Annotated in this window: 103 protein-coding genes and 2 tRNA genes (1 of these 105 only partly in view); 35 read left to right on the forward strand and 70 right to left on the reverse strand. The window is 74.0% G+C overall.

All coding sequences use genetic code 11. The features are described from left to right. Nucleotides 1-281: the 3' end of a hypothetical protein gene (locus DMP17_RS39650; RefSeq protein ID WP_337832237.1), read on the forward strand. Its footprint begins 391 nt before the window's first position; 281 of the gene's 672 nt are visible here — the last part of the coding sequence; the start codon falls outside the window, past its left edge; the stop codon is at nt 279-281. Here the strand turns inward: DMP17_RS39650 and mobF are convergent. The 12 genes from mobF to DMP17_RS39710 form a co-directional block, all read right to left on the reverse strand. After that, a complete protein-coding gene (mobF, locus tag DMP17_RS39655) occupies nt 266-4,645 on the reverse strand; it encodes a MobF family relaxase (RefSeq protein ID WP_337832238.1) in 4,380 nt (1,459 codons plus the stop codon). The genes DMP17_RS39650 and mobF overlap by 16 nt on opposite strands. Nucleotides 4,646-4,847: 202 nt before the next feature. Then, nucleotides 4,848-5,750, reverse strand: a complete 903-nt coding sequence (locus DMP17_RS39660; RefSeq protein WP_337832239.1) for a hypothetical protein — start codon at nt 5,748-5,750, stop codon at nt 4,848-4,850. Beyond that, nucleotides 5,747-6,406, reverse strand: coding sequence for a hypothetical protein (locus tag DMP17_RS39665; RefSeq protein WP_337832240.1), 660 nt, complete (start codon nt 6,404-6,406; stop codon nt 5,747-5,749). Before DMP17_RS39665 ends, DMP17_RS39660 begins: the two co-directional genes overlap by 4 nt. After that, on the reverse strand, nt 6,403-7,080 hold the full coding sequence (locus DMP17_RS39670; protein WP_337832241.1) for a hypothetical protein: 678 nt from the start codon (nt 7,078-7,080) through the stop codon (nt 6,403-6,405). The genes DMP17_RS39665 and DMP17_RS39670 overlap by 4 nt, the downstream gene beginning before the upstream one ends. A 23-nt stretch (nt 7,081-7,103) precedes the next feature. Beyond that, nucleotides 7,104-7,988: a hypothetical protein gene (locus DMP17_RS39675; protein WP_337832242.1), complete on the reverse strand. Its 885-nt coding sequence runs from the start codon at nt 7,986-7,988 to the stop codon at nt 7,104-7,106. Beyond that, on the reverse strand, nt 7,985-9,961 hold the full coding sequence (locus DMP17_RS39680; RefSeq protein WP_337832243.1) for a type IV secretory system conjugative DNA transfer family protein: 1,977 nt from the start codon (nt 9,959-9,961) through the stop codon (nt 7,985-7,987). The genes DMP17_RS39675 and DMP17_RS39680 overlap by 4 nt, the downstream gene beginning before the upstream one ends. Further along, nucleotides 9,937-10,470: a hypothetical protein gene (locus tag DMP17_RS39685; RefSeq protein ID WP_337832244.1), complete on the reverse strand. Its 534-nt coding sequence runs from the start codon at nt 10,468-10,470 to the stop codon at nt 9,937-9,939. Before DMP17_RS39685 ends, DMP17_RS39680 begins: the two co-directional genes overlap by 25 nt. Further along, a complete protein-coding gene (locus DMP17_RS46575; RefSeq protein WP_443217952.1) occupies nt 10,470-10,922 on the reverse strand; it encodes a WhiB family transcriptional regulator in 453 nt (150 codons plus the stop codon). Before DMP17_RS46575 ends, DMP17_RS39685 begins: the two co-directional genes overlap by 1 nt. A 101-nt stretch (nt 10,923-11,023) precedes the next feature. Then, on the reverse strand, nt 11,024-11,377 hold the full coding sequence (locus DMP17_RS39695; protein ID WP_337832245.1) for a hypothetical protein: 354 nt from the start codon (nt 11,375-11,377) through the stop codon (nt 11,024-11,026). Next, entirely contained in the window at nt 11,374-11,568 is a 195-nt protein-coding gene (locus DMP17_RS39700) for a hypothetical protein (protein ID WP_337832246.1), read from the reverse strand. Before DMP17_RS39700 ends, DMP17_RS39695 begins: the two co-directional genes overlap by 4 nt. Next, a complete protein-coding gene (locus tag DMP17_RS39705; RefSeq protein WP_337832247.1) occupies nt 11,565-11,810 on the reverse strand; it encodes a hypothetical protein in 246 nt (81 codons plus the stop codon). Before DMP17_RS39705 ends, DMP17_RS39700 begins: the two co-directional genes overlap by 4 nt. After that, nucleotides 11,810-12,067: a helix-turn-helix domain-containing protein gene (locus tag DMP17_RS39710; protein ID WP_075333733.1), complete on the reverse strand. Its 258-nt coding sequence runs from the start codon at nt 12,065-12,067 to the stop codon at nt 11,810-11,812. The genes DMP17_RS39705 and DMP17_RS39710 overlap by 1 nt, the downstream gene beginning before the upstream one ends. Nucleotides 12,068-12,242: 175 nt before the next feature. Here DMP17_RS39710 and DMP17_RS39715 point away from each other — a divergent pair, with 175 nt between their 5' ends. Together DMP17_RS39715 and DMP17_RS39720 are read left to right on the forward strand one after the other, a co-directional pair. Next, nucleotides 12,243-12,599 carry a helix-turn-helix domain-containing protein gene (locus DMP17_RS39715; RefSeq protein ID WP_251783754.1) on the forward strand — a complete coding sequence of 119 codons (357 nt, stop codon included), beginning with the start codon at nt 12,243-12,245 and terminating at the stop codon, nt 12,597-12,599. A 204-nt stretch (nt 12,600-12,803) separates the two neighbouring features. Continuing rightward, on the forward strand, nt 12,804-14,174 hold the full coding sequence (locus tag DMP17_RS39720) for a hypothetical protein (RefSeq protein WP_337832248.1): 1,371 nt from the start codon (nt 12,804-12,806) through the stop codon (nt 14,172-14,174). Here DMP17_RS39720 and cutA read toward each other — a convergent pair. The 4 genes from cutA to DMP17_RS39740 all read right to left on the reverse strand — a co-directional run bounded on the left by cutA (nt 14,130) and on the right by DMP17_RS39740 (nt 18,593). After that, nucleotides 14,130-14,387 carry a divalent-cation tolerance protein CutA gene (cutA, locus tag DMP17_RS39725; RefSeq protein WP_337832249.1) on the reverse strand — a complete coding sequence of 86 codons (258 nt, stop codon included), beginning with the start codon at nt 14,385-14,387 and terminating at the stop codon, nt 14,130-14,132. The two genes, DMP17_RS39720 and cutA, sit on opposite strands and share 45 nt — an antisense overlap. Nucleotides 14,388-14,468: 81 nt before the next feature. Next, on the reverse strand, nt 14,469-16,619 hold the full coding sequence (locus tag DMP17_RS39730; protein WP_337832250.1) for an NB-ARC domain-containing protein: 2,151 nt from the start codon (nt 16,617-16,619) through the stop codon (nt 14,469-14,471). Between the two features lie 540 nt (nt 16,620-17,159). Beyond that, the gene (locus DMP17_RS39735; RefSeq protein WP_337832251.1) at nt 17,160-18,428 is read right to left on the reverse strand and encodes a tyrosine-type recombinase/integrase; all 1,269 of its coding nucleotides are present in this window, start codon (nt 18,426-18,428) and stop codon (nt 17,160-17,162) included. Nucleotides 18,429-18,519: 91 nt separating this feature from the next. Further along, nucleotides 18,520-18,593 (reverse strand) — tRNA-Gly (locus tag DMP17_RS39740). A gap of 119 nt (nt 18,594-18,712) precedes the next feature. Here DMP17_RS39740 and DMP17_RS39745 point away from each other — a divergent pair. Together DMP17_RS39745 and DMP17_RS39750 are read left to right on the forward strand one after the other, a co-directional pair. Next, the gene (locus DMP17_RS39745; RefSeq protein ID WP_337832252.1) at nt 18,713-19,282 is read left to right on the forward strand and encodes a sigma-70 family RNA polymerase sigma factor; all 570 of its coding nucleotides are present in this window, start codon (nt 18,713-18,715) and stop codon (nt 19,280-19,282) included. Then, complete coding sequence (locus tag DMP17_RS39750; protein WP_226366628.1) at nt 19,279-19,947, forward strand: anti-sigma factor family protein; 669 nt, start codon at nt 19,279-19,281, stop codon at nt 19,945-19,947. Before DMP17_RS39745 ends, DMP17_RS39750 begins: the two co-directional genes overlap by 4 nt. On the opposite strand, the gene DMP17_RS39755 is transcribed toward DMP17_RS39750, so the two are convergent. The 6 genes from DMP17_RS39755 to DMP17_RS39780 all read right to left on the reverse strand — a co-directional run bounded on the left by DMP17_RS39755 (nt 19,940) and on the right by DMP17_RS39780 (nt 30,441). Continuing rightward, entirely contained in the window at nt 19,940-21,106 is a 1,167-nt protein-coding gene (locus DMP17_RS39755) for an FtsW/RodA/SpoVE family cell cycle protein (protein WP_226350314.1), read from the reverse strand. The two genes, DMP17_RS39750 and DMP17_RS39755, sit on opposite strands and share 8 nt — an antisense overlap. Nucleotides 21,107-21,173: 67 nt before the next feature. Then, entirely contained in the window at nt 21,174-21,782 is a 609-nt protein-coding gene (locus DMP17_RS39760; RefSeq protein ID WP_337832253.1) for a sortase domain-containing protein, read from the reverse strand. Continuing rightward, nucleotides 21,769-22,470, reverse strand: coding sequence for a CHRD domain-containing protein (locus DMP17_RS39765; protein ID WP_226366631.1), 702 nt, complete (start codon nt 22,468-22,470; stop codon nt 21,769-21,771). Before DMP17_RS39765 ends, DMP17_RS39760 begins: the two co-directional genes overlap by 14 nt. Nucleotides 22,471-22,543: 73 nt before the next feature. Further along, the gene (locus DMP17_RS39770; RefSeq protein ID WP_308016777.1) at nt 22,544-23,422 is read right to left on the reverse strand and encodes a ChuX/HutX family heme-like substrate-binding protein; all 879 of its coding nucleotides are present in this window, start codon (nt 23,420-23,422) and stop codon (nt 22,544-22,546) included. 15 nt (nt 23,423-23,437) lie between these two features. Then, nucleotides 23,438-25,168 carry a diflavin oxidoreductase gene (locus tag DMP17_RS39775; RefSeq protein ID WP_337832254.1) on the reverse strand — a complete coding sequence of 577 codons (1,731 nt, stop codon included), beginning with the start codon at nt 25,166-25,168 and terminating at the stop codon, nt 23,438-23,440. Then, nucleotides 25,165-30,441, reverse strand: coding sequence for a glutamate synthase-related protein (locus DMP17_RS39780; protein WP_337832255.1), 5,277 nt, complete (start codon nt 30,439-30,441; stop codon nt 25,165-25,167). Before DMP17_RS39780 ends, DMP17_RS39775 begins: the two co-directional genes overlap by 4 nt. 144 nt (nt 30,442-30,585) lie before the next feature. Here DMP17_RS39780 and DMP17_RS39785 point away from each other — a divergent pair. Both DMP17_RS39785 and DMP17_RS39790 read left to right on the forward strand, forming a co-directional pair. Beyond that, nucleotides 30,586-30,662: transfer RNA gene (locus DMP17_RS39785), tRNA-Pro, on the forward strand. Between the two features lie 247 nt (nt 30,663-30,909). After that, the gene (locus tag DMP17_RS39790; RefSeq protein WP_337832256.1) at nt 30,910-31,137 is read left to right on the forward strand and encodes a hypothetical protein; all 228 of its coding nucleotides are present in this window, start codon (nt 30,910-30,912) and stop codon (nt 31,135-31,137) included. Between the two features lie 41 nt (nt 31,138-31,178). On the opposite strand, the gene DMP17_RS39795 is transcribed toward DMP17_RS39790, so the two are convergent. Both DMP17_RS39795 and DMP17_RS39800 read right to left on the reverse strand, forming a co-directional pair. Continuing rightward, on the reverse strand, nt 31,179-31,568 hold the full coding sequence (locus tag DMP17_RS39795; protein ID WP_337832257.1) for a DUF4870 domain-containing protein: 390 nt from the start codon (nt 31,566-31,568) through the stop codon (nt 31,179-31,181). A gap of 134 nt (nt 31,569-31,702) precedes the next feature. Next, nucleotides 31,703-32,374, reverse strand: coding sequence for a hypothetical protein (locus DMP17_RS39800; RefSeq protein ID WP_337832258.1), 672 nt, complete (start codon nt 32,372-32,374; stop codon nt 31,703-31,705). Nucleotides 32,375-32,516: 142 nt separating this feature from the next. Between DMP17_RS39800 and DMP17_RS39805 the strand changes: the two genes are divergently transcribed. Next, complete coding sequence (locus DMP17_RS39805; RefSeq protein ID WP_226350296.1) at nt 32,517-33,581, forward strand: substrate-binding domain-containing protein; 1,065 nt, start codon at nt 32,517-32,519, stop codon at nt 33,579-33,581. Here DMP17_RS39805 and DMP17_RS39810 read toward each other — a convergent pair. Continuing rightward, the gene (locus DMP17_RS39810) at nt 33,530-33,985 is read right to left on the reverse strand and encodes a hypothetical protein (RefSeq protein ID WP_337832259.1); all 456 of its coding nucleotides are present in this window, start codon (nt 33,983-33,985) and stop codon (nt 33,530-33,532) included. The two genes, DMP17_RS39805 and DMP17_RS39810, sit on opposite strands and share 52 nt — an antisense overlap. Before the next feature lie 74 nt (nt 33,986-34,059). Further along, a complete protein-coding gene (gene nhaA / locus DMP17_RS39815) occupies nt 34,060-35,400 on the reverse strand; it encodes a Na+/H+ antiporter NhaA (RefSeq protein ID WP_226350294.1) in 1,341 nt (446 codons plus the stop codon). Nucleotides 35,401-35,486: 86 nt separating this feature from the next. Here nhaA and DMP17_RS39820 point away from each other — a divergent pair, with 86 nt between their 5' ends. After that, nucleotides 35,487-35,972, forward strand: coding sequence for a DsbA family protein (locus DMP17_RS39820; protein ID WP_337832795.1), 486 nt, complete (start codon nt 35,487-35,489; stop codon nt 35,970-35,972). A 4-nt stretch (nt 35,973-35,976) separates the two neighbouring features. On the opposite strand, the gene DMP17_RS39825 is transcribed toward DMP17_RS39820, so the two are convergent. Continuing rightward, the gene (locus DMP17_RS39825; protein WP_178376364.1) at nt 35,977-36,834 is read right to left on the reverse strand and encodes a universal stress protein; all 858 of its coding nucleotides are present in this window, start codon (nt 36,832-36,834) and stop codon (nt 35,977-35,979) included. A gap of 188 nt (nt 36,835-37,022) precedes the next feature. On the opposite strand from DMP17_RS39825, the gene DMP17_RS39830 reads away from it, so the two are divergent. After that, a complete protein-coding gene (locus DMP17_RS39830; RefSeq protein WP_337832260.1) occupies nt 37,023-38,471 on the forward strand; it encodes a flavin-containing monooxygenase in 1,449 nt (482 codons plus the stop codon). Between the two features lie 90 nt (nt 38,472-38,561). On the opposite strand, the gene DMP17_RS39835 is transcribed toward DMP17_RS39830, so the two are convergent. Further along, on the reverse strand, nt 38,562-38,849 hold the full coding sequence (locus DMP17_RS39835; protein WP_062396993.1) for a hypothetical protein: 288 nt from the start codon (nt 38,847-38,849) through the stop codon (nt 38,562-38,564). A 433-nt stretch (nt 38,850-39,282) separates the two neighbouring features. Here DMP17_RS39835 and DMP17_RS39840 point away from each other — a divergent pair, with 433 nt between their 5' ends. Continuing rightward, nucleotides 39,283-39,987 (forward strand): MerR family transcriptional regulator, encoded by a 705-nt coding sequence (locus DMP17_RS39840; protein WP_337832261.1) that lies wholly within the window; start codon nt 39,283-39,285, stop codon nt 39,985-39,987. A 15-nt stretch (nt 39,988-40,002) separates the two neighbouring features. Here the strand turns inward: DMP17_RS39840 and DMP17_RS39845 are convergent, their stop codons facing one another. Genes DMP17_RS39845 through DMP17_RS39860 form a run of 4 tightly spaced genes read right to left on the reverse strand, consistent with a single transcriptional unit; the run spans nt 40,003 to nt 47,706 of the window. Continuing rightward, the gene (locus DMP17_RS39845) at nt 40,003-43,155 is read right to left on the reverse strand and encodes a DEAD/DEAH box helicase (protein ID WP_337832262.1); all 3,153 of its coding nucleotides are present in this window, start codon (nt 43,153-43,155) and stop codon (nt 40,003-40,005) included. Then, on the reverse strand, nt 43,136-44,431 hold the full coding sequence (locus DMP17_RS39850; RefSeq protein ID WP_337832263.1) for an ATP-binding protein: 1,296 nt from the start codon (nt 44,429-44,431) through the stop codon (nt 43,136-43,138). Before DMP17_RS39850 ends, DMP17_RS39845 begins: the two co-directional genes overlap by 20 nt. Then, nucleotides 44,428-46,743, reverse strand: a complete 2,316-nt coding sequence (locus DMP17_RS39855; protein ID WP_337832264.1) for a TerB N-terminal domain-containing protein — start codon at nt 46,741-46,743, stop codon at nt 44,428-44,430. The genes DMP17_RS39850 and DMP17_RS39855 overlap by 4 nt, the downstream gene beginning before the upstream one ends. A gap of 57 nt (nt 46,744-46,800) precedes the next feature. Beyond that, on the reverse strand, nt 46,801-47,706 hold the full coding sequence (locus tag DMP17_RS39860) for a LysR family transcriptional regulator (protein ID WP_337832265.1): 906 nt from the start codon (nt 47,704-47,706) through the stop codon (nt 46,801-46,803). A 144-nt stretch (nt 47,707-47,850) separates the two neighbouring features. On the opposite strand from DMP17_RS39860, the gene DMP17_RS39865 reads away from it, so the two are divergent. Genes DMP17_RS39865 through DMP17_RS39875 form a run of 3 tightly spaced genes read left to right on the forward strand, consistent with a single transcriptional unit; the run spans nt 47,851 to nt 51,328 of the window. After that, nucleotides 47,851-49,173, forward strand: coding sequence for an MFS transporter (locus DMP17_RS39865; RefSeq protein WP_226350290.1), 1,323 nt, complete (start codon nt 47,851-47,853; stop codon nt 49,171-49,173). Further along, entirely contained in the window at nt 49,170-50,669 is a 1,500-nt protein-coding gene (locus DMP17_RS39870; protein ID WP_337832266.1) for an AMP-binding protein, read from the forward strand. The genes DMP17_RS39865 and DMP17_RS39870 overlap by 4 nt, the downstream gene beginning before the upstream one ends. Nucleotides 50,670-50,674: 5 nt before the next feature. Continuing rightward, entirely contained in the window at nt 50,675-51,328 is a 654-nt protein-coding gene (locus DMP17_RS39875; RefSeq protein ID WP_226350288.1) for an RraA family protein, read from the forward strand. 9 nt (nt 51,329-51,337) lie between these two features. On the opposite strand, the gene DMP17_RS39880 is transcribed toward DMP17_RS39875, so the two are convergent. From DMP17_RS39880 to DMP17_RS39895, 4 genes are all read right to left on the reverse strand, one after another. Then, complete coding sequence (locus tag DMP17_RS39880) at nt 51,338-51,490, reverse strand: hypothetical protein (RefSeq protein ID WP_168172127.1); 153 nt, start codon at nt 51,488-51,490, stop codon at nt 51,338-51,340. A gap of 57 nt (nt 51,491-51,547) precedes the next feature. After that, entirely contained in the window at nt 51,548-52,288 is a 741-nt protein-coding gene (locus DMP17_RS39885) for an HAD-IIA family hydrolase (RefSeq protein WP_226350639.1), read from the reverse strand. Between the two features lie 62 nt (nt 52,289-52,350). Continuing rightward, nucleotides 52,351-53,166, reverse strand: a complete 816-nt coding sequence (locus tag DMP17_RS39890; RefSeq protein ID WP_226350287.1) for an Fpg/Nei family DNA glycosylase — start codon at nt 53,164-53,166, stop codon at nt 52,351-52,353. 12 nt (nt 53,167-53,178) lie between these two features. Next, nucleotides 53,179-53,649, reverse strand: coding sequence for a ribose-5-phosphate isomerase (locus DMP17_RS39895; RefSeq protein WP_226350286.1), 471 nt, complete (start codon nt 53,647-53,649; stop codon nt 53,179-53,181). Between the two features lie 18 nt (nt 53,650-53,667). On the opposite strand from DMP17_RS39895, the gene DMP17_RS39900 reads away from it, so the two are divergent. Further along, nucleotides 53,668-54,342 (forward strand): DUF429 domain-containing protein, encoded by a 675-nt coding sequence (locus DMP17_RS39900; RefSeq protein WP_337832267.1) that lies wholly within the window; start codon nt 53,668-53,670, stop codon nt 54,340-54,342. 16 nt (nt 54,343-54,358) lie between these two features. Then, entirely contained in the window at nt 54,359-55,252 is an 894-nt protein-coding gene (locus DMP17_RS39905; protein ID WP_337832268.1) for an MBL fold metallo-hydrolase, read from the forward strand. Between the two features lie 401 nt (nt 55,253-55,653). Here DMP17_RS39905 and DMP17_RS39910 read toward each other — a convergent pair whose 3' ends face one another. Further along, nucleotides 55,654-57,195 carry an MFS transporter gene (locus DMP17_RS39910; RefSeq protein WP_337832269.1) on the reverse strand — a complete coding sequence of 514 codons (1,542 nt, stop codon included), beginning with the start codon at nt 57,193-57,195 and terminating at the stop codon, nt 55,654-55,656. A gap of 171 nt (nt 57,196-57,366) precedes the next feature. Here DMP17_RS39910 and DMP17_RS39915 point away from each other — a divergent pair, with 171 nt between their 5' ends. Next, on the forward strand, nt 57,367-59,952 hold the full coding sequence (locus DMP17_RS39915) for a carboxylate--amine ligase/circularly permuted type 2 ATP-grasp protein (protein ID WP_337832270.1): 2,586 nt from the start codon (nt 57,367-57,369) through the stop codon (nt 59,950-59,952). Between the two features lie 7 nt (nt 59,953-59,959). Here the strand turns inward: DMP17_RS39915 and DMP17_RS39920 are convergent, their stop codons facing one another. Both DMP17_RS39920 and xylA read right to left on the reverse strand, forming a co-directional pair. Beyond that, the gene (locus DMP17_RS39920) at nt 59,960-61,129 is read right to left on the reverse strand and encodes an ROK family protein (RefSeq protein WP_337832271.1); all 1,170 of its coding nucleotides are present in this window, start codon (nt 61,127-61,129) and stop codon (nt 59,960-59,962) included. A 4-nt stretch (nt 61,130-61,133) separates the two neighbouring features. Continuing rightward, nucleotides 61,134-62,303, reverse strand: a complete 1,170-nt coding sequence (gene xylA / locus DMP17_RS39925) for a xylose isomerase (protein ID WP_337832272.1) — start codon at nt 62,301-62,303, stop codon at nt 61,134-61,136. A 256-nt stretch (nt 62,304-62,559) separates the two neighbouring features. Between xylA and DMP17_RS39930 the strand changes: the two genes are divergently transcribed. Both DMP17_RS39930 and DMP17_RS39935 read left to right on the forward strand, forming a co-directional pair. Then, on the forward strand, nt 62,560-64,419 hold the full coding sequence (locus DMP17_RS39930) for a S9 family peptidase (RefSeq protein ID WP_337832273.1): 1,860 nt from the start codon (nt 62,560-62,562) through the stop codon (nt 64,417-64,419). Beyond that, complete coding sequence (locus tag DMP17_RS39935) at nt 64,412-65,341, forward strand: alpha/beta hydrolase (protein WP_337832274.1); 930 nt, start codon at nt 64,412-64,414, stop codon at nt 65,339-65,341. The genes DMP17_RS39930 and DMP17_RS39935 overlap by 8 nt, the downstream gene beginning before the upstream one ends. A gap of 13 nt (nt 65,342-65,354) precedes the next feature. On the opposite strand, the gene DMP17_RS39940 is transcribed toward DMP17_RS39935, so the two are convergent. The 3 genes from DMP17_RS39940 to DMP17_RS39950 all read right to left on the reverse strand — a co-directional run bounded on the left by DMP17_RS39940 (nt 65,355) and on the right by DMP17_RS39950 (nt 69,389). Beyond that, a complete protein-coding gene (locus DMP17_RS39940) occupies nt 65,355-66,911 on the reverse strand; it encodes a serine/threonine-protein kinase (RefSeq protein ID WP_226350277.1) in 1,557 nt (518 codons plus the stop codon). Nucleotides 66,912-67,050: 139 nt separating this feature from the next. Further along, nucleotides 67,051-68,604, reverse strand: a complete 1,554-nt coding sequence (locus DMP17_RS39945) for a transglycosylase family protein (protein ID WP_337832275.1) — start codon at nt 68,602-68,604, stop codon at nt 67,051-67,053. A 158-nt stretch (nt 68,605-68,762) separates the two neighbouring features. Further along, complete coding sequence (locus tag DMP17_RS39950) at nt 68,763-69,389, reverse strand: mycothiol-dependent nitroreductase Rv2466c family protein (protein ID WP_226350275.1); 627 nt, start codon at nt 69,387-69,389, stop codon at nt 68,763-68,765. 103 nt (nt 69,390-69,492) lie between these two features. Here DMP17_RS39950 and pepN point away from each other — a divergent pair, with 103 nt between their 5' ends. Further along, nucleotides 69,493-72,099, forward strand: coding sequence for an aminopeptidase N (gene pepN, locus DMP17_RS39955; protein WP_337832796.1), 2,607 nt, complete (start codon nt 69,493-69,495; stop codon nt 72,097-72,099). 64 nt (nt 72,100-72,163) lie between these two features. On the opposite strand, the gene DMP17_RS39960 is transcribed toward pepN, so the two are convergent. The 7 genes from DMP17_RS39960 to DMP17_RS39990 all read right to left on the reverse strand — a co-directional run bounded on the left by DMP17_RS39960 (nt 72,164) and on the right by DMP17_RS39990 (nt 77,875). After that, complete coding sequence (locus DMP17_RS39960; protein ID WP_226350274.1) at nt 72,164-72,538, reverse strand: hypothetical protein; 375 nt, start codon at nt 72,536-72,538, stop codon at nt 72,164-72,166. A 118-nt stretch (nt 72,539-72,656) separates the two neighbouring features. After that, a complete protein-coding gene (locus DMP17_RS39965) occupies nt 72,657-74,216 on the reverse strand; it encodes a sensor histidine kinase (RefSeq protein ID WP_226350273.1) in 1,560 nt (519 codons plus the stop codon). 100 nt (nt 74,217-74,316) lie between these two features. After that, nucleotides 74,317-74,988: a response regulator transcription factor gene (locus tag DMP17_RS39970; protein ID WP_337832276.1), complete on the reverse strand. Its 672-nt coding sequence runs from the start codon at nt 74,986-74,988 to the stop codon at nt 74,317-74,319. Between the two features lie 152 nt (nt 74,989-75,140). Beyond that, nucleotides 75,141-75,620, reverse strand: a complete 480-nt coding sequence (locus DMP17_RS39975) for a DUF5130 family protein (RefSeq protein ID WP_073575554.1) — start codon at nt 75,618-75,620, stop codon at nt 75,141-75,143. After that, complete coding sequence (gene ctaJ, locus DMP17_RS39980; protein ID WP_226350272.1) at nt 75,607-75,861, reverse strand: aa3-type cytochrome oxidase subunit CtaJ; 255 nt, start codon at nt 75,859-75,861, stop codon at nt 75,607-75,609. The genes DMP17_RS39975 and ctaJ overlap by 14 nt, the downstream gene beginning before the upstream one ends. An 11-nt stretch (nt 75,862-75,872) precedes the next feature. Then, nucleotides 75,873-77,303, reverse strand: coding sequence for a DUF2252 domain-containing protein (locus DMP17_RS39985; RefSeq protein WP_226350271.1), 1,431 nt, complete (start codon nt 77,301-77,303; stop codon nt 75,873-75,875). After that, complete coding sequence (locus DMP17_RS39990) at nt 77,300-77,875, reverse strand: TetR/AcrR family transcriptional regulator (RefSeq protein WP_337832277.1); 576 nt, start codon at nt 77,873-77,875, stop codon at nt 77,300-77,302. Before DMP17_RS39990 ends, DMP17_RS39985 begins: the two co-directional genes overlap by 4 nt. 96 nt (nt 77,876-77,971) lie before the next feature. Between DMP17_RS39990 and DMP17_RS39995 the strand changes: the two genes are divergently transcribed. After that, nucleotides 77,972-78,901 (forward strand): NmrA family NAD(P)-binding protein, encoded by a 930-nt coding sequence (locus tag DMP17_RS39995; RefSeq protein ID WP_337832278.1) that lies wholly within the window; start codon nt 77,972-77,974, stop codon nt 78,899-78,901. Here DMP17_RS39995 and DMP17_RS40000 read toward each other — a convergent pair. Then, complete coding sequence (locus DMP17_RS40000) at nt 78,871-80,220, reverse strand: UDP-glucose dehydrogenase family protein (RefSeq protein WP_226350268.1); 1,350 nt, start codon at nt 80,218-80,220, stop codon at nt 78,871-78,873. The two genes, DMP17_RS39995 and DMP17_RS40000, sit on opposite strands and share 31 nt — an antisense overlap. A gap of 101 nt (nt 80,221-80,321) precedes the next feature. Between DMP17_RS40000 and DMP17_RS40005 the strand changes: the two genes are divergently transcribed. Next, nucleotides 80,322-80,990 (forward strand): GPP34 family phosphoprotein, encoded by a 669-nt coding sequence (locus DMP17_RS40005; RefSeq protein ID WP_073575552.1) that lies wholly within the window; start codon nt 80,322-80,324, stop codon nt 80,988-80,990. Between the two features lie 4 nt (nt 80,991-80,994). Here the strand turns inward: DMP17_RS40005 and DMP17_RS40010 are convergent, their stop codons facing one another. Next, nucleotides 80,995-81,594, reverse strand: a complete 600-nt coding sequence (locus DMP17_RS40010; protein WP_226350267.1) for a dTDP-4-dehydrorhamnose 3,5-epimerase family protein — start codon at nt 81,592-81,594, stop codon at nt 80,995-80,997. Continuing rightward, nucleotides 81,591-82,553, reverse strand: a complete 963-nt coding sequence (gene rfbB / locus DMP17_RS40015) for a dTDP-glucose 4,6-dehydratase (protein ID WP_337832279.1) — start codon at nt 82,551-82,553, stop codon at nt 81,591-81,593. Before rfbB ends, DMP17_RS40010 begins: the two co-directional genes overlap by 4 nt. A 71-nt stretch (nt 82,554-82,624) precedes the next feature. On the opposite strand from rfbB, the gene rfbD reads away from it, so the two are divergent. Beyond that, nucleotides 82,625-83,476 carry a dTDP-4-dehydrorhamnose reductase gene (rfbD, locus tag DMP17_RS40020; protein ID WP_337832280.1) on the forward strand — a complete coding sequence of 284 codons (852 nt, stop codon included), beginning with the start codon at nt 82,625-82,627 and terminating at the stop codon, nt 83,474-83,476. Continuing rightward, nucleotides 83,473-84,360 carry a glucose-1-phosphate thymidylyltransferase RfbA gene (gene rfbA / locus DMP17_RS40025; protein ID WP_226350264.1) on the forward strand — a complete coding sequence of 296 codons (888 nt, stop codon included), beginning with the start codon at nt 83,473-83,475 and terminating at the stop codon, nt 84,358-84,360. Before rfbD ends, rfbA begins: the two co-directional genes overlap by 4 nt. Here the strand turns inward: rfbA and DMP17_RS40030 are convergent. Further along, the gene (locus tag DMP17_RS40030) at nt 84,345-84,893 is read right to left on the reverse strand and encodes a glycoside hydrolase family 16 protein (protein ID WP_337832281.1); all 549 of its coding nucleotides are present in this window, start codon (nt 84,891-84,893) and stop codon (nt 84,345-84,347) included. The two genes, rfbA and DMP17_RS40030, sit on opposite strands and share 16 nt — an antisense overlap. After that, nucleotides 84,872-85,171: a hypothetical protein gene (locus tag DMP17_RS40035; protein ID WP_337832282.1), complete on the reverse strand. Its 300-nt coding sequence runs from the start codon at nt 85,169-85,171 to the stop codon at nt 84,872-84,874. Before DMP17_RS40035 ends, DMP17_RS40030 begins: the two co-directional genes overlap by 22 nt. A 196-nt stretch (nt 85,172-85,367) precedes the next feature. On the opposite strand from DMP17_RS40035, the gene DMP17_RS40040 reads away from it, so the two are divergent. Both DMP17_RS40040 and DMP17_RS40045 read left to right on the forward strand, forming a co-directional pair. Beyond that, nucleotides 85,368-86,048 (forward strand): GOLPH3/VPS74 family protein, encoded by a 681-nt coding sequence (locus DMP17_RS40040; RefSeq protein WP_226350261.1) that lies wholly within the window; start codon nt 85,368-85,370, stop codon nt 86,046-86,048. A 356-nt stretch (nt 86,049-86,404) separates the two neighbouring features. Continuing rightward, nucleotides 86,405-87,907 carry an exopolysaccharide biosynthesis polyprenyl glycosylphosphotransferase gene (locus DMP17_RS40045; RefSeq protein ID WP_337832283.1) on the forward strand — a complete coding sequence of 501 codons (1,503 nt, stop codon included), beginning with the start codon at nt 86,405-86,407 and terminating at the stop codon, nt 87,905-87,907. 18 nt (nt 87,908-87,925) lie between these two features. On the opposite strand, the gene DMP17_RS40050 is transcribed toward DMP17_RS40045, so the two are convergent. The 6 genes from DMP17_RS40050 to DMP17_RS40075 all read right to left on the reverse strand — a co-directional run bounded on the left by DMP17_RS40050 (nt 87,926) and on the right by DMP17_RS40075 (nt 96,007). Beyond that, entirely contained in the window at nt 87,926-88,939 is a 1,014-nt protein-coding gene (locus DMP17_RS40050; RefSeq protein ID WP_226366680.1) for a glycoside hydrolase family 6 protein, read from the reverse strand. 14 nt (nt 88,940-88,953) lie between these two features. Beyond that, complete coding sequence (locus DMP17_RS40055) at nt 88,954-90,903, reverse strand: kelch motif-containing protein (RefSeq protein WP_337832284.1); 1,950 nt, start codon at nt 90,901-90,903, stop codon at nt 88,954-88,956. Further along, on the reverse strand, nt 90,900-92,705 hold the full coding sequence (locus DMP17_RS40060; RefSeq protein ID WP_337832285.1) for a glycosyltransferase family 2 protein: 1,806 nt from the start codon (nt 92,703-92,705) through the stop codon (nt 90,900-90,902). The genes DMP17_RS40055 and DMP17_RS40060 overlap by 4 nt, the downstream gene beginning before the upstream one ends. A gap of 382 nt (nt 92,706-93,087) precedes the next feature. Further along, the gene (locus DMP17_RS40065; RefSeq protein ID WP_337832286.1) at nt 93,088-93,987 is read right to left on the reverse strand and encodes a type II CAAX endopeptidase family protein; all 900 of its coding nucleotides are present in this window, start codon (nt 93,985-93,987) and stop codon (nt 93,088-93,090) included. An 89-nt stretch (nt 93,988-94,076) separates the two neighbouring features. Further along, on the reverse strand, nt 94,077-94,754 hold the full coding sequence (locus DMP17_RS40070) for a response regulator (protein WP_226366684.1): 678 nt from the start codon (nt 94,752-94,754) through the stop codon (nt 94,077-94,079). Continuing rightward, nucleotides 94,751-96,007: a sensor histidine kinase gene (locus tag DMP17_RS40075; protein WP_337832287.1), complete on the reverse strand. Its 1,257-nt coding sequence runs from the start codon at nt 96,005-96,007 to the stop codon at nt 94,751-94,753. Before DMP17_RS40075 ends, DMP17_RS40070 begins: the two co-directional genes overlap by 4 nt. 204 nt (nt 96,008-96,211) lie before the next feature. Here DMP17_RS40075 and DMP17_RS40080 point away from each other — a divergent pair, with 204 nt between their 5' ends. Continuing rightward, nucleotides 96,212-96,415 (forward strand): hypothetical protein, encoded by a 204-nt coding sequence (locus DMP17_RS40080; RefSeq protein ID WP_226366686.1) that lies wholly within the window; start codon nt 96,212-96,214, stop codon nt 96,413-96,415. Nucleotides 96,416-96,428: 13 nt separating this feature from the next. On the opposite strand, the gene DMP17_RS40085 is transcribed toward DMP17_RS40080, so the two are convergent. Genes DMP17_RS40085 through DMP17_RS40095 form a run of 3 tightly spaced genes read right to left on the reverse strand, consistent with a single transcriptional unit; the run spans nt 96,429 to nt 101,579 of the window. Then, the gene (locus DMP17_RS40085) at nt 96,429-97,760 is read right to left on the reverse strand and encodes an MFS transporter (RefSeq protein WP_226350252.1); all 1,332 of its coding nucleotides are present in this window, start codon (nt 97,758-97,760) and stop codon (nt 96,429-96,431) included. Between the two features lie 25 nt (nt 97,761-97,785). Beyond that, complete coding sequence (locus DMP17_RS40090) at nt 97,786-99,495, reverse strand: hydantoinase B/oxoprolinase family protein (protein WP_337832288.1); 1,710 nt, start codon at nt 99,493-99,495, stop codon at nt 97,786-97,788. Further along, complete coding sequence (locus DMP17_RS40095; RefSeq protein WP_337832289.1) at nt 99,492-101,579, reverse strand: hydantoinase/oxoprolinase family protein; 2,088 nt, start codon at nt 101,577-101,579, stop codon at nt 99,492-99,494. Before DMP17_RS40095 ends, DMP17_RS40090 begins: the two co-directional genes overlap by 4 nt. A gap of 180 nt (nt 101,580-101,759) precedes the next feature. Between DMP17_RS40095 and DMP17_RS40100 the strand changes: the two genes are divergently transcribed. Continuing rightward, entirely contained in the window at nt 101,760-102,482 is a 723-nt protein-coding gene (locus DMP17_RS40100; protein ID WP_226366689.1) for a GntR family transcriptional regulator, read from the forward strand. Here DMP17_RS40100 and DMP17_RS40105 read toward each other — a convergent pair whose 3' ends face one another. Then, nucleotides 102,483-103,559, reverse strand: coding sequence for a pyridoxal phosphate-dependent aminotransferase (locus tag DMP17_RS40105; RefSeq protein WP_337832290.1), 1,077 nt, complete (start codon nt 103,557-103,559; stop codon nt 102,483-102,485). It abuts the gene before it with no gap. 180 nt (nt 103,560-103,739) lie between these two features. Next, nucleotides 103,740-104,219: a hypothetical protein gene (locus DMP17_RS40110; RefSeq protein ID WP_226350247.1), complete on the reverse strand. Its 480-nt coding sequence runs from the start codon at nt 104,217-104,219 to the stop codon at nt 103,740-103,742. Between the two features lie 286 nt (nt 104,220-104,505). Between DMP17_RS40110 and DMP17_RS40115 the strand changes: the two genes are divergently transcribed. Continuing rightward, nucleotides 104,506-106,011, forward strand: coding sequence for a sugar transferase (locus DMP17_RS40115; RefSeq protein WP_226366691.1), 1,506 nt, complete (start codon nt 104,506-104,508; stop codon nt 106,009-106,011). A 25-nt stretch (nt 106,012-106,036) separates the two neighbouring features. Here DMP17_RS40115 and DMP17_RS40120 read toward each other — a convergent pair whose 3' ends face one another. The 4 genes from DMP17_RS40120 to DMP17_RS40135 form a co-directional block, all read right to left on the reverse strand. Beyond that, a complete protein-coding gene (locus tag DMP17_RS40120; RefSeq protein WP_226350245.1) occupies nt 106,037-107,320 on the reverse strand; it encodes an NAD(P)H-dependent oxidoreductase in 1,284 nt (427 codons plus the stop codon). Beyond that, nucleotides 107,320-107,883, reverse strand: coding sequence for a dTDP-4-dehydrorhamnose 3,5-epimerase (gene rfbC, locus DMP17_RS40125; protein ID WP_226366692.1), 564 nt, complete (start codon nt 107,881-107,883; stop codon nt 107,320-107,322). Before rfbC ends, DMP17_RS40120 begins: the two co-directional genes overlap by 1 nt. A gap of 112 nt (nt 107,884-107,995) precedes the next feature. Continuing rightward, nucleotides 107,996-108,769 carry a hypothetical protein gene (locus DMP17_RS40130; RefSeq protein WP_337832291.1) on the reverse strand — a complete coding sequence of 258 codons (774 nt, stop codon included), beginning with the start codon at nt 108,767-108,769 and terminating at the stop codon, nt 107,996-107,998. 65 nt (nt 108,770-108,834) lie between these two features. Further along, nucleotides 108,835-109,422 (reverse strand): DUF4232 domain-containing protein, encoded by a 588-nt coding sequence (locus DMP17_RS40135; protein ID WP_226350243.1) that lies wholly within the window; start codon nt 109,420-109,422, stop codon nt 108,835-108,837. 124 nt (nt 109,423-109,546) lie between these two features. Here DMP17_RS40135 and DMP17_RS40140 point away from each other — a divergent pair, with 124 nt between their 5' ends. From DMP17_RS40140 to DMP17_RS40165, 6 genes are all read left to right on the forward strand, one after another. Beyond that, on the forward strand, nt 109,547-109,720 hold the full coding sequence (locus tag DMP17_RS40140; RefSeq protein ID WP_226350242.1) for a hypothetical protein: 174 nt from the start codon (nt 109,547-109,549) through the stop codon (nt 109,718-109,720). Between the two features lie 282 nt (nt 109,721-110,002). Further along, nucleotides 110,003-110,164 carry a hypothetical protein gene (locus tag DMP17_RS40145; RefSeq protein ID WP_226350241.1) on the forward strand — a complete coding sequence of 54 codons (162 nt, stop codon included), beginning with the start codon at nt 110,003-110,005 and terminating at the stop codon, nt 110,162-110,164. 84 nt (nt 110,165-110,248) lie between these two features. Next, the gene (locus tag DMP17_RS40150; RefSeq protein ID WP_226350240.1) at nt 110,249-110,554 is read left to right on the forward strand and encodes a hypothetical protein; all 306 of its coding nucleotides are present in this window, start codon (nt 110,249-110,251) and stop codon (nt 110,552-110,554) included. After that, nucleotides 110,544-111,842, forward strand: coding sequence for a cupin domain-containing protein (locus DMP17_RS40155; protein WP_337832292.1), 1,299 nt, complete (start codon nt 110,544-110,546; stop codon nt 111,840-111,842). Before DMP17_RS40150 ends, DMP17_RS40155 begins: the two co-directional genes overlap by 11 nt. Next, nucleotides 111,839-112,729, forward strand: coding sequence for a sucrase ferredoxin (locus tag DMP17_RS40160; RefSeq protein WP_337832293.1), 891 nt, complete (start codon nt 111,839-111,841; stop codon nt 112,727-112,729). The genes DMP17_RS40155 and DMP17_RS40160 overlap by 4 nt, the downstream gene beginning before the upstream one ends. Nucleotides 112,730-112,980: 251 nt before the next feature. Then, nucleotides 112,981-113,778 carry a glucose-1-phosphate cytidylyltransferase gene (locus DMP17_RS40165; RefSeq protein ID WP_226350237.1) on the forward strand — a complete coding sequence of 266 codons (798 nt, stop codon included), beginning with the start codon at nt 112,981-112,983 and terminating at the stop codon, nt 113,776-113,778. 49 nt (nt 113,779-113,827) lie between these two features. On the opposite strand, the gene DMP17_RS40170 is transcribed toward DMP17_RS40165, so the two are convergent. Beyond that, the gene (locus tag DMP17_RS40170; protein WP_337832294.1) at nt 113,828-114,895 is read right to left on the reverse strand and encodes an LCP family protein; all 1,068 of its coding nucleotides are present in this window, start codon (nt 114,893-114,895) and stop codon (nt 113,828-113,830) included. Nucleotides 114,896-114,995 lie beyond the last annotated feature (100 nt).

The raw sequence follows: 114,995 nt of genomic DNA on the forward strand, positions 1-114,995 counted from the left end.
CGCCGGACGGTCTGCCGACCGCAGTGCCGGAGTGGGGCCCGGTCCGGCGGATTCCGGGCCGCCGAATGCCCGAGCCGGTCGTCGACCTGGTCGCGCTGTGGCGTAAGGAGCGCACCTGGACCGACGTTCGTGAGCTGGCCGACCTCTACCTGACGATGGTCGAGGACGGCTACGAGCCAGGCTGGCTGGGTCGCCCGGAGCCCGACCACGAGCTGCCGCTGTGGCGGCGGGTCGTGGCCGAGCTGCCGGGCACGGTGTTCGAGATTCAGGACTCCGCGTAGTCGTCCCAGCCGTCGCCGTTCTCATCGGCGAACGGGTCCTCGTGGGCGTGGTCGACGTCGCGATCTGCGGCAGTATCCCGGCTCGCCTCGTAGACCTCCTGGGCGTGGATCTCGTCCAGCGCACGACGCGCGCGACTGACCGCGTCCTCCGACTCCGCGGACGTCGGCACCCGGACGTCGTCCTCGTACCGCTCCCTCGGCTCGGCCGTAGCGAGGTCGCGGACGTCGGCCACCGCGGTCTCCAAGACCGGCCCAGTGCGGCGGTCAGCCAGGTCGAGGTCGTGGTGGTGGGTGTCGTCGAGGTCGTGCTCGGTGATCGGGCGGTACTCGTCCTCGCCGCGCATCGCCTCGTCGTGCGCGGCCAGCCAATCATCGGCCGAGACCCGGTCGTCGGGGTCGTCCCGGTCGGCGGTGCGGTGGGAGAGGGCGATGAGCGCCCGGTCGTGCTTCTCGCGGTCGACGGCGGTCCGTAGGAGCCAGCGGCCGCGGGCGGCGTCGACCTGTTCCAGCTCACCGACGCGCTGGTCCAGCTCGGCGGCCAGCGAGGCGGCATCGGCCGCGTCGCGGTGCAGCTCGGCGGCTCTGGCGGGGTCGTCGGCGGCTTCGCTCTCGGTGCGGCGCAGGACGGCGGTGTGCCGATGGTGTTCGGCGGCCTGACGGGTCCCGGCCAGTTCGTTGGCGACGTATCGCGGTGCCCACGCCTGCTGCCGCTCGTAGGCACGCACCCGCATCCGTAGCGCGCCGTCGGACAGCTCGAACTCCTCCCGATCCGCCCGCGGCCGACCCAGCGCCTCCCAACCGGCGCAGTAGGCCGCGTGTAGCTCAACCATCCCGGGCTTCGGTGCGGCGCCGAGCACGTCGAGGGCTTCGGCGGGGCCGGCCTCGGTCGCGTCGGTGTCCTCGCGGCCGGTCAGCGCACGGCAGGCAGCGACGGCGCCGGCCTTGCGCTCCCACTCCGTGCGGGCCTCGGCGGCGTCCCGGTCGGGCACATCACCGAGCAGCTCGGTCGCCCAGCTCGGCGGCCCGGCCGCGGCCGCGGCGCCGAGCTCGGCGGTGCGCTGGTCCAGGTGCTCGGCGAGCCGGTCGAGGTAGCGGCCCATCTGCGGGTCGTCGAGCTGCGGGACACGGTCGGCCCACGAGCCGACCTGCGGCTCGAACCGCTGCCGGTCCCGCATCCGGGCGTGGATCACGTTGGTCAGGTTCCGCGCCCCTGTCAGCGGCTGACCGACGATCGTGTCACGCAGGACGACGTAGGGGTCGGTGCCGGAGACCTCGGCCCGGCGCAGCGGCCGGGTCAACGACGTCGAGGCGTCCTCAGCCGCGAGCTGGCCGCGCTGCTCGACGGTCAGGACCCCGGTGTCGGTGAGCCGGTCCAGCCACGCGCTGGTGCGGCGGACCGACGCCTGGTGCGCGGCGTCGGCGAACAGCTCGGCCGCGACGGGGATCGACTCGGCCCACTGGGCGGAGTCCGCGGCGATGGTCAGCGCTGAGCGGTCGGGCTCGGCCAGCTCCAGTGCGGTCGTCAGGACGGCCTTTGGAGAACGGTGCAGCTGGTGGCGGTCGCTGCCGTCCGCGGCGTCAGGCAGCTCGGTCACGGTCGCGACGTAGGCGGTGTTGGCGTCGGTGCCGCGGGTCAGGCCGACCAGGGCGGCGGCGTGGTCGGTGCGGTCGGTGACGACCGAATGGCTGGTCTGCACGGTGGCGCCCTGCCCGCAGTAGCGGGTCCCCGCGTAGCCCAGGGCGAGGTCGTCGGCGACGAATCGGGGCGAGAGCACCATCCGCTCCCCCGCCTCGTCGCCGTCGCGGCTGAGGTCGGTAGTGACGTCCAGGCCGCCGTCATCGCGGACCCCGAGGACGCGGAAGCGTTCCCGGGTGTGCGGGGCGCGGATGTTGCCCTCGAACCCGGCAAGGTCGTGGCCGATCGCACGGGCCTCCACGACGTCACCGACCCCGGCGTAAGCGCCGGTGCGGCCCAGCCGCACCCCGGACTCGGTGACCAGGCCGAGGTCGACCAGCTGCGCGCGCAACTCGGAGGAGAGCCGGTCGGCCTGGTCGTTGGTGTCGACCAGCAGCAGCGACGCCTTCCCGGCCAGGGTGTCGGCCAGCCACGCCCGCGCCGCCGACGCCTCGGCCGCCTCCCGCGGGCCGCAGTCGACCAGACGGCCATGGCGGTGGTACTCGTCGAGCACCGTGGTGTCGCCCTCACGTAGCCGTAGCGATGCCTCGCGTTCCCAGGCGTGGGTGAAGCGGCGGGCCTCGTTGAGCTCGTAGCGGGCCCCGCCCGCCCGGGCGATGAGGTCCATGCCGCCGCCGGCGCCGATCGCGGCGAGCTGGCGCGGGTCCCCGACCAGCAGCAGCTTCGCCCCCGCCGCGTCCACATGCTGGTGGATGGCGGCCAGGGCGGGGGTGTCGGTCATCGCCGACTCGTCCACCACCACGATGTCCCCAGCGTGCAGCCGGAACCCCAGATCCGCGTCATCGCGCGGACGGCCGGCGGTGAGCCGGTCCTGGGTCGCGAGCCAGGCGGCGATGTTGCGCGCGGTCAGGCCCTGCTCGGCAAGCACCGTCGTCGCGGCCTGGGCGGTGGCGAGCCCGAACACACGCCGCTGCGGACCGCCACCGGTCAGGTCGGGGTCGGTCCAGGCGCGGGCCATCATCCCTACGGTGAACGACTTCCCCGTCCCCGGCGGGCCGACCAGGGTCTCGACCCGCGCCCCGGACCCGAGAACGCCGCGGACGACGGCCTCCTGCGCCGCGCCGAGCCGGACACCCTGGCGGCCCAGCGTCGCGAGGTAGCGGTCGATCGACGTCTCGCTCATGCGGGAGCCGTCGTGCCGACCGGCGGCCCCCGCGAGGATCCGCTCGGTGTGCACGTGCTCGGTGGTGGCGTAGAGCGCGCCGCCGGGGGCCTCGAACGCGGAGTCGCCGTTGGCGAGGGTGTACTCGTCGGGCAGGACATCGGTGGCCGGGCGCGCGGTCTGCAACCTCGCGAGGTCGGCGGTCATGGCCTCGTCGGCGAGGGTGTCGAGCAGCTTCGCGATCTGCGCGCCGTCGCTGACGCCCAGGTGGTCGGGCAGGGCGGCGTTCAGCGCTCGGATCAGGTCGGCGCGGGTCCACGCCGAGCGGGACTTCTGCACCTCGGCGAGGGCGACGGAGACGACCTCTGATGGCGACCACTGCGCGACGGTGATCTGGTCGGGCCGGGCGTCGAGAGCGGCGTCGGCGATGCCGCCGAGCCCGCCGTCGATCTCGCGGCGCATCGTCGCCTCGACCCGGTCGAGAGCCTGTTCGCGGGTCTCGCCGTCGTGGGACTTTCCCGAGCGGGTAACGAGCGTGGCCTGCTGGGCGAGCCGTTCGAGCTGGTAGCCGTTCGGTGCGCGGCCGTAGCGGGCCTCGAACGCCTCGACCAGCTCGGCGGTCTTCGCCGTCACCTTGTGCCGCCGCGTCGAGACCAGCCCCATCGCCTCGGCCGACACCCCGAGAACCTCGCGCGCCTTCCCGTCCGGCCGTGTCGCGAGCAACATCCCGAGCGCGGCGGTGATCCGCTCCTCGGTCGTGCGCTCGGCCACCGCCGCGGCGGCCGGGCGCCAGCGATGCAGGCTCCGCCCGTCGAGGGTCCGCCACACGCCGTCGTGGCCTTCGACGCGGTTGAGGATCGTGTTGTGGATGTGCAGCTGCGGGTCCCGGTCGCGGGAGTCGTGCTGGAAGAACGAGGCAACGGTGAAGGCGTGGGCGTCGGCATAGCGGCCGGCGGCGCCGCCGTGGTGCCCGACCCGCGTGTAGCCGGCCTTGTCCTGGAGGTAGGTGAGCGCGGCGTTGTTGCCCGCCCAGATCGCGTCCTCTACCGCGGTCCGGAACTCGGCCCAGGCGTCGGCCTCGTCGTGGCGTCCGGCTGTCCGGGCGGACACCTCGCGGGCCTCGAACGCGGTGTGCAGGAGCGTGACCGACTTCTGGACGGAGAACGTGGCGTCGTAGAACGCGACATTGTGCCGGGCCTTCTGTCCGGCCTCTGTCCGGAGCTGGTCGCGGCGTTCGGCGGACGCGTCCGGCTCGTTGTCCAACGCCTGCTGGTACAGCTCGTCCTCGGTGGCGTACCGGCGGCCGGTGTGTCCCAGCGTCGCCGCCCCGTCCCACATCTCCCGGTCGCGGAATCCGGGGTCGCGGGGGTCGAGGAACCGCTCGTAGAGCGCGCGCATGTCCTGGGCGTCGACCAGCCCGGCCAGGCCGAGCTTCTCGGCCCCGGCGCCCCACCAGCGGCCCGGCGGCTCGCCCTCGGCGACCGCGCCGGTGTAGTAGTTCTCCCGCCCGGTGGCGACCTCCTTGAGCAGGTACTCGGGCGAGTAGCCGTTGACGATCTTCAGCATCCCGACCACCCCGAAACGATCTTGAAAGAGGGGGCGGGGAGGGCGTCGGTGGTTGCCGGGAGGCCGGAGGCCGACCCGGCCCCGCGGATCGTGATGCAAGGGTGTGGTGGTCTTGATCTTGGGGTCTTGTTGCTCTGTTCGGGGTACTCGCTCATGGTGCTGATGGCGTGCTCGGTCGCGGTGGTCTTTCGGCTGTCGGCGGTCACTGGTGGGTCCTGGTGTCGGGCTCGTCGAGGACGAGGTGCAGGGCGGTCGCGGCCTGCTGCGGGGTGTCGCGGAGCGACTTGAGGGCGTCGGCAGCGGTGCCGCGCCCGACGTCGGCGAGCGCCTGGAGTTCGCGCACCGTCGGCAGCGCGCCGTGGCGTTCCCGGTGGCGCTCGGCCACCGTGCGGGCGTGATCGCGGGCGGGTGACTCGGCGGCCGGGCCGCTCGGGGGCGGCGGGACCGGCTGGGACGGGGTCCCGGGGCCGGACGGCGTCCCGAAGGCCGGTCCAGGCCTGGACGGGCGGGGCCGTTCGGGTCCGATGACCGGACCGTCGAGCACCGCGCGGGGCGGGTGTCCGATGGCCGGGCGGGACAGGGTGTCCGGCCCTGTCCGGCCGTCCGGCCGGACAGTCGTCGCGGTCCGGACGGGACGCCCCGGCCCGGACGGCGGGGCGTCGGGGCGGCTCTCCGCGAGCAGGTACAGCAGGTGCGCGGCGACGGCCGCGGCGATCGCGGGCCACGCCCCGACCCCGAACCGCAGCGCCGCGTTCACAGCCAGCTCCCCGCCCGCGGTGACCGAGTCGGAAGCGAGATAGACCGCCTGCGCGAGCCCCGACAGCCCGGCCGAGACGATCACCACCGACCAGGCGTAGCGGGCCGCGGACCCGCGCAGCCTGGCCGTGGCGGTGTAGGCGACCAGCGCGAGCCCGTCGGTGATCAACGGGTAGATCCAGGCGATCCCGGCCGGGACCCGGGCGGCGACGGCGACCTCGAATAGGCCGTGCGCGGTGGCGACGGCGGCGCCGAGGGCGACGGCCAGGCCGGGCAGCCACACGGCCGCCCGGCCCCACCGCGCGCCCCGCGCCGGCCCGACGGCCCGCGGTTCGGGCGTGTGTGTCATCCGAGGACACCCCCGAACCCGGTCGGCGGCTGCGCGGCCACCGGCTCCGGCGGCATCCGGTTGCGGTGCTGCGCCCACCACTCGGTGATCGCCTCGACCGCGCCCAGGCCCGGCACAAGCACCGGCCCGCCGGTCGGTGCGCTCCAGCCCGGCCGGGTCTGATGTGCCTCCGGCGAGCACGACCCGGCGGCCTTGCGGAGCCGGTTGACCACCCCGGGCCGCTGCCGGTCGTGCCAGTCCGACGCGGCGGCCACCGAGGCGTCGGCACCCTGGTAAGCGGCGAGCCAGGCGTGCATGAGCCACAGCAGCTCCTCGACGACGTCGGGGTGCCACAGCCAGCAGTCCGGCAGCGCAGTCGCGCCGTCGGGGTAGCGCAGGAAGATCTCGCGCAGCCACACGGCCAGCTCGTCGAGCAGTCCGCGCGCGGTGTCCTGCTCCGCCGGTGCGGCCAGCCACGACGGCGCCGGGGCGGGCCGCCGTCGGGCGGCGACCGCGGCGAGGGTCTGCGAGACGTGCGCGACGACGTCGCTCAGCTCGTCGACCCGCCTGGCCAGAGGGACCAGCTCCTCGACCTGGCGGCGCAGGACCTCGACCTCGGCGGCGAGCCGCACCGCCGCGCTGCCGGTGTCCGGGGCCGGGTGCTCGGGCTTGCTCATCGGGTCCACTCCGTTCCGTCGTCGTTGGGCTCCGCCGCGCGGGCCGGTGGGTGCTCGGCGTCGGTAATGCGGTCGGCGACGGCCTCGGCCTGCGTCGCGCGCACGAGGTCGCCGCACCGGCGCAGCTCGGCGTCGGTGAGGGGGCGGACGCCGCCGTCGGCCGTGTCGTCCGGGGTGAACCACATGCCGCCCACGAACGACCCCGGGCCCTCGTCGAGCACGCGATCGCGGTCGCTGCGCTCGGCGTCGTCCCGCGCGGTGACCTCGACGACCTCGGTCCGGTCGCCCCAGCGGTAGCGGTCGACCTCGTCGTCGACGAGACCGAACTCGTCGGCCGGAGCGGCCCGGTACGGGGCGTTGATCATCGTCTCGACCTGGCGGAACTCAGCCCGCTGGTCCTCCTCCGCCAGGGCAGCGGCGTCGAGGTTGGCCTGGTGCGCGGCGTCGTGCCCATCGTCGACCCAACCGTCCGCCTGGGCGGCGGTCTCCATCTCCGCGCGCAGTGCGCGCATGGCCCGGTCGTGGTCGCGCTGCGCGCGCATCTGCGCGCCGATCCCGTCGAGCAGCCGGTCCCGATCGCGTTCGTAGCGGGCGATCTCGTCCTCGGACGCCGCGCCGGTGTCCAGCAGGTCCCGCAGGCGGGTCTCCAGCGCGACGACGTCGGCCTCAGTCACCTGCGGTCGCCGGTACGCGGGACTCATCGCTCCCACTCCGCTCCGTCGGTGTCCTGGACGGCGGCGCGGCTCGGCCGGCCGTGCGGCTCGTCGTCGAGCTGCACCACGGCGAGGTGGGCCCGGATGTCGCGAACCAGGTCGTCGAGCCGGTCGGCCTCCTCCTCGGTCAGCCGCGGCATGGCGTCCTCGTCGAGCTGGTCGGCGAGTGCCTGGGCCTGCACCTCGCGCAGGATCGCGGAGGCCCGACGCATCTCCGCGTCGGTGACGCGTGGTCGGTGCCGGTCGTCGGTCGGGGCGTGGACCCTGGTCTCCTCCTGCTCGTCGGGCCGCGTGTCATCGCGGGTGCTGTCGGTGGGCCGGTCCGGGGCGCCGTGTCCGCAGTCCGCGGCGGTCCGCTCCGCCTCGGCCGCGACATCCGCAGCCAGGGCCCGGGCGTCGTGCGCGACGATCGCCTCGCGGTGCGACCGCTCCCGCCCCTCCCAGGCGACGGTCACCAACCGGGGTTGCGGATCGCAGGCGCTGGTCTTGGTCAGCTCGTCGAGGCCGACCTGGTGGGCGCGGTACCCCCACATCTCCACATCCGAGTGCAGCCCGGCCAGTCGGGCCCGCTCAGTGACCGCCGACGTCCCCCGCGCCTGGCGCAGCGCTGCGACCACGGCCGCGTCAGCGCGAGTGCGGGCCTGGGCGACCGCCTCCCCGCCCGCGAAGTCCACCCAGCCGAACCGGGCTCGGGCGTCGTCGAGATCGAACTCGTCGAGCCGCCACCCCCACGACGGCCGGCCGTGCACGCCGGTGGCATCACGCAGGTAAGAGACGACGACTCGTTCGGCATCGGCCGTCCCGCCGGGCAGCTCGGCGGCCAGCCGCTTCACCGCCAGCGCGGGGGTCCACATCTCGTAGCCGCTCATCGGGTCCACCGCCCTTCACCCGCAGCGCCGTCGGCCGGACCCGACGGACCCACCGCTCCACCGGGACCGGCTCCAGGGGACGGCTCGTGCAGCGCGGCCGCCTCGACGGCCTGGTCGTGCTCTCCGCCGCGGCGGATCGCGCGCAGCTCGGCGAACATTGCGTTGGACGACCGCACCCGCTCCGCCGCCTCACCGAACCGGCCGGGCCAGCGGCCGGCCAGCCTGACCAGAGCCCGTTCAAGCTGACCGTCGCCCCAGACTCGGACGGCTTCGTTCCGCTGGTGACGGCGGGACTCGGCCTCGATCCGCGCCATCAGCCGCGCCCGACGCCGCACGTCACGCCGCTTCCATGCCATCTGCGCACGGCCGATCACCGGCGCGATCCCGCGCCGGATAACCACCACCCGCCCCGCCGGCAGGTTCGCGATCTGCGCGGGCGCCAAGACGGGCACCTTGCGTACCGACCGGGAGGCGACGCGACCGTGGTCGTCGGTTGTGGTGACCCGCTCGTCGCGCTCCCCCGCCAGGGTCGACCAGAACTCCAGATCGGCCTTATCCCGCGTGCCGCCGAAGATCATCACCGCGGCGGTGTTGTTCAGGATCGTCGCGGCCTTGTGCTCACCCCACCGTGCCAAGAGCTGGGAGCGGGACTGGAACGCGCACAGGATCGTCACCCCGCGCCCGCCCATGTCCGCCGTCCAGGACTCCAGCGGGACCGGGGAGATCAGGGCGGCCTCGTCCAGGAACAGTCCGAGCGGCGGGTCCAGCCGACCCTTCGGCTGCCCGGCCGCGAGACGGCGGGCTTCGCGGGCGATGTGCCCGGTCAGCGCGCAGACCAGGGGTGCGGTCTGGGCTTCCTCGGCGCCGAGCAGGAACACCGTGGCGTGCTCGTCCAGGAGTCGGGCGACGTCGAACCCCTTGCCCGGCTCCGCGGCTGCTGCGGCGGCGGGGTGGGTGAGCCATCCTAGGGCGGGCATCACGCTGGAGGTGATCGAGGAGCGGGTGCGCTCGTTGGTGGTCAGGAACTGCATGACGTCCTGCTCGAACGCCGTCACCCCCGAGCGGCGCAGCAGGGCCGGGACCTCACGGCCGGCGGTGTCGGGGTCGGCGACCCATCCGAGGACGTCGGCCATCCGCTTCCCGCCGAGGGCGGCGGCGTGCAGGAGAGCGGCGAGGACGCGGCGGGCCTGGCCGTCCCAGAACTCCCGATCACCACCCGACCCGGACGCGACCGCGGCGAGCATGTCCGTCGCCCGCTCCGTGGCCGTGACGGGGTCGGTGCAGCCGGTCAGCGGTTCGAACGTGATCGTCGACGTGCGGTCTCCGAAGCCGGCAGGGTTGAACACGAACACCTCGCCCCGGGACTGGCGGCGCAGCGGCGCGCACAGGTCCAGCAGATCCGTGCGGGTCGAGGTCACCAGCGCGGCGCCCGGGGCGTCCAGAACGCGCCCGGCGAGCCAGCCAGTCTTGCCGGTGCGGGGACCGCCGACGACGATCACCACGTCCTCGACCAGCGCCCACACCCGCAACGCGCCGGTGCGGCACAGCTCGACCGCGGCCTCGCTGGTCGCGAGCCGGGCACGCTGCCACCGCGACAGGGCGGACAGGGACGGGCGCACGGTGCCGGTCCGACGCCGGACGGCGAGGGTCCCGGCGTGCCGGACGATGTCCAGCGACGAGGCCACGCCGACCTTGCGGCGGGACCGCGCCGCCCATCGCGACACGGTCGCCGAGGAGCGCGACCAGCGGTGCCACACGATCACCCCGGCCAGCCCGGTCATGGCGAGCAGGGCAGGCCAGGACAGGGCCGTGACGATCGTCGCCGCCGGGAGCAGCGTGACCAGGGCGAGGCCGGCGGCCAGGGCTCGTGCCCCGCGGGCCCAGGCGAGCAGGGCGCCCGCGGCGAACATCGCGAGCACGAGCGCGGTGGAGCTGAACAGGATCTCCATCAGTGCTCCCACCCCTCGTTCCACGCCTGCACCTCGGAGGCGTGGCGGGTGCAGCCCTTGGCGTGGCCGTCCTCGCTGTTGGCCGGGTTGCCCTCGAATGGGCCGTACTCGGTCACCAGGCCGTCGCAGGTCGAGCAGCGCCAGTACGCGGACGGCGTCCGGAACGAGCGCACCCCGTCCGGCTCCGGGTCCGGGACCCGACCGCAGACCAGCCAGTCGAACGCCTGCTCCCCCACCGGCCGGTACTCCCCCGACGGCAGGTCCAGCGCGGCGCCGATCTCGTCCCACGACCGGCCCGCGGCACGTGCGGCGCGGGCGTACTCGTAGAGCTGCCCCTCGGCGACGGTGCGCATCAGCAGCGCCGCGCGGATCCCGGCGAACGGGTCGTCGAGCTTCCGATCGGTGAACACCGTGAACCCGGGGATCGGGACCTCGGTCTCGGTCGAATCGAACGCCTCGACCGCTATCCGCCGGAGCAGCTCGCGGATCCGGCCGGACGCTGTGGTCCTCGGGGAGAGGTCGAACGCGGCCATCACCGACCACCGCCCGCGACGACGGCACCGGCCGCGGCCCAGCGGTCGACGGTCCGACGGCTCACGCCGAGGGCACGGGCGATGTCGTCCCGGTCTACGCCCGCGGCGAGGGCGGCACGGCCGGCGGAGATGACCGGCGCCCGGTCGGTGCGCAGCACCGACGCGGGAGCGACGGCGGGGCGCAGCTCGGCGCGACGGGCCCGGCGGGTCGTCGCCCGACGGGCACGGCGGCGCTCGTCCTCTGTCAGCCCACCGGCGACACCGTGCGGGAGGTCGTCGATCGCCCAGTCCCGGCACTCGGACTGCACCGGGCAGCGGCGGCAGACCCGCTTCGCGCGGGCAACCTGCCGGTCGTGCGAGGCGCCGGTCTCCGCTGTCGGGAAGAACGTGTCGGGGTCCACCGACCGGCACGCCGCGCGGGCGCGCCACCGGTCGTCGTCTCGCTCTACCATCGTTGCCTCTCCTGCCTTCTGCTGCTGTGCGGTGAGAGCGGCCCGGCGGCTGTGTCCCGCCAAGAACCCGTCGCCGGGCCGTCCCAGGTGGTGTGCTCGTGTCATGGCCGCGCTCCACTCGGCCGAACCCGGCGGGGAGCCGAGAACAGGCCGGCTGCGGAGTCCTCGGCGGCGCGGCGCTCGTCGTCGCTCGGCGTCTCGGTCCGGACCCGGATGCCCGGCACCTCTCCGGCCAGCTGCGCCAGCCAGGACGGCAGCGGCCGGTTCTCCAGCAGCGCCAGCGCGACCACGTGCGACGGGCACCCCGGCCGGGTCGGGCTCACCGCCCACCGGCACGTCGGGCACCGGCCCGCGCTCTGCGCGCCGTGGTCGACGAGGACCTGCAACCGGACCGTCCGACCGGTGACCTCAGCGAGCCTCGGGTCGAGATCGGCCAGCCGCACCTCCCCGGTCACCGGAGCACCTCGACCGGCTCGGGCACCCGGCCCCGGTCGTCCGGGCACAGCACCGACCCGTCGCGGTGCGAGAACGCCGGCGGACGTCCGGCCCGGTCGGGCCACCCCGTCGGCGGCTCCCCCGCCACCGGGCGCCCGCAGCCCGGGCATGCCAGCGCGGACAGCTCGACCCGCTCGGCCGCAGCCGTCACCCCGCACCGCCCTCGGTCGCGGCGCGCTCGGCCGGGGTCCGGTTCAGCGCGGGCGTCGCCGCCTGGTCAAACGCCGACATGAACGTCGCGACCGCTCCCGGTACGCCCTGCCCGACCGGCGTCGCCACGAACACCACCGCCGCGAACACCGTGAACAACGCCGCCCCTGCGGCCGACCGTGCCTTCGCGCAGATGAACGCGCCCGCGACCAGGACCAGCAGCACCACACCGACGCCGCCCATCAGACGGCGCTCCCACGCTGCACCGGTGCCCACCCGGACGTGTCGACGACCGTCTGCTCGGCCACCGCCAGGTCGGCGATCGCCTCGATCGCCTTCGCCGGGATGATCAGCCGCCCCCGGACCTTCACGGCCGGGAACTCCCCCGCCGCGATCGCCCGGTAGACCGTCATCGTCGACATTCCGAACATCGCCGCGACCTGCGCGACGCTGTAGAACCGCGGCGCCGCCGCCACGGCCACCGGCTCCTGCTTGCTCATTGACTGCCCCTTCCTCTCGATCCGCTGTGCGCTAACAGTAGCACTAATATTAGCTGCTAATACTAGTCTCATCGTGTGACTGGGCAGGTCGTCGCACCTGGATGGACCTGCAGCCGCTAGCCTCAGCACCGAAATCAGCAGGTCCGTACCTACTGAGGCACTGAGGAAGGTCTGCGTGGCCAAGGACTGGGACGCCGTCGCCGAGGCGATCAAGACGCGTCTGGCCGAGCTCGACATGACCCAGGCCGAACTCGCGACCCGCGCGGGCGTCGCCCTGATGACCGTCCGCGAGCTGCAGCACAACCTCACGCCCCGCCGACGCAGCCCGCGCACCCTCGCCGCCGTCTCCGAAGCTCTCGGCTGGTCCGGCGACCACATCGCTCGGATCCTCGACGGCGACCAGGTCGACGACCCCGACGCCGACGACCCCGTCCTCGCCGAGCTGGACGCACTCAGGGCGGACGTGAGCGCTCTCGTTCGACGGATCGACGCCATCGAGCGTCGGCTAGGTCCCGACGCCGGCGGCGCCTGAGCCGCTCGATCCGCTCGGCCATCTCACGGGTCAGCTCGCGCAGTTCCGCGAACTCGGCCCGGGGCTCCCGTGGCTGTGGTGCACTGCTGTTCATGCCGTCGACAATGGTGATTCGCGGCGGAACAAAGCAGGTCAGAACCCTGGTAGCGCAGGGCATTCGCCCGGCAGACTGAGTTCGGCGAGCGATCGGGGGTGGCCACCGGCGTGGATCAGGACAGCAGCGACGAGCCCTGGGGCCACCAGCTCCGCCGCTGGCGCGACGAGGTACAGCGCTGGTCCCAGCAGGACCTCGTCGACCAGGTCGTGCGCCTGGCCTACACGACGAACGAGGAGCGCGGCACCAAGCTCGACGTCCGCCTCGTCGGCCGCTGGGAGACCGGAGCCGTGCAACGGCCCCAGGCCGTCTACCGACGCCTGCTCGACCAGCTCGGCGCCCCGGCCCCGTCCACCCGGCGTGCGCCCGCCGTCACACGGCCGGTAGCGAATATGCCGGGTGGATGCCCTGCTCCTGCCGAACCGGTCTCCGTAGCGTCGACGCCGTCCGATCGGGACTCAGACGCCTGGGACGGTGACAGTTCAGTGCTGCGACGCGACTTCCTGCGAGCCAGCGGCTCGCTCGCGCTCTCCGGCCTCCTCGGGAGCGTGCTCGGCGACACCGGCTCGAACGCCGCGACGATCGACGTCGCCACCGACCTGTCGAGTCGGCTCACCAGCCTGCGACGCCTCGACGACACCCTCGGCGGCGCCGACACCTACCGCCTCTACAACGCCGAGGCCGAACTCTCCGCGCGCATCCTCCAGGGCGGTACCGCCCGCGACGTCGTGCAGCGCGCCCTCCTGGCCGTGCACGCCGAGCAGTCGCAGCAGGCCGGGTGGGCTGCGTTCGACGCCGGATGGCACGACCTGGCCCGCGAGCACTTCCGCCGCAGCCACGCCGCAGCACTCGAATCCGGCGACCCCGGCCTGGCCGGGAACGCCCTCGCCTTCCATGCCTACCAGCTCATCGCCCTCGGCAAGCCCGCCCGGACCATCTCGGAGAAGTCGGTCCAGGCCGCCGGCCAGGACGGCGTCGACCCCGGCGTCCGAGCCCTGCTCTACTCCCGCGCCGCCTGGACCTTCGCCCTCGACGGCGACGCCGACACCACCGCCCGCTGCCTCGGCCTCGCCGAGGAAGCCCACGCCGTCGCCGGAGCCCGCACCCCCGACTACGCCGCCTGGATCGACGCCGACGAGCTGGCCATCATGACCGGACGCTGCTGGTCCGAACTCCGCCGACCGCTGCGCGCCGTCCCCGTCCTGGAGAGCGCGCTCGGCCGCTACAGCGACGCCCACGCCCGGGACAAGGCGCTCTACTCCTCGTGGCTGGCACAGAGCTACGCCGACGCCGGAGAGGTCGAGCAGGCCGCCGAAACAATCACCGCCAGCCTGCGCGTCATGGGGAACGTCGCCTCGGTCCGGCCGCGGCAGCGCCTCGCGGAGGTCACTGCACGGCTCGGGCAGCACCACGGCGACGTCCCCGCCGTGCGGGAGCTACTTCGCGGTGACGCGCTCCACCCACTCGACGTACGCCGCTGACGCCCGCGCGATCGGCACGGCCGTCACCTCGGGGTTCTGCCACTCGTGGTGCTCGATGAGGTGCGCCTCCAGCTCGTCGTAGCGGGCGGCGGTGGTCTTGAACGAGACCACCCACTCCTCGCCCTCGCCAAACTCACCGGCGTGCCAGAAGACTGTCTGGATGGGCCCACTGATCTGACACCCTGCGACGAGTCCGCGCTTCGTTGCAGACACGGCCAACTCCACCGCGTGACCCTGCGAGGGAGCAGCAGTTTGCACCTGGAGCAGATTTCCCGTAGTCACGCTCGCTCCTTCTCAGCTATTCTCGTTCCCAATCCAGCGTACATCGACTGCTCGCCGCCTTCCTCGAGCATCTGCAAAGATCGGCGTGTAAGCAGCGATGGCGCCAGGCTGAAGTATTGGCCATTCAGATTCATCCGCAAGGCCGGTGATATGAAAAAAGTAGTCGTCGCGGGGCTGTCGTGCCTGCCCACTCGTCTGCACCCGAGGGCGGATGAAACCGTACGCCTTCTCTTCGATGACATTCTGAACCACCCCAAAATGTCGAGAGTCGAGCGAGACGCCCAATGAGTCTAGCGCCTTATCGATAGCAGCAATCTGACCAGAAGCCTTCTGTTTCCTGAAGTTGTCAGCAACACTTAGCTGATCACGCACTGCAACGGCGTAATCCCGGAGCAGCAGAAGGCGATCACCCGACTCTCCGAATACAATCTCAGCCCAGACCTTCGAGATCAACTCGAGTGCGAGTTCGAGATTCTCCAAAGCGTCGTAGACATGACCGCGAGCAACTTTTTCTTCCAACTCAAAGCAGTGGGCGCGAAGGCCAACACATAGAGCCGGCACCGCTATGTGCTCCGTGGCGTTTAGTTGTAGAACACGAGCCGCAGCCACGCTCGCATCATCATGCAAGCCTGCGACTAGAAGGGTCCACGAGAGAGGACTCAGGAGCGTCGGATTGTCCGGATCGAGCTGGGCAGACTTGCGCAGATGCCGCACGGCCGCATTCAAATCGAGCCGATGCTCCGAAAGGAAGCTTCCGAACTGGAAGTGCAGATTTGGCGACTCAGGGTCTAACTCAATGGCGCGCTCATACGCCGAACGCGCCATTGTCATGTTTCGCATGCTGGTTTGAACAACCGCTTCAACGCGCCACGTCTCGGCATACGTTGGAGAGAGAGCGCGCGCCTCCTCGCACGATCGGATTGCCTCCTCAGGAGAATCTCGCTCAAGGAGCGATAGAGCGTCACGAAGCAAACGCGCGGTGCTAAAATCACCCGAGTCACGAACATTGATAGTTGCAGGATCATACGGCGAGGCTGAATTCTCAGCCTGCAGCTCCCATCCCAGATCCTGCATCTCTTGGTGGCGCGCAAGAATCCGGAGACGCTGAGCGCTCTCTACAGGATGCTGCTTATCTAGGTAGCTTCGGGCGAAATCTGATAGCTGGTATGTCGTCTCCAGGCTCTGGCCCCGAGAGTGCGTCTCCATGTGAACGAAGTTGGTCGTCATCAAGCGCAAGATCGCCGCCTGGGCACCGCTCGCGTCGAGCTCGTCCAGAAAAGCAATCTCCGCCTGCCGCTTTTCTCCGGGTAGGACTTGCATACACTTCAAGACCTTGCGTGCATCTTCAGTCAAGTACTCGTACACGTTCGACATGCAAAAATCGAGCAGCAACGAATTGTCCGCAAGTAGATCCTCTGGGCGGATACCCGCCTGAACCCCAGATACAAACCATTTCAAGAAGAGGGGGTGGCCCTCCATTTGATCTGCAAGCATGCGTACAGAATCAGGCTCCATCGACTCTATGGAGGTCACGTTCCGAATCCGTGATAGCGCACGCAAAAAGTGATGCGACTCATCTGATGTTAACGGTTCGAGCTGGACCGGATTCTCGACACCCAGTCCGATCCTGCTCGTAAGCATCACTTTACTACCCATTGGCAGGTCAAGAAGAAACTCTCGAAGACGAGCATCGAGAACCGTCTCCATATTATCCAGGATCAGTAGAACTCGGAAATTCTCTAGATATGCCAAGACCTCGCCGATTGCATCAGATTCTGCGACCTGACCACCAAGCTCCGAGGCAGCACTCACAAAAAGACCAAGCGAGTCCTCAATTGCATCGTTCACCCGACGAATCTCACTTGCAGTTAAGGTTGTCGCCTTGGCGGTCACCCAGACGATGGAATCGAATTGCTGATTTGCATCATCGAGGATCTCGTACGCAACCTTCAATGCTACCGATGTCTTGCCGATTCCACCGTCGCCCAGAATGCTCACTACAGGATAAGCACCCTTAATAAGTCTCTTAACCCTAGCGACCTGGCTGCGCCGCCCGAAGAAGCCCGTCTCATCGAAGTCGGGAACTGGAAGGTTGTGCATCGGACCACGCACAGGCTCGACAGGAAGGTTAATTGTCAGCCCCAGCACGAACGACGAGTCCACTCGCAAACGACCTAGCGTTTCTGTAGACTCAGCCCAGTATCCCCCTGGGCTACTTGATAGCCTGCTCGTAAGGTCGTGAACCAGGGACAGATCGTTGATCTCCATCGGCCGTGTATGTGCTACCCGATTACGTACTGCGGTCAGCTTTGGAAGCTCCCCCTTCACGTTATCGAGTTGTTCGGAGAGCTCTGCTGGCAGACTAGCGCGATTCGAGAGCAAAACTTCGTAGCCGTCGGCGAAGTCTAGGTACGGAAGTAGCGCAGTAAGCGATACGGGACCCTTAGAACCTGAATCACGAGAACGGCGCCCCTGAGCTCGCTCGCTTTGCTCTTGCCCCAGCACAGCAACATACTCGTCAGATACCAGATATGCGGAAATAAGGGATCGCATGTCAGCCTCGAGCGATGAGAGAACCGCGAAGCATGTGAGTCGAGTTGCACTGAAGCTCATTCAGGTGTTCACCTCTTATGTCCCGATGGTCGGATCAGAGTACCCACCGTCGACCCGCGAGCCAACGCCCGTCATCATGACTGTCGTTCACTACTGACTTTCGGGACGCTTCGGCATTCGCGTCGCAAGATTCGAAGCAGCTCGCTGGTCTGCTTCGGCGACCCAAGCCGTGTAAGTCCTTAAGGTAGTTGTTCCTCCACTACCATGTCCAAGCCGTCCGGCAACAGTCCTTGGATCGACACCGGCGACGATCAGCTCAGTCGCCGAGTAGTGACGCAGTTTGTGAAACGTCGTGTCGATACCCAACTTCTTGACCATCCGGTCGTACCGCTGCGTCACGCTGTCCGGCGTCGCGAACGTCGACCCGTCCACCAACCCGCCGAAAACGTACGCCTCCTCCGGCAGCTCGATCCCCGGAGCCTCGGCACGCGCAACGCACCGCTCCTTCAGCTCCCGGAGCACCGCGACCGTCTCGGTGTCGAGCGCGATCCGCCGCTGCTGATGGGTCTTGAGATCCCCCTCGACCCACCCGGCGTCGCTCTTGCGGATCCCCCGCTGCAACCAGAGCGTCTCCCGGCCCGGCTCGAAGCTGATCCACGACCACCGCACCGCGCACAGCTCCCCACGCCGCGCGCCGGACGTCATTGCGAGCCACAGCAGCGCGGCCCAGTCCGGGTCCTCCCACGCCTTGTTCAGAATCCGCGCCGCCTGCTCGGCGCTCGGCGGCCGCGGGTTCGGCTTGGGCATCGGCGGTGGCTCGGCCTGAGCGAGCGGGTTCACCGCGACCCACCGCCACCGCACCGCCCGCTTGTACGCCCCCGACAGCACGAAGTGGATGTGCCGGACCACCGTGTTCGACAGGGGCTTGCATCGGTGCGGCCCGCACCGGTCGTCGCACTCATGGCGCTTCGTCGTCCGGTGGTCGATCAGCCCCGACCCGGTGCAGTGGATCCGGCAGCGGCGCAGCTCGGCGTAGAACGAGTCCAGGATCTCCGCGTCCAGCTCGCCGACCTTGAGCCGGCCGACGAGCGGCTCGATGTGGTTTTTCACGTACCCGCGGTAGAGCTGGAGCGTGTTCGGCGCCCCGGAGAACTGCTCCAGGTGCTTCTCCAGCAGGTGCGCGACCGTGGCGCTGGTGCGTGGGTTCCGGCGCTCCTCGATGTCGCGCAGCATCCGGTCCCGGACCGCGTACGCCTGCTTCTCGGCGTCCGGTCCGGCCGGGACGATCTCGACGAGGTTGTGCCGGCGTTTGGTGATCGGGTCCTGGCCGGCGTAGACGCGCACGCGCAGCGCGCCGCTCGGGAGGACGTCGATGCTGCCCTTCTGGCGCCCCGCGGGCCTGGGCTGAAGACGAGCCATGACACGAACGCTAGGGGCGCTCGTGTCATGCTCCGTGTCACGAGTCTGTCTGTCGATCTTGCGCCAGACTGCGTTCGTGCTGGTCAGAGCGTGGAGCGGGCGACGGGAATCGAACCCGCGTAGCCAGTTTGGAAGACTGGGGCTCTACCATTGAGCTACGCCCGCATGCCCCGATCTCGTCGATCAGGACCCCCGCAGCGTATCCCACTCCGACCCCGTGAACATCCCCGCCCCCGGGTGCGTACACACCGGGGACAGGGACGTTCAGGAGGTTGCGGACACCGATGAAGGCGCCCCACCGCAGGTTGCGCTCCGTCGACGCGCGCGCCGCCGAACCCGGGCTCGACTCCGAGCCGGGGCTCCGCGCCGCGTACACCGCGCACGGAGCCGAGCTCTACCGCTATGCCCTGCGTCAGCTGGGCGACGAGGGTGCGGCCCAGGAGTCCGTGCAGGAGGTCTTCCTGCGCGCCTGGCGTCGTGCCGACTCCTACGACCCGTCGGTCGCCAGTCTGCGGGTGTGGCTGTTCGCCATCGCCCGCAACGTGGTCATCGACGAGATCCGTAGGGTCGCGGCGCGGCCCTGGCGCCGCAGGCTCACCGACGAGCCCGAGACCGGGAACGACTCCATCGGCCCTGCCGACGACGCCCTGGTCGACGGTTGGCTGGTCGAGGAGGCGTTGCGGCGGCTCCGTCCGGAGCACCGGCAGGCGATCGTCGAGGCGTACCTGCGGGGCCGTCCGCACGCCGAGATCGCGGCGGAGGCGGGGGTGCCCGTGGGGACGATCCGCAGCCGGGTCTTCTACGGGCTGAAGGCGTTGCGACTGGCGATGGACGAGATGGGGGTGGAACCGTGACTCCGGACGAGCACCGGGCGATGCGGGAGTCGTTGGGTGACCACGCGATGGGCCGGCTGGAGGGCGACGAGCTGGCGACCCTCAAGGCCCATCTGCAGGGCTGCCCGGCGTGCCGCGAGGAGCTGGCCGAGGTCGCGAGTGTGCTGCCCGCGCTGGGCCGGGTCGATCCCGACCGGCTCGACCACACTCCCGCTCCCCCGCCGGACCTGGGCGACCGGATCATGGCGGCGGCGCGGGCCGAGCGTCCGGCATCGGCCGCGGCCCGGGCACGGAACCGGTGGGCTCCGGTCGCGGCGGCGGCCGCGGCCGCGCTGCTCGTCGGCGGCGTCGCCGGCTACCTGGTCGGCGACCACGACGGGATCCCCCGCGAGCCGGTCGCGGTCCAGGCGATGGACCCCGCGGTGCAGGCCACGGCGGTCGCGATCCCGCACACCTGGGGCGTCGAGATCGTGCTCGACGGCGACGGGTTCCGCTCCGGTGCGACCTACCGCGTCGTCGTCGAGGCCGAGGACGGGCGTGAGGTGAGCGCGGGCGAGTTCATCGGGACCGGCGCCTCACCGATGGTCTGCAACCTCAACTCCTCGGTGCTGCGGGCCGACGCGGAGGAGTTCCGGGTCCTCGACGGCGCCGGGTCCACGGTGCTGCGCGGCAGCCTGGCTACCTGACGCGGCGGGCGGCGTTGGCGACCAGCCCGAGCAGGAACAGGGTGCTGACCAGCGCCGTCCCGCCGGCCGACACCAGCGGCAGCTGCTGGCCGGTCACCGGGAGCAGGCCGACGACGTAGCCGACGTTCATCACGGCCTGCACGACCACCCAGGTCGCGGTCGCCGCCGTCACCAGCCGCAGGAACGTGTCCCGGGTGCGGGCGGCGACGCGCAGCCCGACCCAGGCGATCAGCAGGTACAGCGCCAGCACGGCGAGCCCACCGACCAGCCCGAGCTCCTCACCGATGACGGCGAAGATGAAGTCGTTCGCGGCGTTGGGCAGGTAGTCCCACTTCGCGCGGCCCTGGCCGAGTCCGGTGCCGAACAGGCCGCCGTCGGCGAGGGACAGCAGTGCCTGGCGGGACTGGTAGCCGGCGCCGAGCTCGTCGCCGGCGCCGAGGAAGGTGCTGATCCGGTCGCGGCGGTAGTCGGCGGTGAACCCCAGGACGGCGACGCCGAGCAGCGCCCCGCCGGACAGGCCCCCGAGCAGCACCAGCGGCGCCCCGGCGAAGAACAGCAGCGACAGCACGATGACGCCGAGCGCGACGGTCGTGCTGAGCGCGGGCTGCAGCATGAGCAGCGCCCCGGCCAGCAGCGCGACCGGGACCAGTGGGAGGACGGCGTAGCGGCCGTGGCGCACGGCGCGACCGCGCAGCGCGAGCACGTGCGCGCCCCACAGCAGCAGCACGACCTTGGCCGCCTCGCCCGGCTGCACGGTGAACCCGGCGACCGAGATCCACCGGCGGGCACCGCCGCGGACCTCCCCGATTCCCGGGACCAGCACGAGCACCAGCGCGGCGAGACAGGCGAACAGCAGCCACGGCGTCCACCGGCGTAGCCGGACCGGTGACACCCACATCCCGAGCGCGAACGCGCCGACCCCGAGCAGCAGGAAGATGAGGTGGCGGACGAAGACGGTGAGCACCATCCCGTCGGCGACGGTCTTCCCGCCCGCCGACGCCGACAGCACCATCACGACTCCGACCGCCAGCAGCGCGCCGGTCGCACCGAGCAGCAGGTGCAGCGGCGGGACGCGGCGCAGCCGGGCGAGCCGCGACGCCCGGGGGCGTCCGGCTGCGGCGCCCGTCGGGCGCGGGTCGCGCTGTCGCGGCACCGTCACCCGATCAGCGTGGTCCCGGACCGGGCGTCCGGGGCGGAACCGGACGTCTCGGCGCGTCGGGCAACGGTCACAGCGCCCGGGCGTGCACGACCATGTTGTCGAGGTAGCTGAGCGCCCCCCGGTCGAAGTCGCCCGCACAGGTGACCAGGCGCAGCTGGTCCGGTGACGCACCGCCGAACACGGCGAAGGTCGGGAACGCGTCCTTGGGCATCTGCTCGGTCCGCTCGACGGCGTACCGGTCGACGGAGCCGTCGTCGCGGCCGACCTCGATCACGTCGCCCGGGGCGAGGTCGCGCAGGTCGATGAACACCGCGGGCCCGTCGCGCGAGTCGACGTGCCCGAGCAGGACGGTCGGGGCGGGCGCGGTGCCGCGGTCGAACCAGCCGACGCGGTCGTAGTCCTGCGGGACCTCGGCGGTGCCGTCGTCGGCGATGCCCAGCCGCAGCAGCTCCGGCTCGTCCACCCCGATCGCCGGGATGCGCAGCGAGACGGGCACACCGGCCGCGGCCGGGACCGCGGCAAGCGGCGCGCCGGCGGACGGTGCCGCAGGCGCCGGATCGGGAGCAGCGGGGGCGGGCGGTGCCCCACACCCCACGAGCAGGAACACCAGCGCGACGACGCCCGGGAGCAGCAGGGCTCCCGGGCGTCGGTCACGCGTGCGGTCAGCTCTGCGCACGGCCCCGGCGGGCCATCAGCACGCCCGCTCCGGCCGCGGCGGCCAGGCCGGCGGCGCCGACCGCATAGAGCGCGGTCGAGTCGGAGGAGGAGCCACCGGCGCCGGTCTCGACGCCGCCCATCGGGACGGCGGCGAGCTGGCCGCGCACCGTGCCGGCCGCGAAGTCGGCGGTGTGGGTGTCACCGGTGAAGCCGGTCGGGTTCGCCTCGATCTGCTTCAGCGAGAAGCCGGTCGCGGTGTCCTGGCCGTTGTCGCCCTCGAGCCCGGTGGTGAACGGGCCCTGCATGCAGCCCGACGAGGTGCGGACGTCGCCGTCACCCTCGGGGTTCGGGAACGCCAGGCGCGGCGGGCCGGGCTTGCCGACGGCGGCCTCGTGGATGTGCGTCGCGGTCTTGGCCGGGCTCTGGTACTCGCCGGTCACGCCGCGCAGGGTGATGTCGTAGCAGATGATCTCGTCGTCGGAGTTGATCCGGAAGTTGAACTCACCGGTCGCGCCGGGCTCGCCGGGGACGGCCTGCCCGTCGTTGTTGATGACGGCGTCCGGCGTCGCGCTCACGGTGTACATGCTGGTGAACGTCGACGGCTCGGGGACCTCGGTCTCCTGGGCGAACGCGATGCCCGCGGTCGCGGCGAAGCCGAGTGCGGTGGCGGCGGTGACGGCGGCGAGACGGGGCAGGGTGCGGCGCATCCCGGTGTCCTTTCTGACGGGTTCATCCTTGATTGCCCGTCTCTACGGCCACCGCGCCCACCGCGTTCACCACTCACCCGATCGGGTGCAGCAGCACGTCCCGGACCATGCGTTCCCAGGCCGTCACGACCTCGGTCGACGGCAGCCCGAACTGCCCGACCAGGGCCAGGCAGCGGCCGTCCGCGCCGGTCAGGAGCACCGTCGTCATCGGACCGTGTGGGCCGTGCGTACGGACCGGGCGCACCGCGTCGACCTCGCCGGGGGCGAACGCGAACTGCACCGCACCCGAGACCACGCCGACGACGTCGCCGGTCTCGACGTGGTCGACCGACCCCGTCCCGACCTGCAGGCAGCCACCGTGGGGCACGGCCAGCCCGGCCGGGACGCCGTGCTCGCAGAGCAGACACAGCAGGTCGACGACCCGGGCGACGTCGCACGGCGGGGTGGCCGGGACGAGCCCGTCGGGGACCCGGCCGCCGCCGTCGGTGAGCGCGTCGAGGAGGCCGAGGTGGTCGAGCTCGTCGGGGGCGGTGAGCGGCGGCCCGGCGGGCGGGTCGTCGGCGCGCGGGGCCAGCCGCAGCACCTCGGTGACCAGCGGAGCGTCGGGTGACAGCAGGTGCGCGCGGTGCACGGCCGCGCCGTCGCCGTCGAACAGCCACAGCGCGGCGGGCTCGCGACGCCCGTCGTCGGCCCGGGTCGCGACGACCGAGGCGACCGCAGGGCGGGACAGGCGCAGGGTCACCGCGCCGGGCCGGACCGGGAACGCCTCGCCGGTGAAGGTCGGCTCGGCGTAGGTGCCGAGCTCGCTGATCAGGGCGCTGCCGTTCGCGGTGGTCGCGACGACCTCGTCGAGCAGCGGGAGGTGCCGCGCCAGCGTGCCGGCGTCGAGGTCGAGCCGGTCGCCGGCGAGGTGGGAGAGCAGGACGTCGAGATCGGTGTGGGGCAGGGTCACGGGACACGCTCCGGGTCAGTAGACGTCACGCAGGTACCGCTTCCCGCGCTTGAGATCGGCGACGAACTCGGCCGCACCGTCCTCGCCCCCGGTGTGGGCGGCGAGGATCTCGTGCAGCGCGGCGTCGACGTCGCGGGCCATCCGGCTCGCGTCGCCGCACACGTAGAGGTGGGCGCCCCCGGCCAGCCACGCGTGCAGCCGGGCGCCGTGGGTGCGCATCCGGTCCTGGACGTAGACCTTCTCCGCCTGATCGCGGGAGAACGCCAGGTCGAGGTGGGTGAGCAGGCCGTCCTCGGCCCAGCCGAGCAGCTCGGACCGGTAGAGGAAGTCGTGGTCGGAGCGGCGGTCGCCGAACAGCAGCCAGTTCCGGCCCCGCGCCCCGCGGGCGGCGCGCTCCTGCAGGAACGCGCGGAACGGGGCGACACCCGTCCCCGGCCCGACCATGATCATGTCGACGTCGTCGGCGGGCGGCCGGAACCCGGTGTTCGGCTGCAGCGCGACGACGGCGGTGTCCCCCACCGCGAGCCGGTCCGCGAGGTGGGTGGAGCAGACCCCGCCGACCGCGCGGTCGGCGCACCGGTAGCGGACCGCGGCGACGGTCAGGTGCACCCGGTCCGGGAACAGCAGCGGGCTCGACGAGATCGAGTACGCGCGGTGCTGCAGCGGGCGCAGCAGCCCGACGAGCTCCTCCGGGTCGAGCCGCAGCTGCGCGGCGTGCAGCAGCCCGAGCAGGTCGCGGTCCCACAGGCAGGCCGCCCGGTCGTCGCGCAGGGCGGCGCGCAGCCCGGCGTCGGCGGCACGCTCGGCGAGCACGTCGAGCAGGTCCCGCGACGGTGTGACGATCTCGTGTGCGCTGGTCAGGAGCTCGCGCAGTGGACGGTCGCCGACGGGGGCGTCGCCGTCGTGGCCGAGGTGCGCCAGGAACGCCTCGACGAGCGCGGGGTCGTTGGCGGGCACGACGGTGAGCGAGTCGCCCGCGGCGTAGGTCAGGCCGGTGCCGGTGAGGTCGAACTCGTGGTGGTGGATCTCCTTGTCCGAGGCGGGGCCGGACAGCCGCACCCGGTGCGCGAGCACCGCGGGCACCGGGGCGGGGCGGTCGCGGCGGCGGACCGGCTCCGGCTCGGGTGCGGGGTCCGGCGCGGTGGTCGCGGCGGGCGTGGCGGCCAGCACGGCGACGATCTCGGGGAACCACTGCGCGGAGGCGTCCTCCCACATCACGTCGCAGTCGCGGCGCTCCAGGATCCGGGTCGCCCCCAGCTCGGCGAGGCGGGTGTCGAGCAGCCGCCCGGCCGCGCAGAAGTCCTCGTAGGACTCGTCGCCCAGCGCGCACACCGCGAACGACGTCGCCTCCAGGCGCGGCGCGTCGTCGGCGGTGACCATCTTCCGGAACAGGTCGGCGTTGTCGGGCATCTCGCCGTCGCCGTAGGTGGAGCAGACGACGACGACCCTGCTCATGGCGGCGAGGGCGTCGGCGCCGACGGCGTCGAGCTCGTGCAGCTCCCACGGCACCCCGGCCTCGGTGAGGCGCTCGGTGAGCAGGTCGGCGACGTACTCGGCGTTGCCGGTCTCGGTGCCGTACAGCACGTGCACCGGGGTCATCCCGGTCTCCTTCCGGACGGGTGCGGCGGCGGCGCTGCGGGCGCCCGCCAGGTAGCCGGACAGCCAGATCCGCTGCTCGGCGGTGAACGGGGCGTCCGGCGAGATCGCCAGGCTGCTCAGCTCGGCCGGGGGCGGCGGCGCGGTCACGGGGCGCCCACCAGGTCCGGTGCGGCGCGGGCCGCGAACAGCTCCTCGACGCCCGGGATGCGGCCGAGGCGCGCGGTGTTGGCGGCGTCCTGGGCGAGGATCCAGCCGTAGGTGCCGGGGCTGTCGGTGCCGTACACGTCGCGCTGCGCGAGGGAGCGCTTGAGGTCACCGACGCGCTTGTCGGAGACCAGCACGGCGAGCTCGTCGTCGGCGCAGCCGGCCAGGGCGTCGCGGGCGTAGCGGACCAGCCGGGTGCGGACGGCGTGGTCCTCGGTGAGCAGCAGTGTGCGGGCGTCGACACCGCGGCGGGCGGCGACCTCCTCGGCGACGGTCTGCACGGTCAGGCCGTTGAGCAGGACGAACATCTCCTCCCCGGCGTCGCCGTCGGGTACCGCCCCGGATGCGACGGGGACGCCGTCGCGCTGGGCGAGCTTGTGCCGGCGCAGCTGGTGCGCGGCGAGGGATGCGGCGAGCTCGTCGACGAGCTCGCGGCGGGTGCGGGCGGCGAGGATCTCCCCGGCGTCCTGGTAGAGCCGCAGCGCCCGCGGGGTCGCGACGAGCAGGTGCGCGCGTTCGCGGTCCCAGTGCTCGAGCAGCCGGACGGCGAGCGGCGAGCCGGTGGCGTCGGCGTGCCACTCCAGCAGCAGCCGGACGGCGGTCGCGTGGAATCCCGAGACCGGTGCGACGTCGACCGAGTCGGTCGAGAACCCGACCGTCCCGGCCGGGTCGTACTGGTAGAGGAACCCGCCGGACATGCCGTTGCCCAGGCCGGACCCGGCGGCGCCGAGGTTCAGCACGGCCCCGCCGGTCATGTACTCGCAGCCGAAGTCGCCGAGCCCCTCGACGACGGCGCTCGCCCCGGAGTTCCGCACCGCGAACCGGTCCCCCGCCTCGCCGTGGACGAACAGCCGGCCGCCGGTGGCCCCGAACAGCGCGAAGTTGCCGACGAGCACGTTGCTGCCGGGCCGGTCGTCGTGCACGGTGCCGGGTGAGCGGATCGCGATGGTGCCGCCGCAGGCGGACTTGCCGACGCCGTCGTTGGCGGTGCCGGTGTGGGCGAGCCACATCCCGTCGTTGCAGAGCAGACCGAACGACTGCCCCGCCGCGCCGCGGGTGCGGATCCGCAGCCACCGCTGCGGCAGGAAGCGGCGGCCACGGTCGTCGACGAGTGCCGGTCCCGGGACGTGCTCGTGGTTCAGCATCCGCTCGACGTCGACGGCGAGGCGCCCGCCCACCGAGCGGTGCCGGTTGCCGAGCGCTCCGCCGTCGATGTCCACTCCGGACTCGCCGCGGGCCAGGGCGGTGCGGACGGTCGCCGACCAGCGCTCGTCGTGGTCGTGGTCGGCGCCGACCCGCACCGGGTCGGCGACCTGCGGGGTCGTCACCCGGTGCAGCAGGCGGCGCAGGTCCAGGCGCCCGACGAGCGACGGGTGCCGCGCCAGGTGCAGCAGGTCGGCGCGGCCGCGGGCCTCGCGCAGGCTGCGCAGCCCGAGCGAGGCGAGGATCTCGCGGACCTCGTGGGCGACGCCGAGCAGGTACTGGGCCAGCGCGCGGGGGTCGCCGTCGAACGCGTCGGCGTCGGTGGTGATCCCGGCCGGGCACTTCACGTTGCAGTTCTTCGCCATGACGCAGCGGAGCATCATCAGCGCGGTCGTCCCGAACTCGAAGCCGTCGGCGCCGAGCAGCGCGGAGACGACGACGTCGCCGCCGGTCTGGTGCGCCCCGGAGCACCGCAGCTCGACGGCGTCGCGCAGGCCGTGCGCGGACAGCGCCTGGTGCACCTCGGCGACGCCCAGCTCGGCGGAGCGCCCGGCGAACTTCAGGCTGGTGACGTTCGCGGCGCCGGTGCCGCCGGTGTTGCCCGCGACGTTGATGACGTGCGCGCCGGCCTTCGCGACGCCGACGGCGATCGTCCCGATCCCCTCCGAGGACACCAGCTTGACCACCACCTTCACCCGCGCGGCGGTGGCGTCGTGGATGAGCTGGGCGAGGTCCTCGATGGAGTAGGTGTCGTGGTGCGGCGGCGGGGACACCAGCTCGACCCCGGGCGTCGCGCCGCGGGCGGCGGCGATGTCGACGGTCACCTTGGCGCCGGGCAGCTGGCCGCCCTCGCCGGGCTTGGCACCCTGCGCGATCTTGATCTCGACCTGTTCGAGCACCGGGTCGGCGAGGTAGCCCGCCCACACCCCGAAGCGGCCGGAGGCGAACTGCTTGATCCGGGAGCCGCGGATGGTGCCGAACCGGCTGCGGGACTCGCCGCCCTCGCCGCAGTTGGACAGGCCGCCGACCATGTTGGTGCCGTGTGCGACGGCCTCGTGCGCCCCGGCGACGAGCGCGCCGTGGCTCATCGCGCCCGAGGCGAGGGTGCGGGTGATCTCCGAGGCGGGCTGCACCTCGTCGAGAGCGACCGGGTCGGGGGCGGTGACCAGCAGGTCCAGCCAGTCCCCCGCCGTCCCGGCCGCGACCACCCGCAGGGTGCCGTGGTCGAGGCGTGCGACGGACGCGCCGAACCGTTCGGTCAGCCAGGACGCCAGCGGGGCGGCGTCGCCGTCGACGTGCAGCAGGTCGCCGTCGCGACGCAGGCCGCGTACGGCGATGCACGCGTTGCCCGAGGGGTCGATCCGGTCGAGGACCTCGGCGGGACGGCCGTCGCGCAGGTCCGGGGGGAGCACCAGCACGTCGCGCAGCGCGGACGGGCGTCGCGCACGCTCGGCGGTGAGGGACCGGACGAGCTCGCGGTAGCCCGGCGTGGGCGCGGACGCGTCGATCTCGGCGGCGCTCAGCGCACCCAGTCCGGTGTGGACGTAGGCGTCGTCGTGCAGGCCGAGGGAGTCGGTGAGCGCAGCGAGCGGGAGCAGCCGCAGCTCACGGTCGGCCGGGCCGGCGGTGAGGCCGGTCCGTTCGTCGACCAGGCCGGTGAACGCGGTGACGGCGGCGGCGCCGTAGGAGTGCCCGGCACCGTCGGAGCGCTCCTTGAACAGCCCGAGCTGCGGGAGGTCCTCGGGGCCGGTGACGGTCAGCGCGCGGGCGTGCCAGTCGCGCACCGACCGCTCGATGTCGGCGAACCCGGCGCCGCCGACCGGGGCGTCGACCTCGGGGAGCCAGCGGGCGAGCACCGGGTCGCGGGTGTCGAGGTAGGCGGCCTCGAAGAACTCGCCGCCGACGTAGCTCTCCATCGTGCACAGCCCGATCCGGGCCATGGTCTTGAGCAGGGACTTCTCCGCGGCGACGCGGAAGCGGGCGAACGCCGCGCCGGGGTCGCCGGGATGCTGCTGCGCGGCGCGCGTGTGGGCGGTGTGCGGGTGCACGGCCGAGGCCCCGAACCCGAGGACGACGGCGAGGTGGTGCGCCGAGCACACCTGCCCGGTGGCGACGACCAGCGACACCGCGGGGCGCAGCCCGGCCGCGACCAGCGCGCGGTTCACCGCGGCGATGGCGAGCACCGCGGGGACCGCCGCTCGGTCGCGGGCGACGGCGCGGTCGTCGAGGACGGCGATGCCACCGCCGTCGCGGGCGAAGGCGACGACCTCGGCGCACAGTCCCTCGACCGCGGCCTCCAGCGTGCCGGGCTCGTGCAGCAGCGCGAACCGGCCGACCGGGACGACGTGCTGGGCGCCGATGCGGGCGAGGCCGTCGGCGTCGAGGACGGGCGAGTCGAGGACGATGCGGTGGAACGGGCCGTCGTGCACCGGGCGGGTGCCGAGCGCGACGCGCAGGGTCATGCCGTCTGCCTCGCGGATCGGGTCCAGCGGCGGGTTCGTGACCTGCGCGAAGCGCTGGGAGAAGTAGTGCGCGACGCCGCCCTCGCGGTCGCTCAGGGCGTTGATGGCGTTGCCGTAGCCCATGGCGGAGACGCGTTCGGTCCCCGTGTCGAGCATCGGGTCGAGCAGGACGCGGAACGCCTCGGCGTCCAGGCCGTAGGCGACGTAGCGCTGGTGGACGGCGAGGTCACCGGTCGCGGCGGGCCCGGATCCCGCGGGAGCGGGCGGCAGCTCGGCCGCCGGTGTCCGCGCGCCCGCCAGGAGGGCTTCGTGGTCGGCGCGGGCGGCGAGCAGCTCCAGGGTCTGCGCGGTGTCGTAGCTGCGACGCTCGCGGGTGCTCCACCACAGCATCCCGCCGGCCTCGATGCGGCCGCGGCGCAGCACGTCGTCGTCGGGGAACGGGAACTGGCCCGCCTCCGAGGAGACGGTCAGGTAGTCGGCGGTCTCGCAGGTCCGCAGTGGACGCAGGCCGAGCCGGTCGAGGCGGGCGCCGACGACCTCGCCGTCGGAGAAGACGAGCGCGGCCGGACCGTCGTTGATCTCCTCGACCAGCGACCGGTACTCCAGCATCGCGCGCACCGGCGCGGGCAGCGTGCGGTCGTTCTCCCAGGCCGGGGGCATCGCGGCGACGACGGCCGCGACGAGGTCGAGCCCGTCGCCCGCCACGCGCGCGTGCAGGGTCTGGTCGAACCGCGCGCTGTCGGACTGCCCCGGCGGGCGCACGATCCGGCGGCCCCGGGCGCGGGCGAGGGCCTCGTCGGCGATCCGGTTCTTGCGGTCGGTGTTGAGCTCGCCGTTGTGCGCGAGGAGCCGGAAGGGCTGCGCCATCGACGGGTGCGGGTCGGTGTTGGTCGAGAAGCGGGTGTGGAAGTAGAGGCTGCGCACCCGGTGCTCCGGGTCGGTCAGGTCGGCGAAGTACGGCACGACCTCCCACGAGTTCAGCCGTCCCTTGAGGACCTGGGTGCGGGTCGAGAGGCTGAGCGGGTAGAGACCGGCGACGGCGTCGTCGGTGTAGGCGACCGACTCGATGTCGAGCAGCGCGCCGTGCGCCAGACGCTCCGGGTCCGCGACGTCCGGGACCTCGACGATCCATTGCCGCACCGGGAGCTGCTGCGCGACGGCCGCGGGGCGCAGCACCGACGGGTCGACCGGCACGTCGCGGACGGCCAGGACGGTGCAGCCGTGCGCGGTGAGGGTGAGCGTGACCAGCGCTGCGGCCGCCGCGGCGCGGTCGGGGTCGGAGGGGAGGAAGACGTTGGCGACGGCGAACCGCCCCGGGGTCAGCTCGCGGCCGGCGAGCCGGGAGAAGAACGGCACCGACAGGTCCACCGAGACGCCGCCGCCGTCACCGACGCCCTCGGCGGACATCCCGCCGCGGTGCGGCACCGCGCAGAGGGCACGATGGGCGAGGACGAGCACGTCGTGGGTCTGCACCCCGTCCTTGCGGACGATCAGCCCGACGCCGCAGCTCGCGTGCTCGGCGGCGGGGTCGTGCAGTCCGGACGGTGCCACGTGACGCTCCTCCTTCACTAAGGGAAGGCTTACCTTAGGAAGGCGGGAGCGGAGGGAGCAACGCCCGGTCGTTGTAGCGCGGGACACACCGGGCGCCGACGGCGGCGCCGGGGTACAGTCGGGACGGGGCTAGACTGCGGGCGACGGGGTGTGGCGCAGCTTGGTAGCGCACTCGCTTTGGGAGCGAGGGGCCGTGGGTTCAAATCCCGCCACCCCGACCACGGACGACCGGCGAGATCAGATCGACCGTCGGAGACCCGCGGCGGCCGGCCGCGCTTCCCCAGATCCTGTTCGTGCGGGCCACACGAGGAGCTCGACCGGATCGTCGCTGTCCCCGCGCCGTCTTCGCCAGAGGATGCCGCCGTACCCGTCGACGTTCTCGCCGCCGAGGGCTCGCGGCTGGATGCCTGCGCCGATGCGCTCCGCCTCGTCGGGGCGACCGGCGTTCTCCTCTTCCTGCCCACGAGCATGTTCCTCGCGCGAGCCGCATACCCCGGGATCCCGCGCTACGTCCCGTGGCTCGGCCTCGCGTTCGCCGTCCTCTGGGCTGCCGACGCCGTCCTGACGGTTCGCGGGTTCGAAACCCCACTGTGGGATCTGGGCTTCACGATCGTCGAGGTGGGCGGACTGGTGGCGTTCGCCGTCGTCGGGATCCGAGTCGTACGCCGGCTCCGATCCTCCGGCGACCCCTCCTGAGGCCACGACCGGGCCGAGGGACGCCCGGTCTCACTCCGGACTCAGGACAGCACCCGCAGCTGGAACGGGTAGTCGTAGCTCCGGCTGTTCGACGCCCGCACCGCGCCCTTGATGTGGCACCACGCGGACACCACGAACAGCACGACCATGAGCGGGATCGCCACGACGATCCCCACCACGGTGAAGACCAGGATCCAGCTGACGATGAACAGCACCCAGAACGACAGGTTGAAGTTGAACGCCCCGGCGGCGGCCCGACGCGCGAACGGGTCGTCCTTCTTGACCAGCCAGACCAGCAGCGGGCCGACCAGGCTCAGCAGTCCGGCGCTCAGCACCGCGGCGATCGGCGCGGACAGATGGGCCAGGATCGCGGCGATCCGGCTGCTGTCGGCCGGCGTGGGCGCGGGGCCGGCGGCGTACGGCTGTGACATCGGGTTCCTCTTTTCTGTTCCGCGGGCCCGGGCGACCGCGTTCGGTACCGCCGGACGAGGGTCCGTGGTCTCCCGACCAGCCTGCCAGCCACCGGTCGGGAACCGGGAACCGGACAACACGGGCCGATCCGCGATCACCCGGATGTGTGCAGGCGAAGTACGCGGGCCGCAGGACGCTCGTCGCCGACGACCAGCTCCTGCAGCCGCGTGAGCATCCGCCACGTCATGACCGCACTGACGACCCCGACCAGCTCCGTCATCACCCGGGCCGTCCCGCCCCCGGTCGCGTAGCGCTCCCGCAGGTGCAGCCGCGTTCCCGTCGCGCCGCCGGGCAGCACGACCGGGGAGAGGTGGAACAGCCAGGTCATCGCGAGGTCCGCCCCGCCGGGGGCGTCGCCGCCCTGCGAGGTCACCAGCAGGTGGCTCCCGGGCTCCACCTGCGCCACCCGCAGCGCGACGTCGGGGTGCAGCCGGAACCGGTCCCCCGGCCCGATGTGCTGCCACTCCGGGTGCGCCCGCGTCGCGCCGGTGATCCGGCACCCGACGAGGTTCTCCAGCGTCTCGAACGAGTAGAAGCCTGCCCGGTCCTGCCCGAGCTGCGCGATCCACGGCCACACCGCGGCGGGTGGTGCGCCGATCGTGCAGGCCCGGTCGTTCTGCAGGTCGGCGGCGGGCAGCAGCTCGTCGCCGGGCAGCGTCCGGCCGGCCTCGGCCTCGGTCGCCCCGGACCGGCGGGACGCCCGCCGGACCAGCAGGGCCACCAGCGGTACGGCCGACAGCGCCGGGACCACCCATCGGATCGTCATCGGGCCACCTCCTCGTCCCCGATCATCGGGGACGGGTGACGGGCCGGGCAGGGCCGAAGGTCCGGGGAAGGACTGTGACGGCGGGAACACCCCGCGTCGCGCCGGCGTTCCGGTCGTCGAAGCGTCCGTGGGGGTGCGTCCGATGCCGTCGACTGCGAGACCGTCGTTCACCGTCGGCCTCGTCGTGCCCTCGGCCGGCTCCGAGGGGATCTACGGCCCGTCGTGCATCCTCTGCGCCCGGCTGGCCGTGGAGGAGCTGAACGCGGTGGGCGGGATCCTCGACCGGCCCGTCCACCTGCGGATCCTGGACGGGTCCGGGGCGCCGGAGCAGGTGGCGACGGCGGTCGCGCAGGCGGCGCGGACCGGGGCGATCGACGCCGTCGTCGGCTGGCACATCTCCCCGGTGCGGGTGCGGCTCGCCTCCGCGCTGCGCGGGCTGGTGCCGTACGTGTTCACCGCGCTCTACGAGGGCGGCGAGACCACGCCGGGTGTCGTCCCGATCGGTGAGACACCGGACATCCAGCTCACCCCGGCGCTGCGGTGGATGTCCGAGGAGATCGGCGTCCGGCGCTGGGCCGTGATCGGCAACGACTACCGATGGCCGCACCGGTCGATCGCGCGGACCCGGGCCGCGCTCGACGGGTCCGGCGGGCCGACGCTGGACCACACCCGGTTCGTGCCGCTCGGCACCTCGGACCACCGGGCGGTGCTCGACGACCTGGCCGACCTCGACGTCGACGGGGTCCTGACGCTGCTCGTCGGCTCCGACGCGGTCGCGTTCCACCGCGAGTTCGCCCGGCGCGGGCTGGAGAGCCGGTACGCACGGTTCTCCCCGCTGATGGACGAGAGCATGCTCGCCTCCGCCGGGGCCGGGTCGTCGCAGGACGTGTTCACCGCCGCCGGCTACTTCGAGGCCCTCCCGACCGCGGAGAGCCTGGCCTTCGGCGCCCGCTACGCCCGCCGGTTCGGCCCCGGCGCGCCGCTGCCGTGCGCGCCCGGCGAATCCTGCTACGAGGGCGTCGGGTTCCTCGCCGCCCTGGTGAACCGGGTCGGCACCACCGACGCGATCCGGCTGTCCGAGGCCGCCGGACGGTGCCGCTACGTCGGCCCGCGCGGACCGGTGACCGTGCGCGACGGCCGCGCCGAGCAGCGGATCTACATGGCCGTCGCCGACGGGTCGGGCTTCGACATCCTCGCGTCCCTCTGAGCCCTCCGCGCGATCACGAGTGCGGTCACGACCGCGACGAGGACCAGGATCCCGGCCAGCGGCAGCCCGATCAGCATCATCAGGCCCCCGCCGATGTTGGCGCCGATCACCGTCGCGGTCATGATGCGTCCGGCCCACCCGACCAGCAGGCCCGCCACCACGCACAGCACCACCGGGGACGCCGCGGCCCACCTCCGCACGACGGCGAGGACGCAGCAGGCCAGGCCCACGCCCGCGACGACGCCGGTGAGCCACGGCAGCGCCTCCAGCGCGGCCGGCGGGTCGAGGCCCCGCGTCCCGTCCGCGGGGGCGGTGCTGACGTCACCGATCAGGTACCAGGCGACGACGGCCGCGCAGAGCCCGGCGACCAGTCCCACCGGGATCGCGCGCAGAGCGCTGTGCACGGGGGTCTCCTTCCCCTCGGGTCCCGCCACCCTGCCCCGGACGGCGTCGCCGGGCCTCCGTGGAACCACGCAGGTCAGTCCGCCGGCCGCCACGGCCGCGGCGGCAGCGTCGGCAGGCCGCTCGGCGCGCACTGCCCGCCCCGCTCCCCCGCCAGGCGGAACACCAGCCAGCCCGACAGCGCGGCCAGCACCGACCCCGTCAGGATCCCGATCTTCGCCTCGGCGACGAGCAGCTCGTCGGTGAGCGCGAGCTCGGTGACGAACAGGGCGACGGTGAACCCGATGCCCGACAGCGCGGCACCGCCCATGAGCTGACCCCAGCGCAGCGTGTCGGGCACCCGGCCCAGCCCGGTGCGCAGCGCGATCCAGGTCGCGGCGGCGACGCCGATCGGCTTGCCGACGACCAGGCCGAGCACGATGCCCCAGGTGAGCATCGACGTCGCCGCGGCCGACAGGGTCTCCGACGACAGCACCACCCCGGCATTGGCGAGCACGAACAGCGGCACGATGACGTAGCTGCTCCACGGCTGGATGGCCTGCTGGAGCCGCTCGTTCGGGGAGACGGCGGCGACCGCGACCGCGCGGGCGGTGCGGGCCCGCTCCGGAGTGGGGTCGAGCAGGAAGTTCTTCCCGATCCGGACGGCCTCGACCATCTCGGTGCGGCGCGGGGCGTAGGCGTTGACCAGCAGCCCGAGCGCGACGCCGACGACGCTCGGGTGCACCCCCGACCGCAGCACCGCGACCCAGCACAGGATCCCGACGACCGCGTAGAACGGCGTCCGCCAGAACCGCACCCAGCGCAGCGCCAGCAGTACGGCGAGCAGCACCACGGCGACGAGCAGCGCGAGCAGGTCGACCTCGTCGGTGTAGAACAGCGCGATCGCCAGCACCGCGCCGATGTCGTCGACGATGGCCAGTGCCAGCAGGAACACCCGCAGCTGGTCGGGGCAGCGCGGCCCGAGCAGCGCGAGCACACCCAGCATCACCGCGGTGTCGGTGGAGATCGCGATGCCCCAGGCGCCCGCCGCCTCGCCGCCGGCGTTGAGCGCGAGGAAGAACAGCGCGGGCACGACGAGTCCGCCGAGCGCGGCCGCGGCCGGTGCGGCCAGGGCGCGGAACCCGCGCAGCTCGCCCAGCGTCGTCTCGCGGGCGATCTCGAGCCCGACGGAGAGGAAGAACAGCACCATCAGGCCGTCGTTGACCCAGTGCCGCAGGTCCAGGTCGAGCGCGGACCCGCCGAACGACACGGCCAGCGGGGTGTGCCAGAACGTCTCGTAGCCGGCGCCGAGGTTGGCCCACAGCAGCGCGACGACGGCCGCCCCGACCAGCAGGACCGCCGATCCGGACTCGGTCCCGAGGAACCGCCGCGCGGCATCGGAGAGGTCGCCGCGCTCGGCTAGGGTCACCACCGCCATGTGCTGATCCTGCCCCGCCCGTCGCGGGACGCAACGAGGAGGCCGTCATCAGCCTGGATCCGCCCGTCGGACCGTACGACCACGTCCTGGGCCCGCCCGAGGCCGAGCTGACGCTGGTGGAGTACGGCGACTTCGAGTGCCCCTACTGCCGCGACGCCGCACCGGTGCTGGAGGAGGTCCGCGACCGCTTCGAGGGGCGGCTGCGGTTCGCGTTCCGGCACTTCCCGCTGCACGAGGTGCACCCGCACGCCATCGCGGCCGCCCTCGCCGCGGAGATGGCCGGGTTCGACGGCCGGTTCTGGGAGATGCACGACACGCTGTTCGCCCCCGGTCCGCCGCGGCTGCGGCAGGACGAGCTGCGGGAGCACGCCGTCGCCGCGGGGGTGCGGCCGGACCGGGTCGTCTGGCCGGCGACGCGGCTGGCGGAGGACCGCGTCGAGGCCGGGTTCAACGCGGCGGTGCGCTCGGGCGTGCGCGGCACGCCGACCCTGTTCGTCAACGGCGAGCAGTACCGCGGCGACGTCACCGTCGCCGCGCTCACCGCCGCGCTGGACCCCGCGCTCCGGTCGTAGCCGCTCAGGCCGTCGCGGCGGGCCCGACCAGCATCACCGGGCAGTCCGCGCGCTGGACCAGCGCGAGCCCGGTCGAGCCGAGCAGCAGCCCGGTGAACCCGCCCCGCCCCCGGGTGGCGACGACGACCAGCCGCGCCGCCCCGCTGCGCTGGGCCAGCACCCGTCCCGGCTCGGCGCGCTCGATCACCCGCTCGACGGCGACGTCGGGATAGCGCTCCGACCAGCCGGCGAGCCGCTCGGCCAGCGCCCGCTCCTCGGCCTCGCGCAGCCGGTCGAACGCACCGGTCGCACGCAGGGCCGGGGACCGGCCGTCGTGCCAGGCGTGCAGCACGACCAGCCCGGTGCCGTGCTCGGCGGCCGCGGCGAAGGCGTGCTCCAGCGCGACGTCGGACAGCGGGCCGCCGTCGATCCCGACCAGGACCGGCCCGTCGGACGACGTGCCGCGGACGACGACGACCGGGCAGCCCGCGTGCGAGGCCACGGCGAGGGTCACCGACCCCAGCGCGGTGCCCATCGCCCCGCGCCCGGCGGACCCGAGCACCAGCAGCTCGGCCGTGGCGGACCGCTCGACCAGTGCCGTCGACGGCGCCCGCCGGTCCTCGGCGACGTCGACCGCGACCTCGGGTGCGGCCTGCGCGGCGGCGTGCCGGGCCGCGTCGAGGGTCGCGCGGGACTCCTCGCGGATCGACTCCTCGACGTCGTCGAGCAGGGGTGCGACGGCGGCGTCCGCGTACAGCCCGGCGACGTCGAAGGCCTGCACGAGCAGCAGGTCGGCGTGCCGGGCGGCGGCCTCGCGGGCCGCCCACGCGACGGCGTCCAGGGCCGCGTCCGATCCGTCCACGCCGACGACGACGGTGCTCATCACTGTGCTCCGTTCCCGGCCGTCCCGGTGTCGGCCGTTCACCCTCCACTGTGCTCCGTCGCGGGCCGGGTCGCACGGCCCCGTCGTGTGAGGTCGGAGACGGCCCGCACGGGCCGGGACGGGCACCCGGGGCCCCGGGCCGCGTCGCTACGGTGATCGCTGCTGCATTCCGGAGACAGGGAGGTCCCGTGCACGCACCGAGCGTTCTCGTGGTCGGCGCCGGGTTCGGCGGCATCGCCGCCGCGATCGAGCTGCGGGCCCACGGCATCCGCGACGTCACGATCGTCGACGCCGCCGACGGCATCGGCGGTACGTGGCTGCACAACACCTACCCGGGCGCCGCCTGCGACGTGCCGAGCCATCTGTACTCGTACTCGTTCGCCCAGCGCACCGACTGGTCGCGGCTCTGCTCACCGCAGCCCGAGATCCTCGCCTACCTGCGCGGGGTCGCCGCCGAGTTCGGGGTCGACGAGCTGGTGCAGACCGGTGTGCGGATCGTCGACGCCCGGCGCGACGAGGCCGACGGACCGTGGACGGTCACCGCCGACGACGGCCGCACCTGGACCCCCGACGTGCTGATCGTCGCGACCGGGCAGCTGAACCGGCCGGTGTCCCCCGACCTGCCCGGCATCGACTCGTTCACCGGGACGATGTTCCACTCCGCGCGCTGGGACCACGACCACGACCTGCGCGGACGTCGCGTCGCCGTGATCGGGACCGGGGCCAGCGCCGTGCAGTTCGTGCCGGCAATCGCCCCCGAGGTGGGGCACATGACGGTGTTCCAGCGGTCCGGGAACTGGTTCCTGCCGCGGCGGAACCGCAGGTTCCCGGCGTGGTGGCGGGCCGCGATCGCGCGAGTGCCCGGCCTGCAGCGGGCCCGGCGCCGGTTCATCACCGAGTACTGCGAGTCGCTGACGCTGATGATCCGCCACCCCGCCACCTGGGGCCGACTGGGGCGGCTCTACGCGACGCTGTTCATGCGGGCCCAGCTGCGCGACCCCGAGGTCCGCCGCCAGGTCTGGCCGGACTACACCTTCGGCTGCAAGCGCATCCTGTTCAGCTCGCACTGGCTGCCCGCGCTGCAGCGGCCCAACGTCGAGGTCGAGACGTCGCGCATCGCCGCCGTCGAGCCGACCGGGGTGCGCACCGAGGACGGCACGCTGCACGAGGTCGACACGATCATCTGGGGCACCGGGTTCGCGGCGACCGACTTCATGTTCCCGATGGAGATCAGCGGCCCGGGTGGACGGTCGCTGCGCACCGAGTGGAAGGACGGCGCGCACGCCTACCTCGGCATGACCGTCCCCGGGTTCCCGTCGCTGTTCGTGCTCTACGGCCCGAACACCAACACCTCCGGCGGCTCGATCATCCGGTACCTGGAGCACCAGGTCCGCTACGTCCGCGAGGCCCTGCAGGAGGCGGCCCGACGCGGCGCGTCCGGCGTGGAGGTCCGCCCCGAGGTCGAGCAGGCCTACGACGAGGAGGTCCAGGCCCGCTTCCCCGGCACCGCGTGGACCCGCTGCGACTCCTGGTACCGCGACGACACCGGGCGGATCGTCACCAACTGGCCCGGCTACATGCGCGAGTACGACGAGCGCACCCGCCGCGTCGAGCCGTCGGACTACGTCTTCCACTGAGTCCCGGCCGGGGCCGGCGTCGGACGAGACGGAACCGCCCCCTGCGTCCCGTGGCGGCGGGAGGCAGGGGGCGGAGGTCGTCGTCGGGCGTCAGTCGCAGGACGTCGGGTTGTCGCGGTTCTGCGCCGCCCCGCCGCCGAGGATCCCGAGGACGTTGCCGAGGGCCGCGTTGACGCCCGGGCAGATGTTGGCGTTGTTGAGGACGTTGACGTCGTCGAGGTTCACCAGGCCGAACTGGTCGCCCCGGGTGTTGCCGACGTCCTGGACGAAGGAGTCACCGTCGTCGTCCTTCGGCGCGGGCGCAGCCGACGCCAGCGGGCTGAAGGCGACCATGGTGGCGATGACGGCGACGCCGGTGACCGCGAGCTTCCTGCGCATGTCTTTCTCCCCGATCGTGTCCGGTGGGACGGACGTGTCTCACGATTCCCGTGAGCACCACCGGGACGCCTGTGCGTCGCGGCAAGCGGACAGTAGGCAGCCGCTCACCGGCGGGGATACGGCAGCGACACCAACGGGTGACCCGGTCACCACGGGTACCAAAAGTGTGGTGTGAAACGGACGGAACCGGTTCTCCCAGGACGCCGGACACCCTCCGTCCCCACGTCCGGGGCGGCCGATGCGAAGGGTGATCGACCGACCGGACCGTGACCGGGGGCCGACCACTCGCGGGGGTGAATCCGTGACCGGCGTGTCGCAGGCCCCGGCGTGTCGCGGCGAGACCGTCGCGTCCGGGGCTTGCACCTGACGCGGCGTGAGGCGGCACCGTCCATCATGCCGCCACGACGTGGCGGCCCGACAGGAGGGGATTCCGGTGAAGGTGGGCGAGCTGGCCCGGGTGACCGGGCTGACCGTGCGGACACTGCACCACTGGGAGGAGCGGGGGCTGGTCGTGCCGTCGGCGCGGACGGCCTCCGGCCACCGCGTCTACGACGACGGCGACGTCCGCAGCGTCTACCAGGTGGTCGCCCTGCGGGAGCTGGGCCTGCCGCTAGAGGCGATCGGCGGGCTGCTCTCGTCCGGGTCGTTCGCCGACGTCCTCACCGCGCACCTGGACCAGGTCGACGCCCGGCTGGCCGCGCTGCACGCCCTGCGGGGCACGCTCGCGGCGGTCGTCGACCGGCTCCGGGACGCGCCGGACCCCGACCCGTCGGACGTGTTGATGATGATCGACGAGGTGAGCAGGGTGAACGATACCTTCGCGCAGTACTTCACTCCCGAGCAGGTCGCCGCGCTCCGTGCGCGGCGCGCCGAGGGCGAGGCGGCAGCGGCCGCGTGGCCCGGACTGATCGCCGACGTGCAGGCCGAGATGGACGCGGGCACCGACCCGGCGGAGCCGCGCGTGCAGGCGCTCGCCGCGCGGTGGTCGGAGCTGCTGGCGACCTTCCACCGTGGCGACGAGTCGTTGCAGCGGCAGCTGTACCGGCTGCGGGACGAGAACCCCGACGAGGTGACCGCGGCGGGTGGCCCGGACCAGGCGATGATCGACTACATCGCCCGGGCCGGGGCCACCGGCTGAGCCGGCCGCGGCCGGTCAGGCCGCGAGCGCCCGGCTGCGGGACACCACGTCGAGGTGGCGCCGGCTCTCCGCGGACAGCGGACGCGCGGCGGTGAGCCGGTCGTGCACCGTCGCGACGACGCCGTCGTCGACGGCCCAGAGCCGGGCCACCTCGATCAGCTGGTCGGTCTCGGCGCTGGTGACCTCGCCGTCGTCGAGGGCGCGGGCGACGGCCTCGGCGTAGGCGGTGGTCGCCGCGTCCGGCCAGACACCGGCACCGGTGCGTGCGTCCGCGGCGGGGCCCACCCCGCCGCGGTGCAGCACACGGCCCGACGGCGGGGCCGGTGCCCACGCCCCGGGCAGCGCCGCGGGCCGGACGCCGAGCCCGGCCGGGTCGGGCCGACCGGCCGCGGCGAGCTGGGCGGCGAGCAGCCCCGCGGTGGCGCGGGCGTCCCCGGCGGCGCTGTGCGCGTCGCGCAGCGGGACGCCGTAGGCCGCGCAGGCGTCGGGCAGCCGGCGCCCGGTGCGCCCCGGCACCTCCGGCAGCCGGTCCAGCAGCCGCATCGTGCACAGCACCGGCCAGGCCGGTGGGGTGTGGCCGGTCCGCTCGAACTCGGCGGTCAGGAACCGCAGGTCGAAGCTCGCGTTGTGGGCGGCGACGATCCGGCCGGACAGGCGTTCGGCGAGGTCACCCGCGATGTCGGCGAACCGCGGGGCGCCCGCCAGGTCGGCGGCCCGCAGCCCGTGGACGCGGGCCGGGCCGGGGTGGCGCTCCGGGTCGAGCAGGGTGTGCCACTCGTCCTCGACCGTGCCGTCGGCGCGGCAGCGCACCACGGCGACCTCGACGATGCGGTGCCCGCTGCTCGGCGCGAGACCGGTGGTCTCGACGTCGACGACGGCGTAGCCCGTCCCGGCCGGGACGGCAACGGCGACGGCGCCGGACAGCGTGGCGGGCTCGTCGGCGGGCAGCGCGACCGCGGCCTCGGTGGGTGCAGGGCGCGGCGCGGGGGTGCGGGCGCGCAGCCAGCTCCACACCGCGTCGACGTCGAGCGCCCGGGCGGCGTAGGCCTGGTCGAGCAGGCGGGGTGAGAGGACCTCGTCCCACTTCTCCTCGGCCTTGGCCGCCACCGTCGCGGCGAGGTCGACCGGGTCGGGCGCCGGGGCGTGGGCGAGCGCGGCGAGCGCGTCCTCGACCTGCGGCAGCGGCGCGGAGACCCGCAGTGCGGGACCCTCCCGTCCCGCCCGCAGCCCGCGCTGGTGCAGGACCACCAGCAGGGTGTCGAGCATCCGGTCACCGCGCCACGGGAGGACGAGCGTGGAGGTCCCGCGCGGGATCAGGTCAGTGCCGCGCAGGCCGAGACGGTCGAACGCCCGCCGCGCGGTGTCGAGGAGATCGCGGGCCCGGTCGTCGAGGAGGTCGGCGATGCCGTCGTCGGTGCCGCGGTAGACCTCCAGCATCACCTCGCGGACGCGGTCGTGGACCCGGGCGGCGCCGGTCGGCGGGAAGTTCGCGACCGTGCCGCGGCTGTCGGGGACGACCTCGACCACCGACTCCCCCGGGTACACGGCGACGACCCGCCAGCGCCGTCCGGCCAGGACCAGGTTCGAGTCGGGGACCAGCGGCGACCCGGCGTCGACCGAGCCGATCTCCTGCCCGGCGGCGACGACGCGGTAGGTGGCCGGGGTGTCGAAGGCGGCGAGAAAGGAGTAGTGCTCGATCTCCCGTTCGCCCCGGCCGCCGGGGAGCAGCGTGCCGTCGCCCGCGGTCATCAGCATGTCGGCGTCGTGCAGGGCGTCGAGCAGCCGGTGGAAGGTCTCGCCGTCGACCCGGCGGAACGGCCCGCGCGAGCACAGCGCGGACTCCGCCTGTTCCGGCCAGACCCCGCCGAACTGGGCGGTCAGCGACAGGACCTGCTGGACGATCGTCGAGAGGTGCAGTCCGCCGTGTTCGGGGGGCTCGCACCAGTCGTGCACCCGGATCAGGCGCAGCATCGCGGCCGTCTGCACGAGCTGGGGGCGGAGCTCGTCGACCGGCTCGGGGTCGTCGGACAGTTCGTTCTCGGCGACGTAGGTGCGCAGGACGGAGCGGTCGCCCGGTCGCCGGCCGGCCCGACCCCACCGCTGTCGCAGGGCCGCGACCGACGGGGGCGGCCCGACCTGGGCGACCTCCCGGACCTGACCGATGTCGACGCCCATCTCCAGGGTCGAGGTGCAGACCGCGGTGGCCGGGAGGTCGGTGGAGCGCAGCCGCTCCTCGACGTCCTCGCGCTCGACCTTGGACAGGCTGCCGTGGTGGGCGAAGAACTCGTTCGGGGTCCCGGTGCGCTCGCACTCCTGCCGCAGCCGGTCCGCGTAGTACTCGACGTCACCACGGGCGTTGGCGAACACCAGGTTCGTCGTCCCGCGGAACCGGGTGTGCAGGCGACGCGCCACGGCCGAGGAGCCACCGGCACCACGGGTGGTGAGGTGGCCGTGGATCCGGGTCCGGCGGTCGCGCCCGTCGACGGTCGACTCCACGACGTGCACCCGGCCGCCCCGGCCGGGGCGCAGGAACTCGGCGGCGGCGTCGAGCTTCCCCACGGTCGCGGACAGCCCGATCCGCGGGACCCGTCGGCGCGCCAGCAGGTCCACCCGGTGCATCAGCGAGGACAGCTGCGCACCGCGGGCGCTCCCCGGGAACGCGTGCAGCTCGTCGACCACGATGAACCGCAGGCCCCCCAGCAGCGACTTCGCCCGTTCCCCGCGGTGGCAGAGGATGCCCTCGACCGACTCCGGGGTGATCAGCAGGACTCCGGCCCGGTCCCGCCACACCTTCTTCCGGCGCCCCGCCGGGACGTCCCCGTGCCACGGGTGCACCGGGATCCCCAGCGCCTCCCCCAGCGGCTCCAGCCGTCGCAGCTGGTCGTTGATCAGCGCCTTGAGCGGGGACAGGTACAGCACCTCGACGCCCTCGGGAGGCGTGCCCGCCTCGCGGCGCTCCACCAGGTGCGAGAGCACCGGCAGGAAGGCCGCCTCGGTCTTGCCGCCCGCCGTCGACGCCGTGATCAGGACATCCGGGTCCGCGGCCAGGATCGGCTCGACCGAGCGGGCCTGCACGTCGTGCAGACCCTCCCAGCCCTGGCCGTGGATCCAGCGGCGGACCGGCTCGGCGAGGCGGGCGTAAGCCGAGTCAGAAGCTGACGAGGTCATCGTCGTCGTCCTCCAGGGGCGTGAGGTCGGGGTTCTCCTCGACGACGACGGCGGTGTGCCCCAGGACCTCCTGCCAGTCCCGTCCCGGGTTCTGCTCCAGTAGCGACAGCAGGTCGCAGAAGGCCTTGATCGTGTTCCGCGGGGTGCGGAAGTAGGCGTCGCCGATCTGGCGGCGGCAGTGCGCCATGAACGCATCGACGGCCTCGTCGGGGACGAGGTACTTCGCCGGGTCCCCGGAGGCGTAGACGTGCCGCACGTTCTCCAGCAGCACGTGGAAGTCCTCCGGCGTGAGCTGTTCCAGCCGCAGGACCGGGCCGGAGTAGTCGACGAGGTCCGAGGTCGAGAACCGGTTCTCCCCGAGCCGCGAGGCCAGCGCGCCGTAGGAGTACAGGCCGCGCCGGGAGTCGGTGAGGAAGTCCGGGGTGCCGCCGAACACGAAGCCGAGGCCCTCGGCGTTGCCCTGCAGGACGTCGTTGACGATGCGCAGGATCTGCTCGTAGTTGGCCTCGCGGGCGCCCTTGTGCGCGATCTTGTAGAGGTTGACCATCTCGTCGAGGCAGACCAGCAGGCCCTGGTAGCCGGCGAGCCGGACGAACCGGGCGAGCAGCTTCAGCTGGTCGTAGAACGACTGGTCGTCGACGATCGAGCGGACGCCGAGGTCGGCGCGGGCCTCGGTCTTCGTGCCGTACTCCCCGCGCAACCAGCGCACGGCGTGCGCCTGCAGGGCGTCGTCGTCGGTGTCGTGGCCCCGCCAGTACGCGTCGATGACGGTCGCGAAGTCGTAGCCCCCGACCAGCTCGGTGAGCTCGTCGAGCCGGGCCCGGATGATCTTGCTCGGGGTCGTCCCCTGCTCACGGGCGGTGTCCATGGCCTGGGTGACGAACCGCTCGACGACGGCGGAGAGCGCCCCGTCCGCCCGGGTCTGGGTCCCGGTGTTGCGCATCAGCTCGGTGTAGAGGCCGCGTGCCTGGCCACCGGTCGACGCCAGCCGTCGCCCGGGGTTCAGGTCGGCGTGCAGCGTGACCAGCTTCTTCTGGGCCGCGACGGCCCGCACCAGGTTCAGGAAGAACGTCTTGCCCGAGCCGTAGTCGCCGATGACGAAGCGGACCGCGGACCCGCCGTCGGAGATCCGGCCGATGTCGGCCAGCAGCGCCTGCAGCTCGGCGGCGCGGCCCACCTGGATCAGGTGCTGCCCGGTCCGGGGGACCACGCCGGCCCGCAGGGACTGGATCAGCGCGTCGCGGTCGCGGGCCTTGATCCGTGCCGGTCGGGTCATGCGCGCATCTCCTCGAGGATGTCGGTGTCGACGACGACGGAGCCGTCGTCCAGCAGTTCGATGACGACGTCGCCGGCGAGGTCCTGGGCGGCCTCGTTGACGACGTCGAGTGCGCCGTCGGGCAGGACGCCGACGCGGGCACAGGCCGCCTCCCAGTCGGAGCGGGACCACTCGCCCGCCTCGGCGAGGTCGAGCAGGAGCGTCGAGTGCCGGGCGTCGAGCGGGCCGACGCGACGGCCGTCGTCGACCGGGGCGGGCGCGGCGCCGTGGCCGGTCGCGGCCTCGGCGGGCTCGTCGGACTCGTCCTCGTCGGGGTCGGCGAAGATCGCGCCGAGCAGGGCCCGGACGTCCGCGTTCGACGCCCGGGTGCGAGCCAGGCGGGCCTCGTCGAGCGAGACCGTGCGCGCCGCAGGCACGACGACCACCGGGGCCGGCGGCACCTCGACCCCGGGCGTGGGCCCGTCGGTCCCGTGGTCCTCCGCCCCGTCGTCACCGGGCTCGGGGCTGCCGGGCCCGGGACGCCCGGATTCGGGGTCCTCGGAGCCGGCCGGCTCCCGACCGGCCGCCGGGGCCCGGTCGACCGCCTCCCCCGGGGCGACGACGCCGGCGGCTGCGGGCTCGCCACCGGCCCGGTCTGGCTCGGCGACATCGGGCTCGGCGACACCGGGCTCAGCGGCACCGGGCTCAGCGGCACCGGGCTCAGCGGCACCGGACTCGGCGGCACCGGACTCGGCGGGGACGGGCTCCGCGGCGGCAGGGGCGGCCAGCCGCGGGTCGTCCACGGCGACCCCGAGCACCTCGTGCACCGCGACGACGACCCGCAGCTCGTCGGGCCCGATCGCGCCGTCCGCCAGCGCCACGTCGATGACCGCCCCGGCCAGCTCCCGGCGGGAGCCCGCGTCGAGCGCGGCGGCGCGGACGGTCACCTCCTCCAGGTCCACGCGGCGCTCGCCGACGAGGACACGGTGGGCAGCGAGGCGGGCCCGTTCGGAGGCGCTCAGCTCCTCGATCCGGTCGACCCGGTCGGTCAGCAGCTCGACCTCGGTGTCGTCGATCCGCCCATCGGCCGCAGCGACCGCGAGGCAGAGCTCGGTGGCGACCGCGGCCAGCACGTAGGCCGGGCCCGGGGCCGACACCGGCTCGGGACCGGTGCGGAACAGGACGGCCGGGCCGTCGTCGCCGAGCGGGCTGCCGCCGAACCGGACGTCGGGCTCGACGCCGATGCCGCGCCGTTCCAGTACCTGCGCGAGGGCGAGCGAACCGGCCCGGTCCAGGTCACCGGACCATCGCTGCGCCAGCTCCGCCGCGTGCACGACGACCGGACCGCCGGAGGCGACCACCTCGGCCGCCCAGTCCAGCAGCGGCACGACCGCGGCGTAGGCGCCACTGCCCGACAGCAGCTGCTCGGGTAGCAGCGCGGCCTGGGCGGCCACGTCCGTCGCGCTGTCCGGCCTGCGCGCGATCCGGTGCGCGAACGGGGCGAGCTCCCGCTCGACCTCGGCGGTGACCGCACGCAGGGCCGCGAGGGCCACCGGGTGGTCGACGACGTCGGAGGCGTCGGCCACCGTGCGTTCCATCGGCCGCGGCAGGGTCGGATTGGCCGGGACGTACTCCAGCACCAGCCGCCGGCGCCGGGTCGGGATCGTGAAGTCGTGCGGGTGACGGGCACGGAAGTGGTGTCGCCACAGCTCGGCGAACTGGTCCGGCGCCCGTCGGGCCGCCTCGCCGTGGGGCATCTCCGGCGAGTACCACGCCCAGGCCAGGGCCCAGTCGGCCGACAGCGGCGCGCCGGCCAGCGCCCGTCGGCCCACCTCGACCGCGAGCGGCGAGGGGAACGCCGCGGGAGAGGGCACCAGTGATGGTGGAGGTGTGTCGCGCGGCGGCTGCGCCAGGCCTGCGGCGAGCGCGGCAACCGACGGATCGCCGGGCCCGTAGATCGCGCCGAGCGCGCGGGCCTCGGCGAGCAGGGTCGGGTCGTCGTCGCCGTCGACGAGCAGCCGCCGTTCGAGCCCGCGCAGGTACAGCGCCGCCCACGCCGAGGGTGCCTGCGTGGCGCGGCGGCCGGTCGCGAGCCACATCAGGTAGGCGCCGCGGGCCGCCGGGGAGAACCGGGCGTAGGCCAGCGCACCGACGGTGTGACCGTCCCAGTCCGGGAACTGCAGATCGACGGTGAGGTACGGGTCGACCGTCGACGGCTCGGGTCCCGGGCCGAGGTAGAAGCCACCGTCACGCACGGCCACCCCGCTGACCGTGACGGCCCGCCCGGGTGGGCACCAGGTGGAGGAACCTCCGCCGCCGCTACCCGTGGTCACCGTGCCCGTACTCCCTGTCCGCCGCCTGTGGTCCGCGACACCCGCACGGGAAGACTGTCAGACCGACCCGATACCCCGCACGACCGCCCCACCCACACCGGCCGCCTCCAGCAGCCCCGCCAGCACCGGGTTCACCGCGCCGGCCTTCCACGCCAGCGCCAGCGGCACCTCCGGCGGGTCGGTCAGCGGCACCAGCACCACCCCGGGCGTGCGCAGCTCCGCCGTCGCCTCCAGCGCCAGCCCCACCCCGACACCGGCCCCGACCAGGGACAGCAGGGTGTGCGTCTCGGGAGCCTCCTGCTCGATGCGCGGCAGGAACCCGGCGTGCAGGCATGCCGCGTCGACCGAGGTGCGCATGACGGCCATCCGCCGGGCCGGGTAGGTGACGAACGGGTCGTGGGCCAGCTCCGCCAGGTCGATCGCGTCCCGCCCGGCGAGCGGGTGCTCCTCGGGCAGCGCGGCGACGAGCCGGTGCCGGTCGATCTCGTGGACGACGAGGCCGTCGTCGTCGACCGGGGTGCGGATCAGCGCGGCGTCGACCCGGTCGGCGCGCAGGTCCTCGGCCAGCTCGCCGGAGAACCGGCCGGTGACCAGCACCAGCCGGGCCTGCGGCCGGTGCGTGCGGAAGCGGCGGGCGGTCCGGTACAGCCAGGCGTTGGAGCTGGGCCCGGCGAACCCGAGGCGGACCGAGCCGGTGCCGCCCGCGGCGGCCTCGCGCGCCGCCTCCGCGGCCTCGTCCGCGGCGGCGAGGGCACGGCGGGCCCGGGGCAGGAACGCCGCGCCCGCCGGGGTGAGGGCGACGGCGCGGGTGTGCCGGTCGAACAGCGTGGCGCCGACCTCGCGTTCGAGCCTGCGGATCTGCTGGGACAGCGGCGGCCCCGAGACCTGCAGGCGGGCCGCGGCCCGGCCGAAGTGCAGCTCCTCGGCGACGACGACGAACGACTCCAGCTGCCGTAGCTCCACCCCTCCGATCATGTCGACCGGACGACAGGAACGGAAGCAAGAGCGTCCCGATGACGTCCCAATGCTGTTCTACCGTTGCGTGGCGGTGGTCACGACGGCGTGGTCGCGACCGTCGCTCCACGACGAGTGCAAGGGGGCACCGGGTTGAGCACGAGCACACCGTCGATGCGCCGCAAGGCGGGGATCGCCTCGTTCGTCGGCACCACCATCGAGTGGTACGACTTCTACATCTACGGCACCGCCGCCGCGCTGGTGCTGGGGCCGCTGTTCTTCCCGAACGCCTCCCCCGCCGCGGGTGTGCTGGCCTCGTTCGCCACGTTCTGGGTCGGGTTCCTCGCCCGGCCGATCGGCGGGATCGTCTTCGGCCACCTCGGTGACCGGCTCGGCCGCAAGACCGCGCTGGTCGCGACGCTGCTGCTGATGGGCGTCTCGACGCTCGCGATCGGGCTGCTGCCCGTCTACGACGACATCGGCGTCCTCGCCCCGGTGCTGCTGGTCGTGGCCCGGCTCGTGCAGGGGCTCGCCGTCGGCGGCGAGTGGGGCGGCGCGGTGCTGATCGCCTCGGAGCACGCGTCGAAGAACCGCCGGATCCTCTACGGCGCCTTCGCCCAGCAGGGCAGCCCGGCCGGGCAGATGCTCGCCACCGGCTCGTTCGCGCTCGTCGCGATGCTGCCGGAGGACGCCTTCCTGTCCTGGGGCTGGCGCGTGCCGTTCCTCGTGTCGGCGGCGCTGGTCGTCGTCGGGCTGGTGATCCGGCTACGGATCGAGGAGAGCCCGGCGCTGGTCGCGATGCGGTCGCGCGGCACGACGGCGCGGTTCCCGCTCGCGGAGCTGCTGCGGGAGCGGACGATGCTGGTGGTCGTCTCGGTGGGCGCGTGCGCGCTGGTGGCCGCGGCCGCGTACTTCAAGAACACGTTCGCGCTGTCCTGGGCGGTCAACGACCTCGGCTTCGACCGCCAGGTGTTCCTCAACGTCGTGCTGATCAGCTCCACCGTGCAGTTCTTCACCCAGCCGCTCGGGGCGTTCATGGCGACCTGGTGGAACCCGCGGAAGGTCGTCACGGCGCTGCTGCTGATCGAGCTGCCGCTGTTCCCGGTGATGTTCTGGCTGATCTCCACCGGCAGCTTCGGGCTGGCCGCGCTCGGCATGGCGCTCGCGACGCTGCCGCACACGATGTACTACGCGATCCTCGCCGGGATGCTGGCCGAGGCGTTCCCCGCGCGGATGCGCTACACCGCGATCTCGCTGTCCTACGCGCTGGCGGGCACGCTGTTCGGCGGCACCGCCCCGCTCGTCGGGCAGTCGCTGCTGGCCGCGACCGGGTCGATCGTGCCCGTCGTGGGGTACTCGCTGGTGATCGTGCTCGTCTCGCTCGCGGCGGCCCGGTACGTGCTGGCCCGCGGACCGGTCCCCGACGACGAGCGGCTCGACCCCGCCGTCGCCGGCACCACCGGGAGGACCGCATGACCGCACGACTCCGCGAACCCCGCTTCCCCGAGCCCGAGGTGCCCGCCGGCGCGACCGCGCTCGCCGCCCGGCTGCGCGCGCTCGTCGCCGCCGCCCCGGACCGCCCGCTGGTCACCGAGGACACCGCGGACGGCCCCGGTGTGGTGCGCACCCGCGCGGAGTTCGACGCCCGCACCAACCGCCTGGCCAGGGCGTTCGCCGACCGCGGGGTGCGGCGCGGGGACCTGGTGTCGATCGCGCTGCCGAACACCGCCGCGCACCTCGAGTGCTCGGTCGCGGCGTGGAAGATCGGCGCGGTGCCCCAGCCGCTGTCGGCCCGGCTGCCCGCCGCCGAGCGCGACGCGGTGCTCGCCGTCGCCGCGCCGGCGCTCGTCGTCGACACCCCGCTCGACGCCGGCTCCTACGACGACGGCGCGCTCCCCGACGTCGTCGGGCCCAGCTGGAAGGCACCCACCTCGGGCGGGTCGACCGGCACCCCGAAGGTGATCGTCGCCGGTCAGGCCGCCTGCGTCGAACAGGTCCTGGCCCGCGCCGACGGGCTGCGCATCGACCGCGACGGCGTCTTCGGCTGCACCGCGCCGCTGCACCACAACGCGCCCTTCATGTTCACGCTGATGGCGTTGCTCCAGGGCCACCACGTCGTGCTCATGGGCCGTTTCGACGCCGCCCGCGCGCTGGCGATGGTCCCCGCGTACGGGGTGACCTGGCTCTACGCGGTGCCGACCATGATGAGCCGGATGCTGCGCCTGCCCGACGCCGACTGGGCCGCCTGCGACACCGGGACCCTGCGGACCGTGCTGCACGTCGGCGCGCCCTGCCCGCCGGAGGTCAAGCGCGGCTGGATCGACCGGGTCGGCGCGGAGACGGTGTTCGAGATCTACTCCGGCACCGAGTCGCAGGCCGGCACCGCCATCGACGGCCGCGACTGGCTGGCCCACCCGGGGTCGGTCGGGCGGGTCACCCGCGGCGAGATCACCGTCCGCGACGACGACGGCCGCGAGCTCGGCCCCGGCGTCACCGGTGAGATCTGGATGCGGTCGGGCGGGGCGCCGACGTACCACTACCTGGGCGCCTCCGCCCGCGAGCGCGACGGCTGGGAGTCGCTCGGCGACATGGGCTCACTGGACGCCGACGGCTACCTGTACCTGGCCGACCGACGCTCGGACATGATCCTCGTCGGCGGCGCGAACGTGTACCCGGCGGAGGTCGAGGCGGCGCTGACCGCGCACCCCGGGGTGCGGGACGCCGTCGTCGTCGGGCTGCCGGACGCCGACTACGGGCACGTCGTGCACGCCGTCGTGCAGGCCGAACCGGGCATCGAGAACGATCTTCGCGAGTTCCTCGACGGGCGTCTGAGCAGGGCGAAACAGCCACGGAGCATCGAGGTCGTCGACCACCCGCTGCGCGACGACGCCGGGAAGGTGCGCCGCTCGGAGATCGCCGCGCGCGCCGCGGACGCTCGACGGCGCGCAACGGCGGACGGTGCGACAGGATGACGTCCATGACCGACCTCCTGGACCGTCTGCGCGAGCTGCAGGTGTCCTCCATCTGCGACGCCGACAAGTCGCTTCCCGTGGTGGACCCCGCGATCCGGGCCCTGGTGCCGGACGTGTCGATGGCCGGGCCCGCGGTGACGGTGTCCTGTGTGGACGACCACCTGCCGATGTTCGCCGCACTGTCCGCGGCCCGCCCCGGCTCGGTGCTCGTGGTCGCCGGGGCGGGTGGTCACCGCGCCGTGTCCGGTGAGCTGTTCGCGACCGAGGCGAAGCGGCGCGGGCTGGCCGGGATCGTCGTCGACGGGCTGGTCCGTGACGTCCGCGGGCTGCGCGGGATCGGGCTACCGGTGTTCGCCCGCGGGACCTGCCCGGCCTCAGGCAGCACGAGCGACCCGGGCACCGTCGACGAGATGGTGTCGTTCGGCGGGCTCGTCGTGAGCCCGGGCGACCTGGTGTGCGGCGACGACGACGGCCTGCTGATCGCCGCGCCGGACCGGCTCGCCGAGGTCGTCGACACCGCCGAGGGCATCGAGGCCGCCGAGCGCGCGCTGGTCTCGGCCATGCGCAACGGCCACGACCTGCACTCGCTGACCACGGTCGTCGAGCACGTCGCGGCGCTGCGCCGGGGCGAGCCCAGCGCGCTGGGGTTCAAGGTCTGAGCGGGCCGCTCAGGCGGCGACCGCGTCCCAGCTGAACTCCTCGGTCATCGAGCCGGGGCAGTCCGGGCACGGGACGGCGACGCCCGCCGTCTCGTCACCGGGGAGCTCGGCCTCCGCGCCGCAGCCGGCGCACCGCTGCCAGGACACCAGTTCTCCGTACATGTGTTCGAGGGTGAACCACATCGGTGTAGTTCGCAACCCCGCAGGTCCGGGGCGGGGTCAGACGTCGTCGATCAGGTCCGCGACCGAGGAGACGACCCGCGTCGGGCGGAACGGGAACCGGTCGATCTCGTGCTCCTTGGTGATGCCGGAGAGCACCAGCACCGTGCGCATCCCGGCCTCCAGCCCGGCGAGGATGTCGGTGTCCATCCGGTCGCCGATCATGACCGTGGACTCCGAGTGCGCGCCGAGCCGGTTGAGCGCGGCCCGCATCATCAGCGGGTTCGGCTTGCCGACGAAGTACGGGTCGACCCCGGTCGCCTTGGAGATCATCGCGGCGACCGAGCCGGTCGCGGGCAGGATGCCCTCCGGGGACGGGCCGGTCGCGTCGGGGTTGGTGGCGACGAAGCGGGAGCCCTGCTCGACCAGGCGCATCGCGGTCGCGATCGAGGAGAAGCTGTAGGTGCGGGTCTCGCCGAGCACGACGTAGTCGGGGTTGCGGTCGGTGATGACGTAGCCGATGTCGTGCAGCGCGGTGGTCAGCCCGGCCTCGCCGATCACGTAGGCGCTGCCCTGCGGGCGCTGCTCGCCGAGGAACGCGGCGGTGGCGAGCGCGGAGGTCCAGATCGACTCCTCCGGCACGTCGAGGCCGGTGGCCTGCAACCGGTAGCGCAGGTCGCGGGGGGTGTGGATGCTGTTGTTGGTCAGGACCAGGAACGGGACGCTCTTGTCCCGCAGCCGCGACAGCAGTGTGTCCGCGCCCGGGACGATGCTGCCCTCGCGGACGAGGACGCCGTCCATGTCGGTCATCCAGCACTCGATCGGCTTCTGCTCCACCACGGCCGCCACCCTAGGCCGCCTCCCTAGGTGGCTGCCGGTTGGCAGCGCGGGCACCAGAACAGGTTGCGGTTCTGGTGCTCGGCGTGCCGTACGGGCGTCCCGCAGACGAGGCAGTCCATCCCGGTGCGGCGGTAGACGTAGACCTCGCCGCCGTGCCGGTCCTTCCGTCCGGCCTGCCCGCGCCGGCGCGGGTCGTGCTCGGGACGCACGGTGTCGATGCGGCCGGTCCGCACGCCGTCGCGCATGAGCACGACGAGGTCGGCCCACATCGCGTCCCACGTCTCCCGGTCCAGCGACCGGCCCGGGAGCTGCGGGTCCAGGCCGTGCCGGAACAGCACCTCGGCGCGGTAGACGTTCCCGACGCCGGCGAGCACCTTCTGGTCCATCAGCAGCGTCGCGAGCGGGCTGCGCGAGGCCGAGACGCGGGCCCAGACCGTGTCCGGGTCGGCGTCGGGACGCAGCGGGTCCGCACCCAGCCGGGCCCGCAGGGCGCGGGCCTCGGCCGAGGTGAGGAGCTCACAGGCGGTCGGGCCGCGCAGGTCGGCGTAGTGGGTCTGCCCGACCAGGCGCATCCGCAGCTGCCCGACCGGTTCCGGAGCGGGCAGCGGCTGTTCGACGAACGTGCCGTACAGCCCGAGGTGGACGTGCACGACGCGGTCGCGGCCGTAGCGGTGGAACAGGTGCTTGCCGTGGGCCTCGGCCCCGGTCATCACCTCGCCGTCGAGCAGCGCCGCGGAGGCGGCGAAACGGCCCTGCGGGCTGGACACGCCGACCGGCCGGCGCACGAACAGCTTCCGGTGCAGCCGCGCCAGCCGGTGCAGCGTGTGTCCCTCGGGCATCTCGGCTCCGGGTCAGGACGCGGGGAGCTCGATCTCGCCGGTCCGCTCGTAGTCGAGGACCTGGTCGATGCGCCGCTGGTGGCGCGCGTCGCCGGAGAACGGGGTGGCCAGGAAGGCGTCGACGATCGCGACGACCTCCTCGAAGCTGTGCTGCCGCGCGCCGACGCCGATGACCTGGGCGTCGTTGTGCTCGCGGGCGAGCTTCGCGGTGGCCTCGTTCCACGCCAGCGCGGCGCGGATGCCCTGCACCTTGTTGGCGGCGATCTGCTCGCCGTTGCCGGATCCGCCCAGCACGATGCCGAGGGACTCCGGGTCCTCGACCACGCGCCGCGCGGTCTCGATGCACCAGGCGGGGTAGTCGTCGAGGGCGTCGTAGGTCGGGGCCCCGACGTCGATCGCCTCGATCCCCTGCTCGGTCAGGTACTCGACGAGCTTGCCCTTGACCTCGAAACCGGCGTGGTCACTGCCCAGGTAGACGCGCACGGGGCACGATCCTCCCCCATGCGGATCGGCGGCGTGGACGGGGTCCCGGGTGGCTGGGTGGTGTGCGTGCTCTCCGGCAGCGGACGGACACGCGAGGTGACGTGGACGGTGGTCCCCGACGCCGCGTCGGTGCTCGCCGCGACGGCCGGGTGCGACGCCGTCGGGGTCGACATCCCGCTGTCGGTCCCGGCCGGTGCGCAGCGGCGTGAGGCCGAGATCCTCGTGTCGGCGCGGCTGGGCCGGGCCCGGTCGTCGCTGTTCCCGACCCCGCCCGCCCCGGTGCTCGACGCGGGTTCCTACGACGAGGCCTGCGCCGCCGCCCAGGCCGTCACGGGGAAGAAGATCAGCCTGCAGACCTGGTACATCGTCGGAAAGATCCGCGAGTTCCAGCAGGTGCGGCTGCCGTCGTCGGTGGTCGAGGCGCACCCGGAGCTGACGTTCCGCACGATGGCACCGTCGTGCGCGTTCGCGTCGAAGAAGACCGCGCGCGGGGCGGGCCAGCGGGTCGCTGCGCTGTCGGAGTGGATCCCCTCCGCCGCGTCGCTCGGTGACCTGCCCACCGCCGCCCGGCTCGACGACGTCCTCGACGCACTGGCCTGCGCCTGGACCGCGGAGCGCGTGGCCCGCGGGACCGCGGAGCTGCTCGGCCCCGGCACCGACGCCCTGGGCCGGTCCACCGCGATCGCGGTCTGAGCGCGAGGATCACCGGATGGACGGGCAGCGGTCGGACGAGCAGCGAGCGGCCGGGCAGCGCTCGGACGGGCGCTGGCTCGAGCTCGCCGACGGGGTGCTCGCCCGCCGCCACGACGAGCTCGACCTGACCACCGGCCTCGTGCTCGGCACGTCCGCGGCCCTGGTGATCGACACCCGCGGCGACACCGCCCAGGGCGCCGAGCTCGCCGCAGCGGTGCGCGCGGTGACCGCCCTGCCGGTCGTCGTGGCCCTCACCCACGCCCACTTCGACCACTGCTTCGGCACCGCCGCGTTCCCCGGCGCCCCGGTGTACGCCCAGGCCGGCTGCGCGGGCGCCCTCCTGGTGACGGCCGCCGCCCAGCGCGCCCACTGGACCCGGCACTACCGCGACGCCGGGGACACCCGCAGCTCCGGGGACACCGGCGGCTCCATCACCGGCGGCTCCGGGGACACCGGCAGCTCCGCCGCCGCGACGGCCGATGCGCTCGCCGCCACCGTCCCGGTCCTGCCCGACCGCCCGGTCTGCCCCCGCCCGGGCTCCGTGCACCCGCTCGACCTGGGCGGACGCGTCGTGCAGCTCGTGCACCCCGGCCCCGCGCACACCGGACACGACCTGGCGGTGCACGTCCCGGACGCGGGCGTGCTCTTCGCCGGGGACCTGCTGGAGAACGGGGCACCGCCGTCGTTCGGGCCGGACTCCTACCGCCGGGACTGGGCGGCCGCCGTGGGGCTGCTGCTCGACGTCGGCGCAGCACCCTCCTCCACCGGGACACGGGTGTTCGTCCCGGGGCACGGCGATCCCATGTCGCACGACGAGGCGGTGGCACAGCACGCGGACCTGCTGCGGATCGCCCGGACCTCCGACGCCGTGGTTCCGGGGGCTCCCTCTGCGAATTCGCTTACCCGGTAAGCGAATCCACGCACCAAGGGTCTGTCGACCCCCGTGTGTCGACCGCGCAAGCCACGAGCGATGGCGCGGATCGTCCTGCGTCGGTGTCGCAGAGGCCAAGCGGCGCGTGCTCCCTCTGCGAATTCGCTTACCGGGTAAGCGATTCCGCACACAGAGGGTCTGTCGACCACCCCGCATCGACCGCGCGAGCCGCGAGCGATGGTGCGGATCGTCCTGCGTCGGTGTCCCCGATGCCGCGCGGGGACGGTTCCTTCCGTGAATTCGCTTACCCGGTAAGCGAATTCACGGATCCCCCACCGGCGGCCGCGGTGGTCCGTCGGCGGTGGTCACCTGCACCGGACGGCCGCACGGCTCCGTCGACGGTGGTCGGCCGCGAAGATCGTCCACGCGACGCAGCGACGTCATCCGCCCGGTCGAGCCCGCCGCCGCGGAGCCGCGGCAGTGCCGGAGCTCCGTGGGGCGGCTGTCGGCGTGGCGGCGTTCGACAGGGCTGCGGTCGGTGGGGCCGCGGGCGGCGGGGCGGCAGCCCGGGACCGGTCGGACAGCACCCGCGCGAGGCGGTCGGCGAAGCCGGAGGGGTCCGGTCCCGCCGCCCGGCGCAGGCGGTACAGCTCCACGGTCGGCGGCCCGTCCACGACGCGGAACAGCGGCGCCGTCGGGCGGTCGTCCATCGCGATCCGTGGGAGCTCGACGGTCGGCGCGTCCGCCGGGGCTGCCACCGGAGCTGCCGTAGGGGCGGCCGGGGGGAACGGGGCCGAGGGGGACGGGGTCGGGAGCGCGGTGGGCAGGTACCGGCGCAGTGCGAGCACCGCGGGCAGGCCCAGCGCCGGTCCGACGGCGAGCACGACGAGCGCCGTCTGCCATCCGACCGCCGCCGCGACCACGGGGACCGTCGCGATCCCGGCGACGGTGAGCAGGAAACCGAGTGCGGTCTGCACGGTCAGGGCGGTGCCGGTGTAGCGGGGGTCGGCGACCTCGATCGTCGCCGTCGTCAGGACCGCGGAGTCGGCGACGGCGGCCGCGCCCCACAGCACGCAGAACGCGCTCACCAGCAGCGGCGCGGCGCCGAGCACGACCGGGGACACCGCACAGCAGACCCCGCTGACCAGCAACGACGTCGCGATCACCGGGACGCGGCCGTAGCGGTCCGCGGCGCGGCCGCCCAGCACGCAGCCGGCGGCGCCGCCCAGCCCGGCCGCCACGAACACCAGCAGGTGCTCCGCCGGGCCGGGGTCCCCGCCGGCGAGTGCGGCGCCCAGCCAGGTCCACAGCGCGTACAGCTCCCACATGTGCCCGAGATAGCCGAGCACGACGAGCCGCGGTCCGGGCTCGCGGAGGAGCCGGAGCGCGTAGCCGGTGTCCGGGGGCGGGGCCGGGGCGAGCGCCGGGCCGGGGCGCAGGCACCAGCGGGCCAGCGCGGCGGCCACGAAGCCGCACAGCGCGGCGCCGGCGAGCACCCCGCGCCACGGCAGCCCGGGCAGCCCGCCGATCAGGTGCGGCAGCGCCGACCCGACGGTCAGTGCCCCGACCAGCACCCCGAGGTCGCGGGCCCGGCGCGACCGGTCCGACCAGGAGGTCATGATCTTCATGCCGACCGGGTAGACGAGCGCGAGGCACACCCCGGTCAGCGTCCGCAGCACCAGCGCGGCCACCGGACCGTCGACGACGGCGGCGAGCAGCAGCGTGCAGGACGCCGCCGCGGCCGCACCGCCCGCGAGCAGCCGCTGCGGCGGGACCCGGTCGGCGAGGGTCAGGACCGCCGAGACGACCGCGCCGGCGGCGAAGCCGAGCTGCACCGACGTCGTCAGCCACACCCCGGCCGTCGCGGACAGGTCCCACTCGGCGCGCAGCTCGGGCAGCACCGCGGACGCGGAGAACCACACGGCGAGCCCGAGCACCTGGACGAGCGCGACCAGAGCCCGCGCGCGGCGGCCGGCGGTCATGAGCGGCTCCGTTGGGGTCGGCGGATCCGGACACGCTAGCGAGAACAGCAGATGGGAACTGGTCCGGACAGACGTCCGAGTACCGCCGTACGGACCAGCGGACGGGGTGGCGTCGGGCGCGATCGCCGCGGGACACACGGACGTAACAGCGGACACCTAGCGTCACCGGCCGTGGGGAACGTGCCGCTGGTGGGGGTCGAGGAGGAGTTCCACGTGGTCGGCCTGGCCGACCGCCGGGCCGCGCCCGACGCGGAACGGTTGCTGGAGCACCTGGACGGGGCGGAGTTCTTCCCCGAGCTGCAACGGTCGCTGGTCGAGACCAACTCGCCCGCGACGCCGTCGCTGGACGAGCTGCGCACCCACGTGCGACGCCTGCGTACCCGGCTGCGCGAGGCGGCCGAACCGCTGGGGCTGGGTGTCGTCGCGGCCGGGACGGTGCCGCTGGTCGACCTGTCCGGCGACGACATCTCCGCCGGCGCCCGGTACGAGCGGATGCAGCACGAGTACCAGATGCTGGTGCGCGAGCAGCACATCTGCGGGGTGCAGGTGCACGTCGACGTCCCCGACCGCGACACCGCCGTGCAGGTCTCGCGCCGGGTCTCCCCCGCCCTGCCGACCCTGCTCGCGATCACCGCCAGCTCGCCGTACTGGCGCGGCCACGACACCGGCTACGCCAGCTACCGCAGCATGATCTGGCAGCGCTGGCCCACCGCCGGGCCGCCCGGCGACGTCACCACCGCCGCCGAGTACGACACGATGATCGACGAGCTCATCGCGTCCGGGACGATCAGCGACGCCGGGATGCTCTACTTCGACGTCCGGCCCAGCGCGCACCTGCCGACCGTCGAGCTGCGGCTGTGCGACGCCTGCCCCGACGTCGACGACGTCGTGCTGGTGGCAGGGCTGTTCCGCGCCCTGGTCGCCCGTGCCCGCGCCGACACCGAGGCGGGCAGGCCGCTGCCCCGCGCCCGGCACGAGCTGCTGCGCGCGGCCGGGTGGCGGGCCGCGCGGTCCGGGCTTGAGGGCGACCTCGTCGAGATCGGCCGGGCCCCCGGCGGTCCCCCGACGCTGAGCTCCCCGTCGGTGCAGCTGCGCGCGCTGGTCGAGGAGCTGCGGCCGTGGCTGGAGGAGGTCGGCGACCACGAGCAGGTCGCCGAGCTGGCCGAGGGCGTCCTGGCCCGCGGGTCGGGCGCGGCGGCGCAGCGGCGCGCGTTCGGGCGTCGCGGGTCGCTGACCGACGTCGTCGACGACCTGCTGGCCCGCACCTACGGCGAGCGGCCACCGTCGGCACCGGCGGAGACCGTGCCGTCCGCGCCGGAGCTGCTGGACGGCTACGTCCCGCCCCGCTACGACGAGGCCGTCGACGCGACCGGCGCCGTCCGGCCCGGCTACGGCTGGCTGTTCCGGTCGCTGGAGCGGCTCGGCCCGCGCGGGCTGGCCGCGGCGGAGAACGCCCTGCGCACCGAGCAGCGCGCCCGCGGGGTCACCTTCCCGGTGCCCGGCGTCGAGCCCGGCGACGACGGCGAGCGGCTGTTCCCGCTGGACCTGGTGCCGCGGATCATCGAGTCGCAGGACTGGGCGCACCTGGCCTCCGGGCTGGAGCAACGGATGCGTGCCCTGGAGTGCTTCGTCCGCGACGTCTACGGCCGCCGCGAGATCGTGCGCGACCGGGTCGTCCCGGCGTCGGTGGTCGAGCAGGCGCCCGGCCGTACCCGCGCCGGCGCGCTGGTGCCGCCGGACGCGGTGCGGATCGCCGTCGGCGGCATCGACCTGGTCCGCGACGACGCCGACGGCTGGGTCGTGCTGGAGGACAACCTCCGGGTCCCGTCGGGCATCGGGTTCTCGATGATGAGCCGGCGGCTGATCCGCAGCGTGCTGCCCGACCTGGAGTCGCCGTCGGAGGTGCGCCACCTCGACGACGTGCCGGACCGGCTGCGGGCGGCGCTCGCGGCCGGCGACCCCGACGGGCCCGACGGGGAGGCCGCACTGCTGACCGCGGGCGAGGTGGACCCGGCGTTCTTCGAACACCGGCTGCTCGCCGAGGCGATGGACGTCCCGCTGGTGACCCCGGCCCGGCTGCAGGTCACCGACGGCGCGCTGTTCCTCGTCGGCGGCGGGCGGCGGCGCCGGATCACCACCCTCTACCGTCGGATGGACGAGAACGAGCTCGCGACCGCCCGCGGCGCCGACCACCGGCCGCTGGGCCGCGCGCTGTGGGCGGCGATGGCCCGCGGGCGGGTCGCGCTGCGCAACGCGCCCGGCAACGGCGTCGCCGACGACAAGCTCGTCTACGCCTACGTGCCGGAGATGATCCGCTACTACCTCGGCGAGAAGCCGGTGCTGGCCTCGGTGCCGACGCTGCCCTGCGTCGACCCGGCCGCCCGTGAGCAGGTCCTGGACCGGCTCGACCGGCTGGTGCTCAAGCCCGTCGACGGCTACGGCGGCGCTGGCATCGTGATCGGCCCGCACGCCGGGCGCGCCGAGCTGGACCGGGTGGCCGCGGCGATCCGGGACACCCCGGCCGGCTGGGTCGCCCAGGACCTCGTCGGGATCTCCACCCATCCCACCTTCACCGACGGCGCCCTGCGGCCCCAGGCCGTCGACCTGCGGGTCTTCGCGGTGCAGTCCCCCGGCGTCGGCGGGGTGCCCGAGGTCGACGTGCTGCCCGCGGCGCTGTCGCGGGTCGCCCCGCCCGGCGGGATGATCGTGAACTCCTCGCGCGGCGGCGGGGCGAAGGACACCTGGGTGCTGGCCTGAGGCGGGCTCAGCCGGCGAGCAGCAGGTCCGGCTCGCCCAGCACCCGGTCGGCGACGGCGCGGGCGGTCCCGGTGACGGTGGCCGCCCGGCCGTGCGGGGACACGAGCACGGCGACGTCCGGCCCGGTCGCGACCCCGCGGCGCACCAGCTCCGCGTGCACCGCGGGGACCAGCCAGGTGCCCAGCTCGGCGTAGCTGCCACCGAGGACGACGGTGCCGACGTCGACGACGTGGAGCACCGACGTCAGCGCCGTCCCGAGCGCGGCGCCGGCCCGGGCCAGCGCCCCCGTCGCGGCCGGGTCCCCCGCGCGGGCGGCGGTCCGCAGCGCCGCGACGTCGGCGGCGCCCGCGTCGCCGAGCAGGGCGGGCAGGCCCGCGTAGACCTCGACGCAGCCGGTGCCGCCGCAGCCGCAGCGCCGCCCGTCGCGCTCGATCACGACGTGCCCGATCTCCCCGGCGACGCCGCGGGCACCGGGCAGCACCCGCCCGTCGACGACGATCCCGCCGCCGATCCCGACGTCGGCGGAGACGTAGACGAAGTCGTCGGCCTGCCCCAGGTGCGCGAGCGCCCCGAGCGAGGCCTCGTTGCCGACGAGCAGCGGCACCCCGCCGAGCGCACCGGCGTGCTCGGCGGGGCGGCAGCCGTCGAGCCGGGGCAGGTTCGGGGCCCGCAGGAGCACCGCCGCGCCGTCCGAGCCGTGCACCGGTCCGGGGACGGCGATCCCGGCCCCGGCGACCGGTCGGCCGGTGCTCGCGGCCAGGTTCGCCGCGGTCCGCGCGGCCCGCCCGAACACCGCGTCCGGGTCGAGACCGCGGTGGTCGCGGCGCCGGCGCGACCGGTGCACCACCTGCCCGTCCAGGCCGGTGACCAGCGCGTCGACGCCGTCGACCTCGACCGACACGGCCAGGACGACGGGCCCGGTGCCGGCGAACGCCAGCGGCGTCCCGGGCCGCCCGACCCCGCTGCGGTCCGGCTCCCCCTCCGCGAGCACGCCCGCGGCGACCAGCGGGTCCAGCAGCCCCGCGACGGTGCCGCGGGTCAGCCCGGTCGCCGCGGCGAGCGACGCCCGCGACGACGGCGCCGCCCGCAGCGCCCCCAGCAGCAGACCGAGGTTGTGCCGGCGCACCGCCGGTGGACGCGCGGGCGGGGCCTGCGGGCGGGGAGATCGGTCGTGCACGGGGTCAGCGTGCCCCGGCGAGGTGATCCAGGGCGAGCTGGTGCAGCCGGACGAAGCCGTACCCGCGACGCCCGAGCGCGTCCGGGTCGACGGCGTCCAGCGCCGGGTCGGCGAGCAGGTCCGCCACGGTCTCCCCGGCGTCCAGGGTCGGCTCGGACAGCGCGGGCACCCCGGCCTCCTCCAGCGCGGCGACGACCTCGGGGTCGGCCCGGAACGCGGCCGCCCGCTCGCGCAGCAGCAGGTAGGTCCGCATGTTCGCCTCGGCGGAGTCCCACACTCCGCGGACGTCCTCGGTGCGCGAGGGCTTGTAGTCGAAGTGGCGGGGGCCGTCGTAGCCCGCTGTCTCGAGCAGGTCGACCAGGGCGAAGGCGTTGAGCAGGTCGCCGTGGCCGAACACGAGGTCCTGGTCGTACTTGATGCCGCGCTGGCCGTTCAGGTCGATGTGGAACAGCTTGCCCGCCCACAGCGCCTGGGCGACGCCGTGCGCCATGTTGAGCCCGGCCATCTGCTCGTGCCCGACCTCGGGGTTGACGCCCACGAGCTCGGGGTGGGCGAGCCGCTCGACGAAGGCCAGCGCGTGCCCGACGGTGGGCAGCAGGATGTCGCCGCGGGGCTCGTTCGGCTTGGGCTCGATCGCGAACCGGATGTCGTGGCCCTGCTCCAGGACGTGCCCGCAGAGCAGGTCCATCGCCTCGCGGTAGCGGTCCAGGGCGGCACGGACGTCCTTGGCGGAGTCGTACTCCGAGCCCTCCCGTCCGCCCCAGAGGACGAAGGTGCGGGCGCCGAGCTCGGCGGCCAGCTCGACGTTGTGCAGCACCTTGCGCAGCGCGAGCCGCCGCACGGTCCGGTCGTTGGAGGTGAACCCGCCGTCCTTGAACACCGGGTGCGAGAACAGGTTCGTCGTGATCATCGGGACGGTCATGCCGGTGGCCGCGCAGGCCTCGCGCAGCCGGGCGATCTGCCGGTCGCGGTGCGCGCGCTCGGGGGCGAAGCCGAACAGGTCGTCGTCGTGGAAGGTCAGGCCCCACGCGCCGCGCTCGGCGAGCCGCTCGACCGCCTCGACGACGTCGAGCGCCGGGCGGGTCGGGGCGCCGAACGGGTCGGCGGCGGTCCAGCCGACGGTCCACAGTCCGAAGGAGAACTTGTCGGCGGGGGTCGGGGCGGGGACGGCCATCGTCTGCTCCTGGAGGTGTGGGGGCGGCTCCGGCGAGCATGCTCCCGGCAGCGGCCCCGGTCCAGGGTTTGTTCGTGTTCCGTACGAACGAATCCCTCGTTCGCCGTAGCGCTTGTCACCACCCCGAAACGCAGTGGGTCTTGCGGGCGGGGCCCGGCGCACGTGAGGTGGAACCCGGTGCGGACCCACCGGGTAGTTTCGGCGTCCGGCCGCGCGGAACCGCAGGATACGACAGCAGGAACGGGGGATGTGATCGGTGGAGGCCGGGCAGACCGTGCAGATCACCCAGACCGCCCCCGACCGTGCCGTCGCCGGGGCCGAGCCCGGGCACCACTCGCCCGCGGTGTCCCCCGACGGCACCCGCATCGCCTGGATCTCCGACCGCACCGGGCGCCCGCGGGTGCACGTCGCGGCGCTGCCGGCGGACGGACCGGTCGACCCGGACGGGGCGCGGGTCCTGGAGGCCCCCGGCCCGCACGCCGACGTGACCGCGCTGTCCTGGTCCCCCGACGGCAGCCGGATCGCGGTGCAGGTCGCCCCGTGCGGCGGCGACCGCACCCGGGTGGCGCTGCTCGATCCCGACGGCGGGCCCGCCGTCGGGATCGCGACCCACGCCACCGCCGTCGTGCTGGGCGCGTGGGCGCCGAGCGGACGGTCGCTGGGCGTCACCGTGCTGTCCGACGCGACCCCGCGCGGCGCCGAGCCGGGCGACGGCACCGCCTGCCTGGTCGACGTACGCGACGGCTCCTCCACCGTGCTCGGGTCCGGGCAGTCGGCCGTCGTCCAGGCGGTGTCGGCCGACGGACGACGGGTCGTGCTGCGCACCGGCCGTCGCGGGGAGCGCGCCCTGGAGCTGGTCGACCTGCACCGCGGCACCCGGGACCGGGTGATCGGCGGGCCCGGCGGGGCGCTCACCGCCGCCGCCCGCTTCGGCAGCGCCCCGGGCACGCTCTGGGTGCACACCGACGCCGACCGCGAGCACACCGCGCTGCTCGCCGTCGCCCTCGGCCCCGCGGGTGAGCACCGCCTGTCCCCCGCCCGCCCGGTCGCCGTCCGGCCCGGCGCCGACCTGGAGGTCGTGGCGCTGGACCCGGGTGGTCCGCGGGCCGCTCTGGCGTGGAACGTCGGCGGGCGCAGCCAGGTCGAGATCGCCGACCTGCGTGGCGGCAGGCCGGAGCGGCTGCCCGCGCCGTGCGACGTCGTCACCGGCGTGGCCTTCGCCCGCGACGGCGTGTCGCTGCTGGTCGCGGGGCACTCGCCGGGGGTGGCGCCGTACGTGGTGCGGATGCCGCTCGACGCGCGCCCGGCCACCCCGCTGCTCGGCGGCACCCCGGTGACACCGCGGCCACCGCGTCCGGAGGCGGTCGGTTTCCCGGCCGAGGACGGGCTGCGGCTGACCGGATGGCTGCACCGGCCGTCGTCGCCGACGGGGGTGGGGTTCGTGTGGCTGCACGGCGGGCCCGAGTCCGAGGAACGGCCCGGCTGGGCGCCGCTGCTGCACGGCCTCGTCGCCGCCGGGGTCACCGTGCTCACGCCGAACGTGCGCGGGTCCTCCGGGCGCGGGCGGGCCTTCGCCCGGCTCGACGACGGCCCGCTGCGGCCGGGCTCGATCGCCGACGTGCGGGCCGCGACCCGGCTGCTGGCCGGGGTGCCCGACGTCGACCCGCGCCGGATCGTCGTCGGCGGCCGGTCCTACGGCGGGTTCCTCACCCTGGCCGCACTGACCCGGTTCCCGGAGCTGTTCGCAGCGGGCGTCGACGTGTGCGGTATGTCCGACATGACCGCCTTCTACGCCGACTCCGAGCCGTGGATCAGCGGGCCCGCGACCACCGAGTACGGACACCCGCGCCGGGACCGCGCGCTGCTGGAGGAGCTGTCCCCGCTGCGCGCGGCGGACCGCATCGCCGCACCGCTGCTGGTCGTGCACGGCGAGCACGACACGAACGTCCCGCTGGCGCAGGCACTCGCGATCCACGCGGCACTGGCCGGGCGCGGTGCGCCGGTGGAGCTGCTGCGCATCCCCGACGAGGGCCACGAGGTGCACGACCGGCACACCCGGGCCGCGGCGAACGCCCGGATCGTGGAGTTCGTGACCGCGACGGTGGCCCGTGGCTGACCGGGCGCCCCGGCCCGGGTGGGCGGTCGCGGTGCGGGCGCTGGTCGGGATCGTGGCCGTGGTCGTCGTGGTGGGGATCGTCGTCGTCGGGGGACCGGTGCTGCTCGCCGGGCACCCGGCCTACCCGGTGCTGCTCGCCGTCGTCGCCCTGGTGGGGCTGGTCCTGGTGGTGCGGTCGGGGCGCCCGGCGCGGCCCGGACGGCTGCGGACGACCGGACGGGCCGCCGGTGCGGTGCTGCTGGTCGCACTGGTCGCCGCCGTCCTGTGGCTGCGGCCCTACGAGGCCGACGCGACCGCGCTCGCCGCGACCAAGCCGTCGGACCGGGTCGCGGTGGTGCACACCGCGACGACGTGGGAGATGCGCCCGACCGCGCCGTCCGGCCGGGGCCTGGTGTTCGTCCCCGGGGCGCTGGTCGACCCGCGGGCCTACCTGGCGCTGCTGCGCCCGCTGGCCGAGCAGGGGGTGCGCGTGATCGTGACCGCGCCGCCGCTGGGCGTCGCGCTGACCGATCCGGGGGCCGTCGCGCGGACGGTCGCTTCGGCGCCCGAGGTCCGCACCTGGGCGGTCGGCGGACACTCCCTCGGCGGCGTGGCGGCCGCGCGGGCACTCGACGTGCCCGGGGTGCGTGGGCTGGTGCTGTGGGCGTCCTACCCGGCCGCCGACGTGTCGGGGGCGCCGGTGGCGGCCCTGTCGGTGTCCGGCTCCCGCGACGCGCTGGCCACACCGGACGCGATCGCGGACTCCTGGGCGCAGCTGCCCGCGGGGACCCGCTTCGTCGTCGTCGACGGCGGGGTGCACGCCTACTTCGGCGACTACGGCCCGCAGACCGGCGACGGCGAGGCGGGCGTGGACCGGGCGACCGCACAACGGCAGATCGTCGCCGCGACCACGGACTTCGTGATGTCGCTGCGCCCCGGCTGACCGATCGGAACGGTCAGGCCGTGCTGAACGACTGCAGGATCTCCTGGCCCTCGCTGTCGGTGCCCACGACGAACCGGTAGTTCTCCCGGGTCGTCGTGCCGTCGTTGCGCATGAACACGACGGTCGCGGTGACCGTGTTCGGGCCCGCGTTGCGCAGGTTCTCGGCGTAGACGTTGCGGACGCCGCTGTAGAAGGTCCGGAAACCCTGGATGCCCTCGCTCTGGGCCTGCGCCTGCGGGCTGAGCATCGCGAACGCACCGTCGATGTCGCCGGGCAGCATCCGGTAGTAGTTCTGCACGAACGACACCGGGTCCTGGACCTCGCCGGTCCCCGTGGTCGGTGTCGGCGTCGGGGTGGTCGTCGGCGCGGGCGTGGTCGTCGGTGCCGCGCTCGGCGACGGCGACCCGCTCGTCGGCGGGGCGGCGATCACCGGCGGGGCGTCCTGCTGCCGGCTGGTCGAGTAGACGCCGAACGCGACACCGCCGCCGACGACGAGCAGCACGGCCACCGCACCCAGCACGACCGGGGTGCGACGACCCCGCCCGTCCCGGGAGCGGGTGGCACCGCCCCGTCGGCCACCACGGCCGCCGGGACCGGGGATGACCTGCGGTGCGGGCACGGCCGGCGCGTCGACGACGGTCCCGCCGCCCTGCGCCTCGAGCCCGTCGGGCGCGCCCGCACCGTCGCCGGTGTCCATCACCGCGGTCGCCGTGGACGGCGTCGCGAGACCGGCGACGGACTGGCCCGCGGCGATCCGGGCGAGCGCCTCGCGGGCCTGGGCGGAGCTGGGCCGCTCGGTGGGGTCGTTGGCCAGCAGGCGCATCAGCAGCGCGGTCAGCGGGCCCGCCTCCTGCGGCGGGGTGATCGCGCCGGTGGCGACCTTGTGCAGCAGGGCGTAGGCGTTGTCGTCGAGGCCGAACGGCGGCTCGCCCTCGACCGAGGCGTAGAGCATCGCGCCGAGCGCGAAGACGTCCGAGGCGGCCGTCGGCTCCTGGCCTCGGGCGACCTCCGGGGCCAGGAAGGCCGGGGTGCCGGCGATGACGCCGGTCCGGGTGAGCTGCACGTCGTCGACGGCGCGGGACACGCCGAAGTCGGTGATCTTGGCCCGGCCGTCCTCGGCGATCAGGACGTTGCCCGGCTTGATGTCACGGTGCACGACGCCCGCGGTGTGCGCGGCGGCCAGCCCGTCGGCGACCTGACGGCCGATCGCGGCGGCCTCCCGCGGCGGGATCGGACCCTTCTCGGCGAGCACCGCGGCCAGCGAGCGCGACGGCAGGTACTCCATGACCAGCCACGGACGGTCGTCGTGGACGACGACGTCGAACATGCTGATCACGTGCGCGTGCTGCAGGCGGGCGCCGATCCGGCCCTCGCGCAGGATCCGCTGGCGGGACTCCTCCAGCTGCTCGTCGGACGGCAGGGCCGCCGCGAGCAGCTCCTTGACGGCCACCGTGCGGTTCAGCAGCTCGTCCGTCCCCCGCCACACGGCACCCATCGCACCGGCACCGATCCGCTCGTCGAGCCGGTAGCGGTTCCCGATCCGGTGGGCGTCGGGGATGGGCGAACTCATGAGGTCCAAGGGTAGGGAATCGAGGCCGGGCCGCCGTCGGCAGGGCAGGTGCTGCGAACGACCGGGAGAGGGACCACGGACCCTACGCGACCACCGGTCGCGCAGCCAGCGACCGTACGCCACACCACAGGACGATCGATCACCTCGGAAGGCCCAACTTGTTGGCACATGCCGGCCACGATCCGTAACCGCCGCGGGCGTCCCGGACCTTGGTCGCGATCTCGATCTGCTGCTCCTTGCTGGCGCCGTCGGCGGTGGGGGCGTACTTCGTGCCGCCGAAGTCGCTCCAGGTGCCCTTGTCGAACTGGAGACCACCGTGGTAGCCGTTCCCGGTCGAGATGGACCAGTCGCCGGAGGACTCGCACTGCGCCAACTCGTCCCAGGTGCCGTCGGCCGCCTTCGCCGACGACGACGGCGCCGGCTCCTTCTTCTTCTCCGGCTTCGGCGCGGGGGCCGCGGGGGCCGGGGCGCCGCTGTCTCCCCCTCCGCGCTCGTCTCCGCGGTCCTTGTCGCCCCCGTCTCGCTTGTCCCCCTCGGCCCCGCGGTCCCCGCCCTTGTCCCCGCGGTCCTTGTCGCTGCCGGACCCGCCGCTGCCGGACCCGCCGCTGCCGCCCTCGGTGGAGTCGTCGCCATCGGACGATCCACCGCTCCCGCCGGAAGAGCCCCCGTCCCCGCCGGAACCGCCGAAGTCGCGGTCCTCCGGCTCGGATCCCGAGGCCGGGCCGTCGCCGGCGCTGCCGCCGGAGCGGTGGCCGGAGCCGCCGGAGCCCGACGGGGAGCCGCTGCCGGAGCCGTCGTCGCCCCCGCCGCCGCCACCGGTGCCGCCGTCGCCACCGGTCGAACCGGCGCCGTCCGAGTCGTCACCCGAGCCGTCACCCGAGCCGTCACCCGAGCCGTCGCCACCCGAGCCATTGCCACCCGAGCCGTCGCCGTCCGAGCCGCTGTCCGGCCCGGCGCTGTCCGGGGCCCCGTCGGCACCGCTGCCCGTGCCACCCCGGCCCCCGTCCCCACCCGCCGCGTCGCCCGCGCCGCCGCCGGAGCCGTGGCCGTCGCCGGAACCGCGGCCGTCGCCGGAACCGTGGCCGTCGCCGGAACCGCCGGAGGGCCCCGCCGGGTCCGGTCCCCCGGCCGCGCCGTCCGCACCGGAACCGTCCGCGCCGGAGACCCGGCCGGACCCCGCCCTCGCCACCGCGGACCGCACCCGCTCCCCCACCGCCCGTGCGACGGCGTCGGCGTCGGGTGCGCCGTACCCGGCGGCGACGTCGTCGACCACCAGGACCCAGTCGCGGCTCCCGCCCGCGCCCTGCGGGGCCGGGAACCGGGCGATCCCCGAGCTCGCGAGCTGGGCCAGCTCCAGCGTCGTCCCGGTGGCGGGCTGCACCCACCACGGGCGCGCGGTGTCGCCGGAGAGCAGGTCGAGGTCGAGGACCACGTCGCTGCCCGCCGGGGTGTGGCCGAGCACGTAGGAGCCGTCCTCGGCCCCGGCGATGTCGACCCGGCTGTCCACCGCCGCGGCCCGCACGGTGAACGCGCCGTCGGAGTACGGGCTCAGCGACGTCCGGGGCACCGCGTCGGCGAGCGCGCCCCGGTCCAGCACGGCGCCGACCGCGAGCTGTCCGCCCGCGAGCGTCCCGGCGACCAGCGCCACCGCTCCGAGCACCGACGTCGTCCGCCGCGAGAACCAGGTGTCCACGGCCGGGCACTGTGCGCCCCCGCGGCGCCCGCCACGGCCGAACGGGCGATCCCGTTCGCGATCGCGAGCGGCGCCGCCGGGTGATCGTCACGAGTGAGGGGTCCGGTGCCACATCCGGCACCGGCCCCCTCGATCGCGGCGATCACGCCGTCACCGGCTCAGTAGTCGAAGGACGGGTCCTCGGTACGGGTGCGCTTGAGCTCGAAGAAGTGCGGGTTCTCGGCCAGCAGCCGGGCGCCGTCGAACAGGCGGCCGGCGTCCTCGCCCTTCGGGACCCGGGAGATGACCGGCCCGAAGAACGCCACGCCGTCGACGTGGATGGTCGGGGTGCCGACGTCGAGACCCACCGGGTCCATGCCCTCGTGGTGGCTGGCGCGCAGCTTCTCGTCGTACTCGGTGGAGTGCGCGGCCTCCGCCAGCGACGCCGGGAGGTCGAGCTCCTTGAGCGCGCCCGCGATGACGTCGTCGAAGTCCTTGTTGCCCTGGTTGTGGATGCGCTCGCCGAGCGCGGTGTAGAGCGGCGCGAGGACCTCCGGGCCCTTCAGCTCGGCGGCGGCGATGCACACGCGCACCGGGCCCCAGCCCTTCGACATGAGCTCGACGTACTGCTCGGGCAGCTCACGGCCCTCGTTCAGCACGGACAGGCTCATGACGTGCCAGGTGACGTCGACGGCGCGGACCTTCTCCACCTCCAGCACCCAGCGGGAGGTCAGCCACGCCCAGGGGCACAGCGGGTCGAACCAGATGTCGATGCGTGCGCGGCCGTCGGCAGCAGGAGTCGTCATACCCGGCGCAACACCGGGCACCGGCCGCGGATTCCACGGGCCGCGCCCCGGGCACCGTGATTGGATGCCGACGACACCACTCCCCGAGAGGACCCCGAACGACGTGACCCCGCCCAACCTCACCCGTGCCCAGGCCGAGGAGCGCGCGGCGCTGCTCGACGTCTCCACCTACGACGTCACGATCGACCTGACCGACGGCGCCGGAGCCCCCTCCGCGCGGACGTTCGCGGTGACGACCACGGTGCGCTTCACCGCGGCCGAGCCCGGCGGGAGCACGTGGATCGAGTGGGTGGGCGACGGCATCATCTCGGCGACGCTGAACGGCACCGAGCTCGACGCCGCCGCGTGGACCGAGGAGGACGGCCTCGCGCTGCCCGGTCTCGCCGCGGAGAACGAGCTGACGATCGTCGCGACCGGGCTCTACACCAACACCGGTGAGGGCCTGCACCGCTTCGTCGACCCCGTCGACCAGGCCGTCTACCTGTACTCGCAGTTCGAGACGGCCGACTGCAAGCGGCTGTTCCCCTGCTTCGACCAGCCCGACCTCAAGGCCCGCTACACCCTCACCGTGACCGCGCCGGAGGACTGGAAGGTCATCTCCAACGCCCCGGCGACGGTCGAGGGCGGGGTGCACCGCTTCGAGCGGACCGAGATCCTCTCGACCTACCTGGTCGCGCTGATCGCCGGGCCGTACGCGAGCTGGCACGACACCTACCGCGACGAGCACGCCGAGATCCCGCTGGGCATCTTCTGCCGCGCCTCGCTGGCCCCGCACATGGACCACGAGCGGATCTTCACCGAGACCCGGCAGGGCTTCGACTTCTACCACCGCAACTTCGGGGTGACCTACCCGTTCGGCAAGTACGACCAGCTGTTCGTGCCCGAGTTCAACGCGGGTGCGATGGAGAACGCCGGCGCGATCACGTTCCTGGAGGACTACGTCTTCCGGTCGCGGGTGACCCGCACGCTCTACGAACGGCGCGCCGAAACGATCCTGCACGAGATGGCGCACATGTGGTTCGGCGACCTCGTGACCATGCGCTGGTGGGACGACCTGTGGCTCAACGAGTCGTTCGCGACCTGGGCGTCGGTGCTGTGCCAGGCCGAGGCGACCGAGTACACGGGCGCCTGGACGACGTTCGCGAACCTCGAGAAGTCCTGGGCCTACCGGCAGGACCAGCTGCCCTCGACGCACCCGATCGCCGCGGACATCCCGGACCTGCAGGCCGTCGAGGTCAACTTCGACGGCATCACCTACGCCAAGGGCGCGTCGGTCCTCAAGCAGCTCGTCGCCTACGTCGGGCTGGAGCCGTTCCTGGCCGGGCTGCGCGACTACTTCGCCGCCCACGCCTGGGGCAACGCCACCTTCGACGACCTGCTGGGCTCGCTGGAGAAGGCGTCCGGCCGGGACCTGTCGGACTGGGGCGCGCAGTGGCTGCGCACCACCGGCCTGAACCTGCTGCGCCCGTCGTTCCAGCTCGACGAGGCCGGGAAGTTCACCTCGTTCGACGTCGTGCAGGGCGGCGCCCGGCCGGGTGCCGGTGAGCTGCGCACGCACCGGATCGCCGTCGGCGTCTACGACGACGACCCGGAGACCGGCAAGCTCGTCCGCACCCACCGCGTCGAGCTCGACATCTCCGGCGAGCGCACGGCCGTCCCGGAGCTGGTCGGGCTGCCCCGCGGCAAGCTCGTCCTGGTCAATGACGACGACCTCACCTACTGCGCGCTGCGCCTGGACCCGGGCTCGCTCGCGACCCTGGTCGACCGGATCGGCGACATCGCCGAGTCGCTGCCGCGCACGCTGTGCTGGTCCTCGGCGTGGGAGATGACCCGTGAGGCCGAGCTGAAGGCCCGTGACTTCGTCACCCTGGTCGCCGGCGGGTTCGACACCGAGTCCGAGATCGGCGTCGTGCAGCGGCTGCTGCTGCAGGCCCAGACCGCGACGGCGTCGTACTGCACCCCGGAGTGGGCGCAGGGCCGCGGCTGGCCGCTGCTGACCGACGCGCTGCGGTTCCGCCTGGACACCGCCCCGCCCGGGTCGGACGTCCAGCTGGCGGTGGTCAACGCGCTGACCGCCTCGGTGCTGCCGGAGAACACCCTGGACCGGATGAAGGGCTGGCTGCTCGACGTCGACGTCCCGAAGGGACTGACCGTCGACGCCGACCTGCGCTGGCGGCTGCTGCACGCACTCGTCGCGCACGGGAAGGCCGGCGAGACCGAGATCGCCGAGGAGGCCGAGCGCGACGCCACCTCCACCGGGGCGCGGCAGGCCGAGCGGGCCCGCGCGCTGATCCCGACCGCGGAGGCCAAGGAGCGGGCGTGGCAGCGCGCCGTGCACGACGACTCCCTGCCGAACGCGATCAACGAGTCGGCGATCTCCGGGTTCTCCCACCCCGCGCTGTCGACGGTGAGCCCCGGGCTGCTCGACGGCTACGTCCAGCGCTACTTCGACGAGATCGACGGCGTGTGGGCGCGCCGGACCTCGGAGCTGGCGCAGAACGTCGTCGTCGGACTGTTCCCGTCCTGGGCGGTCGCGGAGCCGACCGTCGCGGCGGCGGACGCCTGGCTCGCCGACGAGTCCAAGCCGGCGTCGCTGCGCCGGCTCGTGTCCGAGGGGCGCGCCGGGATCGTGCGCGCGCTGGCCGCCCGTGAGTTCGACGGTCAGGCCACTCCGGACCCGGAGCGGACCACCGCGGTCCAGCAGCCCTGACCCACGCACGACGGCGCCCCGGGAGTCCGTGCTCCCGGGGCGCCGTTCGTGTGTCGGGGTGTGGTCAGCGGCGGCGCAGCCACCGCCGCAGCGGGTTCGTCGACGCCGGTTCGTCGGCGGAGCGGAAGCCCGCGCAGACACGCGGCCCGCAGCTGCCGCAGTCGGTGCCCGGGCGGTAGTGGTCGTGCAGGTCCTCCGGGTGGCCGCAGGTGCACAGTCCCACCTGCGGGACGACGGGCGCGGGCGGACCGGCCGGGGTCCGCGGCTCGGACGGTGTGCGCGGCCGGGGCAGCGCCGGGACGGGCTCCAGGCCCGTCGGCGGTGTCAGGACCGCGGCCGTGGGGGTGGCGGGGGTCCTGCGGTCGGTGCCGTCGTTCTCGTGCGCCATGGTGACCTCCTTCGTGCCGGCGAACGGCAGCGCGGACGACCATCGCGTCATCGCACCGTGCCGTTGCGTCACCCAGTATGAGATCGCGTGGGGCGCGTGGGAATGGCTCGCGGCGACGAAAAGACCTTTTGTGGACGGAACGGCAGGTCGTGGACACGTCGCCACCCGATCAGCGGGCCACCGGAAGTGTGAGTACGGCAAGACAGCCGCGGGGTGCGTCCACCGTACGGAGCACCAGGGTGCCGCCGTGCTCCTGAGCGAGCTGGGCGCTGATGTGCAGCCCGAGCCCGGAGCCGCCGGCGGCCTCGTCGTGCCGGCCGCGGACGATCTCGAGCTGCTCCTGCCCGTCCGGCAGGCCGGGGCCGTGGTCGCGGACCTCGACGGCGACCAGACCCGGCTCGTCGGCGAGGCGGGCCCGCACCACCACCGGGGTCCGGGGCGCGTGCCGGTCGCAGTTGGCCAGCAGGTTCGTCACGACCTGGCGGGTGAGCGACTCGGGCGCGGCGACGGGGGGCAGGTCGTCCTGGGTGTCGAGGGTGATGCAGCGGCCGTCGCGCAGGTCCACCAGGGTGCGCAGGGCCTCCCCGACGTCGTGCTCGCCGCCGGTGTCCGCCCCCGGCGACGGGGCGACCGGGGCGTAGTCCGGGCCGTAGTCGAGCAGGGCGGCGTCGCGCCCGTCGACCATCGGGTCGGCCACGGTGTCCTCGACGGTGATCGGGGTCTGCAGCATCTGGCGGAGCCGGTTCAGCTCGGCGAGCACCGCCTCCCGCATCCGGGCGACCTGGGGGTCGTCACCGGGGCGGGTCGTCAGCAGCTGCGCGGCGCCGGCCAGGCCCGCCAGGCCGTTGCGCAGCTCGTGGTCGCGCTCGGCGGTCTGGCCGGTGGCCCGTTCGAGCAGCGCCGACGCCTCGCCGAGGGTGTCCTGGAGCTGGTCGTAGTCGTCCTGCATCTGGGTCACCGCACGCAGCGCCATGGTCAGCAGCGCGGTGAGCACCACGCCCATCCCGAGCACCCGCAGCGACGGGTAGACCAGGCCGGCCGTCGGTTCCTGGCCGGGCACGATCGCCCGGTACAGCTGCGACACCGCGACGATCAGCAGGCCGAGCCCCATCCGGGCCCGGATCCGGCTCGGGCGCCGGTAGCCGTCGAGCAGGAACAGCACCGCGACCAGCGCCCAGCCGCTCTGCACCACGATCGAGTAGAGCGGCGAGGTCGCCACCATCCGGGTGAACGGGCTCTCCGCCTGCGACGCGACGACCCCGCCGATGACGAGGGCGACCGCGGCCAGCGCCCAGCCGCCCCAGGCCCCGAGGACCAGCGGCGGCCGCAGCGCGGCGACCAGGATGCACAGGCTGATCACGAACATGGTCAGCACGGCCAGCCGCGGGGTGCCCGCCGGGTACTGCGGCAGGACCAGTGCGGACAGCGGGAGGAGCACGACGCCGTAGAGCAGGAGGGCGGCCCCGAACCACGACGGACGGGGGTCCCCGGACAGCCGCCCCGTCACCAGCGCGACGATCGCCGCCGCCGAGCCGACCGCGGCCGCGACGAGGGTGAGCACCGCCGTCGCGTCGGACAGGTCGATCCGTCCGTCGACGACCGCGGGGCGGCTCACCGCCACCACGAGGACGGCCAGGACCGCGACGACCAGCACGTCGGTCAGGTGTCCGGCCAGGAACCGGGCCCGCCGCTGCGGCCCCAGGAGCGCGCCGAGGAAACCGGACGCCACGTCCCCTCCGCTCCGAAGAAGTCGCCGGACTGATGAGAAAGCGATGATAGGACTCGTCATTCTCGGTGACGTTCGGTGGCTGTGTTGTGGGCCGAACGGGTCAGATCCCGGCGGCCTTGCGGTAGAGCGCGACGGCCTCCAGCTGGGAGCCGACCTCCAGCTTGGTCAGCACCGCGCGGATCTGCGTCCGGACCGTCGCCAGCGAGACGACGAAGTGGTCGGCCACCGACTGCGCACGCTTGCCGCCCGCCAGCAGGGCGAGGACCTCGCGCTCGCGCTGGGTGAGCCTGCCCAGCTTCTCGTGCAGGTCGCGGCGCTCGTGCTCCCGGTCGCGGTGCAGCCGGATGAACTGCTCGCGGCGGCCCGGCGGCATGATCGAGCGCCCGGCGTGGGCCTCGCGGATGGCGCTGAGCAGCGCCGGGAACGGCGCGTTCTTGGGGACGAACACGAACCCGCCCGCGTCCAGGGCGGCGCCGACCCGGCCGGGGTCGGAGCTGCCGGACAGCACCACCACCCGCCAGCCCGCCTCGCAGAGGGGGCCGACGAGCCGGACCCCGTCGATGCGGTTGCCCTCCGGGTCACGCCCCAGGTCGAGGTCGAGCACGATGAGCCCGGGCGTGACGCGTCGGGCGTGCTCCAGGACCGCGGCGGCGGAGCGGACCGGCTGGAAGGTCGCGTCCTCGCCCTCGGCGCGCAGGTTGAGGGCGAGAGCGGACCCGACCAGCTCGTGGTCGTCGACGATCAGGATCGGGCTGCCGGTGGGGCCGGTCACCGCTCGGTCCTCCCGCTGCGCACCATGGGGGACACCTTAGAGCCGCTGCGCCGATCGTGGTGGGCCGCGAGTGACGGACACGCGGGCGCCGCACTGTCCACGGACGCGCCCGGGTGTCCGCCCGCGGTGTCCACCGGGTGGGAAACCCCAGCTCAGGGGCGGCTGCCGGCCTGGTCCGCCAGCATCCTCAGTCCGGACAGGATTCCACCGAACAGATCGCCCTCCTTGAAGGACGCGACCATGCTCATGAGAGCGAGCTTGGCGCCGCGGTCGGGGAGGCGGACCTTCGCCTCGGCGCCGGTCACGATCTCCAGCAGGCGCTGCTCGGGGCTCACGGCGACGAGCACCGCGTCCTCGTGGTCGTCGACGCGCCCGTGCAGGTCGACCGCGGTGGCCCGCGCGTCGGCACCCAGGTCGCCCAGGTACAGCGCGAACCGCAGGCCGGTCTCGCGGCTGGCCAGGTACAGCGCCTCGTCCAGGCGGGTCAGCTGCACCGGGGTGAACGGGTGCGCGGCCGCGGACGGCTCGACGAAGTTCTCGGCCACCGACAGGCGACCGGAGTTCGTGACGACCGACCCCTCGGGCAGGTCCTCCTCGTTGCCGGTGAAGACGGCGAGGTCACCACTTGCCACCGGTACCTCCTCGGGTGTCGCCGCCCTCGGACGGGGCGGTGTCGCCGTGTCCGGCGTGCGCGGCGTGGTGCCCCGCGGCGGACGGCTCGGCGATCCAGAACAGCGGCTCGTACGGCCAGGGGTCACCCGCGTTGTAGCGGGGGCGGTTGCTCCGGTTCCGCATCGCGATCCAGCCCCAGATCGCGAAGTACAGGACAGCCGGCGCGACCACGAAGACCAGCAGGGTTTCGACGACGGTCACGGGGCCAGAACCTAGCCGATCGCCGTGCCCGGCACCTGCTCAGGTGTCCGATCCGACAGCCGCCCGGACCGCACCGCGCGGACCAGCGCGTCATGATCGGCTTCGGTCTGGTCGGCGTAGGCCCTGGCGAACGTCGCGAGCGCCGCGGCCACCTTGCCGCCCTTCCCCAGGTAGCCGGCGATCATCGACGCCCCCGAGGTGCGGGCGTGCCCCTTGGCGAGCAGCCTGCCGCAGACGTCGGCGTAGTCGGCCAGCGCGGGGGCGTCGAGGGTGTCGGGGACGATCGCGCCCTTCATGTCGCGGAACTGGCGGACGTAGTACTGGCGGCCGTTGATCGTCGTCCAGCCCAGGAGCGGGTCGGAGACGGTCTGCAGGGCCTGCTGGTACTCCACGACCCGCTGGCCCTGGTGGGCGTGCCAGGCCTCGCCGCCGTGCACCCACGGCGCGACGACCGACCGGCGCGCCTGCTTGAGCTGCAGGAACAGCACGTCGTCGGGGCTGGAGCCCTCGCAGAGCACGAGGTAGGCGCGCAGCCCGACCGAGCCGACCCCGACGACCTTGTGGGCGACGTCGACGGCGTGGTAACCGCCGAGGATCCGGCTCCAGTGCGGCGGCAGCGTCGCGAGGTACTCGTCGAGGGCGGCCAGGATGCGCGCGGTGTGCTCGTCGTCGGGGTGGGTGATCAACGGCGGCTCGGTGACGATCCGCCGCGCCCCGCCCTCCTCGGTCACGAACCGGGGCAGCGCGCGGTCGCTGGTGCGCCGGCGCGCCCGCTCGGCGGCCTTGTCGATGACCCGGCGCGAGGTCTTGTGGTCGGCGTCCGAGCGCAGGGTGTCGATGTCCATGATGTCGAACGAGCGGGCGAGCAGCGGCTCGTCGGCGAGGTGACGCAGGTGCTCGGCGTAGGAGGTCACGCAGCGGGTGACGGCCTCGCCGCACTGCTGTTCGGTCGCCCCGGAGTCCCGCCCGGCGACCCAGGTGGAGGACACCAGCCGTCGCAGGTCCCACTCCCAGGCGCCGGGGTGGGCCTCGTCGAAGTCGTTGAGGTCGAAGACCAGGTCGCGCTCGGGCGAGGCGTAGAAGCCGAAGTTGCCCAGGTGGGCGTCGCCGCAGATGACGGGGTGCACGCCGGTCTCGGGCAGTACCGCGAAGTCCGCGGCGTGCAGGGCCGCGGCGCCGCGCAGGAACGCGTGCGGGGAGGCGGTCATCCGCTGGATCCGCAGCGGGACGAGCTCGTGCACGCGCCCGGCGTTCTGCGCCTCGACGACGTCGACCGGGTCGGCCCGGCGCAGCTGCGCGGACCACTCGGCGAGCCCGGACCGGGGCGCGACCTTCCGCAGCCCCTTGCCGATGCGGTAGCGCTCGGCGCGGGGCGTGGAGGCGCGCTGCAGCGAGCCGAACGCCGCGCGGTCCGATCCGGCGAGGACGGGGTGCGAGGTCACGCCTGCGTTCTACCGCAGCCCGCTCCCCGGAGCCCGTCCACGGTCAGGCGCAGCAGCCTCCGTGCGGTGGACGGGTCCTCCCCCGCCGCCGTGGACACCACCGCGGTGAGGGCGACGACGTCCTCGGGGCGGGCGTCGGGGTGCAGCCCGCCGGCGGCGGCCGCGGCGGCCACCAGCGGACGGACGGCGGCCCGCACCCGGTCGGTGTGGCAGACCGGGGCGTCCGCGGCGGGCTCGGCGAGCAGGACCTCGACCACGCCGCGGGTGGTCGCGACGTAGTGGACGAACTCGTCGAGCCAGGTCCACAGCGCGGTGGCGGGCTCGGCACGGCGGAGCGCCTCGGCGCGGGCGCAGAGGGTGTCGACGCCGTCGGCGAACACCGCCTCGAGCAGCGCCCGGCGGGAGGCGAAGTGCCGGTGCAGGGTCGCCGACCCGACACCCGCCCGGCGGGCGATCTCCTCCATCGACGCCTGCGCCCCGTCCCGTGCGACGACCTCCATCGCGGCGCCGAGCAGGCGTTCCCGGTTGCGGAGGCGGTCGGCCCGCGGGGCCGCCGTGGCGTCGCGCGGCATGGGTCCTCCCGGACGGCTCGACAAAACGGAGTGGTCCTCCATATCGTAGCCGACAGAAAACGGGGGGACACCCCGTTTCATCGGGAGGAGCACGACATGGACGATCCGGTACTGGTCACGGGCGCGACCGGCAGGCAGGGCGGGGCGGCGGCACGGGCGCTGCTCGCCGCGGGGACCCCGGTCCGGGCGCTGGTCCGCGACCCCGGCACCACCGCGGCACGGGCGCTCGCCGACGCCGGCGCCACCCTGGTCACCGGCGACCTCGACGACCCGGCGTCGGTGACGGCGGCCGCCCGCGGCGCCCGCGGGGTGTTCTCGGTGCAGATGCCCGACCTCGACGACCTGCTCGGCGACCGGGAGCTGCGGCACGCCGACGCGATCGCGGCCGCGATCCGGGACGCGGGCGTCGCGCAGGTGGTGCACACCTCGGTGTCGGGGGTCGGCGAGCTGGGACACCCCGGCGCCGTCGACGCCGCGGTCTGGGGCGAGCACATGGCCCACTACTGGCGGTCCAAGGCCGTCGCGGAGGAGGCGCTCGCCGGGGCCGGGGCCCGGTGGGTCACCCGGCTGCGGCCCAGCGGGTTCATGGAGAACTTCGTGCCGTGGTCGATGTACCTGGCCGGGGGCGACGCGCCGCGGCTGCTGCTGGCGCTGGACCCGGACCTGGTGCACCCGTTCGTCGCGGTGGCCGACATCGGGGCCGCGGCGGCCGCCGCGTTCGCCGACCCGGACCGGTTCGACGGCGTCGCGCTCGACCTGGTCGGCGAGCGCCTGAGCTACCGGCAGGCGGCCGCGGCGCTCACCGAGGCCTGGGACGTGCCGTTCACCCTGACCGAGGGCCCGGAGCAGGCCCGCGCGGAGGGGCTGGTCGAGGCGTTCGTGCAGTCCCACGCCTTCGTCGACGCCCACCCCCGCGCCGCCGGTCCGGAGCGGGCGCGGGAGTTCGGGCTCGACCCCGTCGGCTTCGCGGCGTGGGCGCGGACCGTGGGCCGGCCTCAGACGTTGCGCCTGCCCAGCGCGCGGTAGGTCCAGCCCGCGGACTCCCAGGCCTCGCGGTCGAGGGCGTTGCGGCCGTCGAGCACCCGGCGGGTCTTCACGACCTTCCCGAACGAGCCCGGGTCGAGCTCGCGGTACTGCTTCCACTCGGTCAGCAGCAGGACGACGTCGGCGCCCTCGGCGGCCTCCTCCGGGGTGTCGACGCAGTCCAGCTGCGACCAGTGCCGCCGCACGTTGGGCAGCGCCTGCGGGTCGGTCACCCGGACGTTCGCGCCCTGCAGCTGCAGCTGCGCGGCCACGTTCAGCGCCGGGGAGTCGCGGATGTCGTCGGAGTCGGGCTTGAACGCCGCGCCCAGCACCGCGATCCGCTTGCCGAGCAGGGAGTCGTCGCACACCTGGCGGGCGAGCTCCACCATCCGGATCCGGCGCCGCATGTTGATGTTGTCGACCTCGCGCAGGAAGGTCAGCGCCTGGTCGGCGCCCAGCTCGCCGGCGCGGGCCATGAACGCCCGGATGTCCTTGGGCAGGCAGCCGCCGCCGAAGCCGAGCCCGGCGTTGAGGAACTTGCGGCCGATCCGGTCGTCGTGGCCGATCGCGTCGGCGAGCTGCTTCACGTCGGCGCCGGTGGCCTCGCACAGCTCGGCCATCGCGTTGATGAAGGAGATCTTGGTGGCGAGGAAGGAGTTCGCGGCGGTCTTGACCATCTCCGCGGTGGCGTAGTCGGTGACGACCTTCGGCGTGCCGTCGGCGACGATCCGCGCGTAGACGGTGTCCAGGACCTTCTCCGCGTCCACCGCGGTGTCCACGCCGGACAGCGACGGGACGCCGTAGACGAGCCGGTCCGGGTGCAGGGTGTCGGCCACCGCGAAGCCCTCGCGCAGGAACTCCGGGTTCCACGCCAGCGCCGCGTCCGGCACCCGGGCCGCGACCTGCTCGGCCAGCCGGGCGGCCGTGCCCACCGGCACCGTGGACTTGCCGACGACCAGCTCGCCGGGGCCCAGCACCTCGATCAGCGACGCCGTCGCCGCCTCGACGTAGGTCAGGTCCGCGGCGTACTCCCCGCGCCGCTGCGGGGTGCCGACGCACACGAAGTGCACCGCGGCGCCCCGGGCGTCGGCCATGTCCGAGGAGAACGACAGCCGCCCCGAGTCCAGCGACCGGCGCAGCAGCTCCTCGAAGCCCGGCTCGAAGAACGGGACCCGGCCCGCGGCCAGCGACTCCGCCTTCGCGACGTCGACCTCGATACCGACGACCTCGTGGCCCAGCTCCGCCATCGAGGCCGCGTGCACGGCTCCGAGGTAGCCGCACCCGATGACCGACAGCTTCAGCGGGGTGGTGTTCTCCGACATGGCCGGAGGTTAGCTGCCGCCCCGGACGGGCTGTCGCAGACGTCGGGCAGTGTGCGTCCCGGTGACGCCGAGGTGTCGCGCCGGCACTAACGTCCTCGGCCGTGCGGACCCTGCTGCTGGCCGAGGAACTGCTCCTGCTGGGGCTCGACCGCTCGACCGGCCGGATCGGTGACCGGTTCGACGGGCGGGTCCTGCCCGTCGCGCTGGTGCGCGACCTGGTCGACGCCGGCGCACTGCACCTCGACGGCGGGGACGGCCCCGACGGCGGCGACACCGTGACGCCGTCGGGCGGGGAGCCCGACCACCCCGCGCTGGCCGCGGCGCTGGCCGCGGTCACCCGGGACGGCACCGACACCGGCTCGCACGCCGTCGCCGCCACCGCGGCGCACCTCGCGCGGACCCCGGCGGGCTCGGCGGGCGGCGCCGTGGGGCAGCTGGTCGCCGACGGGGTCCTCGCCGCGCAGGAGTACCGCCGGTTCGGGCTGTTCCGCCGGGTGCTGCTGACCGAGCAGGACCCGGAGCCGGCCCGGGCGCTGCGGACCCGGCTGGCGTCGCTGCTGGTCACCGAGACGGCGCCGGGCGGGCACGACGGCCTGCTGCTCGCACTGCTGGGGCTCACCGACCTCGCCGGTGACGTCCTGCCGCCGGAGATCGACGCGGAGACGCGCGGGGTCGCGCAGCACCGCGCGGCGCTCGTCGCGGAAGGGGCGGCGCGGGACCCGTTCGTCCGGGCCTACTTCGCGGTGCGGTCCGGCTGGGCCGGGAACTGAGCCGCTACCCGCGCAGCTGCGCCAGGCGGGCGCGGCAGCTCTCCCAGGTCGGCAGGGCTCCCGCGGCGAGGGCCTCCTCCAGGGTGGGCGCGGCACGGTCCTTGTCGGACAGCACCGGCTCGACCCCCTCGGCCCAGGGCAGCACGAGGGCCGGGTCCACCGGGCTGATCCCGTGCTCGGCCGCCGGGGTGTACGACGTCGAGCACAGGTACCCGACGACGGTGGTGTCGGCGAGTGCCTGGAAGGCGTGCCCGAGTCCCTCGGACAGGTAGACCGCCCGCATCGAGGCGGCGTCGAGGTCGACCGCCTCGACCCGCCCGAACGTCGGCGACCCGACCCGCAGGTCCACCACGACGTCGCGGACGGCGCCGGCGGCCACGTAGAGGTACTTGGCCTGGCCGGGCGGCACGTCGGCGTAGTGCACGCCGCGCACGACCCCGCGCGCCGACACCGACTGGTTGGTCTGGGCGACGGTCAGGTCGAACCCGAGCGCGTCGCGGAACGCCGGGCCCTGGAAGGGCGCGGTGAACGAGCCGCGGTGGTCGGCGAAGGTGGTCGGCTCGAACAGCCAGGCGCCCTCGATCGACAGCGGGGTCGCCTTCACGCCCACCAGCTCCGGTGGTCGCGGTACCAGGCCACGGTGGCGGCCAGGCCCTCGTCGAACGGCACCCGGGGGGTGTAGCCGAGCTCGTCGCGGATCTTCGACCAGTCCACGGAGTAGCGGCGGTCGTGCCCCTTGCGGTCGGCGACCCGCTCGATGCGGTCCTCCCCCTCGCCGACGGCGGCGAGCAGCGCGCGGGTCAGGTCCAGGTTGGTCAGCTCGGTGCCGCCGCCGATGTTGTAGACCTCCCCGGCGCGGCCCGTCGTGGCGGCCAGGGTGATCCCGCGGCAGTGGTCGGAGACGTGCAGCCAGTCGCGGACGTTGAGGCCGTCGCCGTAGAGCGGGACGGTGCCGCCGTCGAGGAGCCGGGTGGTGAACAGCGGGACCACCTTCTCCGGGAACTGGTACGGCCCGTAGTTGTTCGAGCAGCGGGTGACCACCACGTCCAGGCCGTGGGTGCGGTGGTAGCTGCGCGCCAGCAGGTCACTGCCCGCCTTCGCCGCGCTGTAGGGCGAGTTCGGCTCCAGCGGGTGGGTCTCGGGCCACGAGCCCGACGCGATCGAGCCGTACACCTCGTCGGTGGAGACGTGCACGAACCGGCCGACGCCCGCGTCCAGCGCGGCCTGCAGCAGGACCTGGGTGCCGACGACGTTGGTCGTCACGAAGTCCGCCGCGCCGGTGATGGAGCGGTCCACGTGGGTCTCGGCGGCGAAGTGCACGAGCAGGTCGGCACCGCCGTCGAGCACCTCGGCGACGCGCCGGGGGTCACGGATGTCCCCGCGCTCGACCGTCAGCCGCGGGTCGTCGGCGACGAGCGCGAGGTTCTCGATCCGGCCGGCGTAGGTGAACGCGTCGAGCACGGTCACCCCGGCCCCGGCCAGCTCGGGGTGCTCCCCGCCCAGCACCTCCCGCACGAAACAGGACCCGATGAACCCGGCCCCGCCGGTCACCACGATGCGCACGTGCCCTCCCCGCTCACTGTCCGGCCCCGCCAGCGTGTCAGAGTCGGCCCCGACGATCGGGAGGTGGGCGCGTGCGCGCGTGCGTGCTGGGGGCGAACGGGCAGCTCGGGCGGGCGCTGGTCGCCGCACTGCCCGGCGCGGTGGCACTCGACCGTGCGGCGCTGGACATCGGCGACGCCGACGCCGTCGCCGCGTACGACTTCACCGGCGTCGACGTGCTGGTCAACGCGGCCGCCTACACCGCCGTCGACCGGGCGGAGACCGAACCGGGCGCGGCGTGGCGGGCGAACGCGGCCGGCCCCGCGCACCTGGCCGCGGCGGCCCGGGAGCACGGTGCCCTGCTGGTCCACGTCTCCACCGAGTACGTCTTCGACGGCACCGCGCCCGGCCCGGTGCCCGAGGACGCCCCACCGTCCCCGCTCGGGGTGTACGGCGCGTCGAAGGCCGCCGGGGAGCTGGCGGTGCGGGCGGCGCTTCCGGAGCGGCACGTGATCGTGCGGACCAGCTGGGTCGTAGGCGACGGCGGGAACTTCGTCGCCACCATGGCGCGGCTGGCCCGCGACGGGGTCTGTCCCGCCGTCGTCGACGACCAGGTGGGGCGGCCGACGTTCGCCCCCGACCTGGCCGCGGCGCTGCTGGTGCTGGCCGCGTCCGGGCGGCACGGCACCTTCCACCTGACCGGCGACGGCGAGCCGGTCAGCTGGCACGGACTGGCCCGGGAGGTGTTCGCCCGCTGCGGCCGCGACCCCGGCGACGTCCGCCCGGTGTCGACCGCCGAGTACGCCGCGGACAGGCCGCACCTGGCGCGCCGACCGGCGAACTCGGTGCTCGACCTGTCGCGCGCGACCCGGGCCGGGGTCGCGATGCCCGCCTGGCGCGACGGGCTGGACGCCCACCTGGGCACGGCGGGGGTCCCGCGGTGAAGGGCGTCGTGCTGGCGGGCGGCACCGGGAGCCGGCTGTTCCCGCTGACCGCGGCGGTGTCCAAGCAGCTGCTGCCGGTCTACGACAAGCCGATGATCTACCACCCGCTGACCACGCTGATGCTGGCCGGGATCCGGGAGATCCTGCTCATCTCCACCCCGCACGACCTGCCCGGGTTCCAGCGCCTGCTCGGCGACGGCGGCCGGCTCGGCCTGCAGATCACCTACGCCGCCCAGGAGCACCCCAACGGCCTGGCCGAGGCGTTCGTCATCGGCGCCGACCACGTCCGCGGCGGGCCGTCGGCGCTCGTGCTGGGCGACAACATCTTCCACGGCGCCGGGTTCGGCGACCTGCTGCGCCGCCGCGCCGCCGAGGTCGCCTCCGGCGACGCGGGCTGCGTGCTGTTCGGCTACCCGGTGCGCGACCCGCGGCGCTACGGCGTCGGCGAGGCCGCCCCCGACGGCACCCTGCTCTCGATCGAGGAGAAGCCCGAGCACCCCCGCTCGGACCGCGCCATCACCGGCCTCTACTTCTACGACGACCGCGTCGTCGACATCGCCGCGCGCATCACCCCGTCGGCCCGCGGCGAGCTCGAGATCACCGACGTCAACCGCGCCTACCTGGAGCAGGGCCGCGCCCGCCTGCAGGACCTCGGACGCGGCTTCGCCTGGCTCGACACCGGCACCCACGAGTCGCTGATGGAGGCGGGCCAGTACGTCCGCGTCCTGGAGAACCGCCAAGGCGTCCGCATCGCCTGCATCGAGGAGGTCGCCCTGCGGATGGGCTTCATCGACGCCGCCGCCTGCCACGCCCTCGGGGCGCGGCAGGCGGGCTCGGGCTACGGCGAGTACGTCATGGCCGTCGCGGATCAGTTCAGGTCGTAGATCCGCACCCAGTCGACCTCGTAGCGCGCGGGCTGCATCCGGGACCCGAAGAAGTTGTCGAGCTGGATGGTCAGGTGGCCGCGCGGCATGCCCTGGATGTTCCGGCGCACCCCGTTCGCCCCGCCCGAGAAGCGGAACCACTCCCGGCCGTCGACGAAGCCGCGGACGACCGACGGGGTCCATTCGAGGGCGATGGTGTGCCACTGCGACAGCGGGGCGCCGCAGTTCGTCTCGCGGGCGAACTGCTGCTGCACCGCCACCCGGGCGTTGTGCGGGTAGTGGGTGAAGCTCTCCGCACAGGGCGCGCCCGGCCTCCCGTTCTCCAGGAAGTCGTACTCGCCGTCCTGCGGCCAGCGGTTCGAGGTCGGCCACACGATGAGCAGCGGGTGGTAGGCGCGGTTGCCCGACGCCGGGCCGGTGGCGAAGGACCGGACGCGGGCCTCCCAGCGGCCGTAGCGGCGTTCGGCGCGGCTCGCGAGCCAGCCGGTGTCGCCGTTCGCGAGGCCGGTCATCACCAGCTTCGCCCCGTCCACCGTGGACCGCGAGGCGCAGCGACGGCCGTTCCCGGCGTGGCCGGGCCAGCACTCGCCGGCCCTCGTCCAGCGCGCCGGTCGGGGGCGCCGGTGTAGGAGAACTCGTCGGAGCCGGTGGTCGGCCTGCCCCAGCCGTAGCGCTCGGCCGCGGTGGTGGCGGTGGGGTTCGGCGCGGCCGGGGCGGCGGCCGCGGTACCGGCTCCGACCAGGGCGGGAGCGACGGCGGTGAGTGCGGCCAGCGCGAGCAGGGCCAGGCGACGGCGGGCGGAGAAGGGCATGCGGAAAGGACCGTTCTGTGACGGGGACGGGGAGTCTCGATCGCGCGCCGATCGATGATCACCGTAAGGAGACGCGCGGTACCCGGGGCAGTCTCGCCAACTGTCGGTGTGCGTCCGGCTCCGCTCTGTACACGGAGCACGACCTCCTCCTCGCGCAGGAGGCGCATCACCCGTCCGGTCGCTAGCGTCGAGCCGCATGGTGGATCTGCTGCTCGCCGAGGAACTGCTGCTCATCGGTCTGGACGACGAGTCCGGCAGGGCCTGGGGCATGTTCGACCCGGGGTCGCTGCACGGTGCACTGCTCTGCGACCTCATCGAACGGGGCGCCGTGACCGTGGGCGACCGGACGACGGTCCACCCGACCGGCGTCGCGCCCGGTCATCCCGCCCTGGACGCCGTGCTCGCGACGATCGCCGAGGACCCGAAGCCCCGGTCGGTGTCGCACTGGACGAGCACGCTGCCGTGGAAGCACACGAAGCCGGCCGAGCTCGTCGCGCAGCGGCTCGTCGCCGACGGCGTGCTGTCCCGGGAGGAGGGGAAGGTGCTCGGGCTGTTCCGCACCGTCCGCCTGCCCGAGGCCGACCCCGGTCCCGAGCGCGCGCTGCGCGAGCGGCTGCGCTCGGTCCTGGTGCACGGCACGACGCCGAGCGCCCACGACGCCCTGCTCGTCGCGCTGCTGCACAGCACCAGCCAGGTCCGGGCGGCCCTGTCGGACGTGGACACCGCCCAGCGCCGGGCCGGGGAGAAGCGGGCCCGCGCCGTCGCGAAGGGGCTGGCCGACGACCCGGTGCTGAAGGCCCGGTACGACGCCGCCGTCCTCGCCGCGGTGATGGCGACGGTGAGCACCGTGGTCATCACCACCAGCGGGTCGAGCTGATCGATCACTCTCCGTCGTCGATCGACTGCACGATCCCCGACGAGGCCGGATGCCGCCTTGTGACGCTACGCGTTGTTGTTGAGAAGGCAAGCGGAGCAAAAGAGTGACTGGGATCCCACATTCGCCGCTGTAACGCACGTAGCGTGCTCGACGAGCCTGCCACGTGTACGGCGAGTTCTCAGGCGATGCCTCCGAACGGGCTATGGCCGTACGCACGTCTCGGTCCGTCCCCGCGATTGGTGGTTACTCGTCGTGACAACGTTGGCACCATCCGCCGCTACGCTCCGTCGTAGGAGCGCGCGCTACGCGGTGTAGATCTTCTTGTCGCAGAACACCTTCCGCGTAGCCGGTCGGCCGTGAGCGCCGGCCCGACGCAGGCCCGTCGACCCGCGCGCGCCACACCCCGTACCCGCGACCGGCCCCCGCTCCGGCGGCCGGTCGCGGGCCACGGCCCCGGCCCGGCCGGGCCGACCGCCCGGGCCGACATCTCCTCCGCCCCGGCGCCGGTGCGCAGGCTGGCCGCCCGGGTCAGCCTCGTCCGGACGGCGCTGGTGCTGACCGACGTCGTCGCCGTCGGGACCGCCGTGCTCGTGGTCGCGCCGACCGGGCGCCGCGGCGTCGTCGCCGCCTCCGTGCTGCTGCTCGCGGTGCGCTCGGCGGCGCGCCTGCACCGCTCCCGGCTCCGTCTCTCCTGGTTCGACGACCTGCCCCGCGAGCTGGCCGCCCTCGTCGTGACGATGGGGCTCGTGCTGGCCGGGGCGATGGCCCTGCAGCAGAACCTGGACACCCGCATCGACGTCGCCGGGCCGGTCGAGGTCGTGCTGCTGGCCACCCTGGTCGCCCTGACCCTGCGCGCCGCGGTGCTGTTCGCCGCCCGGCTGCTGCGGGTCCGGTGGGCCGTCGGCGAGCCCACGCTGATCGTCGGCACCGGGTCGCGGGCGGTGGAGCTCGACGAGACCATGCGCGCCCACCCCGAGTACGGCCTGCGCCCGCTCGGCCACGTCCTGTCCGAGGACCTCGACCTCGTGGTGGAGCGCGAGCGGGAGGCGCTGTCCGCCCGGATCCGGGACGCCGCGGCCCGGCACCGGGTGCGCGTCGTCGTGTTCGCCTGCCACACCGTCGACGACGCCGCCGTCCTCGACGCCGCGATCGAGGCCCGCCGCGACGGGCTCGGCGTCCTGCTGCTCCCGTGGCTCTCGGAGCTGGTGCACGACCACTCCGGCGTCGAACGGCTGCGCAGCATCCCGCTGCTGCGGCTGCCCGCGGACCCGAGGAACCGGCTGTCCTGGCGGCTCAAGCGCCTCGGCGACATCCTGGTGTCCGCCCTGGCGCTGGCCCTGGCCTCACCGCTGCTGCTCGCCGTCGCCGTCGCCGTGCTCGTCGAGAGCGGGCGGCCGGTGATCTTCCGCCAGGAACGCACCGGCCTGGACAACCGGCCCTTCACCGTCCTGAAGTTCCGCAGCATGCGCCCGGTCGACGAGCGCGAGCAGCAGACACAGTGGTCCATCGCGGGCGACGCCCGGGTCGGCCCGGTCGGCAGGCTCATCCGCCGCACCTCGCTCGACGAGCTGCCCCAGCTGTGGAACATCCTGCGCGGCGACATGAGCCTGGTCGGGCCGCGCCCGGAGCGGCCGTCGATCGTCGAGCGGTTCTCCGCCGAGCACGAGCGCTACACCGCCCGCCACCGCGTCCCGGTCGGGCTCACCGGGCTCGCCCAGATCTCCGGGCTGCGCGGTGACACCTCGATCGCCGACCGCGTCCGGCACGACAACTACTACATCGCGAACTGGTCGCTCTGGCTCGACGCCCAGATCGTCGTGCGCACGGCGCGGGAGCTGGTCCGGCGCGGCCGGCACTGAGCGGCCGCGCCGGGCGGGTCAGCCCGCCTGGCGCTGCGCGAGCCCGAGGGCGTAGTCGGGGTACCACTGCCCGGCGGCGGGCTCCCCCGGACGGCAGGCCCCGTCGGACTCGCCGGGGCGCTTGACCCACAGCAGCGCGTCGACGCGGTCGTCGCCGGTCTCGGTGGTCGGGTTCGCCCCGAGCCCGCGACCGGGCGGGTTGCAGAACGCGGGCACCCCGCCCAGCGACGCCTCGTCGGCGACGCCCTGCCCGTTGCGGCTGGTGTCGACGACGAAGTGCGCGCCGCCGAGGCGGTCGGAGAGCTGCCGGCCGAAGGCGACGACCTGCGGGGTCGGGTAGAAGTTCGCGACGTTGAGGGCGAACCCGTCGGCGGCGCGGACCCCGGAGCGCTCCAGCGCCCCGGCGAGGGCGTCGACGTCGCTGATGAAGCCGGGGTTGCCCGCGTCGACGTAGACCCGGGCGCCCGCGTCCTTGAACGCCGCGACCGCCTCGGACAGCAACTGGTAGCGCTCGTCGCGCAGGTCGCCGTCGACGCAGCCGGACAGCTCGTGCGGCACCGCGTCGGGCTCCAGGACGACCGTGGCCGTCGTGCCGCCCAGCCCGCGGACGATCTCGGTGACCCAGTTCCGGTAGTAGCCGCCGTCCGGGGCGCCGCCGCCGGAGAAGCTGCCGCAGTCGCGGTGCGGGATGTTGTAGGCGACCAGCAGCGGCCGGGCGCCCGCCGCGGTGGCCCGGTCGACGTAGTCCTTCGTGTCGGCCTGGGCCGCGGCGACGTCGCCGCTCACCCAGTGCGGGAACGGCTGCGACGCGATCTTCTCGATCTGGTCGGCGTCGGCGTCGCGGCCCTCGTCGCGCCACCGGACGACCTGGTCGGCGGCGGCGCTGCGCGGGTCCACGAACAGCCCCGTCGCGCTCGGCGGGGCGGACGCCGGTGCGCCCGGGCCGGGCGCGGTGGGCGCGCCCGCCCCGCACGAGACGAGCACCAGGGCGGCGGCCAGGGCACCGGAGGAGACTGCCAGCAGCGAGCGCACGATGCTGGAGTGTGTCACCTGACGTGGACCCATGACGCCACGGACGGCACCCCGGCGTCGTCGACCAGGAAGAGCATGTACCAGCCGGGCGGCACCAGGGTCGGCTCGGCGGGCACGGCCAGGCCGAGCGAGCCGTCCGGGTTGCGGGCGATGTCGAGGCGCACCGAGCGCTGGTCGACGTCGGTCGCGTGGGTGACCGCGCTGGGCCGGATCAGCCGGGCCTGCGCGACCCGGGCCGCGTCCGGGCTGGTCACGGTCATGGTGCTGCCGAGCGTGGCCTCGCCCGGGGCCTTCGCGATCACCGGCTGCGGCCCGTGGAACAGGTACGGCGGGGTGTAGATCTCCAGCCGCTGCTCGAACGGGGCGGGCTTGGTGTTGTCCACGTTCTTGAACAGCGAGTTCCCGCCCGCGGTGAGCACCTGGCCGTTGGGCAGCAGCAGCGCCTCGGCGTGGTAGTCGCGCCCCACCGCGGGGTCGGCGACGGCCGAGAGCGTGTTCGTGCCCGGGTGGTACAGGTTGGCCTGCAGGATGTCGCTCGCGCCCTTGCCGCGGTAGTCCGCGGAGCCGCCGGTGATCAGCAGGTCGTCGGTGGGCAGCTGCACGACGCTCGGGTAGCGGGTGGGGGTGCGCAGGTCCGGTCCCGGGGTGAACGCGGGCGCGGGGGCGCGCAGGTCGATCGTGTCGATCCGCGCCGAGGACACCGGGGACTCCCCGACCCCGCCGCCCCCGACGACGACCATCCGCTGGTCCTGGACCGGCCCGGCCCAGGACGACCCGGAGGTCTCCATCAGCTCCGGCGCGCGCAGCCCCGGGACGGGGGCGAACGAGTTGTCGGCCAGGTTCCAGAACCCGGGGGTGCGCCCGGCGTCGGCCGGGCCGTAGCCGGCGTTGGAACCGGAGTAGAACAGCCGTCCCTCCTGCTGCGTCTGGAAGATCGCCGGGTAGGTCGGGAAGTAGCGGAACAGGTCCGGCCGGTCGGTCCAGCGCTTCGTCGCCGGGTCGTAGACCTCGTTCTGGCCGGGCAGGATCTGCCCGGTGCCGTCGAGGCCGGAGATCGCGAGCACCTGGCCGTCGGGCAGCCCGGTGAGCGTGGGGTACCAGCGCTTCTGGGTCATGTCCCCGACGCGCACGTACTTCTCGGCGAACGGGTCGAACTCGTAGGAGTCGGCGATGCCCTGGAAGTCCTGCTTGTCCAGGGTCATCCTGTCGCCCATGCCGTAGACGTTCGCGGCGTCCTCGGGGGCCAGGCCCGGGATCGCGTACTGGGCGGGCTGCTCGGTGACCCCGGCGGCGCCCTCCTCGGTGGACTCGACGAAGCCGATGGTCTCGCTCGCGGTGACGACGGTCCGGTCGCCCTCGCCGGTCTTGGTCGCGGCCATGACGTGGGCCGGGCTGGTGAGGGCGTACTCGCGTCCGTCGGGGTTGCGGAACACGGTGCCCTCGTCGAGGTGCAGCTCGCGGTCGGGGTTCTCGTTGCGGATCCGCATCGCCCCGGCGGCGTGGGTCACGAAGCCGTCGAGGACCTCGTAGCGCTGGGTGCCGCCGGCGACGAGGAGCTTGCCGTCGGGCAGGAAGGTGTGGCCGCCGCAGAACAGGTCCGACGGGGTGTCGATCTCCGTCGCGTCGCCGGTGGCCGGGTCGTAGACCAGCGTGCGGAAGGTGCCGGCGTCGAACTGCTTCTGGTCGTTGCCCGAGCCCGCGACGAGCAGGACCTTGCCGGTCGGCAGCATCGCGGCGTGGATGGCGTTGATCCGGACGTCCGCGGGCAGCTCGACGACGTCCCAGCGGCCGTTCGCGGCGGTGTACTCGGCGCTGTGCAGCCACGCCTCGTGGCGCACCTCGGAGATCCAGGCGAACGCGGGCGGGGCGTTGACCGCCAGCAGCACGGTGGGCACGCCGATCATCGCGATCAGCCGACGGCGGCCGAGGACGGCGCGCGCCGCCCGGGAGAGCAGGCGCCTCACGCCACGGCTCCGATCTTCTCGTCACGGGGTTCGGGGAGTGCGGGCACGAGCTCGACGAGCTCGGCCGCGGACGCGATCCGGCCGCGGGTGCGCAGCAGGCCGCCCAGCCAGATCGTCATCGGGACCAGGGAGATGACCAGCGCGAGCGCCGGCCACATGAGGACGTCGAGGTTGGCGTAGCCGAACGCGAACGACGCCGCGATCGCCGCCGCCAGGAACGCCGACCAGCGCAGGTGCCGGGCGAAGGTGACGACCCGGTCCGGGCTCGCCGCCTCCGCCTTCGGGGTGACGACGAACGTCGCCGGGCGCCGCAGCACCGTCGCGACCAGCGAGGACGCGTAGATCGGCGCCGAGAGCACCGACATCGCCATCCCCGTCAGCCCGGTCGAGTTCTCGTGCTCGTAGGGGCTGACGTTGTAGCGGCGGTTGCGGATGTAGACCCACAGCTGGAACGCGGTCGCGTCGACGTAGAGCGCCAGCCACAGCGCGGGCGGGACGACGATGCCCGACACCCCGAACGCCAGGTAGAGCGAGGCGTTGACGGCGCCGAGGATCCAGCCGATCGCCATCGACGGGTAGAATGCGGTGATCAGCAGGTAGTGCAGCGCCCGCGGCGGGGACAGCCGGCGCAGCCGCTTCACGAAGATGCCCTGCAGGATCACGAAGGTGCCGCGCGACCAGCGCAGCTGCTGGGAGAAGAAGTCCGTCCAGGACGACGGCCCCTCCCCCACCGCGACGACGTCCGGTGTGTACACCGAGCGCCAGCGCTGCCCGGTCCACGGGTTGCGCCGGGCGTGCAGCGCCAGCCCGGTCGCCATGTCCTCGGTGATCGAGTCGTGCAGGCCGCCGACGGCCAGCAGCGCGGAGATCCGCACGGCGTTGTTGGTGCCGACGAGCATCGGGATGCCGTAGGCGTTCGCGGCCCGCTGGATCAGCGAGTGGAACGGGAACTGCTGGGACTCCGCGGCGGTGGTGACGAAGTTGTCGCAGTTGGCGTAGCACTGCGGTCCGACGACGAACGCGACGTCGGGGTCCCGGAAGTAGCCCAGCATCCGCTCGGCGTAGTTCGCCAGCGGCACGTGGTCGGGGTCGACGGACAGGAACACGTCGTAGCGGTGGCCCTCGGCGTGCACCCAGGCGTTGTAGTTGCCGTGCTTGGTGCGGGCCTTGAAGAAGCCCGACGGCTCGTTGTAGGCGGCGACGCCCTTGCGGGAGAAGTGCCGGACACCGATCTCGGCGCACATCCGCCGGACCTCGCGGTCGTCGCCCTCGTCGAGCAGCCAGACGTCGAAGGTGCCGGCATGCCGGATCCGCCGAGCGGCCTCCAGCGTCGCGCGGACCATCTCGATCGGCTCCGAGCCGGGGACGATGGTGGTCAGGAACGCGACCCGCAGCTCCGGGTCCGGCCGGACCGGGACCGGGTCGCGGGCCAGCACCGAGGCCAGCGACAGCGAGAACACGTTGACCAGGCGCATCGTCTCGACCAGCGCGATGGAGCCGATGACGAAGACGTTCGCGGCCTGGATCCACCAGCGCTCGTCGACGTCGGGGTGGTGGGAGGGCTGCAGCAGCCAGACCACGAACAGCACCTCGAACGCGACGTTCGCGCCGATGATGGCCAGGGTGCCCGCCCAGCGGCGGCCCTGCCCGTCGTGCAGGTTGCGGTACCGCACCCGGTACGTTTCCCCGGCCGGCGGCGGCTCGGTGACCTCGCCGGAGATGCGGCTGAAGTCGTGCAGCGACCGGGCCCCCACGGCGGGCGCCCGGTTCTGCGGGGTGCCGGACGCGACGCTCGCGGTCACCGGCGTACCTCCCAGATCTCGGTCGGGAACGTGCGGTGGGCACGCCGGACCGAGGGCTCGGCGCGCTGTCCCGCCGGCCCCCTGGGGGCGTGATCGTTCCCGTGTGGAGCGTGCATCGACGCTTCCCGACACCCCGTTACGACGCGTGGCGGCCGGACTGGGCCGTCCGCGCCGGCCGCCGGGGACCCGCCGTGACCGCGTCGTGATCGAGAGGTGCGGTGAGCAGGGAAAACCCCGCCGCCAGTGATCTTTTCGGCCGCACATCACTGGACCGAACGGCCTAGTCGTCTGCTACGCGATGTGTCGGATCATCGATTCTGATGATCCATCGCGAACTCCGCCGAGGTCCCCAGTTCTGATGACGGGAGGGCCCCGCGCGCCGCTACCGGGTGCGCCGGTGGTCGTAGCCCAGGCGGCCCCGGGTGCCGGCCAGGACCACGACCGCCACGACGACGCTGCCCGCGGCCATCGCCTGCATCGACCGGTTCACGTCCAGTGCCGGGAACGTCTCCGACCACACGACCGACGCGAAGTTGTTGACGCCGACGTGCAGCAGCATCGCCATCGGCAGGCTCTCCCCGGTGCGGTTGAACACCCAGGTCATGACGATGTTGAAGGCCAGGCAGAACAGCACGAAGGCCGCGGGCCGGGTCCAGTCCGCGCCGGACCCGCCGCCCCAGTCGGTCAGGAACAGCGGCATGTGCCACAGCGCCCACAGCGGGCCGAGCACCATCGTCCCGGCCAGCGGGCCGAACCGGCGCTGCAGGCGGGGCAGGGCGAAGTCGCGCCAGCCCGGCTCCTCCGCGAGCCCGGTGGTGACCATCTGAAGGAGCAGGGCGGGAACGTAGACGGCGACCACGAGCAGCGACGGCGCGACGATCCGGCCGCCGGAGAAGACGAATCCGGTCACCAGCATCGCGGCGGGCACCCCGAGCAGGGTGAGCGCGTACCAGTGCCACCGGACCCGCCAGCGCCACATCCGCCCGACCCAGCGTCGCAGCCCGGGCCGCCCGTCGGCGACCGCCGTCACCAGGAACGCCGACGCGATGGGGCCCAGGTAGGCGCCGGGCAGCACGCCGAGGATCTGGCCGGTCCCCAGGACGTCGGGGAACCGGAAGTCCCAGACGCCGAGCCCGTTGCGGGAGAGCACGTAGGGCGTCCACGCCGTCCAGCTCATGAGGTTGGCGAGCAGGAAGAAGCTCGGCAGCGGGCGGCGCCGGATCGCCCCGGCGAGCCCGGATCCGTCGCGTGACCTGGGCGGGTTGTCCGTCGAGATGACCATGCCGGGAAGTCTCGGCCGGTCACGGCCCCCGGACGAGCCACCGGCGATGGAAGCTCCACGGCTGCATCGAAGGATGCAGGACCGCGGTGTCAGCCCGGTGTGCCCCGGGCGTCGGGGACCTCGACGACGTGGTTCTGGTAGGCCCAGACGACGGCCTGCAGCCGCGAGGTGACCCCCAGCTTCGGCAGCATCCGGGCCAGGTGGGACTTCACCGTCGACTGCTCGACGACCAGCGTCCGGGCGATGTCGTCGTTGGACATCCCCTGGGCGAGCAGGAGGAGGATCTCGTGCTCGCGGGGGGTGAGCAGCTCCTCCGCCCGCCGGCCGGTCACCGGCTGCAGGCTCCGCCGGTGCACGAACTCGCGCAGGATGCGGCGGGTGAGGGTCTGGTCGATCGTGCCCTGGCCCGCGGCGACCTGGCGGACCGCGCGGATGATGTCGTCGGGGTCGGAGTCCTTGAGGAGGAACCCGGACGCCCCGGCCTCCAGCGCGCCGAACACGTAGTCGTCGAGGTCGAAGGTCGTCAGGACCAGCACCGCCACCTCGCCACCGGCGGCGGACAGCTCCCGGGCGACCTCGATGCCGCTGCGGCCCGGCATCCGGATGTCGAGGCAGGCGACGTCGGGCCGCAGCTCGTGGGCCAGCTCCAGGGCCCGGGTCCCGTCGGCGGCGACACCGACGACGTCGATGTCCGGCTCGGCCCCGAGCAGCGACGCCAGGCCCGCGCGTACCAGCGGCTGGTCGTCGGCGACGAGGACACGGATCATGCAGGGGCCTCCGGGCGCGGTGCGGTCGCGTCGACCGTACCGACCGTCTCGCCGAGCGGGAGCGTGAGCCGGACCTCCCAGCCGCCGTCGGCGGTGGGCCCGTGGGTGAGGTCCGCGCCGACGAGCTGCGCCCGCTCCGCCATGCCGACCAGCCCGAACCCGCCGCCGGGGCCGGGGTCGGGTCCGGCGGGCACACCGTTGCGGACGACGACGGCGACCCACCCGTCGCGGGGCGCGCCGATCTCGACCACGCAGCGGGCGCCCGGTGCGTGCACGGCCGCGTTGGCCAGGGACTCCTGCACCATCCGGTGGGCGACGAGCTGGGCGAGCGGCCCGAGGTCGACCTCCGGTGCGGCCACGACGAGATCCACCTCCGCGCCCGACGCCCGCCGCGCCCGCACCAGGGCGGCCACCGCGTCGAGGGTGGCGGGCGGTCGGTCGGCGTCGGTCTCCTCGCGCAGCAGACCGACCAGGCGGCGCAGGTCGTCGAGGACGGCGCGGCTGTGCTCCCGGATCCCGCGGGCCGACCGTCTCGCGGTCGCCGGGTCGGACTCGATCTGCCGGTCCATCGCCGCCGCCATGACCGCGATCCCCGACAGGTGGTGGGCGGCGATGTCGTGCAGCTCGCGGGACAGCGCGGTGCGCTGGCGGGACATCGCGGCCGCGAGCACCGCGTCCTGCTCACGGCGCAGCGCCAGCACCTCGTTGCGGCGTGCCTGTTCGGCGTCCCGCCGGGCGGCGACGACCAGCCCGACCAGCAACGGCAGCCCGACGACGACCGCCGCCTGCGCCACCGCACCGGCGGCGGCCGGCCCGGCCCCCGCTCCCCGGCCGACCTCGTTGACGAACTGGCCCGTCGCCAGCAGCAGCCCGGCCCCGGCCAGGGCGCCCCACAGCCGTCGCAGGGGGCGGGCGACGACGGCGAGGAACACCGCGGCGAGCTCGGCGACCGCGGTCAGGCTGTACGCCCCGCCCGGCGCCGCCCACGCGAGCAGCAGGGGCAGCGCGGTCACCCCGAGCAACGCCACGACGGGCGACCGGCTCACCCAGACGACCGTCACCGCCTGGGCCACCAGCACCGCGACGACCGCCCACCACCCGGCCCCACCGGTGCGGGGCACCGGCCCGAGGTCCGGGTCCCCACCGACGGCGGACGGCAGGGCCAGCAGCAGGGCCGTCGCGAGGACCGCGCACCCGACCGCGGCCGGGACCCGGAGCGGGGCTCGCCGGGGCTGCTGCGCTGCGGTGGACACGGCGGGCCTCCCCCGGCGGGACGATCGGTCGCGCCCATCATCGGACACGGCGCCCGGCCCGGGGCGCGGCCGGGCGCGATCTGCATCGAAAGACGGAGGTGCCCGACCGCGTCCCTCCGGCCGATGCCGGAGGGACACGTGCCGGGTCAGGCTCGGTCGCAGCGGACGGCCACCCGGGCCGCCGACCAGCGAGGAGGCACCACCATGACCGCCGACGACCGGACCGCACCGTCCCGCCCGCCGTCCCGCCCGCTGCTCTGGACGCTGCTCGTCGTGGCGCTGGCGGCGAACGCCGGCCTGTCGCTGGCCGCGCTACCCGTGGCCGCGGCCGTCCCCGGGCTGCTCGTCCTGGTGGCCGGGGCGCTGCTGGTCCGCGACCACCGGCGCCGGGCCCGGGCCCGACCGTGACGGCCCGCGCGGCTCAGCGGTCCATGGTCCTCTCGATCCGCCGGCCCGTGGTCAGCACGACTCCGATGCCGGCCACCATGACCGCCGCGATCGTCAGCAGCGCCCAGGTGTAGCTGCCGGTCGCGTCGTGGATCGCACCGGTGACGTAGGGCCCGACGAAGCCGGACAGGTTGCTCACCGAGTTGATCACCGCGATGCCGGCGGCCGCGGCGGCGCCGGTCAGCGCGAGCGGCGGGATCCGCCAGAACTGCGGCATCGCGCTGTAGATCCCGGCGGTGCTCAGGCACACCGCCGCGACGAAGAGGAACCCGCTCCCGGCGAAGGTCGCGAGCACCAGCCCGGCGGCCCCGACGGCCATCGGCACCACGGTCGCCGTGACCGCGCTGAGCCGGCCCGACACCCGCGACCAGATGATCATCACGACGATCGCGAAGGCCGCGGGGATCGCCGAGACCAGCACGCTGTTCACGTCGCCGCCCGCCGCGTCGCTGATCGTGGAGATCATCGTCGGCAGGAAGAACGCGAGCGGGTAGAGGCCGAAGACGACGGCGAAGAACGCGATCGCGAGCCCCCACACCCGGCCGCTGCGCAGCGAGGCGCCGAACCCGCTGATCGCCCCGCCGGCGATGCGCTTCTCCTCGTCGGCGCGCAGGGCCGCCTCGACCCGGGCGCGGTCGTCGTCGGACAGCCACTTCGCGTCGGACGGACGGTCCGGCAGCAGGCAGAAGACGACCACCGCGATCAGCAGCGTCAGCACGCCCTCGACCAGGAACAGCGACCGCCACGCGGCCAGCGGGAACAGCGCGTCGCCCCAGGACAGCAGGGCCGCGGCGAGCGGGGCACCCACGATCGACGACAGCGGGATCATCAGGAAGAACGTCGCCATCACCCAGGACCGCACCTTCCGGGGGAACCAGAATGTGAGGTAGAGCAGGATGCCGGCGGCGAGCCCGGCCTCGGCGAATCCCAGGGCCAGCCGGGCGAGGTAGAGGTGCGTCGCGGAGTCCACCCAGGAGGTCATCGCGGTGATCAGGCCCCAGGTGACCATGATCCGCGTGATCCACTTGCGGGCCCCGAAGCGGCGCAGCGCCATGTTGCTCGGCACCTCGACCAGGACGTAGCCGATGAAGAACAGCCCACCGGCCAGACCGATCTGGGCCGCGTCGAGCCCCAGCTCGCGGGACATCGGCTGGGCGACGTAGCCCAGGTTGGCCCGGTCGATGTAGCTCATCAGGTAGGCGAGCCCGACGATCGGGATGATGCGCCAGGCGATCCGGCGCCACAGGCGGCGCTCCGCCTCGTCCTGGATCTCCGGTTCCGTGCCCATGACGTCACTGCTGCTCATGACAGTGGCCTTCCGGTGTGTGGCCTCAGTGGGCCGAGCGGAGGAGTGCGGTGGCGGGGTGGTCGACGTGCCCGTCGTCGGTGACGACGACGCGGTAGTCCTCGCGGGCGCCGCGGGGGCTGACCTTCTGGTCGAGGACGTCGTCGAGCACGGCCTCGGGGTCGCGGGTGAACGGGTCGCCGTGTCCCCCGCCGCCGGCGGTGGTCTGCCGGTGCCGGGCGCCCGCGGGGAGCGTGAGGTGCGGCTTGGTGTCGAGCAGGACCTCGTCCGGGCCGGGGTCGCGCAGGTTCACCGACGGCGTGCCGTCGCAGCCACCGGCGAGACCGTAGGGCAGCGACGTGCGCCGGTCCGACCGGATCTGGACGGTCGCCTGCGACGCGAGGACGGTCATGTCCCGGAAGGTGGCGAGCCCGCCGCGGTAGCGGCCGGCGCCCGCCGAGTCGGTGAGGTAGCCGTAGCCGTCGATGCGGACGTGGCCGGACCGTTCGATGTCCTCGACCGGGGTGTTGGCGAGGTTGGCGCCGAGCGGGCTGATCCCGTCGATGCCGTCCTGGTCCGGCCGGGCTCCCCAGGCGCCGCACAGGACGTCCCAGAGCACGGTGGACGAGCCGTCGTCGCCGGTCACGCCGATCACCACCGAGTTCGGCCCGCCGTCGCCGGCCGCGGGGGTGCGGTCGGGGAACACCGGGGCGAGCGCCCCGAGGACGGTGTCGATGAGCCGGTAGGCGACGAGCCCGCGCGCGCCGCGGGCGGCGGGCCGGTGCGCGTCGAGGATGGAGCCGGTGGGGATCTCGAAGCGGAACACCCGCTGGAAGCCGCTGTTGGCCGGGATGTCGGCGGCGAGCAGGCCCTGCACCGCGGCGTAGCAGGCCGAGCGGGTGAACGACGCGGTGGCGTTCAGTGCGGAGGCCACCTGCGGCGAGCTGCCGGTGAAGTCGAAGCCCAGGCCGTCGGCGTCGACGGTGACCCGGACCCGGAACGGGATGGGGTCGCCGCCGAGCCCGTCGTCGTCGATCCGGTCGGCGAACTCGTAGGTGCCTGCGACCGCGCCGTCGAGCTCGGCCCGCAGCAGGGTCTCGGAGTAGTCCAGCAGCTCGTCGACGAGGCGGCCGAACTCCCCGGTGCCGTGCCGCTCCACCAGGTCCCGCAGGCCGCGGGCCCCGGTGTGGTTGGCGGCGAGCTGGGACTCCAGGTCGCCCCGGAACAGCTCGGGCTCGCGCACGTTGCGCAGGATCAGCTCGAGGAACGTCTCGTTGGTCCGGCCGGCCTCGACGAGCCGGGACGGCGGGATCTGCACCCCCTCGGCGAAGATGCTCGTCGACTGGACGGCCATCGAGCCGGCCGCCCATCCCCCGACGTCGGCGTGGTTGACGACGCTGACCGCGAACCCGGCCAGCACGGCGTCGACGAAGACCGGGGTCACCGCGAAGACGTCGGGCAGGTGCATCCCGCCGAGCGAGGGGTCGTTGAGGATGTAGACGTCGCCGTCGGCGAGCGTGTCGCCGAAGCGCTCCAGCACCGCGTCCATCGCGTCGGGGATGGAGCCGAGGTGCACCGGGCAGGTGTTGGCCTGGGCGATGGTCCGCCCGGTGGCGTCGCACAGCGCGGCGGAGAAGTCCATGCTCGACGCGACGATCTGGCTGTGCGCGGTGCGCAGCACGGTGATCGCCATCTCGTCGGCGGCGCCGGTGACGGCGTTGCGGAAGACCTCGAAGGTCGCGGCGTCGCGGATCACGGTCGGCTCCAGGAGATGACGATGTTGTTGAGCTGGTCGCGGTGCGCCGTCGCACCGGGCGGGACGAGCGTGGTCGAGTCCATGTCCTCCACGACCAGCGGGCCGGTCCGGGGGGTCGCGTCCAGCGCGGCCCGGCCGACGACCGGGACGTCGACCTCCCGGCCGTCGAAGAAGCACCGGCGGCGGGTCTGCGGTGCCGCGGGCGGGAGCGGCGCGGCGAGCGCGTCGTCCAGCCGGACACCGGCCCCGACCCGCCCGACCACGCGCAGGGTCACGATCTCGACGAGCTCGTCGGGGCCCCGGCGGCCGTAGGTGCGCCGGTGCTCGGCGTGGAACCACTCGCGGGCGGCGGCCAGCGCCGCCTCGTCGAGCGGCCCGGACGGCAGCGGCGCCCGGAGCTCGAAGCGCTGGCCGCGGTAGCGCAGGTCCAGGAACCGCTCGACGACGACCTCCCGGTCCGCGGCGGCGGACCGCAGCTCGGCCTCGACGACGGCGGCGAGCCGGTCGAACTCGTCGCCGACGGCGGCCGCGTCGGCCCGGTCGGGGTCGTGGGCGGCCGAGGCGTGCCGCTCGATGTCGGCGACGAGCAGACCCAGCGCGGAGAACAGGCCGGGGTGGGTGGGGACGACGACGGTGCCGATGCCCAGCTCGCGGGCCAGCGCGGCGCCGTAGAGGGGGCCCGCCCCGCCGAAGGCGACCATCGTCGTCTCGCGCGGGTCGCGGCCGCGCTCGCTGGTGACGGCCTTGACCGCGGTGGTCATCCCGGAGACGGCGACGTCGTAGGCGCCCCGGGCGGTCTCGGGCACCCCGGCGCCCAGCTCGGCGGCCACCCCGGCGAGCGCCTTGGCGGCCAGGTCGGGGTGGATCCGCACCCGCCCGCCGGCGATCGCCTCCGGGTTGAGGTAGCCGAGGACGACGTTGGCGTCGGTCAGGGTGGGCCGCTCCCCGCCGTTGCCGTAGGCGGCCGGGCCGGGGCGCGAGCCCGCGCTGGACGGCCCGACGTGCAGCGCCCCGGCGGCGTCGGTGCGGACGATGCTGCCGCCACCGGCGCCGATCTCGGCGATGTCGATCGACGGCGCCCGCACCGGGTAGCCGGCGCCGGAGCCGAGTCCGCGGGCCACGTTCATGCCGCCGCCGACCTCGTAGTCGGCCGAGACGAACGGGGACCCGTCCTCGATCAGCGAGGCCTTGGCCGTCGTGCCGCCCATGTCGAAGGCGACGACGCCGGGCAGGTCCATCGCGCGGGCCAGCGCCGCCACCGCGGTCACGCCGGCCGCCGGGCCGGACTCGATGATCTCGACCGGGCGTCGGCCGACCTTCTCCGCGTCCAGCAGCCCGCCGCCGGACTGCATCACCAGCAGCGGGGCGGTGACCCCGGCGGTGACCAGGTCCCGCTCCAGCACGGTCAGGTAGTCCTGGACGGTGGGGCCGACGTAGGAGTTCACCACCGCGGTGCTGGTGCGCTCGAACTCCCCGGGCTCGGCGCCGAGGTCCACCGAGGCGGTCACGTAGACGCCCGGGAGCAGCCGGCCGAGCTCCGCGGCGACCCGCCGCTCCTCGTCGGCGCGCAGGTGCGAGTTCACCAGGCACACCGCGACGGCCGCGGCGCCGGAGCCCCGGATCTCCTCCGCGACCCGTGCGATCCGCCCGGGCGTCGCGGCGGGCTCGACGGTGGAGTCGGCGTGGATCCGGCCGTCGACCTCGAAGCGCCTGCGGCGCGGGACGAGCGGGGCGGGCTTGGTCCAGCCGAGGTCGTAGAGCGTGGGGCGACGGAGCCGCCCGAGCTCGAGCACGTCCCGGAACCCGGCGGTGGTGACCAGTGCGGTCACCGCGCCGTCCTTCTCCAGGATCGCGTTCGTGGCGACCGTGGTGCCGTGCAGCATCCCGGTCACCTCCGCCGCGGTGACGCCCGCGGCCTGCACCGCGGCCGTCGTCGCGGTGACGACACCCTCGCCGAAGGCCGGCGGGGTCGAGAGCACCTTCATGGGGACGATCCGTCCGCCGGGGCCGAGGGCGACGACGTCGGTGAAGGTGCCACCGACATCGGCTCCGACCCGCCAACCGGCAGGGGGTGAGTGGGCCACGAACGACCTCCGTCTGCGCGAGTGCGGTACCCGGACCGGCGTCGTGATGACGGGCGACGCCGCCCGGGTTGCCAAGTGGAATGCACAGTAGAAGGCGTCTGAGATCTCAGCAAGACCCCGTTGAGATCCTTGACATCGCTGGAACATATTCCACCGGCCGGACGCTGCTATCGTTCGACGGTGCGTCACGAGCCGGATCTGCTCCGCGAACCGCCCCCGGCCGACCGGCTGATGGAGACCGCCTACCGGCGGTTGAAGCGGTCGATCATCGAGCTGCACCGTCCACCGGGCACCCAGTTCTCCGAGCAGGCGGTCGCGCGCGAGTTCGGGCTGAGCAAGACCCCGGTCCGCGAGGCGCTCGCCCGGCTGCACCGTGACGGGCTGGTCACCCCGCAGCCCCGCGCCGGGTACGTGGTCTCCCCCGTGACCCTCAGCGACGTCGGCGACCTGTGCGCGATGCGCTCGCTGCTGCAGTCCGAGACCGCGGCGCTGACAGCGCGGCACGGCCTGTCCGCCGGCGAGGCGGCCCGCCTGCAGGAGCTCTGCGTCGACGACGAGGACGGCCAGCTCGGCGGACCGCGCTTCGAGGAGCGGTTCCGGGACAACTACGAGTTCGAGTCGATCATCGCCAACGGCTGCCGCAACGCCCGGCTCGCCGCGGCGGCGGTCGACACGCTGGACGAGATGGAGCGGGTGGTCCGGCTGGCACTGCGGCTGGACCCGTCGATGCCGCCCGGGCGGATCGACGAGCGCCGGGCCCTGGTCGACGCGGTCCTCGCCCGGGAGCCGGACACCGCGCGGGCCGCGATGGCCCGGCGGACGGCGTCCGCGCAGCGGGAGATCGTCGGGGCGCTGACCGCGAGTGCCGCGGTGACCAGCGCCCCGATCGCGCTCCCCCTGTAGTCAGGCGAGTCGGCGCCCGAGCTCGACGATCCCGGCGTCCGGACCGCCGTACAACAGCCGGGCGTGGTCGGCGGGGCCGCCGAACGCGTCGCCCGCGAGTGCGACGATCCCCCGGGCGAGCAGTGCGTCCTCCAGCTCCCGGCCCGCGCCGATCCGGGACAGGTCGGCGAACGCGAAGATGCCCGCCGTCGGCGGCACGACCGGCACGTCCGCCGTCCGCAGCGTCTCGACCAGCAGGTCCCGCTTGCCCCGGAACAGGCCGAACACCGTGTCGAGCCAGTCCTGCGGGCCGGTCACCGCCGCCTCCGCGGCCGCCTGCGGGATGTCCCCGACGTTGATCGCGTCCCACTCGAACGCGGTGTGCACGCGGTTCAGCAACGGCGCGGGGGCGTGCACGTAGCCGACCCGCCAGTGGGTGAACGCGTAGTTCTTGCTGAGGCTCGTCACCGTCACCAGGTCCGGGTGCCGGTCGCGCAGGGACTGGAGCGGGACGTAGCCGGGTCCGTCGTGGACGTAGCGCTCGTAGGACTCGTCGGAGAGCACGACGAGCCCGTGCCGCGCCGCGAGGTCGACGAGCTCGGCGAGCCGGTCCCGGGTGGGGGTGTGGCCGGTCGGGTTGTTCGGGTTGCAGAGCAGCAGCGCGCGGGTGGCGGGGGTGATCGCGGCCGCCAGTGCCGCCGGGTCGGCCGCCCAGCCGTCGTCGGTGCGGGCCGGGACGTGCACCGGGTGCGCGCCGGCCATCCGGACCATGCCGTCGAAGAAGTAGGTCGGGGTCGGGACCAGCACCTCGTCGCCGGGCCGGAGGAGCGCGCGCAGCGCCACGCTCATGCCGTGCTGGGCGCCGTGGGTGACCAGTAGCTCGCGGTCCGGGTCGTCCGCGCCGATGCGCGCGGCGAGCGCCGCGCGCAGGCTGGGCGACCCCCGGCTGAGCCGCGGGAACGGGGTGCCCGCCACGGCACGCACCGCCTCGACGACGTGCTCGGGCATCGGCAGGACCGGGACGCCACCGAGGACGACCGGGTCGGGGCGGGAGGCTCCGCGCTCGGCGAGGGCGAGGGCGGGAAGACGGTCGAGCATCGCAGCTCCTGATGACGGCACCGCGGAACGGGTGCGGAACGGTCCCGGGCGGCACGCGGCGGAGGCGTGCGGGGCCCGGGCGGGGACGAGCTCACCGGGGAGCGGTGTCATCAGGCCGCCCCGGCGTCACCGGACACTACCCACGGCGCCCCGGGTCCGCGAGGCCCCGGCACCGGAGGCTCAGAACGGCAGGTGCCCCGACAGCACGACGGCCGTGGCGACGGCGGCGGTGAGCACGACCAGGACCGCGGCCACCGTCGTCCGTCGGCGCCCCGTCGTGGGACCCGCCGACGTGGCGGCGGTACCCGGGTGCGACCAGAGGGGCCGGCCCGTCCGGCGGGCGGCGGGCCACGGCGCGACGCCGTCGTGCTCCCGGCGGGCGGCCGCGGTCAGCGCCGCGGCCCGGTCGGCCGTGGCGGGGTCGACTCCCCCGTCCCCGGCCAGCGCGGCGAGCAGCGCGCGGGTCGCGGCCTCGTCGTCGGGCAGGGTCCGTCCGCGGACGATGCCGCGGACCCGCGTCACCGGGGTCCGCAGCCGGCGCGCGATGTCGCGCTCGGACCGGCAGCCGTTCCGGTCGTGGACGGTGTCGAGCAGGTCGAGCAGCTCGCGGTGCGGACCGTGCTCGGGCCAGGACGTCCGGTCGAAGCGGCGCAACGGCACCCGTCGCCTCCTCACGCAGGATGATCGTTCGATCACCTGTCGCATTCGGGCCCGGCGGCGTTACTCAATTCTGATGAGACGCCGCGATCCACAAAGGTGATGACAACCTCCGGACCGCTGTAGGGCGATCGGCGCAACTTCCGCGGATACCGGCCGGTGATCGTTAACGGTCCGCGCGCGAGGGCCGACAACGGGGACAGCGAACGGTGCACTCCGTGTACCGGCCGGGCGACGGCGCCGACCCCAGCGGCCCCGTGGCCCCCTCTCCCAAGGAGCCTGCCGTCCCGTGAGCACGCACCCCGACGTCTCGCACGCATCCGAGTGGACGGTCCCGAGCCCACGGGTCCCCGTGGCGGACGGCGGGGCCCACCGCCCCGGCCCGCATCCGGACCCCGAGCACGGGCGACGACGGTTCACCGCCCTGGTCGTCCTCGGCGACCTCACGACCGTCGCGGTGCTCACCGCGGTCGCGGTCCTGGTGGGGCTCACCGGCTTCGAGGCCGCCGACCGCGCCCGGATCGGCTCGGGTCTGCTCGCGGCCGGTCTGCTGGCCGTCGCGCTGCCGCTGTCCCGCGCCTGGGACGGCCGGGTGCTCGGCACCGGGTCGGCGGAGTTCGTGCGGGTGGCCCGGGCCGTGGTCCTCGCCGACGTGGCACTGGCCCTGGGCGGCCTGGCGCTGATGGTCGACTCGTCGCGGGAGTGGGTGTTCCTGCTCGTGCCGGGCACCGGACTCGCGCTGCTCGGCGTGCGGTTCGCGCTGCGCAAGATGCTGCACGCCCAGCGGGCGCGGGGCCGGGGCCTGGCCCCGGTGCTGGCGGTCGGCGAGGAGGCGTGCGTGGCGGACCTGATCCGCCGCACCCGTCGCGACCCGTACTTCGGCTGGCGGGTCACCGGGGTGTGCACCCCGACCGGCACCGGCACCGGGGGCGGCTACGTCGTCGACGGCGTCCCGGTGCTGGGCGACCTCGACGCCGTGACCGGGCTGGCCCGCGACGGCGGGCACCGGGTCGTCGCGATCTGCCGCTCGCCGGGCTGGGGTCCGGCGCGGCTGCACCGCCTCGCCTGGGACCTGGAGGGGTCCGAGACCGAGCTCGCCGTCGATCCCGGCCTCATGGAGATCGCCGGGCCGCGCATGCACATCACCCCGGTCGACGGGATGCCGCTGCTGCGCCTGTCCGAGCCGCGGTTCTCGGGCGCGTCGAAGATCGTCAAGTATGTCGCGGACCGCGCGGTGGCCGCGCTGTTGATGCTGCTCGTCGGTCCGCTGTTCCTGGTGCTCGCCGTCGCGGTGAAGCTCGGCGACGGCGGCCCGGTGTTCTTCCGCCAGGAGCGCGTCGGGACGCACGGCCGGACCTTCGGGATGCTGAAGTTCCGGTCGATGTGCGTCGACGCCGAGGCGCGGCTCGCGTCGCTGGCCAACGACCACGGCGACGGCCCGCTGTTCAAGATGCGCCGCGACCCGCGCGTCACCCGGGTCGGGGCGTTCCTGCGCCGGTACTCGCTCGACGAGCTGCCGCAGCTGCTCAACGTCCTCGGCGGGTCGATGAGCCTGGTCGGGCCGCGTCCGCCGCTGCCCCGCGAGGTCGCCGCCTACGCCGACGACGCCCGCCGCCGCCTGCTGGTCAAGCCCGGCATGACCGGCCTGTGGCAGGTCAGCGGCCGCAGCTCCCTGACCTGGGAGGAGTCGGTCCGCCTCGACCTGCGCTACGTCGAGAACTGGACCCCCGCGCTGGACCTGCTGATCCTGTGGAAGACCGTGGGCGCGGTGCTCCGCAGCCGCGGCGCCTACTGACCCGGCGCCGCGGCCTGCGGGCCGCTCAGGCGAAGAGCTTCTCCTGCTCCTCGCGCAGCGCGTCGACGAGCCGGCCCGGGGGCAGGGTCACGTCGTCGTAGGTGAGCACGGCGTCCTTGGCGACGTCGCGGATGAGCGTGCAGCCCTCCGCGACACCCATCGGGAGCAGCCGCTCCGACCGCGTGACCGGCGAGGACTCGGCGACGCCGTAGGTGTCGTAGCCGCCCAGCCCGTCGACGGTGTGCCCGGCCCGCAGGTCCTGCTTGGCGGTGGCGACGACGTCGACCCGCTGCCCCGCGGGCGGGCTCAGCGCGGCGTCGGCGAAGTCCACGGCCCGCACGATGGTGTTCGGGACCTCGAAGTGACACAGGTGGTACGGGGTGTAGAAGCTGTACAGCGGGCCCTCGCCGAGCTTGTACAGGTTCAGGTAGTGGCGCTGCTTCGGGTCGTCGTGGGTGCCGAGCACGTAGATGCCGGGGCCCGGCTTGGCCCCGACCACGTAGTCGACGACGCCGCCCAGCTCGCGCAGCTCGTCGACGTCGTAGGTCTGCGTGAGCTCGTCGACGTGCCCGGCGTGGTCGCGCCCGTACATGCCGCGCTTGCCGACGGTGAAGCCGAACGCGTTGGCCACGATCGCCTGCTCGAACGACACCTTGGTGCCGTCGGCGAAGCTGGTGACCATGTAGGGGTCCTGCCCCCACTTCTCGGCGAACGCCTGCTGCGTGGTGGGCGTGCGGTACTCGTCCTGCAGGCCCTTGATGTTGCCGGCGACGAGCGGGGTGACCCCGATGCCCTTCACGAAGCGCAGCAGGTTGGCCTGGACGCCGGGCTGGTCGCCGTCGGCGCCGGTCAGCACGACCCCGGCCGCGCGGGCCCGGTGCGCGAGCAGCGGGCCGACGGTGCCGTCGAGCTCGGCGTTCATCGTGACGACGGGCAGCCCGCGCTCGATGGCGGCGACGGTGACCCGGGCGCCGAACTCGACCGCGCCGGTGACGTCGACGAGCACGTCGATGTTCTCCGCCGCGAGCAGCGCGAAGGCGTCGTCCAGCACGGCCGGGACGCCCTTCGCGATCATGGCTTCGACCTGCGCGGTCGTCGACACCTCGACCGGCTCCAGCCCGGCCTCGGTGTAGGCGCGCACGGCGGTGGCGACGGTGCGGTTGGCGATCGCGGCGACGTCCATCCCGGGGGTGGAGTTCACGATCTGGTTGACCAGGCCGCGGCCCATGAACCCGGCGCCGACCAGACCGACGCGGATCGGGCGGTTCTCGGCGGCGCGCTTCGCGAGGGCGGTGTCAAGGATCAGCATCAGCGGGCTCCGGTGACCGACGGGAAGTCGGCGTTGTCGGCCAGCAGCGGCCAGTTCGCGTCCTTGTCCGAGACGTGGTCGACCGCGTGCGGCCACGCGACGTCCAGGGCCGGGTCGTCCCAGCGCAGGCCGCGCTCGGCGCCCGGGGTGTAGGGCGTCGAGACCTGGTAGATCGTCGTCGCGTCCGGGGTGAGGGTGAGGTAGGCGTGCGCGAAGTTCCGCGGCACGTACATCGCCCGGTAGTTGTCCTGGGACAGCTCGGCGCCGAACCACTGCAGGTAGGTGTCGGAGTCCGGGCGCAGGTCCACGATCACGTCGAAGATCGCGCCGCGGACGCAGCGGATGACCTTGACCTCGGCGTTCGGCTCCAGCTGGTAGTGGAAGCCGCGCAGGGTGCCCGCCTCGTGGTTGTACGAGAGGTTGCACTGGGTGATCGTCGGGTCCAGCCCGGCGTCGCGGAACTCCTGCTCGCAGAAGGCACGGGCGAAGAAGCCGCGGTCGTCCTCGAGTCGCTTCAGGTCGATGAGAGCCGATCCGGGGAGCGGGGTCTGGTGAATCTCCACGCCCGGCATCATCGGCCAGGGCCGGTCGGCCGTTATCGGGGCCCCCCACGACCGTGGCGAGGGCAACGACGGCGGTCACGCTCCGTGCGCGCGACCGCCGCCGTCCTCACGGTCAGCTACTCGACCAGAGCGTCGTTCCGTTGTCGGAGATGACGATCCGGCCGTCGTCGGTGACGGACAGGAGCGCCGTGGGACGGGCGGCACCGGGGCTGGTCCACACCGGGGCGCCGGAGGCGTCGTGGACGACGAGGTGCCCGTCGCCGTCGAACTCGACGCGCGAGTGGCCCGACCACCGGTCACCCAGCACCCGCTGCAGCGCCCAGACCGGGGTGCCGTCCGGGCGACGGGACAGGACGAGGTTCCCGTCGTCCTGGAACCGCAGGGCATAGGCACCCGACGGCGACGTGTACTCGCGGCCGCGCTCCAGGTCGGTCTTCGCCGGGATCCCCGGCGACCGCACGTCGACGGTCACGGTGAACGAGCCGGTGTTGTCGTGGTGGAAGTCGACGTTGTCGTTGACGATCAGGTACAGCTCGCCGTCCTCGGTCGCGGTGTGCTGCACCGCCGGTCCGACGAGGAAGGCCGGACGGGGCGGGGCGTCCGGGGCGAGCGGGTAGCGCGGCACCTCCGGGCTGATCATGCCGAGGAGCGCGACCGAGGGCAGTGACGCCACCATCGACCGGCCGTCGGCCCGGCCGCCGTCGCCCTCGGGACCGAACTCCCGCGCGCTGTTCTGGATCCGGATCCGGCCCGTCGCCGTGATCGAGACCGTCGCGCCGCGACCGACGTGGACTCCCGTGGGGAACCACTTGGCGGACGTGGCGGGGACGAACGTCAGGGTTGTCGTCGTCGGTCTCCTGGCTCGGGACGACGGTGGCGGGGCCACCGCGGATCGGTCGAGTCGATCACGCGGCGGGCCCCGGCGAATCGTGCCGATTGACGATCTGCCCGTCAGACCGACCCGGGCGCCACCGGGTGGATGTAGGTGCCGGGGTGGGTCGCGCCGTCCTGGCGGAGGACCGGGCCCTGGTCCCACTTCAGCGTCGTCGACGTGGTCTCGTCCGGCGCGGTCACGACGATGTCGGTCGGCGTCCAGCTGTCGCCGGGCAGCCAGGTGATCACGGTGTGCGCGGTGCCGCCCGGCTTCACGACGACCGAGGTGGGCTGCTCTCCGGCGCGCGGCAGCGAGTACGACGGCCCCCACTGCGGGTCGTCCGGGCCGCGCAGGTCGACGCCGCCGAACCCGGTCATCGTGCAGGGCGCGTCGGAGGTGTTGCGCCAGACGATGGTCGTGTCCTTCTGGTTGTCGCCCAGGGTGGTGCCGACCGACGCCTCCACGGTGCCGCTGGTGCAGCGGGCCACCTGCCCGCTCTCCGACGACGCCTCACCGGTGGGCTGCTGCGCGGCCGTGGTGGGCGCCGACGACAGCGCGGCCGGGGCCTGTGCGGGGGCCGGAGCGGCGTCGCTGCCTCCGCAGCCGGTGACGAGCAGGCCGGCCGACAGCAGTCCGATCAGGAGCGAAATGCGGTGAATCGTCATGCGCGACACCGTTCCCCGGTTCGCCGGGCCCCGCCGCGCGACGGACGGAGGACCACCCGGAGGTGGGACACCCGCACCGGGTAACAGGAGGTCAGGGCTCCGCGAGTCCCTCCACACGGCTCTCGTGCCGGTGGAGTCGACGAGGAGATGCGGGGGACGCGGATGCGCGCTGACCCGGGACACCATTAAGACCCTGCTGCCGGTCGGCGACCGGACCATCATCGACCGGCTCATCGGCTCGCTGGAGGAGAACTGCGTCACCACCGTCACCGTCGTGCTGGGATACTTCGAGACCTAGGTGTGCCGTCCGGATGACGTCGTCCTGCTCGACGGTGCGGCGCGGTCGTGCTCAGGAGCTTCGGCAAGACCCTCGGCGTCCCGCGTCTGCGGATCGGCGATGTGTTCAGCACCGGCCCGGCCTGGACCGCGCGGGCCCGCGACGACCTCTCCGTGTGAAGCATGATTCGGTGGCCGAACACTACGTGGAGTCGCTGGAAACGGTACCCACGGTGATCGACGTCGGTGTGGGGTCGGACGTGGCCATCCGCGAGCGGACGTCGTCGGGTTCGACGGCGCGATCGTGCAGGACGTCGACCGGCCCGACGGCACCCCGCGCAAGCTGCTCGATGTCAGCCGGCTCACCGCGCTCGGCTGGGAGCCGGCCGTCGGCCTGCGTGAGGGCGTCGAACGGACCTACCGCTGGTTCGTCGAGCACCGCGGCGGGGCCCGGGTCGGGCGGTGAACGACATGGCCGCCGGTCCCGGCGCATGATCGCGGACCGTCCGGGGTAAGCGCCGTCCACACCGCCACACGCAGGAGGAACACCATGGCTCTGAACGACGACGACATCACCACCTCGGGCGGCTCCGGCCCCGAGGGCCCCGCGGACTCCGGCGCCGGCCAGGGCACCCCCGGCCAGCACGACGGCGGCGCCGACGGCGGCGCGGACTCCGGCGCCGAGGGCCCGGCCGACTCCGGCGCCGGCCAGGGCACCCCCGGCCAGCACGACGGCGGCGCCGACGGCGGCGCGGACTCCGGCGCCGAGGGCCCCGCGGACTCCGGTGCCGGCGAGGGCACCCCGGGCCAGCACGACGGCGGCGCCGACGGTGGCGCCGACAGCGGTGCGAACTGAGCTGAGCGAGCCGACGGCCGGTGCCGGGCAGCCCCCCACGGGCGCCCCGGTACCGGCCGGCGCGCGTGCGGCGTCCGGCAACGGTGCGCTCGCGCGGCTGGTCGGCTCGGACACCGACACGTTCGCCGCCCGGCACTGGGGCACCACCGCGCTGCTGCGCACCGGCGCGGACACCGGCGCGTTCCGCGACCTGCTCGACCTCGACGGCGTCGACGAGCTGCTGTCCCGCCGCGGGCTGCGCACCCCGTTCCTGCGGCTGGCCCGCAACGGGTCCGTCGTCGGCTCGGCCGACTTCACCGGCCCGGGCGGGGTGGGCGCCGAGATCGGCGACCAGGTCCGCGACGACAGGGTCGCCGCGCTGTTCGGCGACGGCAGCACCGTCGTCCTGCAGGCGCTGCACCGCGTCTGGCCCGGCGTCATCGACTTCTGCACCGCGCTCGCCGAGGACCTCGGCCACCCGGTCCAGGCGAACGCCTACATCACCCCGCCGCAGTCGCAGGGCTTCTCCGCCCACTACGACGTGCACGACGTGTTCGTGCTGCAGCTGGCCGGGCAGAAGCACTGGCGCGTCCACGCACCGGTCCACACCGACCCGCTGCGCAGCCAGCCCTGGAGCGACCACGGCGACGCCGTCGCCGCCCGCGCCCGCGACGACGAGCCCGTGATCGACCGGGTCCTCGAACCCGGCGACGTGCTCTACCTGCCCCGCGGCTGGCTGCACTCCGCCACCGCGCTCGGGGACGTCTCGGCGCACCTGACCGTCGGCGTGCACGTGGTGACCCGGTACGCGCTGGTCGAGTCGTTGCTGGCGCTGGTCGCCTCGGACGAGCGGCTCCGTGCGAGCCTGCCACTGGGCGTCGACCTGGCCGACCCGCAGCAGCTCGCCCCGCACCTGGACGCGGTGCGCGCCGCACTGACCGGTGCCGTCGCCGCCGTCTCCGCCGAGGACGTGTCGCGCCGGGTCCGGAGCCGGGTGTGGTCCGGCGGGCGCCCGGAGCCGGTCCGGCCGGTCGCCTCCGCCGCGTTCGCCCGCGATCTCGCGCCCGGGGACACCGTGCGCCGGCGCCTCGGGGTGCACCACCGCCTCGTCGCGGGTGATGATCGGGTCGTGCTGGAGCTGGCCGAGAAGACGCTGACGTTGCCCGCCGTCGTCGTACCCGCGCTGCGGGCCCTGCTCGGCGGCGGCACCCACACCGTCGGGGACCTCCCCGGTCTGGACGCCGACGACCAGGTCGTCCTCGTCCGGCGGTTGCTGCGGGAGGGCGTCGTCGTCCCGGCCACCGCGTGAGCGACGCACGACGGTTCCGGCGCTGCGCCGACCTCGCCGAGGCGGCCGGTGACCCCGCCGAGGGCACGGCGCCGCCCGCGCGGTTCTGGTTCCTCGTCGAGCACCCCGGGCCGTGGCCGCGTCAGGCACTGGCCGCGCTCGACCCGGACACCGCCACCACCCTCGGGACGTGGGCCGATCAGGTCGGCGCCCGGGTCGTGCTCGTGCGTCGGCCCGGGCGCCGGGACCGCGAGGCCGTCGAGCCGGGGCGGCGCTGGTTCCGCGTCGACGCCCGGCCCGGGCACGAGGACGTCCGGACCGGCACCTGGTCCTCCCCCGCCGAGCTGGCCGCCGCCGTCCACGCCGACGGCGACCCGCACCCGGACCCGCTGGTGCTGGTCTGCGCCCACGGCAGGCACGACGCCTGCTGCGCCGTCCGCGGCCGGCCGCTCGCCGCCGCGCTCGTCGCCGACGACCCGGACGGCACGTGGGAGTGCAGCCACATCGGCGGCTGCCGGTTCGCCCCCGCCCTGGTGCTGCTCCCCCACGGCCTGACCTACGGCGGCGTCACCCCGGCCGAGGGGCCCGCCGTCGTGCGTGAGTACGGGCGCGGGCTCGTCGTCCCCGGCCCGCTGCGGGGCCGCTCCGCGCTGCCCCCCGCCGTGCAGGCCGCCCAGCACCACGCGCGGGCCGCCACCGGCGCGACCGGGGTGGACGACCTGGGCGTCGCGGGCGTCGACTCCGACGGACAGCCCCCCGGGCACACGACCTGGCGGGTCACGTTCCACCACCCGGACTGCGTGGTCGAGGTGCGGGAACGGTTCGTGGGGGTGGACCGGCCGCTGACGTGTGCCGCCCGTCCGGCCGGCCGGATCCGCGTGTTCGACCTCGTCGACGCCCGCTCCTGACCTCCGGCGGGGCCCCCGTCGTTTCCGGAACGGAAACGACGGCCGGGCGGCCCCGTCCACAGCAGATCCCCGGATGACCTGCGGAGGGGTCGACGGACCGGTCGTGACCCGGCGACCCCCCGCTGTCCGTTTCCGCCCGGTGTGAGACGGCGAACAGCCCCCGGTCGATAACACTGCGGTAGTGGTGTTCGGTTGCACCACTACGACGCCGTCGCCCCACCACGCTCCCCACGAAGGAACGGATACACCGCATGGACCCCCAGACCCCCGTCGTCATCCTCTGCGGAGGCAAGGGCACCCGCATCCGGGAGGCCTCCGAGAGCCTGCCGAAGGCGATGGTCGAGATCGGCGGACGGCCGATCGTCTGGCACATCATGAAGACCTACCGGGAGCACGGCTTCCGGCGCTTCGTCCTGTGCCTGGGGTACAAGAGCTGGGCGATCAAGGAGTACTTCCTCGACTACCGGGCCCGCTCCGCGGACTTCACCCTGTCCATGTCCGACCGGCACCGCATCGACTTCCACAGCGGCGTCGACGAGGACTGGGAGATCACCTTCGCCGAGACCGGCCTGGAGGCCGCCACCGGCTCCCGGGTGCGCACCATCGCGCCCTACGTGGACACCGAGAACTTCTTCCTGACCTACGGCGACGGCGTCGCCACCGTCGACATCACCGCACTGGCCAAGGAGCACGAGCAGTCCGGGAAGATCGGCACCGTCACCGGGGTGCACCCGACCTCGAAGTTCGGCGAGATGCAGGTCGAGGGCGACCGGGTCGTCGAGTTCAACGAGAAGCCGACCCAGGTCACCGGCTTCGTCTCGGGCGGCTTCTTCGCCTTCAAGCGGGAGTTCCTCGACTCCTACCTCGGCGAGCCCGGCGACGACGACGTCTGGCTCGAGCACGAGCCGCTGCAGCGCCTGGCCCGCGACGGGCAGCTCAACGTGCACCGCCACGAGGACTTCTGGTCGGCGATGGACACCTTCAAGGACTACGAGTACCTCAACAGCCTGTGGGCGCGCGGCGAGGCGCCCTGGAAGATCTGGGCCTGACCGACGTCGGCGACGGCCGGTCCGCTCCCCCGGGCGGGCCGGCCGTCTCCTACGACGGCGTCGAGCTCAGCGCCTCGGTCGGGTTCAGGTCCGCGTACTGCGCCACCGACCCGTTGCGGACCGCCCCCCACAGCTGCGCGCTGCGCTGCTCGTCCAGGTACACGACCGACTGCGCCCCCTCCCGCCCCAGCCCGGCCACCGGCGCGGTCACGAACGCCACGCCCGAGCCGCGCAGGTTGCGGTTCTCCAGGGCCAGCTGCACCAGCCCGGTGTTGGACAGCGAGTCGTCCACACTCACCGCGTCGCCGACGCTGGTCGCGAACGAGTAGAGCGCGGTCGGGTCGGTGGTGGCCTTCTCCTGCACCTTCGCGAGCAGCGCCTTGATCGCGTTCTGCTGGCGGGCGGCGCGGTCGATGTCGCCGTTCGGGAGGCCGTAGCGCTGGCGGACGTAGGCCAGGGCCTGGGCGCCGTCGAGGTGGTTCTCCCCCGCCCGGAAGTCCACACCGGCGTTGCTCGTGGCCTGCGCGACCGTCACGTCGATGCCGCCGACCGAGTCGACGAGCGAGGTGAACCCGGCGAAGTCGACGACGCCGAAGTGGTCCACCCGCACCCCGGTCAGCTTCTCCACGGTCTCGATGAGCAGCGGGGCGCCACCGAAGGCGTAGGCGGCGTTGATCTTGTTCATGCCGCGGCCGGGGATGTCGACCCAGGAGTCGCGCGGGATCGACACGACGCTGGCGTGCTCGCCGTCGGGGGCGAGGGTGCCGAGCATGATCACGTCGGAGCGCTGGGAGCCCGCGTCGACGCCCGGGGCGGCGTCGGTGCCGGTGGTGGGGGCCTCGGCCCGGGAGTCGGTGCCGACGAGCAGGAACGTGGTGCCGCCGAACGTCGCGGGGCGGCTGCCGGCGTCGATCCCGCGGAACGCGTCCGGGATGCGGGCGATGCCGCCGCCGATGCTGGAGGTCAGGTAGACGACCACGCCGCCGACCGCGAGCAGCAGCACGAGGACCAGCGCCGCCAGCACGGCGAGCACCCGCCGCCCGCGACGCCGCGGACGCCCGTCGCGCAGGCCGGGCACGACGTCGTCGTGCCGGGTCGGGGGGACGGCGTTGCGCATCGGGTCTCCTGGATCTGTGTGGACGGTCGTCCGGTTCGTCGCTCCCGCGCGTACGGCGTTACGTGACACCGCACGGTCCCACTCCCGGTGGCGCACAACG

It is taken from the genome of Pseudonocardia sp. TMWB2A, from assembly GCF_017312135.1.

Coding starts and splice junctions, on each gene's coding strand:
- DMP17_RS39875 (WP_226350288.1), top strand. CDS start 50,675: ATGACCGACCTCCTGGACCGTCTGCGCGAGCTGCAGGTGTCCTCCATC.
- DMP17_RS39660 (WP_337832239.1), bottom strand. CDS start 5,750: ATGACACACACGCCCGAACCGCGGGCCGTCGGGCCGGCGCGGGGCGCG.
- nhaA (WP_226350294.1), bottom strand. CDS start 35,400: ATGGCGGTGGTGACCCTAGCCGAGCGCGGCGACCTCTCCGATGCCGCG.
- DMP17_RS39800 (WP_337832258.1), bottom strand. CDS start 32,374: ATGACGATCCGATGGGTGGTCCCGGCGCTGTCGGCCGTACCGCTGGTG.
- DMP17_RS39850 (WP_337832263.1), bottom strand. CDS start 44,431: ATGACCCGACCGGCACGGATCAAGGCCCGCGACCGCGACGCGCTGATC.
- DMP17_RS39950 (WP_226350275.1), bottom strand. CDS start 69,389: ATGACGACTCCTGCTGCCGACGGCCGCGCACGCATCGACATCTGGTTC.
- mobF (WP_337832238.1), bottom strand. CDS start 4,645: ATGCTGAAGATCGTCAACGGCTACTCGCCCGAGTACCTGCTCAAGGAG.
- DMP17_RS39745 (WP_337832252.1), top strand. CDS start 18,713: ATGAAGGCGCCCCACCGCAGGTTGCGCTCCGTCGACGCGCGCGCCGCC.
- DMP17_RS40085 (WP_226350252.1), bottom strand. CDS start 97,760: ATGAGCAGCAGTGACGTCATGGGCACGGAACCGGAGATCCAGGACGAG.
- DMP17_RS39685 (WP_337832244.1), bottom strand. CDS start 10,470: ATGGCCGCGTTCGACCTCTCCCCGAGGACCACAGCGTCCGGCCGGATC.
- DMP17_RS40170 (WP_337832294.1), bottom strand. CDS start 114,895: ATGCGCAACGCCGTCCCCCCGACCCGGCACGACGACGTCGTGCCCGGC.
- DMP17_RS39665 (WP_337832240.1), bottom strand. CDS start 6,406: ATGAGCAAGCCCGAGCACCCGGCCCCGGACACCGGCAGCGCGGCGGTG.
- DMP17_RS40120 (WP_226350245.1), bottom strand. CDS start 107,320: ATGCTGATCCTTGACACCGCCCTCGCGAAGCGCGCCGCCGAGAACCGC.
- DMP17_RS40165 (WP_226350237.1), top strand. CDS start 112,981: ATGGACCCCCAGACCCCCGTCGTCATCCTCTGCGGAGGCAAGGGCACC.
- DMP17_RS39880 (WP_168172127.1), bottom strand. CDS start 51,490: ATGTACGGAGAACTGGTGTCCTGGCAGCGGTGCGCCGGCTGCGGCGCG.
- DMP17_RS39765 (WP_226366631.1), bottom strand. CDS start 22,470: ATGCGCCGCACCCTGCCCCGTCTCGCCGCCGTCACCGCCGCCACCGCA.
- DMP17_RS40040 (WP_226350261.1), top strand. CDS start 85,368: ATGGTGGATCTGCTGCTCGCCGAGGAACTGCTGCTCATCGGTCTGGAC.
- DMP17_RS40080 (WP_226366686.1), top strand. CDS start 96,212: ATGACCGCCGACGACCGGACCGCACCGTCCCGCCCGCCGTCCCGCCCG.
- DMP17_RS39870 (WP_337832266.1), top strand. CDS start 49,170: ATGACCGCACGACTCCGCGAACCCCGCTTCCCCGAGCCCGAGGTGCCC.
- DMP17_RS39960 (WP_226350274.1), bottom strand. CDS start 72,538: ATGACGCGATGGTCGTCCGCGCTGCCGTTCGCCGGCACGAAGGAGGTC.
- DMP17_RS39990 (WP_337832277.1), bottom strand. CDS start 77,875: ATGCCGCGCGACGCCACGGCGGCCCCGCGGGCCGACCGCCTCCGCAAC.
- DMP17_RS40150 (WP_226350240.1), top strand. CDS start 110,249: ATGGCTCTGAACGACGACGACATCACCACCTCGGGCGGCTCCGGCCCC.
- DMP17_RS39705 (WP_337832247.1), bottom strand. CDS start 11,810: ATGGGCGGCGTCGGTGTGGTGCTGCTGGTCCTGGTCGCGGGCGCGTTC.
- DMP17_RS39905 (WP_337832268.1), top strand. CDS start 54,359: ATGGACGGGCAGCGGTCGGACGAGCAGCGAGCGGCCGGGCAGCGCTCG.
- DMP17_RS39735 (WP_337832251.1), bottom strand. CDS start 18,428: ATGGCTCGTCTTCAGCCCAGGCCCGCGGGGCGCCAGAAGGGCAGCATC.
- DMP17_RS39900 (WP_337832267.1), top strand. CDS start 53,668: ATGCGGATCGGCGGCGTGGACGGGGTCCCGGGTGGCTGGGTGGTGTGC.
- DMP17_RS46575 (WP_443217952.1), bottom strand. CDS start 10,922: ATGGTAGAGCGAGACGACGACCGGTGGCGCGCCCGCGCGGCGTGCCGG.
- DMP17_RS40105 (WP_337832290.1), bottom strand. CDS start 103,559: ATGCTCGACCGTCTTCCCGCCCTCGCCCTCGCCGAGCGCGGAGCCTCC.
- DMP17_RS39805 (WP_226350296.1), top strand. CDS start 32,517: ATGCCGTCGACTGCGAGACCGTCGTTCACCGTCGGCCTCGTCGTGCCC.
- DMP17_RS39790 (WP_337832256.1), top strand. CDS start 30,910: ATGTTCCTCGCGCGAGCCGCATACCCCGGGATCCCGCGCTACGTCCCG.
- DMP17_RS39890 (WP_226350287.1), bottom strand. CDS start 53,166: ATGCCCGAGGGACACACGCTGCACCGGCTGGCGCGGCTGCACCGGAAG.
- DMP17_RS39940 (WP_226350277.1), bottom strand. CDS start 66,911: ATGAGTTCGCCCATCCCCGACGCCCACCGGATCGGGAACCGCTACCGG.
- DMP17_RS40035 (WP_337832282.1), bottom strand. CDS start 85,171: ATGCCCTTCTCCGCCCGCCGTCGCCTGGCCCTGCTCGCGCTGGCCGCA.
- DMP17_RS39910 (WP_337832269.1), bottom strand. CDS start 57,195: ATGACCGCCGGCCGCCGCGCGCGGGCTCTGGTCGCGCTCGTCCAGGTG.
- DMP17_RS39995 (WP_337832278.1), top strand. CDS start 77,972: ATGGACGATCCGGTACTGGTCACGGGCGCGACCGGCAGGCAGGGCGGG.
- DMP17_RS40000 (WP_226350268.1), bottom strand. CDS start 80,220: ATGTCGGAGAACACCACCCCGCTGAAGCTGTCGGTCATCGGGTGCGGC.
- DMP17_RS39795 (WP_337832257.1), bottom strand. CDS start 31,568: ATGTCACAGCCGTACGCCGCCGGCCCCGCGCCCACGCCGGCCGACAGC.
- DMP17_RS39675 (WP_337832242.1), bottom strand. CDS start 7,988: ATGAGCGGCTACGAGATGTGGACCCCCGCGCTGGCGGTGAAGCGGCTG.
- DMP17_RS39885 (WP_226350639.1), bottom strand. CDS start 52,288: ATGGACGGCGTCCTCGTCCGCGAGGGCAGCATCGTCCCGGGCGCGGAC.
- xylA (WP_337832272.1), bottom strand. CDS start 62,303: ATGGCCGTCCCCGCCCCGACCCCCGCCGACAAGTTCTCCTTCGGACTG.
- DMP17_RS39845 (WP_337832262.1), bottom strand. CDS start 43,155: ATGACCTCGTCAGCTTCTGACTCGGCTTACGCCCGCCTCGCCGAGCCG.
- DMP17_RS40135 (WP_226350243.1), bottom strand. CDS start 109,422: ATGACGATTCACCGCATTTCGCTCCTGATCGGACTGCTGTCGGCCGGC.
- DMP17_RS40070 (WP_226366684.1), bottom strand. CDS start 94,754: ATGATCCGTGTCCTCGTCGCCGACGACCAGCCGCTGGTACGCGCGGGC.
- DMP17_RS39710 (WP_075333733.1), bottom strand. CDS start 12,067: ATGAGCAAGCAGGAGCCGGTGGCCGTGGCGGCGGCGCCGCGGTTCTAC.
- DMP17_RS40065 (WP_337832286.1), bottom strand. CDS start 93,987: ATGGTCATCTCGACGGACAACCCGCCCAGGTCACGCGACGGATCCGGG.
- DMP17_RS39825 (WP_178376364.1), bottom strand. CDS start 36,834: ATGAGCACCGTCGTCGTCGGCGTGGACGGATCGGACGCGGCCCTGGAC.
- DMP17_RS39835 (WP_062396993.1), bottom strand. CDS start 38,849: ATGCGCAGGAAGCTCGCGGTCACCGGCGTCGCCGTCATCGCCACCATG.